The organism is Pseudomonas sp. NPDC089752 (assembly GCF_044748725.1).
In the GTDB taxonomy this organism is placed as follows: Bacteria; Pseudomonadota; Gammaproteobacteria; order Pseudomonadales; family Pseudomonadaceae; genus Aquipseudomonas.
Genome location: NZ_JBIVGP010000004.1, coordinates 171080 through 286422 on the forward strand (window position 1 = coordinate 171080; position 115343 = coordinate 286422).

The following is a 115343-nucleotide window of genomic DNA, read 5'->3' on the forward strand; positions in this document are numbered from 1 at the left end:
TTGCTGAGCTGAGTGACCGCCAGTGGACCAGCCACGATGTGCGCAAGGTCGCCCGCACCTGCTGGATGGACCTGGGCGTGGATTACCTGGTGGGCGAGATGCTGGTGAACCACGCCCTGCGCAACATGGACGCCACCTACATCCACACTACCGCCGAAGCCCTGAAGCGTCAGGCCCTGGAACGCTGGCACGACCATTTAGACGGGCTCGGGTTGAGCGCACTCACAGGCGGGACATATCCAAGATACGCAGTTTCACAAAATCCGACACAGGCCACAGACCACGCGGCCTCTGGCGAAATTCAGGATGCATCACAGAGGAGCATGTAAATCATGGTCAACGTTGAACAGGACGTTACCCAACGGTTGGCCCAGGCCGGCATCACCCCGCTGATTGGTGGCCTGGTGCCTGAACCGGCCACGGCAGACCTGCTGGGATATGCCCCCAGCTACCTGCGCCGCCTGGCTGCTGAGGGTCGTTCGCCACTGCCATTCATACGCCGGGGCAACCGTAGGTTCTACAAAATCGCCGACATAGTGCGCTTTGCGACGGATACCGACTGAGGACGTCGAAGTTAACCGCTGACCGGGGTGTGCGTGCGCGCATAGGGTAGAGGACATCAACTCAACACCCCGGAGAATCCTATGCCAGACCCGTATCAGCAGGACGTCAGCCAGCTAAACCAAGCCATCACCAAGATCGGTGCGCAGATCACCGAGTTCAAAGAGGGGGTCAACACCAAGCAGGCCGAGCTCAACGCCCGCTTGCTGGAAACCGAGCAGAAGCTCGCCTCTGGCCGCCACGGCAGCGCAGCCCCTAGCAGCGGTATTGATCGCAACGTCGTCACTGCTAGCGTTCTCGAAGCAGACGGCGTAGGCGAAATGCGCAATGGTCGCCAGAAGTCCACCGGGCAAATCAATTGCGAGGTGGGCATCCGCGCGGCGATCACCAACCCGAACAAGGGCGGTGCCGATTCCACCAGCTATCCAACCGCACCACAGCGTGACGGTGCTGGCATCCGTGGCATTCCCCAGCCGCGCCTCACCTTGCTCGACGTGCTGCCAGTCATCCCGGTGACCAGCGCCACCTACGAGTTCATCCGCCTCGATGGCTACCTGAATGGTGCGGCCTACCAGAAGAAAGAAGGCGACGAGAAGGCCGAGGGTGAAGTGGCGGGTAAGCCGGTGCGCGCCGAGATCGCCACTATCGCCACCTGGATTCCCGCAAGCCTGCAGGTGCTGCAGGACAATGACCAGCTCAGTGGCCAAGTGGATCTGCTGCTGGGCGTGGGGGTGCGTCAGAAGCTGGAGGCTGAACTGATCACCGGCGCTGGCGGCGATGGCGAGATCCTCGGCTTCAACGCCCAGGCCACTGACGCAGGGATCACCACCGGCCAGCCAGTTGACCGCATCGGCGCCGCGCTCACTGACCTCAAGGCCGAAGGCTGGAATCCGAACGTTATCGTGATGAACCCGCGTGACTGGTTCGCCATCGAGAGCGAGCGGGCCGAGGATGGTGATGGCCAGTATGTGATCGGCACGCCACGCGATCCCGCGCCGCCTAGCCTTTGGGGTACACCTGTTGTCGTCACCAACGGCATGCCGCAGGGCAAAGCGCTGATCCTCGACACCACCACCGCCGCGCTGCTGGACCGTCAGCAGGTAACTGTCGAGGCCAGCCGCCACGACGGTGACAACTTCCGCCGCAACCTGGTGACCATTCTGGCCGAGCTGCGCGCCGGCCTGGCGGTGTTCGCTCCTACCGCCACCCGCCTGGTGACGCTGACCGGTGCGCCGACTCCGTAAGCGCAAGCGTGGGTTAGCTGTGAGTGCCACGTAACCCATAACCGCAGCAGCCAGAGCCCTGCCTTTTCCTTGTGGGGTGATCTGGCACTGGCCCGCACTCGCGGGCCTTTTCATTCACACCGGAGAAGACCATGAGCCATACCCAACTATCCAAGCCCATTCAACGAGCGCTCAACCAGATCGCTCACAGCCGTGCCCTGCTGCGCCAGATGGAAGAGCGTGAGCGGTTGAGCAAAGAGATCGATCGCCTGTTGGCCAGCGGCCTGAGCGCAGCAGAAGCGCTGGAGCAGATTCGGTCGGCGCCGCCTTACAAAGCGCCGGACTACTGAGGGGGCGGGTCGAAAGTCTGGAAGGTCCGCGGACCTAGACCGCCTCCGACCCCACGCACACATTTTTTCCCCGTTTAACAAAAAATGTTAATCCGGTGTTAACACCATGCCGAACGTGCATGGGGCTGTAAGCCACGGATATACCGGCATAGAGGCCAATAACCCCCTCTGGCAGACGTTAACCGAGTTAACACCTTTAACCTTGAAAAGTTAACGCTTTAACACAGACGAGTTAACACCTGGAGGCTACCCGCTGATGACCGTCCAACCAATTCCATCCACCTTTCAAGAACGTTTCGCCCGAGCCTGTGACGTAGCTACCTTCATCCTGGACAAAGGCGGCCCCTGTTACCTGTTGTGGGAAGTCGAGCATGTCCAGGCCGGCCAAAGGGTGAAGCTCGATGGCGTGTTCTTTACCGAGGAGGAGGCGCGGATATCTGCCGCCTTGCTGCGTGGCACCATGCGCGGTGCACGCGCTTCAATGTCGAACTATGCGCCCAACTGGAACCCTTGCCCTGCCCGAGAGGCCTCCATTCGCCTGGAGGCGCTGCAGTGCCGCGAGATGCTCGCTCGGCGCCTGGGCGTCCATCTGTCCATGCCGCAGGAGGCCGTGTGATGGCTGCGACCGTGATCAACTATGCGCCAAAAACCAAAATCCGCCTGGGCGGCTTCTTGGGCAAGAAGTACGGCAAACACCACCACTTCTTGCTAGAGCGTGGTGACGCGAAAGAGGCCGCCAAAGCGTTGGATGCTAACTTTCCAGGCTTCGCCCGTGACCTGTCTGAAGCAGAGGGTCGTGGTTTGCGCTTCGCCGTCTTCAAAAACGGGAGGAACATCGGTGAACAGGGCCTCGATATGGGCGGCGCCCGTGAACTGACCTTTATGCCCATCATCGCCGGTAGCAAGCGCGCCGGCCTGCTACAGACAATCATCGGCGTAGTGTTGATCGCTATGAGCCCGTTAACAGGCGGCGCGACCCTGGGCCCTGGCATCGCCTTAGTCGCTGGTGGTGTCATCCAGATGCTCAGTCCGCAGGCCAAAGGCCTAACTCAGAGTGCCGCACCTGAGAACCTGCCGTCGTATGCCTTTGGCAGCGCCAAGAACACCACAGCCAGCGGCAACCCGGTACCGATATGCATCGGTCACCGCCGCTGGGGCGGAGCGATTATCTCGGCATCGATCGTGGCTCAGGACAAGGCTTGAAGTGAGCCGGAATCACTTTAAGATCACGGCTCCCAGCTATTTAAGGGTGTCCTCAATTCTGAGGACACCCGTCTACACTCTCGTCAGCGTAAAACTCACTCTCGCAGCTCCGAAAGAGAGTTGAATGTGAATGTTTTTGCCTCTTCTCGAATTGCACCGGACGCGAACTGCATGGGCACTGGGTTGCTAAATACTACAACGCTTTCAATTGTCGGGATGCTGTTAAGATTGAGGTGTTTCTGGACCTTAGGCGCTTGGTCGCGTAAAACCGACACCCTGTCTAAATGTTTTCTCAATAAGTCTCGCTTTCCATCCTTCTCTATTCCGCGAAAGTCATTGAGCTGCTCCGCAATTTCTCCGTACGTTTTTTTAAATTGTAAATCTTTACATTCAATGATTAATACTCTGCCCAGGTCAGCATCCCATGCTAGTACATCAACGTCTCCATAGTTGCGATCAAGTGGCTCTTTAAGTATCTTTGTCAGTTTGATTTCAGGCTGGGTTTGCCACCCTAGCGCTTTTAGTTTTTCAGATACTTTAGTATTGAAAGCCATTCCATCCCGGTCGCGAGCATATCCCGCGTATTTTCGCATTCCTGGCCCGCAATGCCGATCTGGATAGGAGCCGCTGTAGTAGTTGCTCACTGTTGAGATGAATCCCTCTCTAATAATTCCCGGGGCGATGATGTATAGGGGGTCTTCGCCAACTGTGATTTGTAGGAGAGGGCGTCTGACAACGCTCAATTGTCGCTTGAATCGCCACGGATCTATATCTTTTGACTCATAGCCATCCGGCACGTACCTCCATGCCTCCCTAGGGGCCAAGGTCATCGTTTGGAGTATGCTCTCCGCGCACTCCGCGTTTCCTGCCAAATTCAACAGCTCAGCACGACACATTACCAGCACAGATTGACCAGCTTTGACTGCATAGTCTTCTATCGCATCGACGAATATGCAAAAGTCTTCAAAGCTTGCCCCGAGATCTTGTATCCAAGCCGTTAGGAACTTTGGGTCTATATCTTGAGATTCTTCACTGAGAGATTCTCGCTCCTGTAGATTTTTTGCATAGTTCCGTGCAGAGGACAGATATCGATGTGTGCTCGTCGCTGTTCCAAAATCCTCTACAACAGTTTCGATGAAATCATGCTCCACATGAACGTCGCCTAAGGGGCGGATTATCACTTTGGGTGTCATTACATCCCAACGCATTAGATCGGACCAACCCCCCAGGTGGTGTAGGCATGCAGCTTTGCCGAGTAGGCGAGCGATATCAAGATCCCCTACAAGACTGCCGCCATCAACCGGCGATTCACAAATTGCCATTTCAATCAAGTTTCGGCTCGGCTGCAGTACAGAATTGAGCTTGAACTCGTAATCACGCATGACCGCTAGCGCTGCACTTTGATCATCCCTTAGTGACAGCACCGCTGAGGCTGTCCTATGCCACCGATCGCGTGAGACGCTAGCAGTATCAGCATTCATGAGTAGCTCTGACACCAGGTGCTCGCGGTTAAATTGTCTCACCTCTTTACAGAGTTCACCCTCTAACTTGGTAACTAGGGCATTGAGGTAGGCTTGGCATTCCACTTTGCCCTCAATGACGCCGCCTTCTGCCCTATCTCGGACTTTCCAGCCTATATTGAGTTTGCTGAGACCTTCATCCAGATTGTTTATTGTTATCACTTTTTTATCTAGTAGATCTGGGAAGTGGTCTCTAAATTTCGAAGCTTTAAAAATATGTGCGTATCGAGCTTGATCATTTGGAACTATTCGATTTATCAGGTCGTCCCTTAGCGAGACGTCTTCCCCTGCAAGCTCTAGCACTCCCATAACAAAGGCTTGCACCAGAGCTCGTTCTGCTATGTTTTTTGGATTGAACAGTGCCTTGTCGAAGTCGGGTCCTATGTTAAGCTGGACCGTCCTGATGTCGGCATGAATAGTTGCAGTTATCGACTTAACAGCATCATCGTTTTTTCCATACTCTTTTATATCGCTTGCTTCTTGCGGCTTCTCAAATACACATCTCCAAACTATAGGCCCTTGCCCTAGTGCTTGGCCTAAGGCGTCATCAAGAATGGGGGCGGCACGGACTATCCATACTCCCAACATCTTCCATCGATCATAGCTAGCAGTATCGACTCCATTCGACGGCGATGCTAGCTCTGTCCACCAGCACCTATTTTTCGTTATAACGGCTCCTTTAGGAGCACCGGGAGTGAAACTTCCATATAGCGGTAGAAGATCTTCTTCCTTAAAGTAGCTGGAGCCTTCTTTTCGGATCAGCAACCATGATCCGTCGGTGTATTGCTGGACCTGATCGTCCATCGAGAAAGCAACTTTTTGTCGTGTCTCTCGAAGTCCATTCTGTGTAATTGCCAAGAACAATGTTGTGTTCTGAGAGTCGTCAGGAATTTCTGAGTGCGGAACCATGTGACCATTTAAAGAGTCGCACCATGCATAAAGATTCAAAAGTCCGTTCATGTTTTGAATGTGAACGTTGCTTTCTTGCAGTTTTTCTTCTGCTTCGAGCATGCGCCACAGGTTTAAAGGCTCAAATTTCTCGATATTGCTAAGAGTGTAAAAGTCATGAGCGCTGACAACCTCTAGTTTCCACCCATCCCGTGGGGGGAGCGACAAATCAAAGGCAGCACCTCTGCCTACACCGCAGCTAACTATCAGGTTTATTCCGCCCCTGAACTGGGGGTCGGCTGAGGCCTTTTTTTGCATTTCTACAACTTGATCAACCAACTTGATTCTTAACTTTTCGCTCGGGCTATACATGCCCATAAAGCCCGATCCTGCGAAGTCTTCTAAATTGTCCAGCAGAAATGCGAGGTTAATGTACCGACCCGTGTCAATAATTTTTTGAACGCAGACAAGTGCTTCGTCGCCATCATGCTCAAGATTTGCATCGACACCGTCGCCACCTAAGATTTTCATGTGACTAATAAGTCTGGAGTACTCTTTGCTTAGGTTGTAAGTAAAAGTTGGCCGGGATTTGCCGGTACCCAGTTCTGAAATGCAAATCGATCGGATTGCTAGAGAGATTGCAGTTGGGAGTACTAAGTATATATCGTCGCCAATCATGGCTAGTGGCTTTCGCTCGAGAGCAGAGTTGCCAAGGCTTTGCTCTTTTATAGAATTTCGCGTAGAAGGGTCGAAAATGAATGGCTCTATATCCTCAAGCTCGACACCCAAGTCTCGAAGATCTGCAGGCGAAACAGCGACTGAACTCTTGAGTTTAGCTGCTTTCGCTGCTGTAGCGCCGCCGAGGCGGTCCTGACCAAATTCGTCGCCAAGGCTGTTGGGCTCAAGGTTGGCCCGCAAGCATATAAAGTTCGAGATTTTGAGTAGCGCATGTATAGAGTTGCGGAAAGCGCCGTACCACCCAAGATCAGGCATGCTATCAACAAGATGCATAAATCTTTGCAAGTAGAATCCTGCCCCCTCCCAAATGCCATCGATTACTAAATAGTTTCCTCGGCGCGTATAAATGCGATGCGTGAAAAGGTCCTCGGGTGGGTCTTCCAGCTGGCTGTATTCGTTCCCTACTAAATTGTATGCATCGATTAGATCCTGGTATGGAGCAGTACGCTCTCCGTTGCCTACTGCTATCGCAAGGTGAATAAGGTACTCAAGGCGGAGACAGTTCTTTTGAAATTTTGGATTGAGTAGCAATCCACCAAACACAGCCGCAGTCTTTACTGGACAATACCGCTGCAGTTTTTTTATCAACGCGGGGCAGCGTTCCATTGCTGACTCAATTGGTTCAGCGCTCGCACTCATGGCCATGGCTGCCATCATCGCCTCAAAATCGAACTCTTTCATACCAGTATCTGATTCGTCCCTGCTCATATTTGATCTCTTCGGCGTCGTCTATGGATCGGCGACATCTCGTTGCTAATGATGTCATCCTGGCATCGTAGCCGAAGGGTTGCGCTATGCAGAAGTGGAACGAGGAGGAGCAAGATCAGATAGGATGCTCCGCGCGGGGATATTAAATGGGGCACCTCAACGCTAGACTCTAAAAAAGTTAATAAAAACAATCACTTACATCAGTTGTTGACATCCCGAAGAAGGATCGTAAAAGTCGGCTAGCCTGCTAAGACACCTAATCTAAAGCAGCTAGGAGAAAGGAAATGTCCAACATTCAAGTGTACCTGCCGGCCAAAGACGGTTCGGCTTATTGGCCGGTCTCCACGGGGGACTCATGCAAAGAGGCTGTCCACGTCCTGTACACAGACGACTTTGCCGCCCCTCCTCACCGACTCGTGATTGAAATCACTACCGAGTCAGGCAAAAAGGTCGAGGTGAGCATCCCGTATGCTGATGACGCTCAAGCATCAGTCCGAATAGACGGCACAACCGTGTGACGGCTTTGCAACGCTTGCAAAAAGTGAGTAGATTTGTGAGTAGACTCAAACTCACAAAAACCTAGAAACCCGTAAATAAAGGCCCGCATTGAGAAGTATGGGTCTCCCTCGGGCACCAAATCCAGAAAAAACCGACCTTATGGTCGGTTTTTTTGTGGGCAAGATTTGGCAAACACACTACGTCAAGAAGGCCGCCCCGCCTTGATCCACCAAGCGACCTGCTTCAAGGCCAGAGGCGCTCGCTAATCTCACGCGAGCTGAGGCTCTGATCGTCGTTTAAAACGCTCAGGATCTTGTTAGGCAACATCATGCACTCTCCAGATTCAGCTCAATGCAGCTCAATTATCCTGCCCCCCGCATTGCAAGCCCTTTTCCCTCCCCTATTTTTTGACGCCAGCCCAGCGAGAAAGCGGCCTCCAGCCATGCGAGCAATCTATTGGCCACTACCCCAACCCTCTACCTAAGATGTCATTCGTCAGGTATATGCAGAAAGTATTGCCACAGTAGTGGCACGTAGCCATAGTGGCGCTCCCTTTTTCCAGCCATGTGCGAATCATGAAAACAACCGTGCCCTGTCTGGCGGCATTGATGCTGCTGAGTGGGTGCAATGGAATGCCGACCGCTTACGTATCAGACCCCGTTTACGACCAGGCTTTCGTGGTCACCTCAGGCGCGCCGCTGCCGATGCTGTTGATGGCCACCGCCATCCAGTGGAACGAAGACTACGCAGTGACCGCCAAACACACGCCCTTCCTGCGCAACGTGGTCCACGAAGGCCTCGGCGACGTGGTGTTCTTCAAGCACAAGGCCACCCAAGTTCCCCTCTGGCGCCAGTATGTGCCGGGCGAATCGGTGACTGCGGTCGGTTTCAACAGCCTGATGATGCCTGTGCAGGGCAAGGGCCATACCCTGGACTCGCTGGTGCGCCTGGAAGGTACGCCGGGCAGTGTGTTCTACGGGGTGCATGATGGGCCGATGGTCAAAGGCATGTCCGGTGGCCCGGTATTCGCCGACGATGGCAAGGTGGTCGGGATCAATGTCGCGTTCATCGCCAAGGACGGGATCGATGCGCGCAGCCGACCCGACCTGGCTGACAAGGAGCGCGTCAGCGTGTTCATGTCGTACAGCGAGATCGACAAGGAATGGCGACGCTTTCAGTACCTGGCCCACAAAACCAAGCCCAATGCCGCGCCAGCTGCGATCAAAGGGTATGTGGCGGTGGCTGCCAAGCCTTGAAATCAAGCGTTGGACGTGAGTGCAACGCCAGAGGCGCAGATCACGCCGTGGGAGCGGCTTCAGCCGCGAACACCGGCGAAGCCGGTGCGATGCAGCGCGTCGCTTGTTTCGCGGCTAAAGCCGCTCCCACAGGGTAAGCGGGTCCCTGCTCTTTGGAAACACTCCCGGTAACACTCAAAGACGAACAACACCGAACCTTGCCGCTCCCTCGACGTCCGATCCTGCATCCCCCGTTTTCGAGGCACCCCGCGTGAAAGACCTCATCGCCCGCAAGTACCGTCTGGTGGTAAAGACTTTCGCCTACATCGGCTGGTCGCTGTTCTGGCTTCTGATCTGGGATGTACTGGTCACCATCGATTTCATGCTGTTCTTCAACAGCAAGTTCAGCCTGCCGCTGATCCCGCTGACATTGCTGGGTTCGGCGCTGGTGGTGCTGGTTAGTTTTCGTAACAGCAGCGCCTACAACCGCTGGTGGGAGGCGCGTACGCTGTGGGGCGCGCTGGTGAACAGCTCACGCAGTTTTGCCCGCCAGACGCTGACCCTGATCGACGACCCCGATCACGAATTGAACCCCGTGAAAGCGACCTTGCTGCGCCGGCATATCGCTTATGTGAACTGCCTGGCGGCGCACCTCAAGGGCGAACCTTGCCCGGATGAGCTGATGGCGTTCATTCCGCCAGGCGAGTTCGAGCGGCGCAATCGCTCGAACAACTTTGCCAACGATATTCTCAGTGGTTCGGCAGGCCTGCTGGCGCGCGAATACAAGGCAGGCCGGCTGGACAGCATTCGCCTGGCGCGGCTGGAGTCGACGCTGGTGGACCTGTCCAACGCCCAGGGCGGCATGGAACGTATTGCCAATACGCCGCTGCCCTACCCTTACGTGTACTTTCCACGGCTGTTCATCACGCTGTTCTGCCTGATCGTGCCGATTGGCCTGGTCGAATCACTGGGCTGGTTCACGCCGCTGGCCTCGACCGTGGTGGGGTTCATGCTGCTGGCCATCGAACGGATCGGCACCGACCTGCAGAGCCCGTTCCGCTTCAGCGAGCACCAGATCCAGATGGACACCATCTGCGAGACCATCGAGCGCAACCTGGAGTCGATGCAGCGCGAGGCGCAGTGCGACGCGGTCAGGCCCGAACATAGCGCTGACGCAGCACATCACTGAACGCATCCACCAGCAGCACCAGCACCAGCATCGCGATGATCACGGTGCTGGCCTGCGCTTCCTGGAACAGGCTCAAGGTGGTGTACAGCAGCTGGCCCAGCCCCCCGGCCCCGACGAAGCCAAGCACACTGGCCATGCGGATGTTGTTTTCCCAGCGGTAAAGGCTGTAGGCCAGCAATTGCGGCCAGAGGTTGGGCAAGGTGCCGAAACAGAAGGCGGCCATCTGCCCGCCACCCTGCAGGCGAATCGCCGCGGCGGGCTCTGCCGGTGCATTCTCCAGCGCTTCGGCGAACAACCGCCCCAGCACCCCGGCCGTGTGCAACGCCAGCGCAAGCGTCCCGGCATTGGGCCCAAGCCCCGCCGCCAACACGGTCAACGCCGCCCATACCAGCTCCGGAATGGCCCGCAAGGCATTCAGCAACAAGCGCGCCGCAGCCTGCAGCGGCCAGCCGAAATGCCCCGCCGCTGGTAACGCCAGGAGCATGCCCAAAGCCATTGCCAGCAACGTCCCAAGGCCTGACATCGCCAATGTTTCCAGTGCACCACGCGCGACCGCCTGCAGGTGCTCGGCTGACAGGTCCGGCTGCAGAAAGCGCTCGGCATACGCCGCCATCTGCCCCAGCCCGCCATTACCGACCAGCGCGTTCAGGTCCAACTCCAGATAACCGAACGAAGCGACTACGGCAGCGACGATGGCGCTTAGTACCAGTACATTGACCACCCGGTTCATGCCAGCCTCCCCCGCAGGAAGCGGCTGAGCAGGTCAGCGAGCAGCACCAGCGCGAAGAACGCCAGAAGGATGCTTGCCACTTCGCCGCCGGCAAACATGCGCAAGGACAAGTCGATCTGCTGCCCAAGGCCGCCAGCGCCAACAAAGCCCATCACCACCGAAGCGCGTATCGCACACTCCCAGCGGTACACGGTGTACGACACCACTTCCGCCATCGCGCTCGGCAGGATGCCGTAGAAAAACGCCGTCAGTCGGCCACTGCCCGCTTGCAGCAAGGCATGGGCCGGGCGCTGGTCGACCGACTCGAAAATCTCTGCGTAGACCTTGCCGAGCATGCCGCTGTAGGTGATGGCGATTGCCAATACCCCGGCAGTCGGACCCAGGCCCACGGCCCGCACAAACAGCAATGCCCAGACGATCTCTGGAACACTGCGCAGGAAGATCAGCACGCCGCGCACCGGCATCCGCAGCAGGCGCGACCAAACCCCGGCACGGCCACCGCGCGATGCTGCGCGCAGCGACAGGGCGCGGCTGGCGAGCAGGCTGGTCGGTATTGCCAACAGCAGCGCAAAAGCCATACCTGCAGTGGCAATCGCCAAGGTCTGCAAGGTGGCCTCAACGAGCAGCTCGAGAAACCCGGCATCATGCGCTGGCGGCCAGAACGCGCTGGTAAACGCGGCAATCTGTTGCCGGTTTTGCGCATGCAAAAGCACACCGGGGTTCAGCTCGCTCAACTGCAACCCCGGCCACCACAGCGCCAGGGCAAGCAGCGTGAGCATCAGGCGTGGCAGCGCGGCCGGATCACGCTCATGGGCCTTCAGCATCGAGGAATCTGTACGGTCAATGCCGGCTCTTGCAACGCCTGCGGAACCAGCTTTTCATTGGCATACAAAGCGTCCAGCATCTGATTGCTCACAGCCTCTGCCGCGCAATCAAACGCTATCTGACCCTCACGTATACCGATCACCCGAGGAAAATGCGTGAGAGCCAGTTCAACGGCATGCAGACTGGCCACCAGGGTTACGCCATGGGCCCGGGCATGACGGTTGAGCAGCGAAAGGCTATGGTCCGCCAACACCGGGTCCATGGCCGATACAGGCTCGTCAGCCAGCAGCACTTCGGGCCGCTGATACAACGCCCTGGCAATGCCGACCCGCTGCAATTGCCCACCGGACAACTGCCCACACTGGACGAACAGCTTTTCGGCCAGCCCCAGCTCGCCAAGCACATCGCGCGCGCCCGCTACATCGGTGGGATACACCAGATTGAGCAACCCACGCAGCGTACCCCATTGCCCCAGACGGCCGGCCAGCACAGCCGTCACCACGCGTTGACGTGGCGGCAAGGGCGGCGCCTGATGCACCAGGCCCACACGTGCGCGCAGGCGCTGACGAGCCCTGGCAGACAACGCCCAGGGCTGCTCGCCAAATAATTCGAGGCGCCCGGCACTCGGCTGGACGGCCGTGGCCATCAGGTGCAGCAGGCTGGACTTACCGGCGCCCGAAGGACCAATGATTGCCACCCGCTCGCCTTCGGCGATGTGCAGGGAGACTGACTCAAGTGCACGGACCTGACCGTGCCGCAGCCCCACGTCGTTAAGCGCGATAGTCACTTGAGCAGGCCGGCCTCACGTGCGGCTTGCTCGGTACCTACATAGTTCTCAGGGTTGGTTTCGATGAAGCGGCTGGCAGCCTGCAGGTCGAGAATGGCCTTGTGCTCGGGGTTGGCCGGGTCGAGACCAAGGAACGCCTTCTTGATCTTTTCCTTGAGCGCCGGGTCCATGTTGCCGCGCACGGTCCAGTTGTAGTCGAAGTACTCCGGCGTGGTGGCGAATACCTTGACCTTGCTGGTATCGACCTTGCCGGCATCGACCAGCTTCTGCCAGACGCTGGCATTGAGCACGCCGCCATCGACCTTGCCGGCCTGCACCCAGGCCACGGTGGCATCGTGGGCGCCGGAATAGGCCACGCGGCTGAAGTAGCCTTCAGGCTTGATGCTGTCTTCCTTGAGCATGAAGTAGCGCGGCATCAGGCTACCCGAGGTGGACGAGATGGAACCGAAGGCGAACGACTTGCCCTTGAGATCGGCCAGGCTCTTCACATCAGGGTTGGCGGTGATGAACTTGGAGGTGAACTTGGCGTCCTGCTCACGCTGCACCAGCGGCGTGGCCTCGGGGTCTTTCAAGTGCACCTGGACGAAGGTGAAGCCTCCCAGCCAGGCAAGGTCGAGGCGGTTGCTGGCCAAGGACTCGACCACCGCTGGATAGTCGGCCACCGGTACGAACTTCACCTCCATGCCCAATTGCTGGGAGAGGTACTTGCCCAACGGCTCGAATTTGCGCAGCAGCTCGGTCGGCGCTTCGTCAGGGATGGCACTGACGCGCAAGGTATCAGCGGCCTGGGCGACAACGGCGCAGCAGGACAGCACGAAGCCGGCGGCGAGCGCCAGGGGGCGTTTGAGCATGGAAGTTCTCCGGTTCAAGAGCGGGGATAGGCGGCGATCCACGCCGGCCGGGGAAAGTATAAGGGCGCGTGGCACAAAGGCCAGCTTTGCTACAATCGCGCAACAATTTGATTCCAGAGGTACGTATGAGCGAGCCGATTCGCCTGACCCAGTACAGCCATGGTGCGGGCTGTGGCTGCAAGATTTCCCCCAAGGTGCTGGACGTGATCCTCGCCGAGAGCGGAACGCAGGCCCTGGACCCGAAGCTGTGGGTCGGCAATGCCTCACGCGATGACGCCGCCGTCTACGCCCTGGACGACGAACGCGGCGTGGTTTCTACCACCGACTTCTTCATGCCGATCGTCGATGACCCGTACGACTTCGGGCGCATCGCCGCTACCAACGCCATCAGCGACATCTACGCCATGGGCGGTGACCCACTGATGGCAATCGCCATCCTCGGCTGGCCAATCAACGTGCTGCCGCCTGAAGTGGCCCGCGAGGTGATCCGCGGCGGTCGCGCCGTATGCAGCGAAGCCGGCATTCCCTTGGCAGGCGGGCATTCTATCGATGCCCCCGAGCCGATCTTCGGCCTGGCCGTGACCGGTGTGGTCAGTAAACGCCACCTCAAGCGCAACGACACCGCCACCGCAGGCTGCCGACTTTACCTGACCAAGCCGCTGGGTATCGGCATCCTCACCACCGCCGAGAAAAAGGCCAAGCTGCGCGAACAGGACCAGGGCCTGGCCCGCGACTGGATGTGCACCCTCAATACCCCTGGCAGCCGCTTCGGCAAGCTAGAAGGCGTCAAGGCGATGACCGACGTGACCGGTTTCGGCCTGCTCGGCCACCTGGTCGAACTGGCCGAGGGCAGTGACCTGACTGCGCAATTGGACTACGCCGCTGTGCCTCGCTTGCCGAGCGTCGAGTACTACCTGGCCGAAGGCTGCATTCCCGGAGGCACCCTGCGCAACTTCGAAAGCTACGGGCACAAGATCGGCCTGCTCAGCGAGGAGCAGAAGCACCTGCTGTGCGACCCACAAACCAGCGGCGGCCTGCTGGTAGCGGTCAGCCCCGAGGGTGAAGCGCAGTTCCTGGCGATTGCGGCCGAGCTGGGCCTCGACCTTGCGCCGATCGGCGCACTGGTCGAGCGACAGAGCCACGCAGTCGAGGTGAAATGATGCGCCCCGACTGCACCGATTTCCGCCAACTGTTCCTTGACGACGCGCCGATGATGGACATGCGCGCCCCCATCGAATTCTCCAAGGGCGCCTTCCCTGGGGTCGTCAACCTGCCACTGATGACCGACCAGGAACGGCAGAAGGTCGGCACCTGCTACAAGCAGCAGGGCCAGGCCGCCGCCATCACCCTCGGCCATCAGTTGGTCAGCGGCGCGGTCAAGCGTGAGCGCCTGCAGGCCTGGGCGAGCTTCGCCAGGGCCAACCCCAATGGTTATCTGTACTGCTTCAGAGGCGGCTTGCGCTCGCTGATCGCGCAGCAGTGGCTGCGTGACGAAGCGGGCATCGACTATCCACGCATCAAAGGCGGCTACAAAGCCATGCGAACTTTCCTGCTGGAGACGACCCAGCAGGCAGTGGAACAGTGTGATTTTGTCTTGCTGGGCGGCCTGACCGGCACCGGCAAGACCGACGTGCTGCACCAGCTGAACAACGTGATCGACCTCGAGGGTCACGCCAACCATCGCGGCTCGAGCTTCGGCAAGCGCGCCACTGCGCAGCCTGCGCAGATCGATTTCGAAAACAAGCTGGCCATCGACGTGCTGAAAAAGCGCGCGCGAGGGATTGGGCAGTTCGTGCTTGAAGATGAGGGGCGCATCGTCGGCAGCTGCACGGTGCCGCTGGCGTTGTACCAGGGCATGCAGCAGTACCCGCTGGTGTGGCTGGAAGACAGCTTCGAAAATCGCGTCGAGCGTATCTTGCGCGATTATGTGATCAACCTGTGCGCGGAGTTCGTCGCGGTACATGGTGAAGAACAGGGCCGCAGGCTGTTCGCTGAACGCATGCTGCAGAGCATGGCCAACATTCACAAACGACTGGGGGGTGAGCGCTTTCAGCGGCTGTCCGAAATCCTCCGGCAAGCGTTGGATGAGCAGCAGCGAAGCGGTTCGGTCGACCTGCACCGGGGGTGGATCGAGGGGTTGTTGAAGGAGTATTACGACCCGATGTATGCCTATCAGCGCGATGCCAAGGCTGACCGGATCGAGTTTGCCGGGGATGCGGTCGAGGTGCGGGAATACCTCAAAAGTCGAAATCGCTAGGGACCGCCGTGGGAGCAACAGTCTTGCTCAAAATTAAAAAAAAGTTGCGCGATACTTGTGGGAGCGGCTTCAGCCGCGAACACCGGCGAAGCCGGTGCCATCTACCGGGTGGCCTGCTTCGCGGCTAAAGCCGCTCCCACTGAACGGGCCTCACTGCCCGGGGCTAAGTACCCGCTCCAGCTCCGCAGCCCGCTCGCGGGTCATGTCCATTACACACATCGCCCCCTCAAGCTGGGCCATGGTTCCACCGCTGGCCTGTACGTGGAACTTGCAGTTGCTATCGCGGTAAGCGATCCACTGCCGCTGCACGTCGCGCAGGCTCTTCTGCGGCGTTGCTTCGAGCTTGGCCATCAGCTGCTTGTAGACCCTGTTCAACTGCGCATCCTGCAGCTTGGTCTCGGCCTGGATGCAGCTGCTCATGGCGACCGTACTGGACGCCTTGTCCATGCATTGGGTGTAGCTTGGCGAGCTCTCCCCAGCCATCGCCATCGACACGCCGCATACCAGAGCCAAGCCCATCAGATACTGTTTGTTCATCGATACCCCCAGATAAACCTCAAAACGCCTGCGGCTGCTCCGGTGGCATCAGCACCTTGCCCGGTTCAAACCGTAGCGATGTCATCTGCGTGGCCGTATACAACGCCAGCGCAAGGCCCGCAATCAGTGCTACGTCGAGCCAGCGCCAACCTGGCATGTCCACAGCGCTGCGAGCTTTGTAAACATGCCACGCCTGGCCTGTGCAGAACACCACGATAGACGACAACCATAGGTAGAAACCGGCACCAAAGCCCGTGCGATCCTGGAATTCATAGCTGATGTTGTCAGGCAGCCGTTCGATGCCGAAGCTGCTGACCGCCAGATACAGCGCTGCCAACCCGGCCATCAACGCCAATCGCCGGAAACGCCGATGGGCCAGAACTGCCACCGCCAACAGCGGGTTGGCAAACCATTGAAACAATCCGAATGGCATACCCCAGGGCCCGTACAGCAACATCTGCAACGCCGGCATGTGCCGGCCGGCACTCATCAGTGCGCCGTCGAAACATAGGCCGAGCAGATACAGGGCAAGGCTGAGGGTGAGATAGAAGGCCGTCATGCCACCGGTGGCTCGAGCAACAGGCCGTAAAGACCCGAATCGGACAACTCGCCCGCCACGCACCAGCGTGCGCGCAACGTGCCTTCGAGGACGAAGCCCTGGCGCTCCAGCGTGCGCGCGGAACCGTGATTGCGTGGGTCGATCTCGCCTTCCAGACGGCGCATGTGCAGGGTATGGGCCAGGTAATCGATGAAGCAGGTCAGCGCTTCGTCCATGTAGCCCCTGCCCTGCACGGCGCTGGCCAGGCAATAACCGATCTCGCCACGGCGGGAGACATCGTCGATATTGAACATCTGGACCATGCCAATCAGCTCGCCATTGTCGCGACGATACATGCCCAGCTTGAGCTGGTCGCCATTGGCATAGGCTTCCCGGTCCGCAGCCAGGGCGCTTTCGGCCTCGGCCAGGTCGTGCCAGGGGGCATGGTACCAGTAACGCATGACCTCGGGGTCGGCCATGATCGTCAGCCATTGCCCGGCATCGGCGTGGCGCATGGGGCGCAACCGCAGACGCGGGCTGTCGAGGCAGAGGCCACTGGGGAAACTACGCGGTGGGGTCACGCCGGATCTCCTGTCCATTGCTGGGGAGATGACAGTTTAACGTCCGGCGGCGTATGCAAGCACCTTCAGAATGCGCGCCCCCACCCAAAGGATGACTCAGGCCACCTCGGCGCCATCATCCGGCCAATGCGGCTCGTTCGCCCCTGGCGGGGTCAGTGGTGGCATCCCATAGGCCGCGCGCGCAGCATCGCAGCTGGGGTTGTGCACGCCTCCCTCCCACGACGCCTCGAACTCGCGGCAGGGGCTGGAACGGTTGGCGTAAATGGTGCACGCAACCTCGGTGCCGATTTCGCCCTTGAGGCTCACGCAGCGGCACGGCTTGGCATCGGTGCCGATCATCGCAACCCGTGAAGGGTTGATCTGCACCACCAGATCATCTGGCACGACGCCGCCGGCGGATTGGCATTCGCCCCAGAAAAAGGACACACGGAAGTACCCGCAGCAGGCGCCGCAGTCAAGGCAAGGGTTGTATTCGGACATGTTGGCACTGGGGGAGAGTTATTGTTATCGGGGCAGGCCCGCGGCGCCATTTGTAATCTAAGCCGAGCCGCCTGAGAAGAGGGGCCAAGCAAAAAAGTTCGCCGCTGATCTGCCCGAGTTTGCCAGGCCTGTTTAGCGATGTCGGCGCGACAGGTTCAGGACCAGCGGCAGGCGGTGATCCAGCATATGACTAAACTCGATCCTCTTCATACCATAATGCATCAAGCGCTCGCTGCTACTACCTTCCCTGATCAAGGTATAGGACTTTTTACGCATGCCGCGATACTTGTGGTCATCGGCCTTGATCGCCTCCATGTAAACAGCCAACGCCCTGTCGCTGAGGTTCAGCGTTTTGGCAAGTTTCGTCCCCCAATGAGTGAGAAATACCTCGGCCGAATGGCGGACGACCAAGCCAGGTTCGACCAGCGTCCTGTTTCCCTCTACCCCATAGAGCGTTGCATTGCCTACCAAGGTGGCGTGCCGCCCTGACATTGGATAAAGGTATACCTCAGTGTTGGGCGCCGTGACTGGTATTACAGCGGCGAAACCGTAGGAACGTTCGTCACGTGCAAAAAACCCCACATAATTTTTCACGTTGCCTGCCAGCTTCACCCGCTTTTTCTGAACATTGAGAACGCCAGGGACCGGGTCGACCGCGAAGATGTTGACCGCAATGTCCCTGAGCTGTTCGTCTTCGGCCATGGCATTGGCCAGCATATGGCAACTAATGCCGCCCCGGCTCCAGCCCACCAGATTGACCGAAGTTAACGGTCGCGTTGCGCGGAACTGCTTGATCATCTGCTGCTGAAGAGCCTGCGGCGTCACCTTGCGCCTGCCGTAATCGTCGGAACGCAAGCGTCTGGCTGTCGCATCAGGAATGGGTACCCCTGCTGCTTTCAGCCTGTTGTACTCGCTCTTGTCAAGCTTCTCCCTTTGCCAGATGGCTTGGCCTTTGATGACCTGCAGCGCATGGGCAACATTCTCATCCCAGCCACGCCCCAACAATTTGCCGGTGGTATGGTGATGACGGCCGGGCCGGACGAACAACTGGTCGGCCTGAAGGTTGCCGCTAGCTGGGCCGTCGACTGCGATCCAGTCGACGAACTCACGCCCCTGATCGTTGCCAGCCAGTGTGGAGATCAACTCGCCGTTCCAATATCTGGGGTTGAACTGATCGAAGCGGTTAGAGCCGGTACCGCAAAAATAGATGGTGAAACACTCATCTGCGCTACTCCTCATGGAAGTGATGCGCAAGTTAGCCATTGAGCCTTCATGCCAGGCATGCGGAAATAGACCCCCTGAAAATGGGCCACTGCCATTCCATAAAAAAAGCCGCAGGCACTGCCTACGGCTTGCTTGGCTAGATCTCGTTTACGTGCGGGCCAAGCCGTCGGTTCGGAACATCTGGCGAATGCCGCGAATGGCCTGACGAATGCGGTCCTGGTTCTCGATCAGCGCGAAACGCACATGGTCGTCGCCGTAGTCACCAAAACCGATGCCCGGCGAGACGCAGACCTTGGCTTCAGCCAACAACTTCTTGGCAAACTCCAACGAGCCCAGGTGCGCGTACTGCTCTGGGATTTTTGCCCACACATACATCGAAGCCTTCGGGTTTTCGACCATCCAGCCCAACTCATGCAGCCCTTTGACCAGCAGGTTGCGGCGCTGGCGATACTGCTCGGCGATGTCGCGTACGCACTGCTGGTCGCCTTCCAGCGCAGCGATGGCCGCCACCTGCAGCGGGGTGAAGGTGCCGTAGTCGTGGTAGCTCTTGATCCGCGCCAGGGCACTCACCAGCTCAGGGTTGCCAACCATGAAGCCGATCCGCCAACCGGCCATGTTGTAGCTCTTGGACAAGGTGAAGAATTCCACCGCGATGTCCTTGGCGCCCGGCACCTGCATGATCGACGGCGCCTTCCAGCCGTCGTAGACGATATCGGCGTAGGCCAGGTCGTGCACCACCAGCACGTCGTACTGCTTGGCCAGGGCCACAACGCGCTCGAAGAAGTCCAGCTCTACGCACTGGGCGGTAGGGTTGGACGGGAAGCCGAGGATCATCATCTTCGGCTTGGGTATCGATTCGCGGATCGCCCGTTCGAGTTCGTTGAAGAAGTCCACACCCGGCACCAGCGGCACTGAACGCACCTGGGCCCCGGCGATGACCGCGCCGTAGATGTGAATCGGGTAGCTCGGGTTGGGCACCAGCACGGTGTCGCCATGGTCGAGTGTGCCGAGCATCAGGTGCGCCAGGCCCTCTTTGGAGCCGATGGTGACGATGGCTTCGCTTTCCGGGTCGATGTCGACCTCGTAGCGGTCCTTGTACCAATTGGAGATGGCGCGACGCAGGCGCGGGATGCCGCGTGAGGTCGAGTAGCCATGGGTGTCTTCACGCTGGGCGACCTGCACCAGCTTCTCGACGATGTGCGGCGGTGTGGCACCGTCGGGGTTGCCCATGCTCAGGTCGATGATGTCCTCGCCACGGCGGCGGGCAGCCATCTTGAGTTCGGCGGTGATGTTGAACACATACGGGGGGAGACGATCGATGCGCGCGAAGCGGCGCGGCGAACCTTGGTTGGCCATGGTTTCCTCTACAAGACGTAAGCGCCCGGAACCGTCCGAGCGACGCTGGCCGCTGCGGCGGCCTGATTCAGAAGATAGTGCCGATATGCTGTCGATGTAAAGGATAATTTCCTGAATAGCTATAACTTTTCAGGCTTATTGTTTGAATCCAATAGATTTTCATTTGCAATGCCGGCCTCTTCGCGGGGCAAGCCCGCTCCCACAGGTGTTAATACAGCCCTGAAATTAGTGCGGTCCCTGTGGGAGCGGGCTTGCCCCGCGAAGAGGCCGGCACTGACTAACGCCCATAAAAAAACCCTGGCACCAAGGCCAGGGTTTTGGGTATTGCGAGCGACTGTATCAGCGCGCGTAGGTCATCAGCACGTCCGCAGCCGTCTGGCTGTCCACCGACATCATCACGCTCAGCGCAGTGACGGTGAGAATGGAGAAGCCGAACACCTTGCGGGCCCACTTGCTGTCGTCCTCGGCCTTGTAGCCACCCCAGGCCATGTACAGCCAATACAGGCCCATGGCTGCTGCCACGGCCATGTAGCCGAGGCCGGCGTAACCGCCGAGGGTGAGCATCAACGTGGCGAGCACGAAGGCCAGCACGTACAGCACGATCTGCTTCTTCGCCGCGAGGATCCCGCGCGCCACCGGCAGGACCGGAATGTTGGCAGCGCTGTAATCCTTGAAGCGGAAGATCGCGATGGCAAAGCTGTGCGGCATCTGCCACAGGCTGAACATCACCAGCAGGGTCACTGCGGCCAGGTCGAAGCTGTTGCTCACGGCGCAGTAGCCGATCACCGGAGGCATGGCACCGGAAAGGCTGCCAACCAAAGTGCCGTGCACCGATTTGCGCTTCAGCCAGAGGCTGTAGAAACCGACGTAGACGATGAACCCGATGAGTGCGCAGAACGCCGACAGCGGGTTGGCCTGGACATACAGCAAGCTGAAGCCGGCCACCCCGAGCAGGGTGGCGTAGACCAGCGCGAGGGTCAGCGACATGCCGCCCTGGACCATGACGCGGTTCTTGGTGCGTTCCATCTTGATGTCGATGTCGCGGTCGATGCAGTTGTTGAACACGCAACCGGACGCCACCACCAGGGAAGTACCCACCACCACCGCCAGGAACAGGGCGAAGTCCACATGGCCCTTCGCGGCAAGGAAGAATCCGCCTGCCACGGAAAGCACGTTACCGAAAATGATCCCCGGTTTGGTGATTTGGATAAAGTGCTTTACGGACATGCAGTCTTACCTCACTTGGCCATCATTTCGAAGTGGATGCTGAACATGATCCACAGCGACAGGCCGACCAGCAGTGCAATTACCAGTACGGTAAACAGGAACGTCGACACGTTGGAACGCTGCTCTTTCGAGCGGTCCATGTGCAGGAAGTACACCAGGTGTACCACCACCTGGATGACGGCCATCGCCACCACGATCAGAACGGTCAGGTTCTTCGGGAAGCTAGGGAACATCACCAGGCCGAACGGGATCGCGGTCAGGATGATCGACAGTACGAAGCCGATCATGTACGACTTGACGCTACCGTGGTTACCTTCGTGATGAGTGTCGTGTGCGTTAGCCATTACAGAACCCCCAGCAGGTAGACGACGGTGAATACGCAGATCCAGACCACGTCGAGGAAGTGCCAGAACAGGCTCAGGCAGCTCATGCGGGTCTTGGCGGTCGGCGTGATGCCGTGCTTGTTGATCTGGTACATCATGATTGCCATCCAGATCAGGCCGGCGGTCACGTGCAGACCGTGGGTACCTACCAGGGCGAAGAAGCCCGACAGGAAGCCACTGCGCTGCGGGCCGAAGCCCTCGGCGATCAGGTGATGGAACTCATAGATTTCCATCGCGATGAAGCCAGCACCGAACAGGAAGGTCACAGCCAACCAGCCCAGTACACCTGCTTTCTTGCCGTCGAACATCTTCAGCATGGCGAAGCCGAAGGTGATCGAGGACAGCAGCAGGAACGCGGTTTCAACCAGCACGAAGTCGAGCTGGAAGATGTCGTGACCCGACGGGCCGCCGGCAAAACTGCCGGACAGCACCGCGTAGGTGGCGAAGAGCGACGCAAACAGGATGCAGTCGGTCATCAGGTACAGCCAGAAACCGAGTACGGTCATCTGGCCCGAGTCGTGGTGGTGGTCGTCATGCCCATGGTCGTGACCATGAGCAGCACCGTGCATTACTTGACTGGACATTGATTACACCCGCTCAAACGATTCGACACGTGCGCCGGCAGGCAGAGCACCTGCTTTGGCCAGCGCTTTCATGCGCTCGCCTTCGATGCGCGCCACTTCTTCGGCCGGAACCATGTAGCCCTGGTCGTCACGCGCAGCGTGGCGAACGAAGACTGCGATGGTCGCAACCAGGCTCGCGCCCACCAGCCACCAGATGTGCCAGATGAAAGCGAAGCCGAAGACGGTCAGGAACAGGCCCATGAACAAGCCGGTAGCGGTGTTGCTCGGCATGTGGATGGCTTCGTACTTGGCTGGAGCCTTGTACGCAACGCCTGCTTCCTTGGCTTCGTGCCAGCAGTCCAGGCCAACTTTCTCAGGCATGTGAGCGAAGTTGTAGAACGGAGGTGGCGACGAAGTCGACCATTCCAGGGTACGACCGCCCCATGGGTCGCCGGTCACGTCCAGGTTCTGGTTGCGGTCGCGGACCGAAACGTAGATCTGGATCAGCTGGCAAGCGATACCGAACAGGATCAGCACGGCGCCGACCACGGCAACGTACAGGTAGGGTTCCCACAGTGGGTTGTCGGAGTGGTTCAGACGACGGGTCATGCCCATGAAGCCCAGGGCGTACAGCGGCATGAACGCAACGTAGAAGCCCGAGATCCAGAACCAGAAGGCAGCTTTGCCCCACTTCTCGTTCAGGGTGAAACCGAAGGCTTTCGGGAACCAGAAGGCGAAGCCGGCAATGTAGCCGAACACCGCACCACCGATGATCACGTTGTGGAAGTGAGCGATTACGAACAGGCTGTTGTGCAGAACGAAGTCAGCACCTGGAACAGCCAGCAGAACGCCGGTCATGCCACCGATGGAGAAGGTGATCATGAAGCCCAGGGTCCACATCATCGGTGCGGTGAAGCGCACACGGCCCTGGTACATGGTGAACAGCCAGTTGAACAGCTTCACACCGGTCGGAATGGAGATCAGCATCGTCGCCAGGCCGAAGAAGGTGTTGACGCTGGCGCCGGCACCCATGGTGAAGAAGTGGTGCAGCCAGACCGCGAAGCCCAGGATGGCGATGGCGCCCGATGCGTAGATCATCGAGTGGTGGCCAAACAGACGCTTGCCGGAGAAGGTCGAAGTCACTTCCGAGAACACGCCGAAGGCCGGCAGGATCAGGATGTAAACCTCAGGGTGACCCCACGCCCAGAACAGGTTGACGTACATCATCGGGTTCCCACCAAGCTCGTTGGTGAAAATGTGGAAGTCCAGATAACGGTCAACAGTCAGCAGTGCGAGTGCGGCGGTCAGGATCGGGAAGGAAGCGACGATCAGCACGTTGGCCCAGGTGCAGGTCCAGGTGAAGATCGGCATGTCCATCAGTTTCATGCCAGGTGCGCGCATCTTCATCACGGTGACGAGGAAGTTCACACCGGTCAGCGTCGTACCCAATCCGGATAGCTGTAGCGCCCAGATGTAGTAGTCAACGCCCACCCCAGGGCTGTACTGAATGCCCGCGAGCGGCGGATAGGCAACCCAACCGGTCTTGGCGAATTCGCCGACGCCCAGCGAGATGTTGACCAGCAGCACGCCTGCCAGCAGCAGGTAGAAGCTCAGGGAGTTGAGGAACGGGAAGGCAACGTCACGTGCACCGATCTGCAGAGGAACCGCCAGGTTCATCAGGCCAGTGAAGAACGGCATCGCCATGAAGATGATCATGATCACACCGTGAGCGGTGAAGATCTGGTCATAGTGTTCAGGCGGCAAGTAGCCTTCGGAGCCACCGGTAGCGGCAGCCAGCTGGGTACGCATCATGATGGCGTCGGCGAAGCCGCGCAGCAGCATGATCATCGCGACGATGATGTACATCACGCCGATCTTTTTGTGGTCGACCGTAGTCAGCCACTCGGTCCACAAGTAGGTCCACTTGCGGAAATAGGTGATAAGACCGACGACAGCGATACCACCGAGCGCGATCATGGCAAGCGTCACCATGACTATCGGCTCGTGATAGGGTATCGCCTCCAGGCTTAATTTACCGAACATCTCTTACTCCTCTGCACCGGCAGCTGGTTGCATACTCGATTCCACACCCTTGGTTGTGGCCAGATCTTTGCTGCCTGCTTCTTCGTGGCTCGGACGACCGCGATTCATGCCTTCGTACTTGTCGACAATGATCTGGAACTGGTCAGGCGAGGCCTCGCTGTACAGCGCGACTGGGTTGTTTTCGCTTGGTTTGGCCAAGGCGTCGTAGGTTGCCTTGTCCAGTTTCAATGGCGACTGCTTGACCTCGGCGACCCACTTGTCGAAGTCTTCCTGAGAGGTCGCATTGGCCTTGAACTTCATGCCGGTGAAGCCAGCACCGCTGTAGTTGGCGCTGATACCGTCAAACTGGCCGTTTTCGTTGGCGATCAGGTGCAGCTTGGTGGTCATGCCCGCCATCGCGTAGATCTGGCCGCCCAGGCCCGGGATGAAGAACGAGTTCATCACGGCGTCGGAGGTGACGCGGAAGTTGACCGGGGTGTTAGCCGGGAAGTTGATCTGGTTGACCGTCGCGATGCCTTGCTCCGGGTAGATGAACAGCCACTTCCAGTCCAGCGCGACCACGTCGATCTGGATCGGCTTGACGTCGGAATCCAGCGGACGGTATGGGTCCAGCTTGTGGGTCGACTTGTAGGTGACGTAGCCCAGGGCGATGATGATCAGGATCGGGATGATCCACACCGCGGCCTCGATCTTGGTCGAGTGCGACCAGTCGGGGGTGTAGGTGGCAGCCTTGTTGGAAGCACGGTACTTCCAGGCGAACGCCACGGTCATGATGATGACCGGGATCACCACCAGCAGCATCAGGCCGGTAGCGATGAGGATGAGGTTCTTTTGCTCAATGCCGACCTGACCTTTCGGGTCGAGCAGGGTCCAGTTGCACCCACTGAGTAAAAGCATGCCTAAAAAGGGCAATATGCCAAACAGTCTGGGGTAACGCTTTTTACTCATCTCACGACCTCTAGATCAGCTTGCTTCAATGCAATTTGTGTTTTGGTAGCCAACACTTCGTCCTGCCAAGTGAGGCAATTGGCGCCCGAATACGCTCCTGCCTGGGGCCCGACTGCAGGACCTTGGCTCAAGCGTGTTAGCGGTGCTTATGGTTTCGTAGGCAACAGGCCTGTACTTCAGACCAAGTCCATTTGGTGCGGGAAAACGCGGAGGGGTATCCGCCCGGTATCGCCGTAGGGCGAAACTTGACGAAGTCAGCAAAAGAAAGCGCTGAGGCTTCCTTCAATCCTGCGACTCGCAAGCAGTGCCGAACGGAAATTGGGGGCGATTGTAGTGAGGTCGCCAACCCTTGACTATGACTTATTGAGCAACAGTCTTTTACAGAATGCGTAACAATAGGTGGCGATAAATCAACTTCGCGACAGTTTGTCGCACCCCGCTTGATAGCCCTCAAAGCCGCGTCACGCAAGGCGTTGTGGTTGATCTGAGTCAAGCGGAAGGCGACTTTTCCCTTCTCTCTGTGGGTGCAAAAGACCACAGCAAATTCGGGACTTATGTCTAAGGTCGGCGCCGGTTGCGGTAGATACCCAGCGGAACCAGGATGGCGGTCAGCACGAACGCCACTAATGCCCATTGCGCAAGCGACAAGCCGAGAATCGGCGGGTACGGCGTGCTGCAGAAACCATCGACCTGGAAGGCCAGCGGCCAGAGCTTGGCCAGCGGCAGGTCGTCGACGATCGGCTGCAGGGTGTCGATGCCGCAACTGACCATGGGGTTGGCGAGTATATACACATGGTTGCCGGCCGCAACGATTCCACCTATCGCACTGAGCACCACCAGCCCTTCGAACAGGGTCAGGCTGCGCCGCCCGGGCATGGCAGCCGCGAGGAAGGCGAAGATGGCGATAAACAGCAAGGCATAGCGCTGCAGAATGCACAGCGGGCATGGCGCCTCACCGAGCACTACCTGCATATATAAGGCACCGCCGATCAGGGCGAGGCAGATCACCCCCAGCAGTACCAGAAAGCGCCGTTCCCGATTCAGGCGCAAGGTTTGTTCGTTCATTGCCGATTCCTTCGATGGATAGGGGGCAGCGTGGTTGGCTTGCCTGGCGCAAGTCTACACGCAGGGTGGGCCGTCAGCGTGTCGAGGAAGCGGCGAGACAGCACGGCGCTGGGCTATCCGGAGTGGGCTTCAGACAGGCCGCAGTGACGTGGGTTCAACGTCGGCCGGTAAAAAAGAGGCTGCCCGGGTGCCGCGCAGGGGCGAGCCCCTCGACACCCGAGAGTGAAGGATACAGTGATTAAAGGGCGATTAAAGGTGAAAGGTGCCGAGGCACCTTTCACTTTTCCTTCTATAAAGGTAGGAAGACCAAGTCATGGGTTATTCCAGCGCTGCCGCCGGCCCGAAGAACTCGTACCGGCTCTGCTGCTCCGGAACCCCCAGCCCTTTCAGGTGGCGCTTGATCACCGCCATGAAGCCCTTGGGCCCAAGGAAGTACGCATCCACATCACGCACACCCGGCATCCACTCACCCAGCAAGTCCTGGCTTAACAGCCCCACCGCATCGGCAGTGAGCGAACCATCCTCCTCGGCATAGCAGTAGAACCGCTTGAGCTGCGGATGACGCTCGGCCAGCCCATCCACCCAGTCACGGAAGGCATGCACCGCGCCATTGCGTGCACAGTGGATGAAGTGCACCGGCCGCTGAGTCTCAAGGGCCGCCTCGAGCATTGCCAGCGTTGGGGTGATGCCGACACCACCACTGATCAAAACCAGCGGCTTGTCGCCAGCGGCCAGGGTGAAGTCGCCAGAAGGCGGGAACAGTTGCAGCGTCTCGCCAACCACGAACGCGTCATGCAGGTAGCTGGAGACCTTGCCACCCTCCTCGCGCTTGACGCTGATGCGGTATTCCTTGCCATCGCACAACGCAGACAAGGAATAGTTGCGCCGGTGCTCGGCACCGTCGATGAACAGTTGCAGGCCTATGTACTGGCCGGGTTCGGCCTTGAGCACTGGCTTGCCGTCGACCGGCGCAAAGTAGAAGGAAACGATTTCGCTGCTTTCACGCTCGCGACGCACCAGGCGAAATTCACGGGTACCGCGCCAGCCGCCCGCCGCCTCTTCCTTCTGTTTATAAAGGCCTTCCTCGGCGCCGATGAGGATATCGGCCAGCTGCCCGTAGGCCGCGCCCCAGGCTGAAATCACTTCAGGAGTAGCGATTTCCTTGCCTAGCACTTCTTCGATGGCACGCAGCAGGCAACTGCCAACGATCGGGTAATGCTCCGGCAGGATCTGCAGGGCGACATGCTTGTTGATGATCTGGCCAACCAAGCCACCGAGCTGCTCCAACTGATCGATGTGCCGGGCATACATCAGCACGCCATTGGCCAGTGCGCGCGGCTGATCACCGCTGGCCTGGTGGGTCTGGTTGAACAGCGGCCGGACCTCTGGATACTCGCTGAGCATCAACCTGTAGAAATGCGTGGTCAGCGTTTCGCCGCCGGTTTCCAGCAACGGGACGGTGGCTTTGATGATTGCACGTTGTTCGGCATTGAGCATTGCAACGACTCCTGAGCCTGAGGCTTCGAATGGTTGCTCCTTGATCTTCAATCTTCATGCCAAACAGAAAACTCAAATAAAACAGCTACCTACGGCTAGAAAAGTCAAAATGACACAGACCCATATCGTGTCATTTTGACTTATATTAGTCATTACGACCCAATCATTCAGCCGAGAGCGGCCTGCCGCGGGGTGGAATAGATTGCCTGCACGTCGAACTCATCGAAGGGCAAAATTTGAGCATTGCTCAAGATGAACGAGAGCGGATGGCCGCTGAAGACAACGGTCCAAGTGACAGAAGGTGGCGTTTCGCTGCCCTCGATGCCAAACCTGAACGTGACAAGGTCGCCCTGGTTCAGCGTTGCATCTTGAGGTACGACAAATTCCGCAAAGTTAGTATCGGTCGGCAGGTATACCCCGGTGCCACTACCCTGTAGTTGTGCGCAGGTCAGCGCCGGGAAATCCGGCACATTGCGATCCACGACAATGTAGGTCGGGTCGTTCATCGATGTGCGGGGAGGAAGTTTTAGACCGGTGTTGGTCACCGTGTAACCCATGGAAAGCGTGCCATTCCGAAGTGCACGCAGCAGAAGGGCAGTGACGGGTACAACCAGTTCGGTTAGCTCGCCACCCACAGTGCCATCGACAAAAGAAACCAATGGCAAGCCGTTGCCAGGCCGCCCGGTCAAAGTCACGCGAACATGATCGCCTGCCATCTGCCCTGGATAAAGCGGAATACGCACTTGGAAGAATCCTGTGGTCACATCCCCGAGGTCGACGCTCATCTTTTCGGCATTAGCTTCGACGAGGACCGGTGGACGCAACGTGTTAAAAGCGCTAACGACACGGACGCGCCGCGTACGTGAGGTTCTGGTCGCACTGTTAGTAGCTGCTGGCGTGGACGTGTAATACAGACGAGCCGCTCCACTTGCCGCGAAAGCGAAATACACCCGGGGCACATCGATGTACAAGTTAGCGATCGTGTTGACTGTCTTGACCTCGGACACGTAGGGTACTTCGACGCCATCGGAAGTAGTGGCGACCATAAACAGTTGAATCTTGTCACCTTTCAGGAATTTCGCTGGATCATAGAGCGTACTGACTCTGACGGTCTGCCCATTGTGCGAATCCAGATCAAACTCATAATCCGGCTCTTCGGTATCCTGGACTTCAGGCTCGGGCAGGGCATCCGGGTTGATCGCAACGTCGACAAACGCAGGAAGCGAAGGCCATGAGTAGTTCTGAACCCGATCACGAACTTCGTACTGCACCGGAAGATCGAGGGCGTCACCCCCTGCAATTAGCACATAGTTGGGTACATCGATTACGAATGGCTTGCCAATATCGCCTGCCTGAAGGCGGGGCTCATGCCGATAGAGCACACCGTTCCAAATCACCGTGACCTGGTCACCCTCCTGCTGATTCTTCCAAGGCTCGATGGTCAGTGTCGCGGTGGGGGGCTGCGTGTGGACGATGACCACCACAGGGGCGACCAAGTGTGAATTGATCGGCTCGTTCGTATCTTCGATCAACCCTCCCGGCACTGCCAGGTCGATCAGCACCTCGCGATAGGGCGACCAACGGATGTGTTGGCTATCGAGATCCTCCAGCGAATAGTAGAAGTAGACAGGATAGCCAGGTCTATCGGAAATATCCTCTGGCAGGTTCAGCGCGCTTCTGTTAGTCGCAAAACTCAGGACCCTCTTGTCGATAACTTCCTGGGTGAGTTCGTAATCATCTATCGCAGCTTCTGCCGGATCCATGGTTGGCGGCTGCGACTCCGGCCTGGTGGTGGTGTAGAACAAACTGACAAGATTACCCTTGCGAATCACCTCTGGAAGGCTAGCCACCATCGGCACGTGTCGTTGAAAGTCGCCGAGTTCGTTCCACCCAAGACCCTCGCTTTCGCGGCCGACTGAATCCATGTCAGCAATGAACAGCGGATACAAGCCGTCGGCTTGAGGCAAATTGCCACGCCCAGAATAGAATTTTTTTAAAATTTCGTAGATTGTCTGATCCGCGCTCATAAGTTGGCTTCTTCTGTGGAAGGTAATGACCCACACTGCACCTGCATGTGGCATCTACGCCTGAAGCGCAGCACAATTCTCGAACCTCAGGCCGTGCCTTAACACTATCCAAGACTCACAACCCCGTAACCTGGCATTTTTACTAGGTCCACCCCTACACCCTGGATGCCCAATGCTCGCCAAACCGCTGCTCACCGCCTTGCTGCCCCTGGTCAGCGACCTGTCACGCGACCTGCCCGATCAGGAACGCTACCGCCGCCTGTTGCAGGCCATGCGTGGGCTGCTACCTTGCGACGCCGCCGCGCTGCTGCGCCTGGACGGCGAATGGCTGGTGCCGCTGGCGGTCGACGGGTTGTCGCCAGACACGCTGGGCCGGCGCTTCAAGGTCAGCGAGCACCCGCGCTTCCAGATCCTGCTCAGCCGCGCCGAGCCCACACGCTTTCCAAGCGACTCCAAATTGCCCGACCCTTACGACGGTCTGGTCAACGCCCACGACATCGATCTTGAAGTGCACGACTGCATGGGCTGTCCGCTGATGGTCGATGAACGGCCGTGGGGTCTGGTAACCCTGGACTCCTTGACTCCAGGCCAGTTCCAGAGCTTGGAGTTGGATGCCCTGCAAGCCTTCGCTAGCCTGGCCGCCGCCACCGTGACCGTGGCCGAGCGTATTGAACACCTAGCCCTGCGCGCCGAGGATGAGCACCAACGCGCCGAGGTTTATCGCCAGGCCAGTGACCAGAACAAGGAGCTGATCGGCCAGAGCCCGGTCCACAAGCGTCTGATGGAAGAAATCCGCTTGGTAGGCGGCAGTGAACTTACGGTATTGATCACCGGTGAAACAGGTGTCGGCAAAGAGCTGGTTGCCCAAGCCCTGCACCGGGCCAGCAACCGTGCCGACAAGCCGTTGATCAGCCTCAATTGCGCCGCGCTGCCCGACACCCTGGTGGAAAGTGAGCTGTTCGGTCACGTGCGCGGAGCCTTCACCGGCGCCCATGGCGAACGGCGCGGCAAGTTCGAGCTGGCCAACGGCGGTACGCTGTTTCTCGATGAGGTGGGCGAACTGCCGCTGACCGTGCAAGCCAAGCTGCTGCGGGTTTTGCAAAGCGGGCAACTGCAACGTTTGGGTTCGGACCGTGAACACCGGGTCGACGTGCGCCTGATCGCTGCCACCAACCGCGACCTGGCCGCCGAAGTGCGCAACGGCAACTACCGCGCCGACTTCTACCACCGCCTCAGCGTGTACCCGCTGCATGTCCCGCCACTGCGCGAACGTGGGCGAGACGTGTGGCTATTGGCCGGTTACTTCCTCGAACAGAACCGATCACGCCTGGGCCTGAACAGCCTGCGTCTGAGCAGCCAAGCGCAGGCGGCGCTGCTGGCCTACGACTGGCCGGGCAACGTGCGTGAACTGGAACACCTGATCGGCCGCTCGGCCCTCAAAGCCATGGGCCAGCACCCGGACCGCCCACGCATCCTCACCCTGGAGGCCAATGATCTGGACCTGCGCGCCGTGACGCCCGTAGCACAGGAGCCCGTCCCAGCCCCACTGGAAGACCCATCATTGCCCGAAGGTGGCTTGCGCGAAGCTGTCGACATCTACCAGCGCCAGGTGATCGATGCCTGCCTGCAGCGCCACCAGGACAACTGGGCCGCCGCCGCCCGCGAACTGGGCCTGGACCGCGCCAACCTCAGCCGCCTGGCACGCCGCTTAGGCCTGCGCTAGAGCCTTCCCTACCAAAGGATTAACCCAGAAAGCCTCTGGTTGCTTCCCGTTGGACTGCTATATCTCCCTTACCACCGGTAACAGGGCCGCTACACGGCCCAGCTGCGCACAGCAGGTTACGACGCTGCGCCAGCCACGGATCGCAATTGCCGATCCGGTGTACCGCACACCAGCAGGGAGCATGCATGGACAACATCGTCGTCGCCGACAAGCAATCCGCAGTCGCCACCCAGAGCGCCTTCGGCAATATCACGCTCAATAGCCCAGGTGTCGTGCAGATGCCGGTGGCCCCGGACCAGGTGGCTACCGTCACCCGGCGTGGCCAGGACCTGATCGTCACGCTGAAATCCGGGGAAAAGGTCACTGTCGGCAACTTCTTTGCCGTGGACCAGGCCGGCGTCGGCAGTGACATGGTCTTCGTCGGCGAAGACGGGACCTTGTGGCACGCCAACTACGATGCCGCGGCGTTCACCGGCTTTACCTTCGAGGAAGTGGCCTCCCTCGATGAACTGGTCGCCGGGATCGGCGTTGCCGGTAGCGCCACCCCGACCTGGGCGATTGCCGGGCTCGGCCTGCTGGGCGTTGGCGGTGCGGCCGCCGCTGCCGACAATGGCGGCGGCGGTGGCAGCAGCGGTGGTGGCTCCGAACCAGGCGAAACCACACCCCCAGCCACACCCATTGACCTGCTGGTATCGCCAGACGGCCTGCGCCTGACGGGCCGCGGCGAGGCCGGTTCCACGGTGAACGTACGTGATGCGGCTGGCAATCTGATCGGCAGCGGTACCGTGGGCAGCGACGGCACGTTCGACATTTCCCTGAACGCTCCCCAGGCCAACGGGCAAAACCTGGATGTAACGCTCACCGATGCCGCTGGCAACACCTCGCAAGCCGGTGTGGTCGCCGCACCGGATACGACGCCTCCTGCGGCCCCTGTCGATTTGCTCATCAACGAGCAAGGCACCATCCTTACCGGCCGTGCCGAGGCGGGCTCCACCGTGCAAGTGCTTGGCGCTGACGGTGTATTGCTGGGTACTGCCGTGGCAGGCGCCGACGGTCAGTTCAGTGTCACCCTGCAACCCTCGCAGACCGACGGCCAGGCGTTGCAGGTCACGGCCCAGGATGCTGCGGGCAACACCTCGAGCGCAGCCGCCATCACTGCACCGGATGATGGCATCGGCAACCCGCCCGACATCACCCCACCCGACGCCCCGAGCAACCTGGTAATCGGCCTGGCCGGTCGGCAACTGAGCGGCCAGGGCGAAGCCGGGACCACCGTGCAGGTACGCGACGCCAACGGCAATGTGCTGGCCTCTGGCACGGTCAACCCCGACGGTACCTTCCAGCTGACCCTCGACCCGCCTGTGAACGATGGCAGCACCTTGCAAGTGGTGCTCACCGACGCGGCCGGCAACGTCTCGCAACCCGGCTCGGTGACTTCGGCCGACCTGCAGCCCCCTGCGCAACCTACCGACCTGGCCCTGGCCGACGGCGTCACCCTGACCGGTCGCGGCGAGCCCGGCGCCACCGTACAGGTGCGCGATGCCAATGGCACCGTGATCGGTAGCGGCCTGGTCGGCGTGGACGGCGGCTTTAGCCTGACCCTCTCGCCTGCCCAGGCCAATGGCCAGACGCTGGACGTGCGCCTGGTCGATGCTGCCGGCAACAGTTCCACACCGCTTGAATTCGACGCGCCCGATACCACGCCACCGGCTGCGGTCAGTGATGTCGTGGTCGGCGCGGGCGGCTCGCTGCTCAGTGGCCGTGGCGAAGCCGGTGCCACGGTCGAAGTGCGCGATGGCAACGGCAACCTGATCGGCAGTGGCGTAGTCACCGCCAACGGCACCTTCCTGCTCGACCTTGCCCCAGCCGCGCAACCCGGCGCGCAACTGAACATTCTGCAGACCGACCCCAGCGGCAACGCCTCCGCGCCTGTGCAATTCGAAGTTCCGCTGACCCCCGCGCCGGACAGCCCGAGCAATCTGGTCATCGCTGCCGATGGCAGCAGCATCAGCGGCAGCGCGCCTGTCGGCAGCCGTGTCGAAGTCCGTGACGCCGATGGCACCCTGATCGGTACCGTGGTGGCCGGCCTGGACGGCACTTTCAGCATCCCGCTCGCGCCGCCTCAGGCCAATGGCGAACTGCTCGACGTGGTGGCCATCGACGGCAGCGGTGCATCATCACTGCCCGCGCAGGTCAGCGCACCGGACATCACCGCCCCGGCAATCCCCAGCGAACTGGCCGTCAGTGCGGACGGCAGCACGGTCACCGGGCGCGCCGAGCCTGGCAGCACGGTGCGCGTGCTCGCCGCCGACGGCACCACGCTGTTGGGCAGCGCCGTGGTTGGTGCGACGGGTGTCTTCAGCATCACCCTCGACCCGCCTCAAATCGATGGCGAACAACTGCAAGTCACTGCCACCGATGCCGCTGGCAATGCCTCTACGGCTGGCAACGTCACCGCGCCGGACATCGACGGAGGCGACATCACGCCACCCGATGCCCCATCTGACCTGGCAATCGGCCTGGCCGGCCAGCAGATCAGCGGCCGTGGTGAGGCCGGCACCACCGTGCAGGTACGCGACGCCAACGGCAATGTGCTGGCCGCCGGCACGGTCAACCCCGACGGTACCTTCCAGCTGACCCTCGACCCGCCTGTGAACGATGGCAGCACCTTGCAAGTCGTGCTCACCGACGCGGCCGGCAACGTCTCGCAACCCGGCTCGGTGACTTCGGCCGACCTGCAGCCCCCTGCGCAACCTACCGACCTGGCCCTGGCCGACGGCGTCACCCTGACCGGTCGCGGCGAGCCCGGCGCCACCGTGCAGGTACGCGATGCCAATGGCACCGTGATCGGTAGCGGCCTGGTCGGCGTGGACGGCAGCTTCAGCCTGACCCTCTCGCCTGCCCAGGCCAATGGCCAGACGCTCGACGTGCGCCTGGTCGATGCTGCCGGCAACAGTTCCACACCGCTTGAATTCGACGCGCCCGATACCACGCCACCGGCTGCGGTCAGTGATGTCGTGGTCGGCGCGGGCGGCTCGCTGCTCAGTGGCCGTGGCGAAGCCGGTGCCACCGTCGAAGTGCGCGATGGCAACGGCAACCTGATCGGCAGTGGCGTAGTCACCGCCAACGGCACCTTCCTGCTCGACCTTGCCCCAGCCGCGCAGCCTGGCGCGCAACTGAACATTCTGCAGACCGACCCCAGCGGCAACGCCTCCGCGCCTGTGCAATTCGAGGTTCCGCTGACCCCCGCACCGGACAGCCCGAGCAATCTGGTCATCGCTGCCGATGGCAGCAGCATCAGCGGCAGCGCGCCTGTCGGCAGCCGTGTCGAAGTGCATGACGCCAACGGCACACTGGTCGGCAGCGTCGTGGTCGGCGCCGAAGGCACCTTCACCCTCGTACTCAATCCAGCCCAAGCCAATGGCGAGCTGCTGGACGTAACGGCAGTCGACGGCAGCGGCGCATCGTCCCTGCCGGCCCAGGTCAGCGCTCCCGACATCACCGCCCCTACGGCGCCGTCCGACCTTGCGATCAGCGCTGATGGCAGCGTGGTCAGCGGGCGCGCCGAGCCGGGCAGCACCGTGCGCATTCTTGCCGCCGATGGCACGACGTTGCTCGGCAGCGCCGTAGTCGGTGCCAGCGGCGCCTTCAGCATCACGCTTTCACCTGCGCAGGTCGATGGCGAGCAACTGCAGGTCACGGCCACCGATGCAGCTGGCAATGCCTCCACGGCCGGCAACGTCACTGCGCCGGACATCGACGGCGGCGGCGACACCACCCCTCCCGCGCCAGCCAGCGACCTGCTGATCAGCACTGACGGTCGCACCGTGTCGGGGCGTGGCGAGGCTGGGGCCACGGTCAACGTGCTGAACGATCAGGGCCAGATTGTCGGGACCGGTACCGTGCTGCCCGATGGCAGCTTTACCCTGCAATTGAACGCAGCGGTGGTCGATGGCTCGTCCCTGCAGGTGACCTTGACCGACGCAGCGGGCAATGTGTCCACGCCGAGCCCGCTCACCTCTCCAGACCTGGTCGCTCCCAGGCAACCCACCGGGCTAAGCCTGGTTGATGGCGAAACCCTGGCAGGCAGCGCCGAGCCTGGCGCCCGCGTAGAGGTGCGTGACGCCAACGGCGCCCTGATCGGTAGCGGTATCGTCGCGCCGGACGGCAGCTTCAGCCTCACCCTCGACCCACTGCAAGCCAATGGCGAAGCGCTGAGCATTCGCGTCATCGATGCCACCGGCAACAGCTCTGCGCCGCTGAGCTATGACGCCCCGGACATCACTGCCCCGGGCATCATCACCAACGTCGTGGCCGGGGCGGGTAGCCAGGTGATTTCCGGTCGCGGCGAAGTCGGCGCCAGCGTTGAGGTACGCGATGCCAACGGCAATGTCATCGGCACCGGCACGGTGGCCGCCAATGGTACCTTCCTGATCACGCTGGATGCGCCGGTAAACGCGGGCGAGTCGATCGTGTTGGTGCAGACCGATGCCGCAGGCAACCCCTCGGTCGGGCTCACTGTCATCGTGCCGCAAACTCCGTTACCGGAAAGCCCGGCCGGGTTGCTGGTGGCCGCCGACGGGTCGTCCGTCAGCGGCACTGCTCCGGTAGGCAGCCTGGTGGAAGTGCGTGATGCCCAGGGCACTGTGTTGGGCAGCGTGCAGGTCGGCAACGATGGCACCTTCAGCATCGGCCTTACCCCGCCTCAGGCCAACGGCGAACTGCTCGACGTGGTGGCCATCGACGCCGACGGCAACAGCTCGTTGCCGACTCAAGTCGGCGCTCCGGATATCACGCCACCGAACGAGGCCACCGACCTGGTGCTGAGTGCCGACGGCGTGACCCTGACCGGCCGCGGCGAGCCCGGTACCAGCGTACAGATCAGCAACGCGCAAGGTACCGTGCTGGGCACTGCCGTGGTCGGGACGAACGGCGTTTTCACTGTCACGCTCACGCCGGCTCAGACCGATGGCCAGGAGATCGACGTGGTGCTGCGTGACGCCGCTGGCAACAGCTCTACCGCCACCCTCACCGCGCCCGACCTGGATGGCCCGCTGCAACCTTCCGGATTGGCCATCGACAGCGCCGGCCTTCATCTGACCGGCAGCGGCCAGTCCGGCTCGACAGTCACCGTGCGCGCGGCCGACGGCAGCGTGCTGGGCACCGCGAAAGTCGGTGCCGACGGCCGCTTCGACGTCACCCTCAACCAACCGCAGCGCAATGGCGAAAGCCTGTCCGTCGAGGCCACCGACAGCCTCGGCAACAGCGCTGGCCCCGTCGATTTCACCGCCCCCGACAGCACACCGCCGCAGGTGGTCGGCGCGCCCACCATCGATATCACGGGCACCACCGTCACCGGCAGCGGCGAGGTGGGCGCCACGGTCACCGTGCGCGGCCCTGATGGCAGCGTGTTGGGTACCGCCGTGGTCGCCGGCAACGGCAGCTTCGAGGTCACCCTGAGCCCGGCGCAAATCAATGGCCAGGCGTTGACCGTGGAGCAGCGCGACCCCACCGGCAACGTCTCGGCAGCCGTCGACCTGGCAGCGCCGGACAGCCAGGCCCCCGGCACGCCAGGCGGCTTGACCCTGTCCGCCGATGGCACGGTGGTGACCGGCACCGGTGAGCCCGGCGCCCAGGTACGGGTCACCGGCACACTTGGCGCAGTGCTGGGAACTGCCGTGGTACAAGCCGATGGCAGCTTCAGCGTGACCATCGACCCACCGCAGCTCAATGGCCAGACGCTTGCGGTCACCCAGGCCGATGCCACTGGCAACACCTCCGGTGCTGGCACCCTTACTGCCAACGACCTGGAAGCACCCGCACCTGCTCAAGGCCTGGGCCTGAGCGGGGACGGCAGCACCCTCACCGGCCAGGGCGAACCCGGCGCCACCGTGGAGGTTCGGGATGCAAATGGGCAACTGCTGGGTGATGCCGTGGTACAAGGTGACGGCAGCTTCAGCGTCACCCTGAGCCCCGTGCAGACCAACGGCGAGATACTGTCGGTGATACAGATCGACAACGCCGGGCATGCCTCGCCATCGGTCCCCTTCACCGCCGACGACAGTACCGGTCCGGCAACGCCGATCGGCCTGCAGGTCAGCGCCGACGGCACAACGCTGCAAGGCAGCGGGGAAGTCGGCTCGACCGTCGAAGTACGCAATGCCAACGGCGACCTGCTGGGTACGGTCGTGGTCCCGGTGGGCGGCATCTTCAGTGTGCCACTGGCGCCTGCGCAACTGGACGGCCAAGTGCTCGCGGTCACCCTGACCGATGCCGCTGGCAATCCGTCCACAGCGGGCCAGGCGACGGCACCGGATCTCACGCCACCGGCATTGCCCACCGACGTGGCGGTCAGCGCCGATGGCAGCGCGGTCACTGGCAACGCACCGGGTGCAAGCTCGGTGACGGTGACCACGCCTGACGGCACGTTGATCAGCGTGCCGGTGAACGGCGACGGAACGTTCAGCGTACCGTTGGCACCTGCGCTGACCAATGGCGAAACGGTAACCGTCGTGGTCGCCGATGACGCCGGCAACACCACCGCAGCGTCGAGCGCCACCGCGCCAGATTCCACACCACCCGCGCCTGCCACCGACCTCACCGTCAGCCCGGATGGCGGCACCATCGGCGGAACCGCCGAACCTGGCACCACGGTCATCATCCGCGATGGTACAACCGAGTTGGGTACCGGCACGGCTGGCCCGGACGGCACCTTCGTGATCGACATCACACCGCCACTTGCCAGCGGCGATACGGCTCAGGTGGTGGTGCGCGACGGCGGCGGCAACGAGACGTCAGTCAACGTAGCCGGCCCGGATGGCACGGAAGTGGCCACGCCGAGCGCCCTGTCGATCAGCGCCGACGGCTTCCTGCTCACCGGCGAAGGCACCGTAGGCTCGCTGATTACCGTCACCTCCGCCGGTACCACGCTGGGCACCGCAACGGTGGGCAGCGACGGCATCTTCCGGGTGTTCTTCAGCACTGCCCAGCTCAATGCCCAAACACTGCAAGTGAGCGCCCGTCTGTCGGTGGGCGGCAAGCCGTCGATCCCGGCCACAGTGGTGGCAGAAGACACCACCGCACCCGACGCGCCCAATCAGCTCGCCATCGACCGCAGCGGCAGCACCCTCACCGGCCATGGTGAAGTCGGTGCCACCGTCCGCGTTGTGGATGCCCAAGGCACCCTGCTGGGGACTGCGACCGTGGGCAGCAACGGGCTGTTCAGCGTCAGCCTGGTACCGCCGCAAGCCAACGGCCAGAACCTCACCATCACCCAGGTCGACGCTGCCGGCAATACCTCGCTTGCTGCAACCCAGCAGGCATTCGACCTGCAAGGGCCAAGCGTTGCCACCGGTCTGAGCCTTAATAGCGCGGCCACCGTGGTCAGCGGCCAGGGCGAAGCCGGCGCGAACGTTATCGTGCGCGATGCAGCGGGTACGATCCTGGCTACTGGCACGGTCAACCAGAATGGCCTATTCCAGATCACCCTGCCCAATGCGCAGACTTCCGGCAGCCCGCTGCAAGTCACCCTCAGCGACGCCGCTGGCAACGTGTCCGGCCCGGCCAGCCTGGCCACGCCAGACCGCACGCCACCGGCGGCGGTCAGCAACGCGCTGCTCAGCGCCGATGGCAGGCAGTTGTCCGGCAGCGGCGAAGTGGGGGCCACCGTGCAGGTGCGCAACGCCGCCGGTACCGTCGTCGGCAGCGCCACCGTCGGTGCCGATGGCCGCTTCACCGTGACCTTCGATACCCCGCAGGCGACCGGCCAGGCCCTCGGCGTCACCCAGCTGGATGCGGCGGGCAATACGTCGCCTGCCGTCAGCCTCTCCACCCCTGACCTGAGCGCGCCGGCCACCCTGACCAATGTAGTGCTCAACAACAACGGCCTCACCCTGACCGGCCTCGGCGAAGCCGGCGCCAGCGTGACCGTGCGCGGGCCCGATGGCACCATCATCGGCACCGGCCAGGTGGCGGCCAACGGCAGCTTCACCCTGACCCTCACCAGCGCGCAGCTCAACGCCCAGCAGCTGAGCGTGACCCAGACCGACGCCGGCAACAACAGCTCGGCCGCCGTTGCGGTCACAGCGCCCGACCTCACGCCGCCTGCAGCACCGACCGCCTTGGCCCTGGCCGCTAGCGGCCTGCAACTGAGCGGCAGTGCCGAAGCCGGCAGTACGGTCACCGTACGCGATGCCGCAGGCAATGTGCTGGGCACCGCTGTGGCCAGCAGCAACGGCACTTTCCAAGTCACCCTCAACAGTGCGCAGACCAACGGCCAGGCCTTGCAGGTGACCGCCCTTGATGCGGCCGGCAATGTGTCGGCGGTCGCACCATTCACCGCTGCCGATGCCACGCCGCCGGCGGCGGTAGCCAATCTGGCCGTCGCCGCCGATGGCTCCACCTTGACCGGTACGGGTGAAGCGGGCGCCACGGTTACGGTACGCGCCCCGGGCGGTGCTGCCATCGGCACCGCCACGGTTGGCGCAGACGGCAACTTTACAGTCACCCTCAGCCCAGCGGCCGTGGTCGGTGAGAGCCTCAGCGTGACCCAGGCCGATGCCGCGCAGAACGTTTCGCCAGTTCAGAACGTGACTGCCCCGGGCAACCTGGCACCCGATGCGCCGGACAACCTGGTGCTGTCGGCCGATGGCCTAGTGGTCACCGGCACTGCCGCCCCTGGCAGTACAGTGAACGTTTACGGCCCCAACGGTGCGCTGCTGGGCACGGCGCCGGTCGGCAACGACGGCAACTTCACCGTCAACCTCGGCAGCGCCCAGGCCAACGGTGAGCTGTTGCATGTCAGCGCCGTGGCCACCGACGGTACCGCGTCGCTGCCAGCCACCTTGCAGGCGCCAGACACTACCGCGCCACAACCGCTTACCAACCTGGTGCTGAGCAACGACGGCCTGACCCTGAGTGGCCGTGGCGAACCGGGCGCCACCGTGACGATAACGGGTCAAGGCGGTGCCGACCTCGGCACCGGCGTGGTGGATGCCAGCGGCAACTTCAGCATTGGCCTGGCCAGCGCGCAGATCAACGGCGAGCAACTGAGCGCGCAGCAAACCGACGCAGCGGGCAACGAGTCCAACAGCGTCAGCCTCACCGCACCTGACCGCGTGGCACCCGATGCCGCCGGCAACCTCGCCTTTGCCAGCGGCGGCAGCCTGCTCAACGGCAGCGGTGAAGCCGGCAGCAACGTCAAGGTGCTGGCTGCAGACGGTACCGTGCTGGGTACAGCGGTGGTGATGGGCGACGGCAGCTTCCAGGTCAGTCTCAATTCACCTCAGGCCAACGGCCAACAGGTGCAGGTGGTGCTGACCGATGCCGCCGGCAACCAGTCGAACCCCAGCGCCATCACCGCGCCGGACACCACGGCCCCCACCGTGCTCACCGAACTGGCGATTTCCAGTGATGGCGTGACCCTCACCGGCCGCGGCGAAGCGGGCGCAACCGTGACCGTGCGCAATGCCAACGGAGACGACATCGGCACGGCGCTGGTGGATGCCAGCGGCCACTTCACCGTCACGCTCAACCCAGCGCTGGGCAACGCCGAACTGCTCAGCCTGAGCCAGGCCGACGTGGCAGGCAACGTGTCGGCGGTAGCAACCTTGCAGACGCCGGACTTCACACCACCAGCCATCCTCACCGATGTGCTCATCAGCACGGACGGCAGCGCCATCACCGGCCGTGGTGAAGTGGGGGCGACGGTCACCGTGACCAATGCCAACGGCGATGTGCTCGGCACCACCCAGGTGCTGGCCGACGGCAGCTTCCGGGTCGAACTGACACCTGCGCAGATCAACCAGCAAGTGCTCTCCGTGCAGCAGGCCGACCCGCCTGGCAACATCAGTGCGCCGGTCACGGTCAATGCCCCGGACCTGACCCCGCCAGCGGCAGCCGCCGAGCTGCACCTCGACGCTGCCGGCACCCAGCTCACGGGCACGGGCGAAGCCGGCACCACCGTGCGCGTGTTCGTCGGCACCCTGGAGGTTGGCACCGCCACGGTCGCCGCCAACGGTACCTTCGTGGTCGACCTGTCGCCGCCGCAACTCAATGGTCAGGTGCTGCAGGTGAGCCTGGTCGATGGCAGCGGCAACGTCTCGCCTATCAGCAACCTGACGGCCATCGATATCACGCCACCGGTGAGCGTGACTGCAACGCTCAACGGCAGCGGCACGCAACTGACCGGTAGCGGAGAAGCCGGCGCGCGCGTCACCGTGGTGAACGACCGTGGCGACCTGGTTGGCCAAGGGGTGATCGATGCCGATGGCACGTTCGTGCTCAACCTCACCACCGCGCAGATCAATGGCCAGGTGCTGACCGTCATTGCCCAGGACCCCACCGGCAACCCATCGGCACCCTTGCAGATCGCCGCACCGGACCTGGTGCCGCCCGCCCAACCTACCGACCTCAGCCTGAACGCAGGGGGTACGCTGTTGAGCGGGACAGGTGAGGTCGGTAGCACCATCACCGTAAGAGGCCCGGACAACGTGGTGGTCGGCACCGTGGTGGTGCACGAGGGCGGTGAGTTCACCGTCAGCCTCACGCCCGCTCAGAACAATGGCCAGCTGCTGACGGCAGTGGCTACTGACGCGGCCGGCAATGCATCGCTGCCCGCGACCTACCAAGGGCTGGACACCGCGCCGCCGGATCTGGTCACCAACATCAACATCAATACCGCCTACAACGTACTGAGCGGGCGTGGCGAGGCCGGCGCGACCGTGACCGTCAGCTTCAATGGCAGCGTGATCGGCACCGGGGTCGTCGCTGCGAACGGCACCTTCCAGGTCGATCTCAGCCCCACTCCCGGCTCGGCTGCGACGCTGGCCATCACCCAAACCGACCCCGCTGGCAACACCTCGGCGGCATTCGCTTACCTGACGCCGCTGATACCGACCCCAGAGCCGCCTACCAGTGCAGTACTCGCTGCAGACGGCCTGACCCTGACCGGGACAGCCGCCACCGGCGCGTCGATTCGCGTGTACGACGCCGTCGGCAACCAGATCGGCAGCGGTTCGGCCAACCTCAATGGCACCTTCACCCTCACGCTCAACAGCCCGCAACTCAATGGCCAAACGCTGTCGGTAACCACTTCGACCCTGCTGGGCGGCGAGTCGCTGCCGCTGATCGTGCAGGCCGCCGACATCACGCCACCGGCCAACCCGATCGTCACCGCGCTGTCGGCCAATGGCCTGGTCCTTACCGGTACCGGTGAAGCCGGTGCCACGGTCACCGTGCGCGATGCCGGCGGCAATGTGCTGGGCACGGCGCTGGTGAATGGCGGTGGGATATTCAGCGTCAACCTGGCCAGCGCGCAACTCAATGGCCAGGTGCTGGGCGTGACCCAGGTCGATGCCGCGCAGAACCCTTCGGGCAGCACCAGCTACACCGCGCCGGACGTGCAGGCTCCCAACGCGCCGACCAACCTGCTGGTAAATGCCGGTGGCACCGTGCTGACGGGTAATGGTGAAGCCGGGGCGACCGTCACCGTCACCGGCCCGAGCGGCGTAGTCGGTACCGCTGTGGTACAAACCAATGGCACTTTCAGTGTCACCCTGACCACCGCGCAGAACGACGGCCAACTGCTCGTCGTGCGCCAGACCGACGCGGGTCAGAACCAGTCCGGCAGCGCCAGCATCACTGCGCCGGATACCACGCCACCCGCCGCACCGGTTGCGGCGATCAACACCAACGGCACCTCGATCAGCGGCTCCGGCCAGATCGGCAGCACCGTCACCGTGCGCAACAGCGCCGGCACGGTGCTCGGCACTGCTACGGTCGGTAGCAACGGCCTGTTCGTGGTCAGCCTGGCCGCCGCGCAAGTGGACAACCAGGCGCTGACCGTCACCTTGACCGACGCCGCCGGCAACACCTCGACCGCCACCGCCCTGACCGCACCGGACATCACCCCGCCTGCGGCCGCCAGCAACCTGGTGATCAGCGCCGACGGCAGCACCCTCACCGGCAGCGGTGAGGCCGGAGCCACCGTCACCGTGCGCAGTTCCGGTGGCCTGGTACAAACCGCCACGGTACAGCCCAACGGCACCTTCAGCGTGACCCTGAGCCCGGCCCAGGACAACGGCCAGACGCTGACGGTGACTCTCACCGACCCGCGCAACAACGTCTCTGGCAACGCCAACATCACCGCCCCGGACGTCGACGCCAACGCCCCAGTGGTCGCCAGCGACAACCTGGTCACCGCCACCGTCAACCTGGCGCCGGTCACTGCCACGCAAACCTACACCGACAGCTTCACCACCCTGCTGTCGGGCTTCAGCAAGACCTACACCTGGACGGTCGCGGCCGGCACCACGGTCGACCCGACCTTGACCCTGACCACCAACAGCGTCCTGGCGCTGCTCAACAACGCTACCTTCACCCTGCAGGTCAAAGATGCCAGCGGCGCCTGGGTGACCATCGCCAACGGCAATACCCAAGGCCTGCTCGACCTGATCGTGTTGCCGATCGGGCTGCAGGTCGACATGGGCAAGCTGCAAGCCGGCGACTATAGGTTGACCGTAGCCAGTGGCGGCATCGGCCTGGTCACGCAAGTCACCACCGCCCTGGATATCGTCGCCACCAGCCTCACCCAGTTCACCGGCACCGGCACGGCCACCACCGGCAACGTCATCACCGACCCGGGCACCGACGGCACCGTCGATACGCTCGGCCCGGACAGCGGCGCCGTGCTGCAGGTGCTGAAGAACGGCAGCTACGTCGCCGCAGGCGCCTCGACCACCGTGCAGGGCCTGTACGGCACCTTGGTGATCAGCGCCAACGGCAGCTACACCTACACGCCGAACGGCAGCCCCTCCAGCGTCGGCAAGGTGGACGTGTTCAGCTACCAGTTGGTGCACGGCAACGGCCTGACCGATGCCGCCAACCTCTACGTGCGCATCGACAGCCCGCAAGCCACGGAGATCTGGAGCGACAGCAACCTCAGCGCGCCGGCCACCGTGGTGGATGCGGTCAACGACATCGACAGCAGCAACATCAGCCTGGCTAACCGTGTCGATACCAGCAGCGCCACACTTGGCTCGCTGACCCTGCCGCTGATCGGCTCACGCCAGGCGACCTACACCACCACCGTCGGCGCCGACACCACGGCCAACCTGCAAGTGGTGGTCAACTCCACCAACCTGCTGGGCCTGCTCAACGGCACCACCATCGAGCTGCTCAAGCTCAACACCACGACCGGCCAGTACGTGCTGGTGCAGTCGGTGCCCGGTGGCTCGCTGATCAGCCTGCTTGGGGGTGGCGCCGCCTATACCTTCCAGAATCAGGCGGCGGGCACTTACCACATCCGCGTGACCGCCGGCGGCATCGGCCTGGCCAGTTCGATTACCACCAGCCTCAACACCACTACCACGCACCTCAATGACTTCGTGGTCAGCAGCTACACCCCGGTGACCGGCAACCTGTTGACCGACACTTCCGGCGGCACGGCCGACAACCTTGGCTCGACGCTCACCGTGCTGAGCATTCTGGTGGCGGGCAACACCTACGCCATCCCCGGCTACAACGGGCTCAGCGTGGCCGGCACCTACGGCTCGCTGCTGGTGCATGCGGACGGCAGCTACACCTACACCCTCAACAGCGGGCTGACCTCAGCGGTGATCGGCCAGCACGACACCTTCACCTACCAACTGACCCACCCCAACGGCAGCACCGACACCGCCACGCTGACCGTCAACCTGGACAACGCCGCCGGTCTGTTCAGCACCACCTCGCTGCTGGCCGACAGCAGTGACGAGGGTGTTGCCACGCTTGCGGCAGCGTCCAGCGAGGTGCTTGCCGGCACCGACGGCAATGACCATCTGGTCGGCAGCCAGGGCGGCCACATCACCCTGGAAGGCGGCGCCGGTAACGACATCCTCGAAGTGGTCGACCAGAACTTCGCCAGCGTCGATGGCGGCAGCGGCACCGACACCCTGTTGTGGGGCGGTGGCGATGCCAGCATCGACCTCGGCAACCTGGTCGGGCGTGTTCACGACATCGAGGTCATCGACCTCAACGACACCAGCGCCGTGGCGCTGACCCTCAACCTCGCCGACGTGGTGGCGATCACCGAAACCAGCAACAACACCCTGCTGATCAAGGGTGATGACCAGGATTCGGTGCACATGACCGACACCTGGAGCCTGACCGGTAACCAGACTGCCGACGGCATCGACTATAACCAATACACGGCCCAGGAGGATCCGAGCCACCACCTGTGGGTACAAAACGGCATCCATGTCGTCTGAGGCCGCAGTAACCCGCCGGGCGCCACGCCCGGCGGCAAGGACGATCAGCAGTAAGGGAACTCTGTGAAGCGAAGCAGTCCGCTGTCACCGCTGTTGCTGGGCGCCTTCGGGCTCCTGGCGTTGAACCTCCACCCGGTTGCACACGCAGCCGACGACATAGACCCCACACTGCGCAGCATCGGGCCGTCACTGTTACGTGACGCGCCCGACGCCATCCCCGCCCGCCCACCGTCCGGCCAGGCCGCCAGCAATGGCGACCGGCTGGGGCTGAGCGAGGCGGTGCTGGCAGCCGCGCAGTGGCACCCGAGCATCGCCGAAGCCATCGGCAACCTGTACAAGCAAGGCGAAGGCATCAACGTCGCCCGCGCCGGCTACTACCCGCAGATTTCCGGGGGCATCCGCACCGGCTACGACACCGGCTACGGCGGCGACCGCAGCAGCCAGGCGGTGAACCTGTCGTTGAAACAGATGCTCTACGACTTCGGCAAGGTCGACAGCGCCGTGGATGCCGCCCACGCGGCCGCCGCCCGCGCCCAGGCCAACATCCTGCTGGTGGTCGACGACCTGGCCCGCGACACCGCCTACGCCTGGATCGAAACCCGCCGCTACGAACAACTCATGGTGATTGCCCGCGACCAGATTCGCGGCGTCGGCGACATCGCCAGCATGGCCCGCCAGCGCAGCGACATGGGCGCCAGCACCCGCTCCGACCTGGTGCAGGCCGAGTCGCGCGTGGAGGCTGCGCGCGCAACGCTGGAGGAATACCAGGCGCAGTACGAGCGCTGGCGCTCGACTCTCGCCGCCTTGCTGGGCCGCGTATCGCCCCCGGCCCTGGCCGAAGAATCGCCACCGGAACTCGCCCAGTCCTGCAAGCGCCCAGCCAACGGCGACGACCGCCTGCCCGCCGTGCTCATGGCCCTGGCATTGCGTGCGCAGTCCCAGGCCGAGCTGGCCCAGGCCAAGGCCGAGGCCTACCCGACGCTGTCGCTGCAGCCGCAGGTCAATCATTATCTGGACGACGACTACAACCGCGACAACAACCGCATCGACCGCACCCAGGCGGGCATCTACCTCAACGTAGAAGTGCCGATCTACCAAGGTGGCGCCATCAGCGCCCGCAGCCGCGCCGCCGGGCACGCCCTGACCGCCGCCGACTCGGCCGAAGACGCCGCCCGCCTGCAGGCACGCCGTGGGCTGGCCGAAGCCATGGCGCAGACCTCAGGGCTGGGCCGCCGCCTGAACTCGCTGGAAGCGCGCCAGACCAGCATCCAGGAAGCCCGCGTGCTGTACGGCCGGCAATACCTGGACCTGGGCACGCGCCCGCTGCTCGACCTGCTCAACGCCGAGCAGGAAATCTACCAGTCGCGCTTCGAACTCGCCGGCACGCGCTCCGACCTGCTGCGCCTGGATGTCGACTGCCTGTACAACACCGGCGCCCTGCGCATGGCCTTCGGCCTTGAAGGGCGCAACCTGCAAGGGGTGGAAATCGAGCCATGAACGATACCGTCAACCTGAGCCAAGCCAGCCAACAGCCCGCCGAACAGGCAGTGGTCCATCGCCCGGACCTCGGTCCGTGGCTAGAGGTGATGCTGCAGGTCGCCCACCACTATCGCCTGGATGTCTCGCCCCAGCGCATTCGCCTGGCCGCCGTGGAAGATGCCCGCCCGCTCGACGAAATCCTCCGCCACATGGCGTCCCAGGCAGGTTTGGCACTGCGCTTCGTGCGCTTCGACGCCAAAGCCCTGAAGCAATGGCGCACGCCACTGGTGCTTGAGCTCGACGACGGCCAGCTGGCCGTGGTCGAGGCGGTGACCGAGGAAAACGAACTGGCCGTGGTGTTCGCCGGTGACCAGAGCCTGACCTCGCGCCTGCCCCGCGAAGCCCTCGAAGGGCGCATCAACCGCGTGGCGCTGATGCGCCCGGCGCGGCCGTTGCGCGACGTGCGCACCGACGACTACACCGCGCCTTACGACCGCCATTGGTTCGCCCGTATCGTCCTGCGTGACCTGCGCCCATATGGCCAAGTGATGGTCGCCTCCTTGGTGGCCAACGTACTGGCATTGGCTGGCGTGCTGTTTTCCATGCAGGTATACGACCGGGTGATCCCCGCCGAATCCCTGCCGACGTTGTATGTGCTGTTCGGCGGCGTGGTGCTGGCGCTGGTATTCGATTTCAGCATGCGCCTGCTGCGCCTGAAGGTCACCGACCTGCTCGGCAAACGCGCCGACCTGCGCGTGTCGGACCTGGTCTACGGCCATGCCCTGCGCCTGCGGAATTCAGCGCGGCCAAAATCCACCGGCTCGTTCATCTCGCAACTGCGCGAGCTGGAATCGATCCGCGACCTGATCACCTCCAGCACCGCCACAGCGCTGGCCGACCTGCCGTTCTTCCTGCTGTTCCTGTTCGTGTTCTGGCTGATCGGCGGCGTGCTGGTGTTCATCCCGCTGGTGGCGCTGCTGGCGATGGTCATCCCCGGCCTGTTGGCGCAACGCCGCCTGGCGCGTCTGGCCAACGCCTCGATGCGCGAATCGTCGCTGCGCAACGCCATGCTGGTGGAAAGCATCCAGGGCCTGGACGAGATCAAGGCGCTGCAGGCCGAGGCGCGTTTCGAGCGCCAATGGAACCAGTACAACGCCGCCTGCGCGCACACCAACCTGCACCTGCGCACCTTGACCAATGGCCTGGTGACCTGGACCCAGAACGTTCAAGGCGCGGTGTTTGCCGTGGTGATCGTCATCGGCGCACCGATGGTGATTGCGGGCGACCTCACCACCGGTAGCCTGGTGGCCGCGTCCATGCTGTCCTCACGGATGATGGCGCCGCTGGCCCAACTGACCCACGTGCTGACCCGCTGGCAACAAGCCAAGGTCGCGCTGCAGGGCCTGGACAAGCTGATGCAGTCGCCGGTCGACCATCCTGAAGGCGAAGCCCGCGTGCACCTGCCGGCCATCCGCGGCGAATTCAAGCTGCGCCAGGCCAACTTCCGCTATGACCCCGAGGCGCCACCGGTGCTGAACATCGGCCAGCTGGATATCCAACCGGGCGAACGCATCGCCGTGCTGGGCCGCAACGGCGCCGGCAAGTCGACCCTGCTGCAAGCGCTGGGCGGCGCCATGGACCTGGTGCAAGGTGAAGTCACCTTGGACGGCATCGCCATGGCCCACCTCGATCCGGCCGACCTGCGCCGTGACGTTGGCCTGCTACCTCAATACGCGCGGCTGTTCCACGGCACCCTGCGCGAAAACCTCACCCTCGGCGCAGGCCAGGCCAGCGACCAGGAACTGGTGGCCGCCCTGGCCGCTACCGGCGCCCTGGACTTCGTGCGCCGCCTGCCCAAGGGCATGGACCACCTGATCCTCGAAGGCGGGGTAGGTCTATCTGGCGGGCAACGCCAGGCGCTGGTGCTGTCGCGCCTGCTGGTGCGCCAGCCGCAGGTGCTGCTGCTCGACGAACCCACCGCCTCGCTCGACGACATGACCGAGCGCAAGCTGCTGGATAACCTCGACCGCTTCTGCCAGGGCCGTACGCTGGTGATCGCCACCCACCGCTTGAGCGTGCTGCAACGGGTCGAGCGGATCATCGTGCTCGACGGCGGGCGCATCGTCATCGACGACAAGCGCGACGCCGCGCTGGCCAAACTGCAAGGAGCGCAGGCATGAGCAACCACGAACTCCCCGCCTCGTACCTCGATGGCCAGGATGACCAGGCCGTCCTGCGGGCCGGCCGCATCATCACCCTCTGCGCGCTGATGCTGGTCGCCTTCATCGGTTGGGCCGCCTGGTTCGAGGTGACCGAAGTGTCCACGGGCACCGGCAAGGTGATCCCAAGCTCCCGCGAACAGGTGATCCAGTCGTTCGAAGGCGGCATCGTCGCCGAAATGAACGTCGGCGAAGGCGACCTGGTCGAGCGCGGCCAGGTGCTGGCCCAGCTTGACCCGACCAAGACCGCCTCCAGCGTCGGCGAGAGCGAAGCCAAGTACAGGGCAGCCAAGGCCAGCGTGGCGCGGCTGCGCGCCGAAGTCGCTGGCAAGCCGCTGGTATTCCCCGACAGCCTGCACGATTCGCCCGACCTGATCGAGGCCGAAACCGCGCTGTATCAGACCCGCCGCCGCGGCCTGGAGCAAACCCTGGCCGGCATCGAGGATTCGCTGCGGCTGGTGCGCAGCGAACTGAAGATCACCGAAAACCTGGCCAAGATGGGCGCCTCCAGCCGGGTCGAGGTGATCCGCCTGAACCGTCAGCGCTCGGAACTTGAGCTCAAGGCCAACGAAGCCCGCTCCGATTACCTGGTACGCGCGCGGGAAGAGCTGGCCAAGGCCAGTGCCGAAGCCGATAGCCTCTCAGAGGTCATCCGTGGGCGCAGCGATTCGCTGACCCGCCTGACCCTGCGCTCACCGGTGCGCGGCATCGTCAAGGATATCGAGGTCAATACCCTCGGCGGCGTGGTGCAGCCTGGTGGACAGGTGATGAAGATCGTGCCGATGGATGAACGCTTGCTGGTCGAAACGCGCATCGCGCCACGGGATATTGCGTTCATCCACCCCGACCAGGCGGCCAAGGTGAAGATCAGCGCCTATGACTATTCGGTGTACGGCGGGCTGGAAGGCAAGGTAGTGGGGATTTCACCGGATACCTTGCAGGACGAGGTGAAACCGGAGATCTACTACTACCGGGTGTTCATCCGCACCGAGCAGGACAGCTTGCAGAACAAGGCAGGCAAACACTTCGCGATCGTACCGGGGATGGTGGCCACTGTGGATATTCGCACGGGTGAGAAGACCATTCTCGACTACCTGATCAAGCCGCTGAACCGGGCCCGGGAAGCACTGCGCGAACGCTAGGTTTGCAGGCCCCTCGAACAGTTGCCCGGCCCCTCATGAGGTTGACCGGGCAACTATTTCAACAGCCCATTACCACGTTTTTGCTTAGCTGATGTCTACGTCGAGAATAACTTTACTAGACAATTTTCCGCCGTTGACGTTGTAACCCAAGCTTATCTTTCGATGGTTGTACTTGCGTAAAAGGTCCGCGGCAAAGTACACCTTAAGACCTTTGTCTTTTTCCACCACCGAAACTTCTGGACTAAGGTACTCGCCCTCGCGCTCATTATCTGCACTTCCAATCCACAGTTTGATGCGCTGGCCTATTGCCCAACCACTGTACGGACAGATTTGAGCCTCCAACTTCCCACCTACCAAAGAGGTGTTTTTAATTTTGCGCTGATGGATATATAAAACGTCAAGGGGGGGTAGGTTCGAGCTTTGATTATCAGCCATGATTATCTCTCTTCATTCGCTACATTAAGAAAACAGGCAAACTGACATCCACCTGTCAATTCGGGGTCAGTTACCTCTGTCATGGATATGATTCAGTTGATCGGGCATACACCCCCGGCTATGTTCACCGCGCAGTAGATCCAGCGTCTTTCGGCATCAGTGGCGCCGACATCCGTGATCAACCCATAATCGATCGAGGCAAAACCTGTGCAGATTAGGTTAATTCGGTTCGCATAAGGCACCGGCACATCGATAAAGCCCCGACTCAAATCATTTGGTGTCAACGGGATAGCCGCTGCCACTGGCACTTGTACCCTCGACCCTTCAATAACTGCGCCGAGCCCTACAGTGGGCGTATCCGTCGGGGAAGTGGGATGGACAATGGTGGTATCTGCCGGATCGAGGGTGTAACCGACAAAATCGTAGTAGTATCTAGGGTTGCTAGCCAGTTCGATATTACTGACGCCGGCCAGCGGAATACGGAACACGACCGTGGTTGGCTGTGGTGCAGGGACTGGCAAGCGCCCACTCAGTGGGCCCGGCTGCATCATCCTGCGGGTAATCATATTGTTATTGCGTTCACCGAGCTCATCATCAGCGTCTCCGGTATCGCAACGGGGGACTCGCACGTGTGCGAGCGTGCCACCGCCAGGCAAGGAGGCACCAGAAGCTACCACAACCCTCACACGAGGTGATTCCGAGGTCTCAGTGACCGCGGGCGGGCCAGCGAGAAGCGTTCGGGTCACGGTATACCACAACTCGAAGGTGCCGACGCCCGTCACACCGATGACGGTGTCGAAAGGAACCCCGTAGTCGGTGATGTCAGCATTCTCGCCACCCACCAGGATGTCTCTCGGGGGCATTCTGACCTCAGGGTCGGCAATCGACTGCCAGTGCAGCTGAACCCTGTCGCCAGCCTGCCAGATCACAGCATTATCGGTTGCTCCCAAATGCGGAACGGTGACCGTACCATCCTGGCCATAATCCGCAGCTCTGACAGTATTATCCGGCCCCCCGTTACATACAAATACAGGCGGACGAAGATTGCTATGTACTGGATCTCCCGGGGTCAGGTCCTCGCCGCCTGGCGTCCTAAGATCAACCTGGACAGTAACCTGAGCAGGAAGCGTGGGCACATTATTACGCCGCATCAGCCAACTGACCACGACCGCACCATTGCCTTGCGCCCTGACGGATGCCAGAGGTACATCGAACGTCCACAGTGGATCGTTGCCTTCTTGGCCTGCGACTACGGTATGGGTAAACCGCTGCCCTCCCCACTGCAGTTCAAAGATGTCCCCCGCAATCGCAGGTGCCGCATTGGCGTAGCGCAGAATGTTGACCTGCACAGCCGCGTTGGCATCGGAATAGGTGACAAGACCATCGGCGGCCTCCGGTACCACCGGCGGAAGTATCTCGACCGTCTGCAGACCAACGTTGACCTCCACCGGCTGGGAGATAACGCTAAGGTTGCCGGATTCGTCGAAGACGCGGTACCTGATGTAGCGCGGACCATCACCTGCCGCCTCCAGTGCGCTGCGCGGGGCATTGATGACAGCCCCTAGATCCACGTCGGTAACGCGCTGATCTGTGTCCGCGATCCAGTTGCCCGAAGTCAAATCCGCGGGGTCGGTCCCAATCCAGATCTGCGGGTTGTCGAAGAGTTCGATACGCGCATACGCCCCGATTGCCAGTGGCAGTTGACCACCGACCAGATCGTCCTCGGTGATCCTGACCTGCTGCTCTGGGGTAAGAGCAACGGGTGGCAACACGGTGCCGCCCGGCCGCCGGCGGTCGAATCGCACTTGAAGAGGCGCTATAGAATAAGATTCATCGAAGTTCTGACCATCAACAAGGACGTAATCCAATGTCCCTGTAACGTCCGAGCCCACAACAGGATTGGGATCATGGGGCGGGAAATCAGCAGTTTCAAAGAAGAGCGTATAGATTCGTTGCGTGACATCATTGATGGTCACAAGCGCGCCAATAGGAGCATCATTCCACAGAAGTTGAAGTGTCGATCCTGGCCTAAGTACTACGGTAGGATCGGTAAGGTCAATGACAACTTCGAGCCTGTCCGTCAGAAGCTCAATGGGAATGAAATTTCGCTCCGTATGGCGGCCGGTCACTGTGAATGGCGGTAGCGTAAGTATGTCCATCTAACTATTCCTCAAAATATTGTCATCCAGACGAGTGAGCACGCCAGCTTTAGCACCGCCATGCCGGGCCTGAGATGGCTGCTCGCCAGACATCGAGTGTTCGATGCATGTTTAGCTGCCATGTCAATTTAGGCCTGTTGGCAATTGCTGTAACCTAGCATTTTTGTCAGGTGCGCCTCCTGCTAAAGTCCGTATAGTGATCGTTGCGTTTATGGAAAAGTCATTACCCGGAGCAACTGCAGGAGCCATTGCCGATGCCACGCCAGCGTACGATCAAACTTATCGCGTTGCCTGTCAGTTCAGGCTTGTTGTTTGCCTCTTTGATCGGCCAGGCTGTTGCCGCTAACTTGCCGCCAGGCGCCAGTGCAACGGTGAGCCCTGGAGAATCTGCGCAGACATGGGTACTGAACAACGCGCAACTGGACGTGTTGCCTGGCGGGGAGTCGTTAGGGATCAGGGCACAAGCACGCTCCGTCGTACGACTGAATGGCGCAACAGTCACCGGTGGATCTCAGATAGGGGTGAATCTCTCGCAGTCCGAAGGCATCATCAGCGACACTACGATTACTTCGGCCAGCAATGCCGGCCTTTCGCTCATAAAACCTATCGGCAGCACAGAAACTGCATCAACAGTCACGCTCACCAACAGCCGCATTACCGGAATTGGTAGAGGAATTAACGTCTCCAGTCGCAGCGGTATCACCCTCGAAAACTCTCAGGTAGCCGCAAGCGGCAGCGTCGGCGCCTCCGTCGCCAGCAGTGGCCTGGGCATCTCATTGGTCGGCGGTGAAGCGGTAGTGCGCAACAGTAGCGTCACGGGCAGCAACCACGCCGTGGGAGTTTTCGTCGACGCGCTCGATAGCCCAGCACCGCGCCTGGTACTGGACAATGCCAGCCTGACTTCGCAGGAAGGCAGTGGCATCGTGGTCAGCAACTTCGGCACACTTCCCGTTACGGCAGTAATCTCGATTGGCAATGGTTCGACAATTTCCGCGGCCAACCAGACCCTGATTGAAATTGGATTGCCGGGCGACCCCGTCGACGCAGTTGCGCAGGCCTCGATCACCATCGATGCCAGTAGCCTGTCGGGCAACATCCTGGCCGCCAACGGCGCTATCGCCGACCTGACGATGGTCCAAGGCGCCTCGCTGACCGGTACGTTGGACAACCTCAGAAGCCTGTCGATGAACGCCAGCACGGTCAACGGCACACTCAACGAGCCTAGCGGCTCCACCGCTACCGCAACACTCGCGGCAGGCTCGGTGTTCACCGGCAACCTCAACAACCTCGCCAGCCTCAGCCTCGACGCCAGCCGGATAAACGGCGATGTGAATTCTGCCCCGGGCAACCAGACGGCGGTGACGTTGAACAATGCGTCCCAACTCAACGGCTCGGTGAACAACGTCGCCAGCCTCAGCCTTGATCAAAGTCAAATGACCGGTGATGCACGATCCGTCGAGACGTTGAGCCTGGCTAAGGGTTCACGCCTGCTCGGTACCGTGCACGACGTCAACAGCATGAGCATCGATGCCACTTCGACCTTTGCCATGGTCGGGGACTCGACAGTGGGAGCGCTTTCGCTCAACGGCGGCACCATCGATATGCGCGCGGGCGACGGCACCTTCCACAACCTGATCGCCAGCAGCATGAGCGGCACTGGCAGCTTCCGGCTGGGCACCGACCTGGCCGGGCACATCAGTGACAAGGTGAACATCGAGGGGCAAGTGGAGGGGAACTACGGCCTGAGCGTGCAGAACACTGGCGTTGACCCGTTGGAAGAGGATTACGCGCTGCGCGTTGTACACACCGGTGGCGGCGCGGGGCAGTTCACTGTGCTGAACAAGAACGGCCTGGTGGATGTCGGAACCTTCTCCTATCACCTGGAGCAACGTGACACTGACTGGTACCTGGTGCAGAACGCCGATACGCCAATCATTTCGCCCAGCGCACAAACCGCCATTGCCGTATTCAGCGCCGCCCCGACCGTCTGGTATGGCGAACTGAGCAGCCTGCGCAGCCGCATGGGTGAGCTACGGGGTGGGCGTGGCCAGGGTGGAACCTGGGTACGCACCTACGGCAACAAGTTCGAAGTTTCGGCCACCGATCAGGTCAACTACCAGCAGACCCAGTATGGCGTTTCGTTCGGCGTGGATACACCGCTACCGGCCGAGGATGGTCAGTGGCTGGTGGGGGTGATGGGGGGCTATAGCGACTCACAGTTGAACATGCGTCTGGGCAGCAATGGCCGCGTCAACAGCTACTACCTCGGCCTCTACAGCACCTGGCTGAACAATGACGGCTACTACCTCGATGCAGTACTCAAGGCCAACCGTTTTAGCAACAAGGCGGATGTACGCATGAACGACGGCGAGAAGGCCAAGGGCGACTACGACAACTTTGGTATCGGCGGTTCGGTGGAAGCTGGCCGGCATATCCAGTTCGACAACGGCTGGTTCATCGAGCCTTATGCCCAGGTGGCCGCCCTGTGGGCAGACGGCAAACACTATGAGCTGGATAACGGCATGCAGGTTAGCAGTAACAGAGCCGACTCGCTGCTGGCCAAACTTGGCACCCATGTCGGCCGTACCATTGCGCTGCCCTCGGGTGGGTTCGTGCAACCCTATGTGAAGGTGGCGGCGGTACAGGAGTTTGCGCGTAACAATACTGTGAAAGTCAATAACACAGAGTTCCAGAGTGATCTTTCCGGCGGGCGGGGCGAGTTGGGCGTCGGTGTCGCGCTGCAGATGACTGAAGCGCTACAGGGGTATGCTGATTTCCTCTACAGCGATGGCCAGAACATCACTCAGCCCTGGGGAGCCAACGTCGGCATACGTTATGCCTGGTAGTGGATGGCCGAGTAGGGCTGGGGTGAATCTATCAGGCTTTTCCTACGCAAGCAGGGGTTATTCCTACAGATAGTGGTGCTTGTTTCCTATGAAATCTCGCTTCCTTTTTTGGACGAGAACTGATCATGAAACATAAGCACGCCCCTTTGTATCTGGCACTGGCTACTTTACCCCTGGTAGCCATTCCAACCATGGCCGAGGATTTGATCGTCCCTCCGGGTGAAACGGTCGACGTCAGGCCCGGGGACCCGATGCGCGGATACAAGTTAGGTGCCGATGCAACCCTCAATGTTCACAATGGTGCTGTGACTAATCAAATCGATACAGAGCACTCGACGGTGAACATGAGCGGTGCCAGCCTGAATGCCACGGGCATTGGTCTGCGCTTGAGAAACAGCCACGGCGTCATCGACGGCAGTTCCATCATTGCCGTAGCAGATCCGTCACGCCCCCTTGCTCAAGCCTTCGGCGTGCACATTCACGGTATCGAGGACCCCTCCAGCGCCCGCATCAGCAACAGTTTCGTATCGGGTGTTGGACGCGGTATCAATGTCACCGGCAATGGCTTACTCGACCTGGCCAACACCCGTGTCGAAGGGCTGGCTGGAGCGCCTGGAGCCGACGTCATTACCGGAGGCGTCGGGGTTGTGGTCGCTGGCGCAACGGTCTCGATTCGTGAAGGTAGCCAAATAGTGGGCGATAACAATGGTGTCGTGATCTTCAGCTCCAGCCTGCAAGACGGCCCAACGCAGAAGTCACATCTAGTGCTCGATCAGTCATCGGTCAGCGGTGGCGAAGGCAGTGCTATCAGGGTATTCAACGGCACCCGTGCCGAAACTCCGGTAACCATCGAGATCAACAATGGCACAACCTTGCTCGGTGGTAACGGTGTAATTCTTGAACTGGATGAAATGACCGGGGCTAATGTATCGGTCAACGCGAGCCAGCTCGAAGGCGATATCGTGGCAAATGAAGGCTCGACCCTGAACCTTGCCCTGGCCAACCAGGCCAGCCTTACCGGCACCATCACCAATGCCAGCAACATGGCAATAGACGGCAGTTCCCTGTGGACCATGACCCGCGACTCCACGGTCGGCAGCCTGGCCTTGAACGGCGGCACGGTGGACCTGCGCGGTACGGACGGCAATAGCAGCTTCAACCGCCTGCAACTGGGCGAGTTGTCCGGCAACGGTACCTTCATGCTCGGCACTGACCTTGCCAACCAGCAAGGCGACTTCCTCGACGTCACCGGCACGGCCAGCGGCGAGCACAAACTGCTGGTAGAAAACACCGGTACCGACCCCAGCGCTGAAGTCACTGCCCACCAAGTGGTACACACCGGTGAAGGCAGCACCTCGCAATTTGGCCTGATCGGCGGCCAGGTGGACTTCGGTACTTTCGCCTATGAGCTGGAACAACAGGGCGACGACTGGTTCCTGGTACGCAAGGGTGACACCACCACCCCGGGCACCCGATCCGTCACCGGCCTGTTCAGCGCCGCGCCCACCGTGTGGTACGGCGAATCGACCACCCTGCGCTCGCGCATGGGCGAACTGCGCAACGGCCAGGAAAAAGGCGGTGGCTGGGTGCGCACCCATGGCAACAAGTACAAGGTGGAGGCCGGTGCCGGCGCCGCGTATGACCAGGTGCAACAAGGCATCGCCTTTGGTGCCGATGCGCCTCTGCCGACCAGCAATGGCCAGTGGCTGGTGGGTGTGATGGGCGGTTACAGCCGCTCTGACCTGGACCTGACCGGTGGTACCTCCGGCAAGGTCGACAGCTTCTACGTGGGTGCCTACACCACATGGCTGGCGGACGACGGTCTGTACATCGATGCGCTGATCAAGGCCAACCGCTTCCAGAACAAATCGGACGTGCGCATGAGCGATGGTCGCAAGGCCAAAGGCGACTACAGCAACAACGGCATCGGCGCCACCGTCGAAGTGGGCAAGCATATCAAGCTGGACGATGGCTGGTTCGTCGAACCTTATGCCCAGGTGTCGACGCTGTGGGTCGACGGTGCCAGCTACGAGCTGGACAACGGCATGCGTGCCAGCGCCAGCACTGCCGACTCGCTGCTGGGCAAGGTCGGCAGCCATGTGGGCCGTACCTTCCCGCTACGTGATGGTGGCTTCGTGCAGCCTTACGTGAAAGTGGCGGCAGCGCATGAGTTCGCGCGCAACAACCAAGTGAAGGTCAACAACAACAAGTTTGACAATGACCTGAGCGGCAGCCGCATCGAACTGGGCGCCGGTGTAGCGGCGCAGGTGACCGACAGGGTGCAGGTACAGGCCGGCTTCGACTTCATGAAAGGCAAGAATATCGAACAACCATGGGGAGTTAACCTGGGTGTCCGTTACAACTTCTGATCTGCAGGGGCCGCGAGGCCCCTTCTTTCTGCCTAAAGCTCAGCCATACCGGGCCGATAACCCGGCATCCCCCTATTGCAAACTTACCTGAAGGTCGCCAATGGCCACGCACAATGCCCGCGCGGACTCGCTATCCCTGCTGCTGTTCACCCTGCGCAGCGGCAAGCTGATGGCAATCAACCTGCTCAAAGTCAGCGAGATCATCCCCTGCCCGCCACTGACCCGGCTGCCCGAGTCGCACCCGCACGTGAAAGGCGTGGCGACCTTGCGCGGTAACCCACTTTCGGTGATCGACCTGTCCCGCGCCATCGGTGAACGCCCCCTGGCCGACCCCGACGGTGGCTGCCTGATCGTCACCGAGATCAGCCGTTCGCGCCAAGGCCTGCAGGTGCAGGCGGTGAGCCGCATCGTTCATTGCCTGAGCACCGACATCAAGCCGCCGCCCTTTGGTTCCGGCAACCGCTCGTTCATCACCGGTGTGACCCGGGTGGACAACACCCTTGTGCAGGTACTGGACATCGAGAAGGTCATCCACGCCATCGCCCCGCCCGAGCCTGATTCGGCCCCCGGTGTGTTGAGCGAAGAGGATGCCAGCCTGCTGGCCGCAGCCAACATCCTGGTGGTCGATGACAGCCAGGTGGCGCTGCAGCAGTCGGTGCACACCCTGCGCAACCTCGGTATCGAGTGCCACACCGCGCGCAGTGCCAAGGATGCGATCAACGTGCTGCTGGAACTGCAGGGCACCGCGCAGGAAATCAACCTCATCGTCTCCGACATCGAGATGTCGGAAATGGACGGTTATGCCTTTACCCGTACCCTGCGCGAAACGCCGGATTTCCAGCACCTGTATGTGCTGCTGCACACCTCGCTGGATAGCGCCATGAGTGCCGAGAAGGCCCGGTTGGCAGGAGCCAATGCCATCCTCACCAAATTCTCGTCGCCCGAGCTGACCGACTGCCTGGTGGTGGCGGCGCGCACTGCGGTGTTTGCCGAGCATTGACGGCCAAGCTGATATATTCAGCGACAAACTCCCTGGCTTGTCGCCGGGGATGACTGGGGCATAATTCGCGCCCCTTAAAAGCTTTTCCGGAATTTGCGCATGAAGCTTTTCAGCTTTCTCCTGATTGCCTGCGCCGCCTTCAGCGGCGCTGCCCAGGCCTCCAGCAGCCAGGCCTGGAACGAACAACGCCAGCAGATGCTCAAGGCCTGCCTGGCCGCCAGCCAGTTCAAGGATGCCCACGCCCGCGGCAAGCCCGCGGAATTCGATGACCAGGTTGGCTTCAGCGCCCTGGTCGTCGAAGGGGTCTACCCGCAAAAGCACATGCAGCAACGCACCGGCACCGAGCTGTGCCTGTACGACCGCCAGCAGCAGCGCGCCTTCGTCAGCGAATGGAACCCTGACGCCAAGTGACCGATAGCCTGCGTTTTGCCTGTACCGGCTGCGGAAAATGCTGCACCGGCCACCATGTACCGCTGACGCTGGACGAGTCGCGCCGCTGGGCACACTCCGGCGGCCAGGTGGTGGTGCTTATCGAGGCTTTCGTGGTGGATGGGCCGGGGATGCCGGCGGACCAGCGTGAACATGTCCTGCGGCGCTCCTACCCGGTGCCATGCGGGGCCAGCGAAATGCGCGTTTCGGTGACCTTCGCCGCATTCAACCCTGGGCGTTGCCGTAACCTCGACGACAATGATCTGTGCACCATCTATGAGACTCGGCCTCTGGTCTGTCGCATCTACCCGGTGGAAATCAACCCGCATATCCCGCTGCGGCCAGAAAACAAGGATTGTCCGCCAGAGGCCTGGGAGCAAGGGCCTGAGCTGATTCACGGCCAATTGCCAGTCGACCCGCAATTGGCCGCTCTAGTCCAAGCTTCGCGCCAGGCCGACCGCGACGACATCGCTGCCAAGGTCGCCGTGTGCCAGGCGTTGGGGATGACGACCAGTGCGTTGAAGGGTAATGGATTTACAGCGTACTTGCCGGAGATGACGGCGTTTGCCGCGGCGCTGGCGCACCTGGCGGACGGGCAGCAAGGTTCGTGGAGCCTGCACGTCGAGGATGATGATCTGACAGTGAAGCTACGGGCGCTTGGTCTTCAGTTGACAAGCGAAGCGCCGACCTACTACGCCTTCATCGGTTTTTGATAGTCAGTACCGGCCTCTTCGCGGGGCAAGCCCGCTCCCACGGATTCACCGCTGTACCAGCAAGCGGCGCTGTACCTGTGGGAGCGGGCTTGCCCCGCGAAGAGGCCGGCACTGAATCAGCACTAAACTGTCAGCGCTGTCAGCCAGCGGTCACGCTGCCGACCCGGTTCGGGGGCTATAAGCTTGAGTACTGTCCCGCAATTTTCATCCATTGGCCAAGGTCCCCGCCCCGATGCGACGTCCTTCCCGCTCTCTCATTCTCGCCAGCCTGGCACTGTTCGCCCTGGTGGCCCTGGGCATCTGGTACGGCCAACGTCACGAAGCCCCCACTGCCCACGCCCAAACCGCTATCCCAGTACGTGTGGTCAGCGTCGCCCAACAGGACGTACCGCGCTTCGCCAGTGCCATCGGCTCGGTGCTGTCACTGCACAGCGTCGAGGTACGGCCGCAAGTGGAAGGCATACTGACCCAAGTACTCGTCAAGGAAGGCCAGTGGGTCAAGCAGGGCGATCTGCTTGCCACCCTGGACGACCGCAGCATTCGCGCCAGCCTCGACCAGGCCCGCGCCCAACTCGGCCAGAGCCAGGCACAGATCCAGGTAGCCGGTGTCGACCTCAAGCGCTACCGCCTGCTCAGCAGCGATAACGGCGTATCCAAGCAGACCCTCGACCAGCAACAGGCGCTGGTCAACCAGCTGCAGGCCACGGTCAAGGGCAACCAGGCCGCCATCGCCAACGCCGAAGTGCAGCTGTCCTACACGCAAATTCGCTCGCCGGTCACCGGGCGTGTCGGCATCCGCAATGTCGACCCCGGCAATCTGGTGCGCACCAGCGACAGCCAGGGCCTGTTCAGCGTCACCCAGATCGACCCGATTGCCGTGGAGTTCTCGCTGCCGCAACAGATGCTGCCGACCCTGCAAGGTCTGCTCAAAGCACCGAAGCCAGCACTGGTGCAGGCCTTCATGGACGCCGATGGCGAACGCAACCTGTTGGGCGAAGGCCGCCTGGCGCTGATCGACAACCAGGTTTCGACCAACACCGGCACGGTGCGGGTCAAGGCCGAGTTCGACAACAAGGACGGCCGCCTGTGGCCGGGGCAGCTGGTCACCGTGCGCCTGCGCACGGCCATGGACGAGAACGCCCTGGTAGTGCCACCCACCGTGGTGCAGCGCAGCATCGATGGCCACTTCGTCTACCGCCTCGACGGCGACAAGGTCACCAGCGTGCCGGTCAAGGTGCTGTACCAGGACAGCACGCTGAACATCGTCGCCGGGGTCAAGGCCGGTGACCAGCTGGTGCTCGATGGCCAGTCGCGCCTCAAGCCCGGCTCGCGGGTCGAGATCACACCGGACGCGCCCGCGCCTGCCGAAATGGCTGACCGCAGGAGCCAGCCATGAACAGCCGCAATGGCGTCTCGGCCTGGTGCATCGACCACCCCATCGCCACCCTGCTGCTGACCTTCGCCCTGGTGCTGCTGGGGGCCATCGCCTTCCCGCGCCTGCCCGTCGCGCCACTGCCCGAAGCGGACTTCCCGACCATCCAGGTTACCGCCCAACTGCCCGGTGCCAGCCCCGAGACCATGGCTTCATCGGTGGCCACGCCCCTGGAAGTGCAGTTCAGCGCCATCCCCGGCATGACCCAGATGACCAGCAGCAGTGCGCTGGGCTCGACCACCCTGATCCTGCAGTTCACCCTCGACAAGAACATCGACACCGCCGCCCAGGAAGTCCAGGCGGCGATCAACACCGCCACCGCGCGCTTGCCCCAGGACCTGCCCAGCCCGCCGACCTGGCGCAAGGTCAACCCGGCCGACAGCCCGGTGGTGATCCTCACGGTCAGCTCCGCGCAGATGCCTGGCAACGAACTCAGCGACTACGCCGAAACCCTGCTGGCGCGCCAGCTCAGCCAGATCGACGGGGTCGGCCTGATCAACATCACCGGGCAATTGCGCCCAGCCATTCGGGTGCAGGCACAGCCGGAAAAACTCGCGGCCATCGGCCTGACCCTGGCCGACGTGCGCCTGGCCATCCAGCAGACCAGCCTGAACCTGGCCAAGGGCGCGCTGTATGGCGAGCACAGCGTGTCGACCATCGCCGCCAACGACCAGCTGTTCCACCCCGAAGACTATGCGCAGCTGATCGTCAGCTACCGCGATGGCGCGCCGGTGCACCTGAAGGACGTGGCCAAGGTCATCAACGGCGCCGAAAACGCCTATGTAAAAGCCTGGTCCGGCGAGCAGCCGGGCCTCAACCTGGTGATCTTCCGCCAACCCGGCGCCAACATCGTCGACACCGTGGATCGGGTGCTCGACGCCCTGCCGCGCCTGCAGGAGATGCTGCCGGCCTCGGTCGAGGTGTCGGTGCTGCAAGACCGCACTCAGACCATCCGCGCCTCGCTGCACGAGGTTGAATTGACCCTGATGATCGCCGTGGTGCTGGTGATCGGGGTCATGGCGTTGTTCCTGCGCCAGTGGTCGGCAACGTTCATCGTATCCAGCGTGCTGGGCGTTTCGCTGATCGCCACCTGCGCCCTGATGTATGTATTCGGCTTCAGCCTCAACAACCTGACGCTGGTGGCCATCGTCATCGCCGTTGGCTTTGTGGTCGACGATGCCATCGTCGTGGTGGAGAACATCCACCGCCACCTGGAGGCCGGCGACGACAGCCGCACTGCGGCGCTCAAGGGGGCCGGCGAGATTGGCTTCACCGTGGTGTCGATCAGCTTCTCGCTGATCGCCGCGTTCATCCCGCTGCTGTTCATGGGCGGCGTGGTCGGCCGGCTATTCAAGGAATTCGCCCTCACCGCCACCGCCACCATCCTCATCTCGGTCGTCGTGTCGCTGACCCTGGCCCCGACCCTGGCGGCGCTGTTCATGCGCCGCCCGCCTGGCGACCACGAAGGGGGCTTCGGTCATCGCCTCGTGGGTTGGTACGAAAAAGGCCTGGACCGCGCCCTGGCCCACCGGCGTATCACCCTCGGCGTGTTCGGCATCACCCTGGCGCTGGCCGTGGCCGGCTACATGGGCATCCCCAAAGGCTTCTTCCCGCTGCAAGACACCGGCTTCATCCTCGGCACCACCGAGGCCGCTGCGGACGTTTCCTACCCGTCGATGATCGAAAAGCATCTGGCGTTGGCGAAGATCATCGGTGACGACCCGGCAGTGCGCGCTTATTCACACTCGGTCGGGGTCACCGGCAGCAACCAGACCATCGCCAACGGCCGCTTCTGGATTTCGCTCAAGCCGCAAGGCGAGCGCGATGTCTCGGCCAGCGAATGGATAGACCGGATGCGCGCCAAGCTTGCCCATGTGCCAGGCATCGTCCTTTACCTGCGCGCCGGGCAGGACATCAACCTCAGCTCCGGGCCATCGCGCACCCAGTACCAATACGTGCTCAAGAGCAACGACGGCGTGGCTCTGAATCTGTGGACCCAGCGCCTGACCGATCGCCTGCGCGAAAACCCGGCGTTCCGCGATTTGTCCAACGACCTGCAACTGGGCGCCAGCGTCACCCGCATCGACATCGACCGCCAGGCCGCGGCGCGCTTCGGCCTGACCACCACCGACGTCGACCAGGCGCTGTACGACGCCTTCGGTCAGCGGCAGATCAGCGAATTCCAGACCGAGACCAACCAGTACAAGGTGATCCTCGAACTGGATGCCCAGCAACGCGGCAAGGCCGAGAGCCTGAATTTCTTCTACCTGCGCTCGCCACTGACCAACGACATGGTGCCGCTGTCGGCCCTGGCGCATGTCGCCGCGCCCAGCACCGGGCCGCTGTCGATCAGCCATGACGGCCTGTTCCCGGCCGCCAACCTGTCGTTCAACCTGGCCCCCGGCGTGGCCCTGGGCGATGCGGTGCAGATCCTCGAACGCACCCAGCGTGAACTGGGCATGCCGGACTCGATTGCCGGCAATTTCCAGGGCGCCGCGCAGGCGTTCCAAAGTTCGCTGTCGAGCCAGCCGTGGCTGATCCTCGCCGCACTGGTGGCGGTGTACATCATCCTCGGCGTGCTCTACGAGAGCCTGGTCCACCCGCTGACCATCATCTCCACCCTGCCCTCCGCGGGCCTGGGCGCGGTCATCCTGCTCTGGGCCAGTGGCCAGGACTTCAGCATCATGGGTCTGATCGGCATCGTGCTGCTGATCGGCATCGTCAAGAAAAACGGCATCCTGCTCATCGACTTCGCCCTGGAAGCCCAGCGCCACCACGGCATGACGCCCGAGCAGGCGATCCGCCAGGCCTGCCTGGTGCGCTTCCGCCCGATCATCATGACCACCCTGGCCGCACTGCTCGGCGCAGTGCCGCTGATGTTCGGCTTCGGCGCCGGTGCCGAGCTGCGCCAGCCGCTGGGCATCGCCGTGGTCGGTGGCCTGCTGGTGAGCCAGGCCCTGACGCTGTTCACCACCCCGGTCATATACTTGGCCCTGGAGCGCCTGTTCCACCGCCGCCAGGCCGCCCCGGCGGTCGCGCCAAGTACCCACTGAGACAAGACCATGCGCGTGCTGATCATCGAAGACGAAGAGAAAACCGCCGACTACCTGCATCGCGGCCTGACCGAGCAAGGCTTCACCGTCGACCTCGCGCGTGATGGCATCGACGGGCTGCATCTGGCCCTGGAAGGCGACTACGCGGTGATCGTGCTCGATGTGATGCTGCCGGGCCTGGATGGCTATGGCGTACTGCGCGCGCTGCGGGCGCGCAAGCAGACACCGGTGATCATGCTCACCGCCCGCGAGCGTGTCGAAGACCGCATCCACGGCCTGCGCGAAGGCGCCGACGACTACCTGGGCAAGCCGTTTTCCTTCCTCGAACTGGTCGCCCGCCTGCAGGCCCTGACCCGCCGCAGCAGCAGCCATGAACCGCTGCAGGTGCAGGTCGGCGACCTGTGGATCGACCTGATGGCGCGCAAGGCCAGTCGCGCCGGCCAGCGCCTGGAACTGACCGCCAAGGAGTTTTCGCTGCTCAGCGTACTGGCCCGGCGCCAGGGCGAGATCCTCTCCAAGACGGCGATCGCCGAGCTGGTCTGGGATATCAATTTCGACAGCGACGCCAATGTCGTCGAAGTGGCTATCAAGCGCCTGCGCGCCAAGCTTGACGGGCCATTCGACAACAAGCTGCTGCATACCATTCGAGGCATGGGCTATGTCCTGGAAAACCGTGCCGGTTAACTCCATCGCCCTGCGCCTGTCAGCATTGTTTCTGCTGGTGGCGTTGGGCGTGTTCGTGCTGATCGGCTCGGCGCTGTACCGCCAGGTCGACCGCAGCCTCGACCTGCTGCCGGCAGCCGAGCTGGATGCGCGCTACAGCGTGCTGGAATCGACCCTCAACCGCTTCGGTACAGCAGAGCATTGGGCCAAGATCAACAACAAGCTCAATCTGCTGAGCGAAGAAGACAAACGCATCCGCTTCTGGGTGGTCGGCAGCAACCCGGCATTCGAGTATGGGCGCCCCAGCGAACTGGTTCGCGCCTTCGCCGAAGGCCCGCCGGGCATGCGCGACCTGCGTTTGCCTGACCATTTCTATCCGTACAAAGTGCTGGTCAGTGAACTGCCAGCCCTGGGCGATCGACCGCCACTGCGTTTTCTGATCGCCATCGACACCGAAACCTTTTGGCAGGCACAGCACAGCCTGCTGGTGGCCATCGTCGGCCTCGCAGTGCTTGGCGTGCTGCTGGCTTCGGTGCTCGGCTATTGGGTCGCGCGCATCGGCTTGCGCCCGCTGCTGGCGCTGTCCAACGAAGCCCAGGCCCTGGCTCCGCCGCACCTGAACGGGCGCCTGCAGACGGAAAACCTGGCACCGGAGCTGGCACAGTTCGCGGGTGCCTTCAACGCTGCGCTCGACCGAGTCAGCCAGGCCTATTCTCGGCTGGAGGCATTCAACGCCGACGTCGCCCACGAACTGCGCTCGCCGCTGACCAACCTGATCGGCCAGACCCAAGTCGCCCTCACCCGTGGCCGCAGCGCCGAGCATTACTTCGAAGTGCTGCAGTCGAACCTGGAAGAACTGGAACGCCTGCGCAGCATTATCAACGACATGCTGTTCCTCGCAAGTGCCGACCAGGGCAGCAAGGTCACCGCCCTGACCCAGGCGTCGCTGGCCGAAGAAGTGGCGACCACCCTCGATTACCTCGATTACATTCTCGAAGACGCGCAGGTCAGCGTCACGGTCAGTGGCTATGCCCAGGCGCCCATCGAGAAAGCCCAGTTGCGTCGCGCGCTGATCAATCTGCTGAACAATGCCGTGCAGCACACGGCGCCGGGCCAGGTGATTCGGGTGCATATCGAGGCTGGGACGGAGCAGGTCAGTATTGCCGTGAGCAACCCGGGGCCGGCGATCGATGAAGAGCACCTGCCGCTGTTGTTCGAGCGGTTCTACCGGGTGGATGCGGCGCGCAGCAACAGTGCTGGGAGGAATCATGGGTTGGGGTTGGCGATCGTCAAGGCGATTGCGGTGATGCATGGGGGGGAGGTTTTTGTGCGAAGTGACGCCGGTACCAATACTTTCGGCATTCGCCTACCAAGCGCTCAAGGACGGGGGTTTGCGGCAAAGGTCTAATTGCTTATGCCGCCATAATTACCTTTTACGCAACAGTGCTTATCAGCAAGGACGCTGTTTCCGCGGCACTCAAGGGACTAACTTTACCCCCGTCCTCACTCACACTTGCCCGCGCAAGAAGGTAGTTTCAAATGTCCAACAGTATGGGTATTGCCAGCGTTTTCGTTCTGTCTTCCCTGTTGTTGTCGCCCCTGGCCATGGCCGAAGAATCCCCCGCTTTCGTTGCCCGTAACGCAGAGCTTGCCGCTGTTCACCAAGACGCCCGCGACGCCATCGCACACAAGGCTGATGCTGGCAAAGCTGCAGAACAGACAGCCTCGAAAGCCGCCAGCGATGCCAATGCCGATAGCTGATCGCGCGCCGCTACTGCTCCCGTTTTCCCTCGGCTACGCCATGGGCACCACCGGTGCCGATATGTTAGCCTTTTAAAGCCGCTGCCGATCAGCGGCTTTTTTTATGTGCGTTAACGATCAGCCCGGCCGTTACGTCTCTAACAAGAAAGTTGCACATTCAAAAATAAAAACTGCCCCACCGTCAGACCAAAGGAGCCAGTACCGGTGTCTTCCGCGTTTCGTTTTACCCCGTTGTTCATTGCATTGACTGCAACGATGCCCTTCGCCGCCCAGGCAGATGAAGACAAGGCTGATGGCTTCATCGAAGGCTCATCCTTCAACCTGCATTTGCGAAATGCCTACTTCAACCGCGACAACAAGAACGCTGGCGTGCGTGACAAGCGTGAGTGGGGCCAGGGTGCGGTCGCTCGTTTCGAGTCCGGCTATACGCCAGGCGTGGTCGGCTTTGGCCTCGATGCCCACGCCATGCTGGGTATCAAGCTCGATGGCGGTGGCGGCCATGCCGGCACCAGCATTCTGCCCGAGCATGTGAAGGACGACGGTGAGCTGGGCGCTGCCCCGCACTCGTTCTCCACCGCTGGCGCTGCGGTCAAGCTCAAGGCCTTCGACACCGAACTGAAAGCGGGTGATCTGTTCCTCACCAACCCGGTGATCGCCGGTGGTGAAACCCGCATGCTGCCGCAGACCTTCCGTGGCGTGAGCCTGACCAACACCAGCATCGATGGCCTGCTGCTCGAAGGTGGCCAGGTCAGCTTCACCCACCCGTACAACCAGAGCGGCCACCGCCGCATCGACACCTATTACGGGTCGCTGGACGAGCACGACAAGAGCAAGCACCTGAACTGGGCAGGCGCGTCGTGGAGCGGTACCGAGAACATCACCGCCAACCTGTACGCCGCCGAGCTGAAGGACATCTGGAACCAGTACTACGCTGACTTCGACTACACCTACGTGGTCAACGACCTGGTCAGCCTCAACCCGGGCGTGCACTTCTATCACACCCAGGACACCGGCCAGGCGCTGCTGGGCAAGATCGACAACAACACCTACAGCCTGCACTTCACGGTCAACGCCGGTTACCACAGCGTCACTGCCGCCTACCAGCGGGTCAATGGCGACACGCCGTTCGACTACATCAACCTGGGTGATAGCGTGTACCTGGACAACTCGCGCATGTACTCGGACTTCAACGCGCCGAACGAGCGTTCGTGGAAGCTGCAGTACGGCTACGACTTCGCCGGCGTCGGCGTGCCGGGCCTGAGCACCACCGTGTCGTATTCGCGCGGTGAAGCCGACTTGAGCAAGGCCGACCAGAACAACACCCACTACGACTACTACCGTCCCGATGGCAAGAACGCCATTCACTGGGAGCGGGACCTGGACGTGAAGTACGTGTTCCAGGAAGGCGACTTCAAGGACCTGTCGGTCCTGGTGCGCTACGCCACCCACCGTGGCAGCCAGGGCTATGCGTCGATCGACAGCAACAGCGATAACGACGAACTGCGGGTGATCGTCGATTATCCGCTGAACGTGTTCTGACCTGAGAGCCGGGTTTGGAGCAACTACCTTGCTCCTAACCCAAAAGCTGGAGCCATCTTGTGGGAGCGGCGGTGCGGCGATCCGACTTGCCCCGCGAACACCGGCAAAGCCGGTGCCATGCACCGCGTCGCCTGCTTCGCGGGGCAAGCCCGCTCCCACAGACCACCCCACTCATGACTTGATTCCGTCGGACAAATCTTGTCCGACAATCCCAGCTTGCCTAGAATGTCGCCCGCCGCAAATGGCCCTGCCTCAGCAGTAGCGCGCATGCCCACTCGATTACCGCGTCTCGCACTCTACAGGTCGCACCCCGAGCTGATCCTCAACCTGGGCAGTTGCCTTGCCGTGCTCGCTATCGTGGCCATCGTCAGTTACCTGCTGGCGCGTGAGCGCGACAGCGTCGAGCAGTCGGCCATCCGCGCCTCCAACAACATCGTCCAGCTGATCGAAAGCGACATCCTGCGCAACGTCGAGCTTTATGACCAGTCCCTGCGCGGGCTGATCTGGGCCGTGCAGCACCCTGAATTGCTGCGGATGGCGCCGAAACTGCGTCAGCAGATCCTCTTCAACCAGACCTTCACCGCGCCGGTGCGCGGCGATATTCTGTGGATCGATGCCAATGGCGATGTGGTGGGCGACTCCACCAGCGCGACACCGCGCAAGGCCAACTTCGCCGACGCCGTGGACTTCCGTGCACACCGTAGCGACCCCAATCTGGGGCTGTTCATCGGCCCGCCGTTCAAGGCGCGCCTGGGCGACCTCGACTGGTGCATCAGTTTCAGCCGGCGCATCTCCAACCCGGATGGCAGCTTCGCCGGGCTGGCCGCCGGGGCATTGCGCCTGTCCTATTTCAGCGAACTGTTCCAGCGTCTGGACATCGGCGATGAGAGCAGCATCAACCTGCTCAATGCCGATGGCCAGCTGCTTGCCCGCCAACCGTCGCGCGAGCAGGATCCGCTGATCGGCACCAGCTTCGCCGACCGGCCGAACTTCAAGCGCATCCTTGGAGAACGCAGCGGCAGCTTCAGTGGCCGCTCGAGCATCTCCGACAGGCAGCGGATGTACACCTTCGCCCGCGTCGCCGACTTGCCCTTGATCGTGCTGGTGGTTCACTCCGCCGATGAGGTGTTCCAGTCGTGGCGACGTACCGCGATGGTCGTCAGCGTGGCCACAGGCATTCTCTGCATCGCCATCCTCTGGCTGACTTTGCTGTTGGGCCGCGAACTGCGCCGCCGGCATGAAGCTGAACAGGGCCTGGCCACACTGGCCGCGACCGACAGCCTGACTGGCCTGGCCAACCGCCGTCGGCTGGACCAGGTCCTGCGCCTGGAATGGGCGCGGGCGCAACGTAACCGCAAGCCGTTGGCGGTGCTGATGGTGGATGTGGATCATTTCAAGGCGTTCAACCAGCGTCATGGGCATGCAGGCGGTGACCATGCGCTGCGCGAAGTGGCCAAGGCAATCGAGCGCTGCATACGCCGTCCGGCAGACCTGGCGGCACGCTACGGGGGGGAGGAATTTCAGGTGATTTTACCGGAGACCGAACTGGCCGGTGCCCGGCTACTGGCTGAGCGCATTCGCGCCAGTGTCGAAGACCTGGCGCCGTTTGCCGACGATGCCCATTCGGTCACTGTCAGCATTGGCATCAGCGTCCATGTCCCCGGCACCCAGCGCGATCTGACAAGCCTGCTGGGTGCCGCGGACGAGGCGCTCTACCGGGCTAAAGCCAAAGGCCGTAACCGAGTAGAGGTTCCTGCGGATTAAGAGCGGGCGCGGGCAGCGTTGCGCAGTGCCTTCACCTGGTCGTGGTTACGCTGCACACCTTGCAGCTGCTTCTCGACCACGGCATAGCTTGGGTCACTGACCGAACGGCCCAGTTTGACCAGCTTCTCACGGGCTTCCTTATAGGCCTTGAGGGCATGGTCCTCACCGCGTTCCACTTCGTTAAGCACCGCTTCTTCGTCCTTGCCGGTGACCATCGACTTGAGGTTCACCCAGCCACGGTGCAGATCGCCGCTGATGCTGGTGGAGGTTTCCGGGTCGCCACCCAGGCGACGTACTTCGCTTTGCAGCTCGCCTGCGGCATTGGCGCACTCGCCAGCGCGCTGAACGAAGAAGGCTTTGAGTTCCGGATTCTTCACGTCATCGGCCGAAGTCTTGAAGCCTTTCTCGCCGTCCTTGCTGTACTCGATCAGGTCGTTGAGCACATCGATTACGTCTTTGTTGGGGTTGCTCATGGCTGAACTCCTTGGCAGGTGATAGTCATGTAGACAGGAGCAGCCTTCGTGCCAAGCCGTTTAATTAATTTATTTTCTTATAAATCAATTACTTAAGATAAATCGTTAAACACCGTAAATCGGCGTTCTGCATGATTGCCGCTTGGGCGCTCGTGCAGATTGCAGTATGGTCGGCGTACTTTCACTGCCAGGCACCGCCGATGAAACCGGAAACACTCGAACTGCTGGTTATCCGCACCATGCCCTTTGGCAAATACCAAGGTCGAATCATTGCCGACCTGCCGGGGGACTACCTGGCCTGGTTTGCGCGCAAGGGGTTTCCGGCGGGGGAACTGGGTGGGTTGTTGGCGTTGATGCACGAAGTCGATCACAACGGGCTGGGGGATTTGCTGGTGCCATTGCGGCAGAAGCATAAGCGCTGAATCAGTACCGGCCCTTTCGCGGGGCAAGCCCGCTCCCACAATGATCGGCATTGTCAGGACCACTGTGGGAGCGGGCTTGCCCCGCGAAAGGGCCCACGCATTCTAGAGTTTCAACCCTTCACCGGCGCCGCCAGCTCCACCTGTTCGCTCTTCTTGATCAGCGCATAAACCACCGCCGTCAGCAGGCTACCCGCGACGATCGCCAGCAGGTACAACAACGCGTGGTTGATCGCATTCGGTATCAGCAACACGAACAGCCCGCCATGCGGCGCCATCAGCTTGCAGCCGAAGTACATCGACAGCGCCCCGGTCAACGCGCCACCGGCAATGCTCGCCGGGATCACCCGCAGCGGGTCCTTGGCAGCGAACGGGATCGCCCCTTCGGAGATGAAGCACAAGCCCAGCGCCAGCGCCGCCTTGCCCGCTTCGCGCTCGCTCTGGGCGAACTTGCGACGCGCAAGAAAGGTAGCGATGCCCAGGCCGATCGGCGGCACCATGCCGGCCGCCATGGTCGCCGCCATCGGCGCGTAACTCGATGACGCCAGCAGCCCAACAGAAAACGCATACGCCGCCTTGTTGATCGGCCCGCCGAGGTCGACGCACATCATCCCGCCGAGCAGCAAGCCGAGCAGGATGGCATTGGTAGTGCCCATGCTGTCGAGAAACTGCGTCAGGCCTGCAAGCATGGCCGCCACCGGCTGGCCAACCACGTAGATCATCACCAGGCCAGTGAACAGGCTGGCCAGCAGTGGGATGATCAGGATCGGTTTGAGCGCATCCAGGCTGCTCGGCAGGCGCGCCCAGCGAGCAATCGCCTTGGCGCTGTAGCCAGCAAGGAAGCCGGCAACGATACCGCCGATGAAGCCAGCACCCAGGGTGCTGGCCAGCAGGCCACCGATCATGCCTGGGGCCAGGCCAGGGCGGTCGGCGATGGACCAGGCGATGTAGCCCGCCAGCAGCGGCACCATCAGCTTGAAGGCAGCCTCGCCACCAATCTGCATCAATGCAGCCGGCAACGTGCCCGGCTCTTTGTAGGCTTCGATACCGAAGACGAACGACAGAGCGATCAGCAAACCGCCCGCGACCACCATCGGCAGCATGAACGAAACACCTGTGAGCAGGTGTTTGTAGACCCCAGCCTTCTCCGGCTTGCCGGCACTGGAAGCGGCTGCGGCGTCACCTGCGTTTTCCACCTTGGCCTCGGCCAGGGCCTTATCCAGCGTGGCACGGGCCTGCTTGAGGGCGATGCCGGTACCACAGCGGTAGATGCGTTTGCCGGCGAAACGCGCGGTGGGCACTTCGATATCGGCCGCCAGCAGCACCACGTCGGCTTCGGCGATGGCCTGGGCCGACAGCGGGTTGCGGGCACCGACCGACCCTTGAGTCTCGACGGTAAGCTGGTAGCCGAGCTGTTGCGCCGCCTGCTGCAAGGCCTCGGCGGCCATGAAGGTGTGGGCAACGCCGGTCGGGCAGGCGGTGACCGCGACGACTTTGACGCCCGCCGTGGCAATCGGTGGCTCGGCGTGATGAGTATCCGCGTGTAGCTGGGCTTTGGCCGCCGCCTCGTCGAGGAAACCTTCACGGTCGGCCAGCGCCTGTGACGGTGTGCTTTGGTACAAGCGCTTGCCGGCAAAGCGGGCCAGGTCCACCGGCCCCGTGCTGATCACCAGCACCCAGTCGGCATCAGCGATCTGCGCGGGCGTCAGCTGCCGCTCGGGGTGCTCGGCATCCTGGACTTCCACACTCGTGCTCCAGCCGCGGCGCTGGGCGGCAGCCGCCAGCAGGCGTGCGCTCAGCACGCTGGACACCTGGCCGTTGGGGCAGGCGGTGACAATGGCAATGTTCATCGGCAACCCTCTTGTTGTTCTGTCAGTTGCACGGCGGCTTCCAGGCGCGCCAAATGCTCGCGGTCGCGGATGCCGAAGCCGACCTGGGTCACGGCCTGGGCAGCGATGGCCGTGGCGCGGCGCAACGTCTGCGCGGGTGCTTCGGCCAGCAGCAGGCCGTGAACCATGCCGGCCACCAACGAATCGCCCGCACCCACGGTGCTGGCAACCCGCACCTGCGGCGGCTGGGCGTGCAGTGCCTGGCCAGCGCTGAACCAGCTGACGCCCTGCTCGCCCGCCGAGACCACCACATGCTCGACACCGGTGACCAGCAGCCGCTGGGCGGCGGCCTGTTGTTCGGCTGGGCTGTCGACAGAAAGACCGAGCACTTCGCCAAGCTCTTCAGTATTCGGTTTGACCAACCAGGGTGCACTTTGCAGGCCGGCGCGCAGGGCTTCACCACTGCTGTCCAGAGCCACCTTGAGGCCCATGGTTTTCAAGCGTTGGAGCAACTCACGGAACCATTCAGGGCTGATCCCCTGCGGCAGGCTGCCAGCTACCACCACGGCGTCATGCCCTGGCGCTGCCTGCTCAAGCAGCGCCATCAGGGCCACACGGGCGGCTTCGTCGACCTGTGGCCCCTGCCCGTTGATATCGGTCACCCGGCCATCGGCTTCGACCAGCTTGAGGTTGCTGCGCGTCTCGCCCGGCACACGCACGAAGCAGTCGGCAAAGCCGCGCCAGGCCATCAGCGCTTCGAACGGCTGCAGGTTGTCCTGGCCAAGGAAACCACCGACGGCCACGTCATGCCCCAGGTCGGCCAGCACCTGGGCGACATTCAGCCCTTTGCCGGCGGCGTGGCTGTGCTGCGTAGCGGCACGGTTGACGTGCCCCGGGCGCAGAGCGTCGAGGCTGACGGTGATGTCCAGCGCCGGGTTGAGGGTCAGGGTCAGGATCTTGGCCATTCAAAAACGCTCCACCAGCGCGCGAACCGCTGCGGCGCTGTCTTGTTGCAGGGCCTCGCGCGCCAGGGCGCGGGCATTTGTATGATCAGCCTGGCGAACCAGGGCTTTGACTTCGGCAACGCTGCGGGCAGCGACGCTGAGTTCGTCCACGTCCAGGCCCAGCAAAACCGCCACCGCCTGCGGGTCGGCGGCCAGTTCACCGCACACGCCCACCCACTTGCCCTCGGAATGGGCGGCGCGCACGGTCATGTCGATCAGGCTCAGCACCGCCGGGTGCAAGCCATCGGCCTGGGCCGACAGGCTCGGGTGGCCACGGTCGATGGCCAGGGTGTACTGGGTCAGGTCGTTGGTGCCGATGCTGAAGAAGTCCACTTCGCGGGCCAGCTGTGGCGCCAGCAAGGCGGCGGACGGTACTTCTACCATGATGCCCAGCTGCAGGTCGGCGACCGGGATTTCCTCGCGCAGGCGCTCGACCATCGCCCGCGCTTCACGCCATTCGTGCACCTGGCCGACCATGGGGAACATGATCCGCAATGGGCGTTGGTCGGCGGCGCGCAGCAAGGCGCGCAACTGGTCTTCCATGATCTGCGGGCGCTGCAGGGTCAGGCGCACGCCGCGCACACCGAGGAACGGGTTTTCCTCGGCAGCGATCGGCCAGTAGGGCAGCGGTTTGTCGCCCCCCACGTCGAGTGTGCGCACTACCAACGGCCGCCCACCCAGGCCGTCGAGCACGCGCCGGTATTCGGCTTCCTGGGTGGCGACATCCGGTGCCTGCGGGTGAGCCATGAAAATCAGCTCGGTACGCAACAGACCGACGCCTTCGGCGCCCTGCTCCACCACTTTATCGATGCCGCTGCTCTCGCCGATGTTGGCGAATACTTCGACGGCATGGCCATCGCGGGTGACCGCAGGTTCGTGGCGATTGGCCCAGGCCGCTTGCAGGCGCTGTTCGCGCTGGTCGCGTTCGGCCAGCGCACGTTGCAACTCGTCAGCCGGCGGTGCCACGTTGACCACGCCGCGCTGGCCATCGAGCAGCAGCGGTGTGCCAGGTTCGAGCAACAGGATCGCCGCCCCTGCACCCACCACCGCAGGAATGCCCAGGGCCCGCGCGACGATCGCGCTGTGCGCCGTGGCGCCACCGTGGGCGGTGACGATGCCGGCGACCCGCGCCGGGTCCAGGCGGGCGACATCGGAAGGGCCGACTTCGCCCATCACCAATATGTAAGGTTGCTCGGGTTCAGGGAGAGCTTGCACACCGCAAAGCTGTGCCAGCACTCGGCGGCCGATATCGCGCAGGTCGGCGGCGCGCTCGGCGAGCAGCGCATCGTGCAGCGCCTCCTGCTCACGCGCCGCCGCCTCGATCACGGCCATCCAGGCAGCTGCCGCACTCTCGCCCTGGGCCAAGCGCAGCTCGACGTCGTCGACCAGCGCCGGATCGGCGAGCATTTCCTGATGGGTGACGAAGATTTCGCCGATGGCCTTGTCGCTGCGCTGCACCAGCGATTGTAATTCGCCGTTGACCGCTTCCAGCGCTTGGCGCAGTTTGAGCCGCTCCTGGGCTGGGGATTCGCCACGCAAGGGGTAGTCGATCTCACGTTCGACGCAGACATGCGCCGGGCCACTGGCAATACCCGGCGCAGCGGCTACGGCCTGAATGCGGCTGCCAGCTGCGGGGGCCTGGGCTTTCTCGACAGGCACTGCTGCAGCCGGTGTAATGGTTTTCGGCAGCGGCTCAACCTCTTCACCGAGGCCTTGCTCGATGGCCGCCAGCAGCGCCGGCAAGGCATCGCTGGCAATCGCCGGCTCGGCCAGCAGTTCCAGCTCCTGGCCACGGCGAGCACCCAGGCTCAGCAGCTTGCTGAGGCTCTTGACCGACACCGCCGGCTGGGCGCTGTCCAGCACCCGAATGCGAATCTCGCCGTCAAAGCCCTTGGCCAATTGCGCAAGGATTTTAGCCGGCCGCGCATGCAGGCCATGGGGATTGGCCAGCACGATGCGCGCACTGGGCCAATCGGGCGCCGTCTCACCGCCTAGCACTTCCAGGACCGCGCGGCTGCTGGTGGCCTGGTACAGCGTCTGCCCGCGACCCTCGATCAAGACTTCGCACAAGCGCTCAAGCAGCGCCTGGTGCGCCGCACCGAGGCTGGCCAGGCAGAACAGGCCATTGAGCGCTTGGTCGCGGTAACGCAGCGGCTGCTGCGGGGTGATGAAGGCCAGGCCCGGCTGACGCACCTGACGCTCGCTGTGCAGCCACCACAAGCCCTCGCCCAACGGCAGTGGCTCGGCCTGTTGCAGCACGGCGGCAAAACCGCTGTCGACACAACCGGCACGTTGCAACAGCCGCGCACCGCGCCAGGCCAGTTCGTCGAAGTCCTCAGCGGGCACGTTCAAGCCAACCAGCTGGGCATCCAGCGCCAGCGCCTGCGGTGCGCCCTGCAGCAATTTGAGCAGCGCTTCGGCGGAGCTGGCGCGGCGCAGGGCCTCGGCCAGGTCGGTCTCGCCCAGGGCGCGGGTCAGCAGTTGCAGCAAACGCAGGTGTTCATCGGAGCGCGCGGCGATGCCGATGGCCAGGTAGACGATCTGGCCATCGCCCCAGTCCACGCCGTCGGGAAACTGCAGCAAGCGTACGCCCGTGGCGTACACCAGGTCGCGGGTCTGCGGTGTGCCATGGGGGATGGCGATGCCCTGGCCGAGGAACGTCGAGCCTTGCGCCTCGCGCGCCTGCAAGCCCTGCAGATACCCTTCGGCGACCAGGCCATCAGCGACCAGCCGATCGGCCAGCAGGCGCAATGCCTCGGCCTTGTCGGCGGCCGTCTGGCCCATGGCTATCTGCTCATTGGCGAGCTCGAGCATGACCTTCTCCTTTTGCAGCCCCTGCTTGCGCTTTTGCGCCGGGTACTGAGGTATTGTTGTGAAATTCACGTATTCAGCCAGTTCAACGGCCTTGCACCAACGGCCATTGAGGCAGAAAATTTAATAGCTGAAACGTTTAATCTGACCAGGCGGCCACGTTACTCGATAATCTTCCGGGGAAAAAGCCCCATCCTGTCGGACAATTGCGACAATGGTCGTCTGCGCGAGACGGCCAACCCGGGTCACACTAACCGGTCTGGTTGTACTGCCAGCCCCGGTAATAACAAGGAAAATTCGGTGAAACTCAGCGATATCGCCCGTCTGGCCGGTGTGTCCGTGACCACTGCCAGTTATGTCATCAATGGCAAGGCCGAGCAGCAACGCATCAGCAGCAGCACCGTCGAGCGGGTGCGTGCGGTGGTCGAGGCCCACGGCTTCACCCCCAATCCGCAAGCGGCGGGCCTGCGCAGCCGGCATACGCGCACCCTTGGCTTCATTCTCCCGGATCTGGAGAACCCCAGCTATGCGCGCATTGCCAAGCAACTGGAACAAGGCGCCCGCGCCCGCGGCTACCAGCTGCTGATCGCCAGCAGCGATGACCAGCCCGACATCGAGCGCCAACTGCAGCAGCTGTTCCGCGCCCGCCGCTGCGATGCCCTGTTCGTCGCCAGCTGCCTGCCGCCGGAGGATGACAGCTACCGCGAGCTGCAGGACAAAGGCTTGCCGGTAATCGCCATCGACCGGCGCCTGGACCCGACGCACTTCTGTTCGGTCATCAGCGACGACCGTGATGCCAGCCGTCAGTTGGCTGACAGCCTGCTGGCCACTGCGCCGCGCAGCATCGCCTTGATCGGCGCGCGTCCGGAGCTGTCGGTCAGCCAGGCGCGTGCCGGCGGTTTCGACGAAGCCATGCAAGGGTTTGCCGGCGACGTGCGCCGCTATCAGGGCGAAGCGTTCAGCCGCGAATGTGGCCAGCGCCTGATGCAGCAGTTGATCGATGAACTGGGCGGCCTACCTGATGCCCTGGTGACCACCTCCTACGTGCTGCTGCAAGGCGTGTTCGACACTTTACAGGCACGCCCGGCCGACTCGCGCCAGCTGCAACTGGGCACCTTTGGTGACAACCAGTTACTCGATTTCCTGCCGCTGCCGGTGAATGCCATGGCCCAGCAACACGGCCTGATCGCCGCCACCGCCCTGGAGCTGGCCCTGGCAGCCATCGAGGACAAGCGCTACGAACCCGGCGTGCATGCCATCGGTCGAACGTTCAAACAACGCATCACAGCGGCCTGAACATGCGCCTGATCGACACCCACACCCACCTCGACTTCCCCGACTTCGACGCCGACCGCCCGCGCCTGCTGGCCAACGCGGCGGCGCGCGGGGTGGAGCGCATGGTGGTGCTGGGGGTATATCAGGGCAATTTCCAACGGGTGTGGGAGTTGGCCTGCAGTGATGAGCGCATCCATGCGGCGCTGGGGTTGCATCCGGTTTATCTTGAGCAGCATCAGCCCGAGCATCTGGTGCAACTGCGCGAATGGCTCGAACGCCTGCGCGGTGACCGGAGGCTATGCGCCGTTGGCGAGTTCGGGTTGGATTACTACCTCGAGGACCTCGACAAGCAGCGTCAGCAGCTGCTGTTCGAATCGCAGTTGCAGATGGCGTGTGACTTCGAGCTACCCGCCCTGCTCCACGTACGCCGCGCCCATGCCCAGGTGATCGCCACCCTCAAGCGCTACAGGCCGGCGCGGGCGGGGATCATCCATGCGTTCGCCGGCAGCTACGAAGAAGCGCGCGAGTACATCAAGCTCGGGTTCCGGCTGGGGCTTGGCGGTGCGGCTACCTGGCCGCAGGCAGTGCGCTTGCGCAAGACCTTGCCGCGCCTGCCGCTGGAAAGCATCGTGCTGGAGACTGATTCACCCGATATGGCGCCGGTGATGTTTGCCGGCGAGCGCAACAGCCCGGAACATCTGCCGGAGATTGCCCAGGCGTTGGCTGAGGTGATGGGCATTGATAGGGAAGTGTTGGCTGACGCCAGCAGCAAGAATGCCAGTGAGGTGCTTGGCTTCCCTTCCTGAGCAAAGCCATTCATGCGCTTTGCGTTGAAAAATCCTACAAGTCTTTGGGAATAGCACACCTCCACTGAGAAGTGATTCCCCGCTAGTGTTTTGCCTCTGCTTTATGGCACTCAATCGCTAACCAATCAATGCCCGATAGCACTGGGCATCGATGGGTGAAGAGGAACACGAATGCACAAGGAAACCGGTCCAGACAACACGTTGGGTACTGCAAGTGCCAGGCATGATCTGAGCGAACGTTACGCCAGTTCGCTGCTCGAACCCTCGGCATGGTCCACAGACCGTTCGCCCCCCACATCCCAAAAAACTGCTGAATGCACGTCAGATTCTGAGGGCTATCCCGCCGATCCGGAATTCCAGCTCCGGGGCGGCTACGCCAACCTGATGCTCGATGCCGCCGCGCCCTTGTTTGGGTTGGTCATGCGCCTGCGCACGCTCGATGATCTGCCCAACATCAAGGATGTGCACAAAAAAGTACGTATCCAGATCGGGAGCATTCAGGAAGAAATACGCCAGCATGGCTATGAACAGAGTCAACAACTGGCGTACTCCTACGCCCTGTGCCTGTATATCGATGAAGCTGTAATGGAGAGGCCCTGGGGTAAGAACAGTTGCTGGAGCCACGAGCCTCTGCTCAGCATCTTCCATGATGAAACCTGGGGCGGCGAAAAGTTCTTCACCGTGCTCTCCCGGTTGATGCTGGAACCCAAGCGTTACCAGGACGTGTTGGAGTTCATGTATTTCGCGCTGTGCCTTGGTTTGAAGGGCAAGTACGCCATCGCCCCCAAGGGCGAAGAGTCACTGAACGCCCTGATCCATCAACTTCACGGAATCATCCGTGAACTGCGCGGCCCCACGCCCGAAGAAGTGTGCGACCCCTATTCCAACGTCGCTCCAAGCAACTTCCGCATGAAACGATATTGGCCATGGTGGAGCCCTTTGGTGATTTCCGCCCTGGCAATGGCAGTGGCCTATTCGATCTACAGCTACCGCCTGCACCTGCTCACCACCGAGGTGCTGGAATCGCTGAACCTCATCTTGCAGCAGTAATCAGCCGCCCAGGTCATTTCATCGTTTGTAGCCATGCCTCTTCATGAGTCATGGGTTGCCAGGACATCCGCATGCCCAGCCAATCCGATCTGCGTTACAGCTTCCAACCATTCGTTGGCAGAGCTGAATTCGAAGTGGTGTCGTTCACTTTGAACGAGGGGGTCAGCACGCCCTTCTCTCTGGAATTGGAGTTGATCAGCTTCGAGCCCGACATCGACTTCGGCCACTTGCTCGACAAGCCCGTACTCTTCACGATCTGGGAGCAAGAGCGGCCAGTGCGTTACGTTCACGGCCTGGTCAGCAGTTTCAGCCAAGGCGAGAGCGGCTTTTATCGAACCTACTATCACGCCCTCGTCGAACCCCTGCTGGCCCGTGCCGATTTGCGCTCGAACTGGCGTATTTTCCAACACAAGACCGCGCCACAAATCCTCGAAATGATGCTCAAGCGCCAGGGCATCACCCAGTTCCAGATCATTGCCCACGAGAACCATCAGGTCCGCGAATTTTGCGTTCAGGCCGGCGAAACCGATCTTGAATTCATCGCCAGGTTGGCGGCCGAAGAAGGCTTCGTCTACCGCTTCGAACATACCCCCGAGCTTCATAAATTGCTCATCAGCGACCACCTGCTGACGTTTGGGTTGATTGACCAGGGGCTCAGCGCGAACGACGACGAGGACTACAGCGATGACGGCAACCCCGCGAAGCCCAACACGGTGCTTTACCAATCCAACGGCGGCGGCGATCCCGCGCAGCCCTGCCTGAAGCACTTGCGCTACAGCGAACAAGTGCGCAGCGCCCGCCAGGTGCAACGCGACCATACCTTCACCAACCCGGAATACCGCCAGCAGCACAGTGCCTCGGGCACCTATCTGCAGCACCAGTCCAAGGACTACGAACGCTTCGACTATCCCGGCCGCTACAAACGTGACGCAGCCGGCAAACCCTTCACTGAAACCCTTATCACTGCCCGCCGCCACGACGCCCGTATCGCTGAGGTCAAGGGCGACGACGTGCGTCTGCAACCAGGCCTGAGCTTCACCCTCACCGGGCACCCACGTGAGGCGCTGAACATGCACTGGCGAGTCGCCAAGGTGAAGCATCAAGGCAGCCAATTCACCAGTCTGCAAGAAGAGGCAACCGGCGTGGATCAAAGCACGCGCTATGAGCAGACTGCCGTACTGGTACCTGGTCGCACCGAGTGGCGGCCAGCGCCACTGGAGAAACCACGGGTCGACGGCCCGCACATGGCCACCGTTGTCGGGCCGCCGGGCGAGGAAATTTATTGCGACCAGTGGGGGCGGGTCAAAGTCAGCTTTCCCTGGGACCGGGAAAGCGAAAACAACGAGTTCAGTTCCTGCTGGGTGCGTGTATCGCAAAGTTGGGCCGGTGGCAGCTGGGGCGCGATGGCCATTCCTCGCGTCGGCCAGGATGTGGTCGTCCAGTACGTCAACGGCGACCCCGACCAGCCGATGATCATCGGCCGTACCTACTGCGGCAACCAACTGCCACCTTATGACCTGCCCGATCACAAGACCCGCATGACCATCAAGAGCCAAACCCACAAGGGAGCTGGATTCAACGAATTGCGGTTCGAGGATGAGTTGGGTCGGCAGGAAGTGTTCATCCATGCCGAAAAAGACCAGAACAACGTGGTCAAGCACGATGAGACAACCCAGGTAGGGCGTAATCGCATCGAAGCAGTGGGCAATGACGAGCAGTTGAAAGTCGGCAACGATCTCCACCAGGTAACCGGGCGCGACCGTACTCATCTGGTGGGCAGAGACTACCGCGCCACCATACGTCACGACCTGATCGAACACATCGACAACGACCACCATGAGTCCACAGGCGTCGATCACCGCGTCTTCATTGGCGGCCAAAGTGAAGTCTCGGTCAACGGCTCGCAAAGCATCTGCGTCGGTGGCGGCATCGATCAGCAAACCACCACCTTTCAACTGCAGGCCAGCGAGCGCATCGAGTTCAGAAGCCCCGGCGGGAGCATCGTTCTGGATCAGCAGGGCATTACCCTGAACGGGCTCAAGCTGACACTGCTTGGGCCAACCCAGGCGGCCGCAGATGGCACAGGGAACAACGTGGCGCTCGAGCTGACGTCCGATGCAGGCGACGACTGCAAGGAGAAAGGCCGATGAGCAGTCACGTATTGATCAAGCGCATTCTCGATGACCACCGCCCAGGGTTGTACTGCTATGTATTGCTGGACCCGCTCGCAGCTGCGGAAAGTAGCGAACATTCCTTGATGAAGCATCTTGCCTCGGCGCTCGGCGAACAGGCTCTTACCCGGGTGTATCGACCCGACTTGCCCAGCGAACCTTCGCTGCATCCTGTGCTCGTCTGCCTGTCTTCTGCGGATATTCAGCCTTGCACTTCATTGCTGGAAATGACTGCTCTGGTCGCACAGCAGGATATCCAGCGACGAAAACGCTACGTGTGTGGCTGGCTGCTGAGCGAGGCAAATCCGACAGCGCTCGCGGGGCATCTGACCGCACTGTGCCGCCTACCCGATGGCAGCGGTTCAACCACTTGCTGCCCCATCTTTGAACCCCTGCGCCTGGAACTGCTGGCAGCCATGTCCGACCGTGCTCAGGGGCCATGGTGGCCGATTGACCGCTGGGTGTTCCTCAGCAGCGGCGGCAGCCTGGCAACCTTGAAAGGCAATCCTCAGGCCGCTCGGGGTCTGCCTGCGAATGCCTTGCGAATCCAAGGGAATGTACCGCTGATCGAGGCCGTGTTGGCAGTATGGCGCTCTGTGTCCGCCCTCTCCGGCGCAACCAACGCCCCGGTGATGCCTCCATTCGCTGCTGTCCGTACATCAAATCATATCGATGATGCACGTGGGCTCGGCTTGAGCGAAGGCCAAGACATCCAGGTGCTTGCTCTTCACATGCTGTGCTTTCACCCAAAGCTGCACACCCTCCAAGTAGTGCTCGACATGGTCAACACGGCCATCAACCAGCAACGTCCTCTGGCACCCATGCTGGCCCAATACTCCGATTCGGGCTGGCAGCGCCTGGTCGCCACCCTTCCCCGGTCCGAGGCCTACCCATGAGCATCAGCCAGAGCATCGCCACTTTAGTCGCCGAAACCGATTTCCTCCTCACCCCCTGCAAAGCCTGCCAGCGCCAAGGCCTGCCGATCCTGCCCCTGCGCCAAGCCTTGGTCCCCGATACCCGCCCTGGCCGTGACTCGGCCACGCAAACCCGCATGGGCCTGCGCACCTTGCGCAGCGGCTACCTCTACGTGCTGCTCGACCAGCGTATCTGGCACGCCTACGAAGTGACCGACCACGGCCACCTGCGCCGCTTCAATCCCTACGAACCGCCACCCGGGCCACCGCCGCCGCTGCCCGAACGGTGCACGCAGGCGGACCATGACCTGCCGTCTTCCTTTCTCAACATCGACACCGAGGCCTACGGCTCGGCCTGGTTGGCCTTCTCCAGCGATGCCTGGCCGGTCAGCGTGCTGCAGGCCTACCGCAATGGCCAGGCGCCCGCGCACCGTTTCGAAGGGCTGGACCTGACCCAGGCGCGCAACAATCCCGAGCTGCTCGGCCTGGCCATGACCCCGGACAACCTGCAAGTGGACAAGCAGGTCTTCGAATACGCCCAGCAACTGAACGGCCCATTCGACAGCGCCCACGGCTTCCACAGCCGCTTCCTGCGCAAGTTCGCCCTGCGCGGTTACGTGGTCAACGCCATGCAGCAGCACGCGCTGGAAAACGGCGTGCTGGCGGTGGTGCTCGACGACACCGTCGGCCTGGTTCAGGAGTACAACCACCAGCGCCTGAACTGGGTGGTCAAACGCCAGGCCTGGCGCGAGGATCCGCTGCGCGCCTACCAACTGCAGACCTCGCAGATTCTCAAGATCATCCGGGAAACACAGCGTGAATGGGCGGCTCAAGAGATACAGCCGTCCTTCGAGCCGCAAACCGGCGACGGCCCGCCGATGTTCACCGACCGCGCCACAGAGCGCCAGCGGCTGGTGGACGTGCGCCAGCGGGAGAGCGATGAAAAGCTCGAAGAGCGATATGACGAACCCCGGCGCGCTGCCTTCCAGGCCGACTACGACCAGCAGGAACTTCAGTTCCAACGCCACATCGACCAACACGCCGCCGCTTACGTAGCGTACTGCGAAAGCGCAGCCTTCGCCCTGATCGAGCGGCATGACTACGACGGCAGGAACCGCGAGTCGGGCATCGCCTACACCAAGACCATGGCCGGCTGCCTGGCGGGCGGTATCACCAAAGCGCCTTCCACGAGCGCCGAGCCCGACGCACCTGCCGCCGGCACCAGCGCAGCCCTGTGGCTCAAGTGGCTACAAGACCCGAACAGCCCCGCTTACCGCGCCTTGCTGCTGCGCGATGTCGCCTTGCTGGCCGCGCTGCTGCCCAGCTTTTCGCAGACCGAACCGAACAACTGGAATGACAGCGAAAAGCTCTACACCGCCTTGAGCAAGTTCATCGCCAGTGAAGACGCCGGTCTCAAGCTGCGCGATGCACTCAAGCAGTCGGTCACCGAACTGCAGGGGGCAGTCAACGCGGCCAGCCAACGCCTGGCCGTGTGGCTCGACCCCGGTGTGCAACAGGTCGTCCGCCACCTGAACAGTGCCAGCCAACGAATCTACAACGGCGTGCACCTGGTCGAGCTGCAGGTGCAGATGAAGCTGGGCGAGTACTACGCCTTGCAGAGCGCGCACCTGCGCGAACTGCAGAACAGCGCCAGCGAGAAACTGGCCAAGGCGCGGACGAAGATGATGCCGCCGCTTCATGAAGTCATGGCGGGCGTGGAGAACAAGGCAAACAAGGTCAAGCCCATCATCCAGACCGGCTTGCTGAGCCTGGCGGTGCTCGACCCGAAGGTGGCGCACACGGTGGTCAACGTCAGCGTCTGGGTCGAGGGTACGGCCCACGAACTGCATGAACGCCTGGCCAGTGAGGCCAAGTTGAACGTCAATCAACTGGGGCCTGCGGCACAGATGACGCTGGTCGATCTCAAAGTGGCGGCGGGGACACTGGAGCCGAGTGCGCGCAAGTTGCTCGATGGCATGCGGATCAGTGCGGGGCAGGCTTCGCGGTTGGTGAGCGATGGTTTTACCGGGTTGAGGGGGACCGGCAAAGGGTGGGAGTTGCTGTTTTCCATCGGCGGGCTTTATTTGTTGAGTGACAGCCTTGGGAAGAATCTGAAAAAGGCGGAGGAAGAACTGGGACCGAAGTCCAGTGAAGCGATGATGGCATTGTATGGGTCGAGCGTAGGGATTCTGGGTGGAGGTATTGAGCTTTTTGGGTTGCTGATGCCACACAAGAAAACTATCCCTAACAATGTCTCGATTGGCCGTACAGTTGCTCGTGCTGGAGCAATAGTCAGCGCTGTAGCTGGTATATTCGATATTTCACAAGCGTTGGCTGCAAAAAGGCGAAGTCTAGTTTCTGGCGATGAAAACGCACACAAACTCTATCGACGCGCGGTCATTTCAGCAACATTTGGTACTGGCTCGGCATTCGCGGCAGTTCTATTCCCGACCCTGCTTGGCCCTTTAGGCCTGGCTATAGTTTTTGGACTTGCTACATTCGCACTAATGAGATCAGCTTCTCTTAACGAATCCACCCCATTAGAGCAGTGGGCAAGGCGCTGTTACTTTGGTATAGCCAATGAGCATCCGAGCATTCATTGGAATTCACCCAACCATGCAGATATTGCACTTTCCGAATTAAATGCATGCACACTTGGCTTGACAAGCCAGATAACGTTTCAGACTAACCGAGCAAACCATTCTAGCAGTTCAAAAATTGGAGGACTTGTAAATATAGAAACTAACACCACCCTTAAGTTTAAACTAGAATTACCTTTATACTCTGAAAGCCGCTCAAGTTACCACTACACTCTCGTAATCCATCGCGCGGGAGATGGTAGCGGCCCATGCTATTCCGGCGGAGAGGTGATAATTAATATTGAACACGCCGCCCCAAACTTCGAAACAAGAGCATTGAGCCACTCTTCCCTTACACCCTCACAGTCACCAAGAATCCCCGACTACAAACCTGAAACTATAAAAATCATCGAAAAAACACACTCTCCAGCATCATCCGGCGACTCATCACACATCAAGGTTATTATTGGAAGTGTAGAACTCAATTCTCAGCTAGGAAGGCACAACATATTATCGGCTTCGCTTGTCGTTGCGTACTGGCCAGACCGAAACATTCCAAACGCCGCTGCCGAAATCATGATCCAGGAGGAAAAACAATGAGCCCGCTAAGTCGTGGAGCCGGGTGGAAATATGATATACCTCCTAACACTCCCCCAACACCAATAGAGGCAACTCTTGCGTCTTTAGACCCCCCTCCAAACCATATAGATAATAACTACGTAGAAATCCCAAGGACCACCCTAAAACTAAGGGGATACTTTGTAGTTAGCGGTCCACTTATGCTAATGCTAGTCACAATCGAAACGATTTATGCCCTACTATACGACTTCAGTTACGGAGCAAGCTTTGACGTATCTCTTTTCATCGTGACACTGGCACTTTTCACCGGCTCATTTTTTTGCATTACACCCTACATCCGCTACGAACTAGGCCTGCCGCGCGACGAGCCCATCCGTTTCAATAGACACCGTCGAAAAGTGTATTTCTACCAATACAGAATGAATCGACTAAATCCCTTTGGCCGCAAAGGATGGGGCGTCCAGCCCATCGCCTACGATTGGGACGCTCTCACTGCCGAGGTTTACCGCATGTACCTGCCAATGGGCTACGGCGGTTTGAAGGAGGAAGTACGGATATCAGTCCGCGACCTTGAAAGCGGTGAAGTCATCGACCGCTTCTTCCTAAGCGACGACATTCAAGAAGGTGAGCAGTACTGGGCCATCGCCAGGTTATTCATGCAAGAAGGTCCCGATGCAATTCCTGACTTTATTTACCCACCGCGGGACTGGAACGAAGAGAAGCTTTCCAACCCCTTCGACCAACGTGCCCCTAAAGTCAAATGGCCCGCCGCGATGGACCTGGAATCCCGCACCGCCCCCAGCCCCGGAGAACAATCATGAAACCTGTCGTATTAGTCGGCCATGCCCATGACTGTCCAATCCATGGCAAAAACGTCGTGAAAACGGGCAGCCCGACTTACACCTTCAACGGTAAGTCCGTGGCCAGAATTGGCGACAGTACCAATTGCGGGGCAGTGATCGTCAGCGGCTCGGCTACTTACACGGTCGATGGGATGGGTGTGGCCCGCATGGGGGACCGCACAGACCATGGTGGTGAATTGGTTGAAGGGGATGCTGGCTGGCAGCTTGAGTGACCAGCCAGCAAATGGCAGGGGGCTGTACTGCCTAAACCTTGAACGCCCCAATCAACCGCTTCAACTCCACCACCTGCTCCGACAACGCCCTGCTCGCATCCTCGGTCTGGCAAGCCCCCAGGGTAGTGTCCTGCGCCGCCCGGTTGATTGCGACGATGTTCTGGTCGATATCATGGGCCACCGCCGTCTGCTGCTCGACCGCTGCCGCAATCTGCTGGTTCTGCTCGACGATCCCGCCGACCGCGCCAAGGATATTGCCCAACGCCTGTTGCACCTGGCGCGCTTCGTCGACCGTGCCTGCAGCCATCTGGTGGCTGCTGCCCATAGCCCGTACCGCCGCGCCGACGCCATCCTGCAGGCGCTGGATCATCTGCGCGATCTGTGCGGTGGAATCCTGCGTGCGCTTGGCCAAGGTGCGCACTTCGTCGGCGACCACGGCAAAGCCACGCCCTTGCTCGCCAGCCCTGGCGGCTTCAATGGCCGCATTGAGCGCCAGCAGGTTGGTCTGTTCGGCGATGCTACGGATGACTTCCAGCACCTGGCCGATCGCCAGGCTGTCGTCCGCCAGTTGATTGATCGCCACCACTGTCTGGTCTATTTCGGCGGCCAGCCGTCCTATGTTGCCTTGCTGGCTTTCCACCAGCGTGCGGCCATTGGCGCTTTCGCGATTGACCTGTTGCGCGCCATCGGCAGCCAAGCCAGCACTGCGCGCCACTTCCTGAGCAGTGGCGCTCATCTGGTTCATCGCCGTGGCGACCTGCTCGATCTGTTCACGCTGGCCGCTGACGGCCTGATTGCTGCGCGCCGACACTGCCAATACTTGCCCGGCCTGCGCCTCAACGGCCACAACGGTATGGCCGACCTGGTCGATAAGGCTGCGGATGCGATGCACGGTTTCGCTGAAACCCTGGGCCAATTCCCCCAGTTCATCGCGGCTGTGTGCCTGGAAGCTGACCGTCATGTCACCCGCTGCGACCTTGTCCATGGCGCCGCCCAACTCGCGCAGGGTCGTGCGGGTCGAGACGTAGAACCCGCCGTACAGATAAACGATCAATGCAAACACGCCAGCCAGCACGGCGGCCAAGGCCAGCATGCGCAGGTGCTGCTGGGCGAGTCGATCCTGCAATTGGCCATGCAGGTGACCGAGGATCGCCTCGTTGAACTGGTGGGTGCGGGCCATCAGGTCGCTGACCTGTTGATAGAACGCCGGCCAAGGTGCATCCAGGGTTTCTGCGACCACCACTTGCTCTTCGAACAATGCAGCGGCTTGCCTGATGGAAGTCTTGCTGCGCTCGGCCACGTCAGCCAAGCCGTTTCCGAGGCCGGCATCACTTGCCAATGCGTCATCCACGCGCAGACCATAATCGGCTGCCAGACGCTCCAGTTGCTGCAACAGGTCTTCAAAGCGAGCGCTGCCGGACGAATCGATAAAGCCTCGGCCAAGCGCGATGGCCCCCATCGCCCTGCCCTCGCCCAGGGCCTGGGTCACCTGGGCCGTGGCTGTGCCGAGCAACTCGCTCAACTGCCGCACTGAAGCCTGATTGTCCTGGCTGAGGCCGGACTGGCTCGCCACCAGTTTATTCAACACCTGAGCTTGCGTTAGCAGTCGCTCGACCAGGGCGACCTTGTTCTGTAACGACGACTCGGCTGCAGCGCTGGTGAAGGCGCCAGCCAGCTCTTCGAGTTTGGCTTGGGGCACTGCATCCTGGCCTTGCAGGGCCAGCAGCTGCGCATGAACCCTGTCCTGCAACGCGGCGATGCGTGTCTCTACATCCCCGGCCTGGCCTGACTGACCAAGCACGGCATTGATTTGCAGGAGGTTGCCAAGGGTTTCCAAGTCTGCGCGCAACGCCAGGCTGCCGCCGAGCGGGGCAATGCCTTGAAGCTCGGACCGAGTGGCCTGGTATTGCTGATAAGCGTCGCGGACCAGGTAGCTGCTGGTGGCCAGCATCGGCAGGAAGAACAGAACGCTGATGAGGCTGAACTTCTGGCCGAAGCTCAGCCGGTTCATCAGTGCAATGGCCGGGTAGAGCAGACGCTTCACAGGCACCTCCTTGGATTCTTTTTGTTCTGCGAGGGGTAGCACTAGGCCACCAATCTAGCGCAGAACGAATCGGAGGTTTGTAACTTAAGGTTAACCGTTGCTCAGACCAGAACAGTCCACAGGGCAAACCCGGCATACCAAAGCACTGCGCAGCGCAGCAGCAGCTCCCACAGGCTATCTAGCCGCCCCAGCCCACGTTGGGCGTCCTCTTCCTCAGGAATATCATCGGCAATGCGCCCGACTCGAGCCACCAGGTGCCCGGCACTGATGTGCCAGTTGAGCAACTCGTGCAGCATCACCCGGGTCACAGCGACGAAGTTGCCGACCAGGGCAAAGCTCAGCGCCAGTACCCGAACCGGCAGCCAATCCATGATGTGCCGCAACTGCTCGGCACGCGCCTTGAGCGCAGGTTGCTGGCTGTTATCAGCCGTCAGCGCCAGCAGTCGGTAAGCCAACGCCGCGCCGGGGCCGAGCACGAAATACCAGAAGATCACCGCGAAGAAGCTCTGGTACGCCTGCCACAGCAGGTAACCCTGCACCCGCACCAGCAAGCCATGGGGTTCGTCGGCCACCAGGCCCAGGTCGCGTTCAGCCACATGCAGCGCGGCCTGGTCATCACCCCGCCGCCAGGCATCGCGGAATGGCCCGAGGGCTGCCTTGGCGTCGCCGCGGCCGAGGCTGTAGATCAGCACCAGCAGATGCACCGGCAGGGCCAGCAAGCCATAGGCCACCGGGTCGAGCACATGCAGGAGCAAGACCAGCACCGCCACGGGTGCCACCACCAGAATCGCCAGGCTCCACCAGGGGTGGACCTTGCCGCTGCGCTCCAGGCGCACCAGCTCCCCCAGGAAGAAACCATCGCGTTGCACCTGATGGCGCAGGGCAGAGAACTTCTCGACCCACAGCGCCAGTATCAACACCAGAAAACTCATGCCTTGTCCTCGCTAGCCAGCACGGCGGCGCGATAACGCGCCCAATCGAATGCCGGACCGGGGTCAGTCTTGCGCACCGGGGCAATGTCGCTATGGCCCTGGATGCGGCCTTGGTCGATGGTCGGCCAGGCGGCCTGGATGTGCCGCGTCAGCTGCTCCAACACGGCGTACTGGGCATCGGTATAGGGGAGGTCGTCGGTGCCTTCCAGTTCGATACCGATGGAAAAATCATTACAGCCCTCGCGCCCCTCGAAGCTCGACACACCGGCATGCCAGGCGCGGTCGAGCAACGACACGAACTGGGTCACTGCGCCGTCGCGCTCGACGAACAGGTGCGCCGACACGGTCAGCTGGCTGATGCTGGCGAAGTAGGGATGCTCGTCGGGGTCCAGATGGTTCTGAAAAAACTGCTGGACCTTGCCGGTGCCGAAGCAGGCCGGCGGCAGGCTGATGTTGTGGATCACCAGCAGGGAAATCGATTCGCCCTCGGGGCGCGCGTTGAAGTTCGGCGAAGGGCAATGGGTGATTCCGATTCCGTGGAACCAGCCGGTGGCAAGGTCCAATTGCATGGGGCAGATCCTGAAAAACGCCGGGTACAGAAGCGCAGTATGCCTTGCCCGTGCTGCGCTGTGCAGGTGAATCATTTGGACGTGTGTCAATGCACCTGCTGCTGGCGCAAACCGTCGAGCACGCATTCCAGTGCCCGTTCGAACAGCAGCCCGTCATCCAGCAGCCGCGCTTCGCCGAGGCGCAGGGCCTGGGCCAGGCCTTGCGCGGTCCACTCACGCACCTTCAGCCCGGTACGGTTGGCAAAAACCAGGCGATCGCTGCTGTCGATGCGTGCCACCAACTTGCAGCGCAGCGGCTCATCATCGTCGAGCACCTCGACCCAGGCGCCGATACGCAGGCGCTGCACGGCTCGCAGCTGCGCGGCGTGGTCGTCGGGCTGACGCAGGGGGGCGCATGCAGACTCTTCGGCGATGGCCAGCACGATATCTTCGTTCACCAGCACCTGCGCCACCTCAGCAGGCCCTTCGGCGCCTGCGCAAGCGCGCAGGTGCAGTCGTTCGAGTTGCTGGAAAAAATCACGGGTCGCCGTCGAGTCCAACGCGACACTGGCCAGGCCTTCACGCAGCGCCTTCAACAGGCCAGGCACGTGCTGCAGCAGCGCTTGCGGATCGCGGTGCGGGAGAATGCTGGCAAGCAAGGTGTCCATGGTGGCCAGCGCGTTGCGCCAGGCTGGCGAACCTTCGCCCTGCTTGAGCCAGGCCAGCAGCAGCACCTGGCTCCAGGTTTGCACCAGCATCTGCACCACCACCTGTGGCAGCATGCGCCCGCGCAATCGCTGGTTGAGCGCCTGCTGCACCTGCTGGCGCGCCTGCAGGGCACGCACCCGGCCTTCTTCGGCATCGCGGGTGCGTTGTTCGAGCAGTTCGTTGCGTCGGCGCTCGTCCTGGCTGAAGGCCAGGAAATCTTCCAGCAGCTCGGTGAACAGGCTGACGTCATCGTCGAAATCGTTGAGCAGCCGCTGAACGATGCGCTCTACCCGCTGGTGCAGGCTCTCGCGCAAGCCCTCGCTGCCGCTTTCCCAACCGATCGCGGCGGCGCCGATCTCGTTGAGCAGGCGGCGCGCCGGATGGCTGGCACGGCTGAACAGCCCTTTGTCCAGCAGCGCCACCTTGAGCAACGGGATGTGCAGGCGCACGATCAGCGCACGCAGGCTGTGCGCAAGGTTGTCGTCGGCATGGATATGATCGAACAGCAAGCCGACGAGATTGATCATGTCCTCGTCGGCCGTGGCGATACGTCGGCGCGTGCCGCTACGCACACTGACCCGCAGCAGCAACTGTTCAAGCTGCTGGCCGAGGTCGAAATCGTCCTCTTCCAGGGCCGCCGGTACGTAGTGCTGCAAATGCGAAAGCAAACGCAGCAGGTCGGCTGTGCCGATCGGCTGCGCCGTTGCAACCGCGTGCAAGCGTGGAGCAATCCGCCCACGCGCCGGGGCCAACAGCCCTTGTATCGACGCGAAGAACGCTTGGCCGACACTGTCTGCGCCGATCTCATCAGGCTCAAGCGTGGCCGATATCCGCCGCGAATCGTTGCGCCGATCTTCGGCACGCCGCCGCGGCGCCGGCGGCAGCTCTGCCAGCACACCGGCGGCGGCCAGCAGTTGGTTGGCCTCACCATACAGGACGTCGATGTCACGCAGCACGTACCGCTCGAACAGCTTCAGCAGAATCAGCTTGACCCGCAGGCCAACGCCCAGATTACGCCCTGCTTGCAGGAAATAACTGCTCAGCGCGGCAGGCCCGAGCGGGTTGTGCTGCGGAGCCAGGGTGCACTCAAGCAATGCCTGCAGACGCAGGCTCAGTTGATCGAGGGCAAGCCCATCGCGAGACAGCACCCGCGCGACCATGCCCTCGACGGTCGCGGCACGTTCCAGTTGCGCCTTGTTTCGCGAAGGTTCGTTGGCCACCATGAAACCCAGCGGGTCGACTTGGCCGATGCGGGCGAAGGTATCGTAGAAGACATCGAGAAAGCCGCGCTCGATGCTCTTGCGCTTGAGGCGCAAGTCGCGCATCGCTTCAAAGTACAGGTGCTGGTCGAAACGGTCGGCGGCCTTGTCGGCCATTTCGAAGAGGGTATCGTCGGCGTTGTCGAACAACGCCTGCAGGCCCTGGCGCAATTGCAGCGCGGCCTTGTCGCGCACCTGCAGCAGAAGCACCGGGAGGCAAGGCAAGGGCGTGCGCGCTCCTCGATCGATGGCGGCCGCCAGGGGCACCACCTTGCCTTCTTTAAGCATCCCGAACTCCTTGCTGGGTGACTGGTTCGATACAACGAAAAATCGTCAAAGCTATGACGCCAAATACTGGGCGCCATTATCGGTAAAAAAGCCGATGCCTGCCAGCACCTCTTCACGTGTCGGTAAATGACTGTATTTTTTGCCAAAAGCTCATTCGGCCTGACCAAAGGTGGGCTGCATGACCGCTGTACACCCAGGCCCCCTGCCCTATAATCGGCGGCACCTAGCTTGTGGAGCCGACCATGCCGAACCTACGCCTTGCCGACCTGACCGCCGAGATCGAAGCCAATGTGCGCCGCGCGCTGCTGGAGGACATCGGCAGTGGCGACATCACCGCCCAGTTGATCCCGGCCGAACGCTTGGCCAAGGCCACGATCATCACTCGCGAGGATTGCGTGATTGCCGGCACCGCCTGGGTCGATGCCGTGTTCCGCCAGCTCGACCCGCGCGTGGCGGTGCACTGGCAAGTGGCCGATGGCGAACGCGCCAAGGCCAATCAGGTGCTGTTCCACCTCGAAGGCCCGGCCCGCTCGCTGCTAAGCGGTGAGCGCAGCGCGCTCAACTTCCTGCAGCTGCTGTCGGGCGTGGCTACCCGAGCACGTCAGCTTGCCGACCTGGTCGAAGGCACCCAGGTGCAGTTGCTCGACACCCGCAAGACCCTGCCCGGGCTGCGCCTGGCGCAAAAGTACGCGGTGACTTGCGGCGGTTGCCACAACCACCGCATCGGCCTGTATGACGCCTTCCTGATCAAGGAAAACCACATCGCCGCCAGCGGCGGCGTGCCCGAAGCGGTGACGGCCGCGCACCGCATCGCCCCAGGCAAGCCGGTGGAAATCGAAGTGGAAAGCCTGGACGAGCTGCGCCAGGCACTGAACGCCGGTGCCGACATCATCATGCTCGACGAACTGACCCTGGACGAAATGCGCGAAGCGGTGCGCATCACCGCTGGCAAGGCCAAGCTGGAAGCCAGCGGCGGGGTCAACGAGACCACCCTGCGAGTGATTGCCGAGACCGGTGTGGATTACATCTCCATCGGCGCGATGACCAAGGATGTGAAGGCCGTTGACCTGTCGATGCGCCTGAGCCTGTGAGCTGAGCACAGGCAAAAAAAACCGGCCAGATGGCCGGTTTTTTATTGCGCTTGGATCAGAACGAGGCGTTGGCCAAGCCGTCCAGGTAACGCTCGACGTCCAGCGCCGCCATGCAACCCGCGCCAGCCGAGGTAATGGCCTGACGGTACACGTGGTCGGCCACGTCGCCTGCGGCGAACACGCCTTCGACGTTGGTGGCGGTGGCATTGCCTTCACGGCCGCCGTTGACCACCAGATAGCCGTCCTTCAAGGTCAGCTGGCCTTCGAACAACGAGGTGTTCGGGGTGTGGCCAATGGCAATGAACACGCCGTCGACCTTGATTTCGTCGCTGCTGCCGTCGTTGTTCTTCAGGCGCGCACCGGTCACGCCCATGTTGTCACCCAGCACTTCGTCCAGGGTGGCGTTGAGCTTGAGTTCGATCTTGCCTTCGGCGACACGGGCATTGAGCTTGTCGACCAGGATCTTCTCGGCGCGGAAAGTTTCGCGGCGGTGCACCAGGGTCACTTTGCTGGCGATGTTGGCCAGGTACAGCGCCTCTTCCACGGCAGTGTTGCCGCCGCCGACCACGGCGACCGGCTTGTTGCGGTAGAAGAACCCGTCACAGGTCGCGCAGGCCGAAACGCCTTTGCCCATGAACGCTTCTTCCGACGGCAGGCCCAGGTAGCGGGCGCTGGCGCCGGTGGCGATGATCAGCGCGTCGCAGGTGTAGGAGCCGCTGTCGCCTTGCAGGGTGTAGGGCTTGTTGGCCAGGTCGACGGCGTTGATGTGGTCGAAGACGATCTCGGTCTCGAAGCGCTCGGCGTGTTCCTGCATGCGTTGCATCAGCGCCGGGCCGGTCAGGCCATGGGGGTCGCCCGGCCAGTTGTCGACTTCGGTGGTGGTGGTCAGCTGGCCGCCAGCCTGCATGCCGGTGATCAGCAGCGGCTTGAGGTTGGCGCGGGCGGCATACACCGCGGCGCTGTAACCGGCAGGGCCGGAACCGAGGATGATGACGCGCGAATGACGTACTTCAGACATGTCGAACTCCTGTCGAGCAGGCCGCAGGGGCCGGCATCGGTAAATTAAAAAGGGCCCACGCTGCACTTGGGGAAGGCTACTACGCGCAGGCCCAGAAACCGAAAGTTGAGCGCACTGTAGCGAGGTGGCAGAGATTAAGGAAATATCCTTCGACAATCCACCTCATAGGCAACCTCTATACGTGAATTTCACCTGGGCAAAAGCCTCCCAGGGTTTTGTTACAGGCGGTTTCCCAGCCCTCGCCCGCCTTTCGTCGGCGCGGCAAAGCCGGTAAGGTCAGCGCGGTTTCCCTTCTCTGCGGAGTGTCTCGATGCAAGCCCCTGTCCTCTCTGGCCCCCAGTACCTGCGCGAAGGCCTGAAACTGGTGCTGAGCCCCAACCTGCGGTTGTTCGTGCTGCTGCCCCTGGCGATCAACCTGCTGCTGTTCGGCGGCATGATCTACTTTGCCGGTCATGAATTCGGCTTGTGGCTGGATGCCCTGATGCCAACCCTGCCGGACTGGCTGAGTTTTCTCAGCTATATCCTCTGGCCGCTGTTCGTCGCCTTGCTGGTATTGATGGTGTTCTTCAGCTTCACCCTCGTGGCCAACATCATCGCCGCGCCGTTCAATGGTTTCCTGGCTGAAAAGGTCGAAGTTGTGGTGCGTGGCCAGGACAACTTCCCGGCTTTCAGCTGGGGTGAACTGGTGGCCATGGTGCCGCGCACGTTTGGCCGCGAGATGCGCAAGCTCGGCTACTTCCTGCCGCGGGCCATCGCGCTGTTCATCCTGTCGTTCATCCCGGTTGTGAACGTGATCGCCGCGCCGCTGTGGCTGATTTTCGGTGTGTGGATGATGGCCATCCAGTACATCGACTACCCGGCGGACAACAACAAGATGAGCTGGCAGGACATGCTGGCCTGGTTGCGCGAGAAGCGCTGGCAGTCGATGGGTTTTGGTGGGATTACCTATCTGGCTTTGCTGATTCCGGGCGTGAACGTGCTGATGATGCCGGCCGCGGTGGCGGGGGCTACGTTGTTCTGGGTGCGCGAGCGCTAGCAGACGTAAATACCGCCAGTCGTATCAGTAGCCGTTCGATGGCAAGCACGCGATTATCGAAGCCTTCGCGCCATTGCCAGTGATGATTACGTGCAGCTGACTGCTTGACGCAGGCCCGTTATCCGGCGCCGCTGGTGCCGGATACACTGCGTAGATTCATACCAGCAGCCTTCAGTGGCTGAGCTGGCTGGAGAATTGCCCCACTGCATCCACCACTTTCTTCGCCCCTTCCTGAATTTCGACGATCACCCCACCGGTGTCCGCAGCCAGTGCAAGCCCCTGTTCTGCCTGGCGCTTGCTGGTGTCGATGATATCCACTGCCGCCTGGGCAAGTTGTTCGTTCTGCTGCACCACCTTGGCGATCTCTTCAGTTGCAGTACTGGTTCGTGACGCCAGCTGGCGCACCTCGTCGGCGACCACCGCAAACCCCCTACCCTGTTCACCGGCACGCGCGGCCTCGATGGCGGCGTTGAGCGCCAGCAGGTTGGTCTGGCCAGCGATGTCGCTGATGGTCTTGATGATCGCGCCAATCACTTTCGACTGTTTGTCCAACGCCTGGATGCCTTCGGCGGCATCTTGCATCGACCCCTCCAGGCCACGCATCACCTCGACGGTCTGGGTCACCACGTCGGTGGCCTTGCGCGCACTGCTGTCGGTTTCCAGTGAGGTGTTGTAGGCAATATCCGCAGCCTGCGCCACGGCCTGTTCCTGATTGACCTGGTCAGTGATCACGGTGGCGAACTTGACCACTTTGTACAGCACGTCGTGGGCATCGATGATGGGGTTGTAGGACGCTTCCAACCAAACCGTGCGCCCGTGGGCATCGACACGCTTGAAGCGCTCTGCCACGTACTCACCACGCCGCAGCTTTTCCCAAAACGCCTGGTAGCCCGCCGAGCTGGCTTCCTCCGGTTCGCAGAACATCCGATGGTACTTGCCGCGCACCTGCTCCAGGGTGTAACCCATGGTCTGCAGGAAGCGGTCGTTGGCGGTCAGTACCTGGCCATCGAGGTTGAACTCGATCACGGCGGTGGAACGCATCAGCGCCTTGATCAGGCTTTCATGCTCGCGCGAGGTCTCGATGGTGCGGGTCAGGTCGCTGGAGTGCATGGAGAAATGCTTGATGCGCCCGTCGCTGCTCTTCACCGGTTGCAGGATCGAACGCAACCAGGCTTCTTCACCGTTGCCACGCAGCAGGCGAAAAGCCCCATTGAGGTGCTCACCGCGGGTGATGGCCGTTTTCATGCGTTGGAAGAAGTCGAGCTTCTTCACATGCGCAGGCACGATGTCTTCGATGTGACGCCCGATCAGCTGCTCGGGACGGTAGTGCATCTCTTTCTCGAAGTTGCCGTTGACCATCTCGATACGCCCCTGGGGGTCGAGCTGGAGCACCAGCATTTCGCTGTCCAGGCTGCTCTTGACCTGCTCGACGGAAAACAGGTCCTCGCGCAGTTGCTGATTTTCTTTCTTGAGCTTGCTGTTGAACATCACCGCTCCCGGAGCGTGTCACCTGATCGAATGCATCTGCATCGGCTGCCTCCGCTCGCTTCTTGAGGGCTTGAAAGGAAATATTCATACAAGCGAAGCTGCCAGAAATCAGGCGTCACCTGCCCGTCACAAAGTTGTCACATGCGCGCAACGCGACAGGCGGAAACTTTTTGTCATGAATACACCTGCCCTACGCATCACCCTCGTCAGCGAAACCTTCCCACCGGAAATCAACGGCGTGGCCAATACCCTTGGCCGCCTCTGCGATGGCCTGCGCCAGCGCGGTCATCTGGTGGAAATCGTGCGGCCACGACAGGCGGGGGATGCGTCCGCAAGCGACGACGCAAACCTATTCCTGTGCCGTGGCTGGGGCTTGCCGGGCTACCCGGGCCTGCAATGGGGTGAAGTGTCGATGCACAAGCTGCTGCGCCGCTGGCGCAGGCAGCGCCCGGATGTGCTGTACATTGCCACCGAAGGCCCATTGGGGCTGAGCGCATTGCGTGCCGCGCGGCGCCTGGGCGTGGCGGTGGTCAGCGGCTTTCATACCAATTTCCCGCAGTATTCCGGCCAATATGGCCTCGGCCTGCTGGCGCGATTGCTCACCCATTACCTACGCTGGTTCCACCGGCGCACCGTCGCCACCCTGGTGCCCAGCGCCAGCCAGCGCCTGGAGTTGGAACGGCGCGGCTTCGAACGCCTGGCGCTGATGGCCCGAGGGGTCGATGCCGGCCTGTTCAACCCGGCCCGGCGCAACCAGGCCTTGCGTGATACCTGGGGCCTTGGCCCGGACGACATCGCCGTGTTGCATGTCGGGCGCCTGGCCGCAGAAAAGAACCTGGGGCTACTGCGGCCGTGCCTGCAAGCCCTGCAGGAGACTTATCCACAGCAGCGCCTGCGTTTGGTCGTCGTGGGCGATGGGCCACAACGGGCATCCCTTGAACAGCAACTGCCTGACGCCGTGTTCTGCGGTGCCCAGCGCGGCGAGGCACTGGCCGAACACTACGCCTGCGGCGACCTGTTCCTGTTCCCGAGCCTGACCGAGACCTTTGGCAATGTGGTGCTCGAAGCCATGGCTTCAGGGCTGGCGGTGGTCGCCTATGACGAGGCAGCTGCTGGCCAGCACATTCGCCACGGCCACAGCGGGGCGCTGGCCATGCCCGGTGACCAGGCGGCGTTCATCGATGCCGCCTGCTGGCTGCTGGAGGAAAGCGAGACCCTGCGCCGAGTCCGTCTCAACGCCCGTCAGCATGCCAGCCGCCAGGGCTGGTCGGCGATCGTCGAGCAGTTCGAGACGCACCTTTACAGCGCTTGCCAAACGGCGCCTGCTGGCAGCGAGCCAACAACCGCCAGGTTGGCGATCAAGCCAGGTTCGACAGCGCCTCGCGGCTGAACGGCAGCACGTCTGCTTCACGCCCTTCGCGAACCTTCAGCGCCCACTCGGCATCTACCAGCAGTGCCCGGCCCACCGCCACCAGGTCGAACTCTTCGGCGTCCAGGCGCCGCACCAGGCCTTCCAGGCTGGCGGGCTTGGCCACCTTGTCGGTGTCGACCATGAATTGCAAAAACTCGCCATCGAGGCCGACGCTGCCGACGGTGATGGTCGGTTTACCCGTCAGCCTTCGGGTCCAGCCGGCCAGGTTGAGCTCAGAGCCTTCGAATTCCGGCTCCCAGAAACGACGGGTGGAGCAGTGGAAAATATCCACACCGGCGTCGGACAGTGGCTTGAGGAAGGTCGCCAGCGCATCGGGCGTTTCCACCAGGCGTGCGCTGTAGTCCTGCTGCTTCCATTGCGAGAAGCGGAATATGATCGGGAAATCTGGCCCCACGGCTGTCCGCACCGCCTCGACCAGCTCGATGGCGAAGCGCGAACGGCCTGCCAGGTCGCCGCCATACTCATCAGTGCGGCGGTTGCTGGCCTCCCAGAAGAACTGGTCGATCAAGTAGCCGTGGGCGCCGTGAATTTCCACCCCGTCCATGCCGATGGCTTTGGCATCGCTGGCTGCTTTGGCAAACGCTGCGATCACTTCACGGATGTCGTCCTGGGTCATGCCATGCACCTGCACCTGACCTTCCTTGACCTTCTCGCTCGGCCCGAACCCCGGCACGCTGGCGTCCGGTTCGGTGCCCAAACGGCGCACCGCGCCGACATGCCACAACTGCGGCACGATACGCCCGCCTTCGGCATGGACAGCTTCGACCACGCGCTGCCATCCGGCCAGCGCATCTGCGCCGTAAAAGCGCGGCACGTTGGCATAGCCGTTGGCGGCCTTGTGCCCAACGGTGGTGCCCTCGGTAATGATCAGGCCGACCCCTGCAGCAGCGCGGCGGCGGTAGTACTCGACCACGCCATCGTGAGGTACGCCGCCGGGGCAGAAGGTACGGGTCATGGGCGCCATGACGACACGGGTCGGCAGCTCTAGCGCACCGAGAATGAAAGGCTGGAACAGGGGATGGCTGGACATGGGGCGCTTCCGTCTGGGTGAGGAAATGCGCCTGAGGTTAGGGGGCGTGAGGACGTTGGCACAGCATTATTGATCTGGGTGATTTTACCCTATCGCTGGGGGCGCAAAGCACCCCCTGGATATTCAGCCAAGCGCCTTCTCGATAGCTTGCACCACCACCGGGTCATCCGGTGCGGTACGCGGGGCGAAGCGGGCCAGAACCCGCCCGTCCTTGCCCACCAGGAACTTCTCGAAGTTCCAGCTGATGTCGCCGGGGAACTCGGCGCCCTCCCCTGCCAACAGGCGGTACAGCGAATGGCGCTGCGGCCCATTGACCTCGAGCTTGGCACCCAGCGGAAAGCTCACACCATAGTTGAGGCTGCAGAAATCCTGGATTTCCTTCTCGCTGCCAGGCTCCTGGCCGGCAAACTGATTGCAGGGCAGGCCCAGCACATTGAAGCCCTTGCCCTTGAACTGCTGTTGGAGTTTCTCCAGCGAAGCGTACTGCGGCGTCAGGCCACACTTGGAGGCGACATTGACCACCAACACTACCTGGCCCTTGAACGGTGCCAAAGGAAGGTCCTGGCCGTTCAGCGCCTTCAATGTCAGGTCGTGAAATGCACTCATGATGAATCCCCTCTCAGGTTCCCGGTTGCCGCTGGGGCGAATCACGCCCACTAAAAAGGCGCTCATCCAAGCCGTGCACCCTCCACGTTGGAGGCATGTCGGCTTGTCCGAGCGCCTGGCGACGTTCTGAGCTTAGCGCAGAAAATCAGTGGTGATGGCCACCTTCACCGTGGATGTGACGGTGAGCGATTTCTTCTTCGCTGGCATCACGCACGTCGACAACTTTGACCTTGAAGGTCAGGCGCTGGCCGGCCAGCGGATGGTTGCCGTCGACGGTCACGTCGTCGCCGTCGAGGTCGCGGATGGTGACGATCTGCATCTGGCCGTCCGGCGCGGACGCGTGGAACTGCATGCCCACTTCCAGTTCATCGACGCCTTCGAACATGCTGCGGTTCAGGGTGCTGACCAGTTCGGCCAGGTACTCGCCGTAGGCATCTTCCGGCTCGATGGTAACGTTCAGCTCGTCGCCAGCCTGCTTGCCTTCCAGGGCTTTTTCCAGGCCCGGGATGATGTTCTGGGCACCGTGCAGGTAGACCAGCGGCGCGCCGCCGGCGGAGCTGTCGATGGTCTCCCCGGCGTCGTTGGTCAGGGTATAGTCGATGGAGACAGCCTTGTTGGCGGCGATCAGCATGGGGCAAGACCTTTTGCAAAAGTATGTAGAGCAGACAAGTGTAACCAACGCATCGCCCGATTGCGACCGCAGCGGCAGCGAGGGGTGCCCCATCAGTCGGATCATCGGCTTTCACCAGGACGATGAAGGCCACTGGGTGGTCGACTTGTCCTGCGGTCACACCCAGCACCTGCGCCACCAGCCACCGTGGCAGGCGCGCCCGTGGGTGCTCGACCCCGAGCAGCGCGCGCAGCGTGTTGGCCAGGCTTTCGCCTGTGGCTGGTGTGCACAGCAGGCCGATAGCGCTACCCTTGGCCGTTGATTCCTTGCAACGCTTTATTTCGAGAAGCACGCATGCAGACATTTTTCATCGCGCCGACCGACTTTGGGGTCGGCCTGACTTCGATCAGCCTCGGCCTGGTACGTACCCTGGAACGCGCTGGCCTCAAGGTCGGTTTCTTCAAACCGATCGCCCAGCCGCACCCCGGTGACACCGGCCCGGAACGCTCCACCGAACTGGTCGCGCGCACCCACGGCATCAAGCCGCCGCTGCCACTGAGCCTGGCCCATGTCGAGCGCATGCTCGGCGATGGCCAGCTGGACGAGTTGCTCGAAGAAATCATTCGCCTGTACCAGCAAGCGTGCATCGGTAATGACGTGGTGGTGGTCGAAGGCATGGTGCCGACCCGCCACGCCAGTTACGCGGCGCGGGTCAACCTGCACTTGGCCAAGAGCCTGGACGCCGAGGTGATCCTGGTTTCGGCGCCGGAAAACGAAGTGCTCAGCGAGCTATCCGGGCGGGTCGAACTGCAGGCCCAGCTGTTCGGTGGCCCGCGCGACCCGAAAGTGCTCGGGGTGATCCTCAACAAGGTGCGTACCGACGAGAGCATGGCGGATTTCGCCACGCGTCTGCGCGAACATTCGCCATTGCTGCGCGGCGGTGATTTCCGCCTGCTGGGCTGCATCCCCTACCAGCCCGAACTCAATGCCCCGCGCACCCGCGATGTGGCCGAGCTGCTCGGTGCCCAAGTGCTCAATGCCGGCGACTACGAACAACGGCGGATGAACAAGATCATCATCTGCGCCCGCACCGTGGCCAATACCGTGCCGCTGCTCACCCCCGGGACCCTGGTGGTGACGCCGGGCGACCGCGACGACATCATCCTGGCGGTGAGCCTGGCGGCGATCAACGGCGTGCCACTTGCCGGGTTGCTGCTGACCAGCGACAGCAAGCCCGATGCGCGCATCCTCGGCCTGTGCCGAGGCGCGCTGCAGGCTGGCCTGCCAATTCTGTCGGTGAGCACCGGTTCCTACGACACCGCCAACCTGCTCAATTCGCTGAACCGCGAAATCCCGGTGGATGACCGTGACCGGGCCGAATTCATCACCGATTTCGTCGCCAGCCACCTTGACGCCGTCTGGCTGCATCAGCGCTGCGGCACGCCCCGCGAAATGCGTCTGTCACCCGCGGTGTTTCGCTACCAGCTGATCCAGCGGGCGCAGCAGGCCAACAAGCGCATCGTCCTGCCAGAAGGCGCCGAACCGCTGCTGGTACAGGCGGCGGCAATCTGCCAGGCACGCGGCATCGCCCGTTGCGTGCTGCTGGCCAAGCCGGAAGAGGTCGAAGCCGTGGCCCGCGCGCAGGGCATCACCCTGCCGGCGGACCTGGAGATTCTCGACCCCGAGCTGATTCGCGGGCGCTATGTCGAACCGATGGTCGACTTGCGCAAGAGCAAGAACCTCAATGCGCCGATGGCCGAGCAACAGCTGGAAGACCCGGTGGTGATCGGCACCATGATGCTGGCCCTGGGTGAGGTCGACGGCCTGGTCTCGGGCCTGGTGCACTCCACCGCCAACACCATCCGCCCTGCCCTGCAGCTGATCAAGACCGCACCCGGGGCGAGCCTGGTGTCGTCGGTGTTCTTCATGCTGTTCCCTGAGCAGGTGCTGGTGTACGGCGACTGCGTGATGAACCCGCACCCCAGCGCCAGCGAGCTGGCCGAGATCGCCCGCCAGAGCGCGCAATCGGCGCAAGCCTTCGGCATCGCGCCACGGGTGGCGATGATCAGCTATTCAAGCGATTCGGCGAGCGACGAGGAGGTGGAGAAAGTGCGTGAAGCCACGCGCCTGGCGCAAAGCGCACAGCAGAGCCTGCTGATCGATGGCCCGCTGCAGTACGATGCTGCCGCCAACCCCGAAATCGCCCGCCAGCTCGCCCCGAACAGCCCGGTAGCTGGGCGTGCGACGGTGTTCGTTTTCCCCGACCTGAACACCGGCAATACCACCCACAAGGCGGTGCAGCGCAGTACCGACGGGGTCAGCCTGGGGCCAATGCTGCAAGGTTTGCGCAAGCCGGTGAATGACCTGCCGCGCGGTGCCCAGGTGGATGACATCGTGCATACCATCGCGCTGACGGCGATTCAGGCCAGCAGCATCGCCTGAAAGCAAAAAGGGCAGGCTCCGTATGGGCCTGCCCTTTTCATTGCAACGATCCAGCGCTTACGGGTACTGCTGAACCTGACCCTGCTGGTCATACTGCTGACCCGGGATCGGCTTCAGGTTGACCTCGACACGGCGGTTCTGCGCGCGGCCATTGGCATCGGCGTTGCTGGCAATCGGCTGGTCCGGGCCCATACCACGCACACTCACGCGCGAAGCATCAACGCCTTGCGAGCTCAGGTAGGTGCTGACCGCCTGGGCACGGCGCTGCGACAGGTCCATGTTGTGCTGGCGGCTGCCGGTACTGTCGGTGAAGCCGACCACTTCGATGGTGTTCTGGTTGAACTGCTTGAACGAGTTCGCCAGGTTGTTAAGCGGCGAGTAGAAGCTCGGCGCGATGTTGGCCGAGTCGGTGGCGAAGGTGATGTTGCCAGGCATGATCAACTTGATCTGGTCGCCCTGGCGCTGCACTTCGACGCCAGTGTTGGCCATCTGTGCACGCAGTTCGGCTTCCTGCTTGTCGGCGTAGTAACCGTAACCTGCGGCAGCAGCACCCACAGCGGCGGCGCCGATCAGCGCGCCCTTGCCACGGTTGTTGTGATCGATGGCGGCACCGGCAATGGCCCCCGCCAGGGCGCCAAGGCCGCCATACTTGGCGGTTTTGCTCATCCCGGTCGAGCCGCCCTGCGCCTGGCCCTGGTTGTCATAAGGGTTCGGGCTGGCACAGCCGGTCATCAGGGCTGCAGCAGTTGCGACGATAAGCAGACGACGCATGGTGAACATGGACAAGCTCCTACAAAAATTCGTGTGTGCGGCAAAGCATGAATGGTCTTGTGCCAGCCTTGGATTGCCTGATGGCAAAAAAATTCCATGAAAGGCTGTTAATGCGAATTCACGCCCGCACGAACGGGTTCTCGCGCATCTCGTCACCTAGCCGAGTCTCCGGCCCATGGCCGGTGACCACGATGGCGTCCTCGTCCAGGCGATACAGCCGCTCCTTGATCGAGCGAACGATAGCGCGCTGATCGCCGCCCCACAAATCGGTGCGGCCGATGCCGCGGCGGAACAGCGTGTCACCGGCCACCAACAGCTTGGCCTCGGCGAACCAGAAGCTCATCGAGCCCGGTGTATGCCCAGGGGTATGCAAGGCCACGCCACAGCCGCAGGCGAGTTCTTCATCGTCGCCCAACCAGCGGTCGGGTGACGGCACCGGCGTGTAGGGTACGCCGAACATCTGGCACTGCATCTCCAGGTTGTCCCACAACGGCTGGTCGTCCTTGTGCAGGTGCAAGGTGGCGCCGGTGAGTTCCTTGAGCTTGCCCGAAGCGAGGAAATGGTCGAAGTGCGCGTGGGTGTGGATGATGCTCACCAGCGTCAGGCCGTGGGCCTGCAGGCGGGCGAGGATCTTGTCCGGGTCACCGCCTGGGTCGACGACCATGGCTTTTTTGGTGACCGGGTCGCCGATCAGGGTGCAGTTGCACTGCAGGGGGCCTACGGGGAAGGTTTCGCGGATGAGTATGGTTGTGGGAGCGCTCACTGGGCTTCTCGCGGAAATAACTAATGGTTTTCAAAGAAAGAAAAAGCCGACATTAGCGCCGGCTTCTGGAGTCCATATCGTGGATCACGGATGTCGGCTCGTGGGCCGACACCTTCAGGTTTGATTACCAGCCAATGGTCCCGATGGTTCCAGCTCTTCGCCTTTAGCTTTGGCGACTTGAAGAAAGCGCAGCTGGTTGCTTGAAATCTGACCTGCCAGACGTCGTGCTTCAGCCTCGAATCTGGCAACGGCCATTGGTTTTTCACGGCTCTTGGTGGATCGCATGACTTCCCTCCATAGGCTCGCTGAATACCGTAATGATGGTATTAAGGTTCTACCCGAATCACAAGCCGCCCCATCTCCGTAACGCTGAAGCCAAGCGCTTCGTAAAGAGGTCTGGCAGCGGCTACCGGCTCTTGGATTTCAATCTCGCAACAGCCTAACATCCGCGCGTAGAAATCCACCGCCGTCAAGGCGAGCGATGCAATATCGCCCTTGAGCGGATGAGTGCGACCGGGCTTGCTCTCCAACAGGATGACCTTAATACACAAGCGGCTTTTTCTCGGACTGGCGTAACATAGACCACAAAGCTCTGTGCCATACCATAGGGAAAGATCGAAGCCCTTAGGGTCGCTACGCTTCCATACCGATACCTCTTCCCAAGGAAACAGGCTGGCCTGTGGTCCCCATTCAAGACTGGCGGTAATCGCTTCGCTTGTGATTGGCTCCATACGAACCCTGTCCGCATCCAGGTACTCTCTTAAAAGCCCAGGCTCTCGGCAGATAATTGCACATGCCAGCCTTCTAGCCTGGGAGCGATAAACTTGGTAACGGAGATCGTTGGTCCTTTTTCTCACGCATCACCCCGTAGCGGACGGGCAACGCCTGGCATTCAAAATTCACGGCCGACTGGCTGCATTCGCTCCCAGTCCTCCATATCTTTGGGAACAGGTGCGTCCAACTTACACTGAGCCATAAGCGCAGTAATATCGTATCTACGCGTTACGCGATTGATAGCGCTTGGCACCGACGACTGCACTGGGACTTGTCTTCTGGATATACAGCGAACGAGCTTGTCCATTGGTTGATCACGCATGAGTAATGGGGAAGTAATTACTACCAGCGTGACAAGCTCGAAGAAAGGGCATAAAAGCCCTTTTCCTCTCTATCAGAGTTTTCCTACAGCGCAATGGAACGGTTCACTTATGCGTCGTTATGTAACGTATCGATTTATAACAAGAAAGTAGTGACACGCTATTTAAGGCAAATGCAACCTAAACAACCCCCCCCCCAGCGCCCCACCATTGGCAATCTCGATCCGCCCCCGCACCCCATCACGTTCATGCAGCGCCGCGATCCGCGCCGCGAAATACAACCCAAGCCCAGTGCTGCCGCTCTGCGCATCAATGCCCTGCACGTAATCCTGCTGCCGCTCGAGCATGCGTGCCGGGTACCCGGGCCCATCATCGTTGACGCTGATCACCAGCTGCTCGTTCTCTTCCTCGATGCTGATCAACAACGCGTGCCCGGCATAGCGGGTAGCGTTGGTGACCACATTGGCGATCACCGAAGCGACCAGTTCACGGTCGAAGAAACCCAATGGATTTTCGCTGTCGATACGCCAGGTGGCGAGAATGTCGTTGTGTTCGAGCACCTGCTGATGGGCCGCCAGCTGCGCTTCGATGAAGTCTTCGAGTTCGTGGTAATCCGGGCACACCGGCAACTGATTGACGCCCAATTTGTACAGCCCAAGCATCTGCACGAGCATGCCGTTGAGGTGGCGGAACTCGTGCTCGATCACCCCTTGCTCGGGGCCGCTGCGCAATTCTTCGGGCAGACGGGCCAACCACTGGTCGTGGGACTGGATCAGCGCCGACAACGAGTTCTTCAGGTCGTGCACGGTGGAGGCGATCACCGTGGAAAAATCCAGCCCCTGATTGTCCTGGCTCATGCGCCGAAAACCTTGATGTGCAGTTTGCGGTAGCGGTCATAACGACTGTCGCTGGCTGGAATCCCCGCCACACTGGTCAGGCAGTTGCGACACTCCTGCAGGATCGCCGCTGGCGTGGCTTCGCCACCGATGCGCAAAAGCGCCTGGGCCGTGTTGAGGGCAATGCTGATGTTCTTGGGTTGCAACGACAGCGCCTTGCGGAACATCTGCAAAGCTTCGTTGAGCTGCCCAGCCTGGTAGCTGCGCACGCCCTGGCGATTGAGGTCGACCGCTTCGGTGACGGCACCGAGCACCGTCGGGTCATCGGTCAGTTTGGCCACGCTCTGCATGACTTTGGGGTCATCGCCGTAAGTTTCCACACAGCCCTTGAGGATGGTGCCTCCGGCGGCTTCCTGGCCAAGCGACTGCAGCTGTTTGGCGACGGTCAGGGCGGCTTCGACCGAGAAGAACTGGTCCATCTTGTCCAGCCGCTGCAGGGCCTGTTCGGTGAGCTTGGCGGCGGTCTCGGGGTCGCCGGCCTGCTGCAGGCTGGCGGCTTTCATCAGGCGCGCGCGCACTTGCAGCCCCTGGTCCTCGACATTGTCCTTGGCCACCTCGCTGAGCACCGTGTTGATCTCGACCCGGGTCCGCGCATCCAGGCCGAAGCCGGCATTCTTGTTCATCAATGCCTGCACCAACCCCAGGTTGCTCTCGGCATCCTTGTAGCGCGAACTCTGGCCCTGGTTCACGGCGTGGCGGAAGGCCTTGGAAGCGCTCTCGAAGTCTTCGTTGTCCAGCGCCAGCTTGCCCAGCGCGGCCTGTCGGCGTACCGCCAGGGGCGACAGCCGCACCGCCTCTTCAAGCATGTTCTGCGCGCGCTTGGTCTCACCCTGCGCCACCAGCACATCGGCCATGCCATCGTAGAGACTCGGCATGATCGGGAACGCCTTCAGCGCCTGTTCATAGACGCCCTGGGCCTGGGCATTCTGCCCACGCTTGTGCATCAGGCTGCCCAAGGCCGCATATACCCAAGGCTGCGGACGGCTGGCGAGAATGCCCTTGAGGAACTTTTCCAGCTCGTCGAAGCGGTTGAGGTCACGCAGGGCATCGGCGCGATAACGCAGGCACAGGGGGGCGAAACGCGGGTCTTTCTTGCACAGCTCGGCGCAGGCGGCCAGCACTTCGGCCGGGCGGCCGCGGTCCAGCGCCTGAAGGATCGGCTTGAGCAAGGTCTTGCGTTGCGTCAGCTTGTCCAGGCGCTGGGCCAGGCCAACCCGGTTGAAGGGTTTGGTGAGATACGCATCGGGCTCGTGCTCCAGGGCACTGAGCACGATGGCCTGACTGCTCTCGGCGGTGACCATGATGAACACGCACTCATGGCTGATCAGCTTGTCGAGGATCAGGTCCTCGAGCACTTGCTGGCCATTCTTCTTGCCGTCTCCGAGGTGGAAGTCCTGAAGAATGTAGTCATAGCGTTTCTGCCCGCACATGCGCAGGGCCTGCTCACCGCTATCGGCAGTATCGACCTCACGCACCCCCAGTTCGCGCAGCATGGAGCGCGTCGAGGTGCGAAAGTCGGTGAAGTCATCGACGATCAAAAAGCTCTTTTGCCCGTACTGCAGCATCAATACGACCTGTACTGGATGATGGGAGGGTGGCCTGGGGCGATGCAGATCGCCGTTCGCTGTATCGGCCACTGGTCGGGAAAGATGAGGGCAGGCAATGCAGCGTCGAAATCAGGCCAGCAAACCCAAGGATTTGGCCCGTGCAACTGCCTGAGTGCGCCGCTCCACACCCAGTTTGCTGTTGATGTGGCTGGCATGGGTCTTGACGGTGTGCAGGGAGATGAACAGGCGCTCGCTGATCTGTTGGTTGGAACAGCCCTGGGCGATCAACTCGAGCACGGCCAGCTCGCGCCCACTCAAGACTTCACCTGAGCCGCTGCTCGGCGCGGCCTGCTCAGGCAGATGCGTCAGCAGGTCAAGCTGGACCTTGCAGGCAGGCCGCACGAGCAGGTGTTCGCGCAACCATAGCGGATGGCGCTCGATCAGCTGCTGGAAAGGTTGCATCACCCCTCCCTGGGCCGCAGCCAGGGCCATGGGCAACAATTCGACAGCCTGTGCTTCACGCCCTTGCTCCAGACACAGGACGACCCATTGGCATAACGCGCTCAGGCTCAGCATCATGCCGCCGCTGGCCTGCCCACGCTCTACCAGCCCACGCAGGCGTGTGACTGCGTCATCGCTGCGCCCCTGGATGCGCTCCAGCAACGCCTGTTGCAAGGCAATATGCAAAGGCAGCAGTGGATGGAATTCAGGCGCTGCGGCAGGTTGATCGCCGCCGTAGGTCTGGCCCAGACGCAGCAACCAGGATTCGGCCAGATCGGTGCGGCCCTGGGCCAGCCACAATTCACATTTCACCAAGGTGATCATGGCCAGATAGAAAATCGGCGGCACGTCCCAGATATGCATCAGCCGCTCGGCCTCGGCCAGTTCCGCGAACGCCTCGGCATAATGACCTTCTCGGCCGTCAAGCGCGGCGATCACGCAGTGGCCGATCAGCACACTGATATCACGACAGGCGCGTGCTTCACCCAGCCCAGCGCGCAAGCGCGCACGCCCCTGCGCAGGTTGCAGACGCGCCACCAGCAGATAGCCTTCGTACAGGGTCAGCCGCGCACGCACGGCGTACAGCCGCTGTGCAGAAAGCCCCTGCAGCCGTTGCAGCCCCTGGCGCACTTCGTCCAGCGCGCGCAACGCTTCTCCGCGGGCATGCAACACCCGCGCACGGTCATAATGGGCCAAGGCTTCGAACAACGGGTTGCCGACCCGCTGGGCCAGCTCCAGCGCTTCGCGGTTCCAGCCCCGTGCGCGCCAGAAGTCGCCGTCGGCGATGGCCAGATTGGATAGCGTCGAGAGGCACACCAGGCGCTGGCCGTAACGTTTGCTGGGCAAGCTCTGCAGCGCCTCGCCGCAATAGGCCAGCGTGCGCTCACGATCCCCGCGACCTCGGGCGATCACCCCGGTCAGCGCCAACCATTGCGCCAGCATGGATTTTTGCGCCGTGGCCGAAGGGGCTGGCAGAAAGCGGCTGAGGTAGCTTGCCAGTTCTTCAGCGGCATCCAGTTGGCAGGCCAGGCCCAGCGCCCAGCTATAGAGCACGATCAAGCGTGGCGTGCTGATCAACAGGCTGTCGGGCAGGTCCATCTTCCAGCGCAGCAGCATGCCGACGTTCTGCTCGGCCAGCAGTTGCTCCTCCGACAAGCTCTGCACGAGGTTGGCGGCAACGTCCAGATGGCCGGCCCGCAAGGCCTGCTCCACCGCTTCGTCGAGCAGCCCCTGGGCCTGAAACCAGCGGCAGGCGCGCAAGTGCAAGCGCGCTTGCGGTTCGCTGGACTGGCGGCTGCGTAACAGGTCGGAAAACAGGTGATGGTAGCGGTACCAGCGGCCGTGCTCGTCGAGCGGCACCAGAAACACCTGGTGAGCCTGCAGGTAGTGCAGGATGGCGGCGCTGTCCTCGCGCTCGCGCAGCGCATCGCACAACGCCGCGCAGAAGCGCTCCTGGCAAGCGGTGTCGAACAGGAACGCCTGCACCTCGATCGGCAGGATATCGATGACTTCTTCGAGCAGGTAATCGCGAATCAACCCCTCGCCACCATGCAGGGCTTGCGGCAGGGCATGTTCATCGCCGGATTCGCTGGCAGCCAGTTGCCAGAAGCGCAGCCCGGCCACCCAGCCGTCGCTGCGCTGGATCAGGTTGTCCAGGGCTTGGCCGCGCAAACCTGTAGGTTGTCGACCGATGACGGCCAAGGCTTCGTCCGGCGTCAGCCGCAAGTCCTGTTCATTCAGTTCGATCAACTGGCGCGACAGGCGCAGCCGTGCCAGGTGCCAGTCAGGCCGTTGACGGCTGGTGACCAGCAGCACCAGGCCCCCTGGCAGATGGTTGAGGAAAAACTGCAGGCAGCGGTCAAGCACCGGCCCCTGGGCCAGGTGATAGTCATCCAGCACCAGCAGCAAAGGTGTATCGGCCTGCAGGTACAACGCCAGCTCGTCGAGCAAACCGTCGAGCCACTCCTCGAAAGCGAAAGGCTGGTGGCGCTGGCGCATTTTCAGCAGGCCCAGAGCCTGGCCGCCCAGCGCAGGACAATATTGCTGCAGGCCTTCGAGCAAGCGCTCGAGGAAGCGCCCGGGGTCGGCATCGCGTTGGCTCAGACCAAGCCAGAGGCTGCGCCAGTGGCCGGGCAGGGCCTCACAGAACTCGATGGCCAGGGAGCTTTTGCCAAAGCCTGCCGGTGCATTGACCAGCAACAGGCGCCCGCCGAGGCCGGCTTGCAGGCGCTGGCACAAGCGCGCGCGCGGCACGTGACCGTCCGGCAGGGGTGGTCGGAAGAAACGCCCGTCCAGCAGGCCCAAGGCCTGGCTGGCGAATCCATGCGTACGGGACAAATCTGTCATGGCCGGCTCGTTCTGATTGCGGCGATATGGATGCTTGCGAGACTAGCGGTTAACGCGGCGCATTTGAAGATGATGGGCGCAAATGCCCTGGCAAAGACTGCGACAAAAAGCAACAACGCTGATGATCACCGGGCTCGGGTGAAGTTTGATGAGGTATTCATCGGATTTATCGTGCCTCCCACTCCGCGCGCCTGCCCTTCCGTCGGCTACCCGTGAATTGGCGACCAATCGATTCGCGATCGTCCTCCGCCAGGTCTACGCTGGCTCCGTGATGTCATTCAGGCATCACTTCGGGACTGTCAACGACGACGATCCCGCGCAGTCGCTGCAAGAAGGCAGGGAGCGTTCTTGATTCAGTGCGCCAGCACCTGTGGCAAGCCACGCCCCTTGAAAATCGTTAGCTCTCTCAAGGAAAGAAAGATGACCAACGTACAACAGCTGCGCCCGCTCTTCACCAACAGCATTCTGCTGACCGACGACCACAACGACGCCATCAACCAGACCGCTTCGGCCGGTTCGCTGGTCAATGGCGCCTGCACGGCCATTCTGCAACAAGCCAACATGGATGTGCCGGCGATGCCGGAAATGGCCAAGCACCAGCAGACCGCACGTGACCATGCCAACCTCTGGATCAATACGCTGCAGCCGGCGTTGATCGGCAGCATTGGCGGCGTGGTCGGTTTCTCCAACCAGTTCAATGCCTACCTGGCCCCGCTGCTCAAGGCGGCCGCCAACGTCAACACGGACCCCACGGCTCGCAAGACAGTGGTCGAGGGCCTGCAACTGTTGCAGACCGCCGCAAACACACAAAAATCCAACGCGGTGCTGGCCAACCAGTCCGTGGACGATTTCCGCAAGAACTTCTCGGTCGATTTCTCGGCATTTGCCACTGATATCGACACGCTGACCCAGAAACTGGCCGGCGACAATGGCGAGATCATTCAACTGCAGGCGGAAATGGCCGCACGCCAGAAAGCCATGAACAACGACCTGACCATGATCGCCGCAGGTGCCACCGGTGCAGTGGTCGGGGTGCTGATGATCGCAGTGGGCGTTCTTGCCGAAATCCCCAGCGCCGGTCTTTCCACCGGCCTGATCGTGGCGGGAGGGGTCGTGGTGGCGGGTGGTGTGGCCGTGACCATCTACGGTTCGGTGGACTACTCCAGCAACATGAAAAAATACAAGGAGGCGGCGGAGAAACTTGCCGCAGACCAGGCGGAAATCGTGCTGATGACACATGCCAAGGGTCAACTGGGCACGTTGAACCAACAGATCAGCAACGCCATCGGCGCACTCAATGCCATGGAATCGTCCTGGCAGACCCTGATCAGCAGCCTGGACACGCTGATCAAACAAGTGCAGTCCACCGATGTCGACAGCGCGTTCCTCACCGCACAGCTCAATGCCGCCTGCAGTGATTGGGACGACATGGCCACCCAGGCGCGCAAGGTGCAGGACATGATCAACCCAGCCCCCGTTCCGCTTTCCGTCGTCGAGAACATCCCTACCTCAGCGGCCGCCTGAAGAGCGTTTGCGCGCCGGCTTGACCGGCGCGTTCCTCACTACCTTCATCGCTTCACCAGGGGAACGACATGACTCTGATGCAACGTTTCGACAGCGCTACGCTGTCGGCATTCAGCGTGCCCGCGATCGTGCATGGCACTTTGGCCGTCAGCAGCCTGCTCACACCGCTTGACCAGCTGTCCGCCAGTATCAGCCAGATGCCTGAGCTGAACTACGCATGCGTGCCCGGCCTGGCGCAGCACATCATTGAGCTCAAGCAACTGGCGGCCGCCTGGCCCACGCAATACCGGCCACCCCTGCTGGCCGCCATGCAGCAACTGCAAGGGTTCGGCGATCAGTTCATCAACCGTGACGCGCCTGCACTACGCCAGCTGTTCCAGGCCATGAACGAGGGTAATGCGCAAGCCCGCGTGCAAGCCGTGGCTCAAGTGGCCGCGCTTGAGCAGCAACTGGCCGGCCCGGTGTTCTCCCTCAACGCCGTCACCCAAGGGCTTGGCCAATACCTTGCGCAGTTGCACAGTGCATCGGCCGATCTCAATGGCGATGCCACACAGATCAGCCAGCGCCTTGAGACCGATCGCAATCAATCGGCGGTGCTCGCCCAGCAGATCGCCGGCCTGCAGTCCCAGCTCGATGCCGCACGTAATCGTGCCAAATGGTACTGGCTGATGGGGCCGCTGGCGGCCCTGCTCGCCCGCGAAATCGATTCGCTGGTATCCAACATCAGCGGTGTCACCGACCAGCTGAATCGCATTCGCGCCGACCAGGCGGCAAACGGGCAGGAAGCGGCGTACTTGCAGGCGTTGTTGCCGGCATTGTCCAACTACCTGGCAGCGGTCGATCAGATGGGCGCTGGCGTCAACGCAACGCTCGCCGGCACCCAGGCGCTGCAAAGCCAGTTGCAGCAACTGCAGCAGGCAATCGATTCGTCCGCTGTATCGGGTGCGTTCGCCAGCGCGCAACTGGACGCCGCCATCGCCGACTGGCAAGAAGTGCAGGCAAACATCGGCAGGCTTTCCTAGGCTGTGCAACGCAAACGCCCCGGCAAGCCGGGGCGTTCTGGGAGATCACACGGAGTCATGCACTAGCGGTTAACGAATACCCGACTGACGCAGCGCTGCCGGCTGGAAGTCGGCCTTGCTGGCAGTGAAGCCGAAGTCGTAGGACTTTTTCTCTTCGTTCTTCATCCCCAGCGCCAGGTAGCGGCCCGACTGCAGGTCATAGATGGCTTCCAGGGTGTACCACGGCACCTGCTTGTTGTAGTAATCCTGAGCATGCGCCTCGGAAACGCGCCACAGCTGGTTACGGCCGTCATATTGGTCGATCACCGCAGCCTGCCAGGTGTCTTCGTCGATGTAGAAGTCACGCTTGGCGTAAATG

At 61.9% G+C, this 115343-nt stretch carries 86 protein-coding genes and 1 pseudogene (2 of these 87 running past the window's edge); 44 read left to right on the top strand and 43 right to left on the bottom strand.

Features of this window, described 5'->3' with window-relative positions; all coding sequences use genetic code 11:
* The 6 genes from ACIPZF_RS08250 to ACIPZF_RS08275 all read left to right on the top strand — a co-directional run.
* Positions 1–329, top strand: partial view of a tyrosine-type recombinase/integrase gene (locus tag ACIPZF_RS08250; RefSeq protein ID WP_400797525.1) — the final stretch only. The gene continues 961 nt to the left of window position 1, outside the view; only the last 329 of its 1290 coding nucleotides appear in the window; its start codon lies beyond the left edge, outside the window; it ends in the stop codon at positions 327–329.
* Positions 330–332: 3 nt separating this feature from the next.
* Complete coding sequence (locus ACIPZF_RS08255) at positions 333–563, top strand: helix-turn-helix domain-containing protein (protein WP_224372439.1); 231 nt, start codon at positions 333–335, stop codon at positions 561–563.
* Between the two features lie 81 nt (positions 564–644).
* Entirely contained in the window at positions 645–1805 is a 1161-nt protein-coding gene (locus tag ACIPZF_RS08260; RefSeq protein WP_400797528.1) for a phage major capsid protein, read from the top strand.
* A 131-nt stretch (positions 1806–1936) separates the two neighbouring features.
* Positions 1937–2134 (top strand): hypothetical protein, encoded by a 198-nt coding sequence (locus tag ACIPZF_RS08265; protein WP_191087283.1) that lies wholly within the window; start codon positions 1937–1939, stop codon positions 2132–2134.
* 256 nt (positions 2135–2390) lie between these two features.
* A complete protein-coding gene (locus ACIPZF_RS08270) occupies positions 2391–2750 on the top strand; it encodes a hypothetical protein (RefSeq protein WP_400797531.1) in 360 nt (119 codons plus the stop codon).
* On the top strand, positions 2750–3337 hold the full coding sequence (locus tag ACIPZF_RS08275) for a tail assembly protein (protein WP_400797534.1): 588 nt from the start codon (positions 2750–2752) through the stop codon (positions 3335–3337). The genes ACIPZF_RS08270 and ACIPZF_RS08275 overlap by 1 nt, the downstream gene beginning before the upstream one ends.
* Positions 3338–3432: 95 nt before the next feature.
* Here the strand turns inward: ACIPZF_RS08275 and ACIPZF_RS08280 are convergent, their stop codons facing one another.
* Positions 3433–7191 (bottom strand): zinc chelation protein SecC, encoded by a 3759-nt coding sequence (locus ACIPZF_RS08280; RefSeq protein ID WP_400797537.1) that lies wholly within the window; start codon positions 7189–7191, stop codon positions 3433–3435.
* A 284-nt stretch (positions 7192–7475) separates the two neighbouring features.
* On the opposite strand from ACIPZF_RS08280, the gene ACIPZF_RS08285 reads away from it, so the two are divergent.
* The 3 genes from ACIPZF_RS08285 to ACIPZF_RS08295 all read left to right on the top strand — a co-directional run bounded on the left by ACIPZF_RS08285 (position 7476) and on the right by ACIPZF_RS08295 (position 10113).
* On the top strand, positions 7476–7709 hold the full coding sequence (locus tag ACIPZF_RS08285) for a hypothetical protein (RefSeq protein ID WP_104960812.1): 234 nt from the start codon (positions 7476–7478) through the stop codon (positions 7707–7709).
* 588 nt (positions 7710–8297) lie between these two features.
* Positions 8298–8945 (top strand): trypsin-like peptidase domain-containing protein, encoded by a 648-nt coding sequence (locus ACIPZF_RS08290; RefSeq protein WP_400798078.1) that lies wholly within the window; start codon positions 8298–8300, stop codon positions 8943–8945.
* A gap of 250 nt (positions 8946–9195) precedes the next feature.
* Positions 9196–10113 (top strand): bestrophin family protein, encoded by a 918-nt coding sequence (locus ACIPZF_RS08295; protein ID WP_400797540.1) that lies wholly within the window; start codon positions 9196–9198, stop codon positions 10111–10113.
* Here the strand turns inward: ACIPZF_RS08295 and phnE are convergent.
* From phnE to ACIPZF_RS08315, 4 genes are read right to left on the bottom strand one after another with little or no spacing between them, the layout of a single operon-like run.
* Positions 10076–10843 carry a phosphonate ABC transporter, permease protein PhnE gene (phnE, locus tag ACIPZF_RS08300; protein ID WP_400797542.1) on the bottom strand — a complete coding sequence of 256 codons (768 nt, stop codon included), beginning with the start codon at positions 10841–10843 and terminating at the stop codon, positions 10076–10078. The two genes, ACIPZF_RS08295 and phnE, sit on opposite strands and share 38 nt — an antisense overlap.
* Complete coding sequence (locus tag ACIPZF_RS08305) at positions 10840–11667, bottom strand: PhnE/PtxC family ABC transporter permease (protein ID WP_400797545.1); 828 nt, start codon at positions 11665–11667, stop codon at positions 10840–10842. The genes phnE and ACIPZF_RS08305 overlap by 4 nt, the downstream gene beginning before the upstream one ends.
* A complete protein-coding gene (locus ACIPZF_RS08310) occupies positions 11661–12455 on the bottom strand; it encodes a phosphonate ABC transporter ATP-binding protein (RefSeq protein WP_400797548.1) in 795 nt (264 codons plus the stop codon). The genes ACIPZF_RS08305 and ACIPZF_RS08310 overlap by 7 nt, the downstream gene beginning before the upstream one ends.
* Positions 12452–13306 (bottom strand): putative selenate ABC transporter substrate-binding protein, encoded by an 855-nt coding sequence (locus tag ACIPZF_RS08315; RefSeq protein WP_400797550.1) that lies wholly within the window; start codon positions 13304–13306, stop codon positions 12452–12454. The genes ACIPZF_RS08310 and ACIPZF_RS08315 overlap by 4 nt, the downstream gene beginning before the upstream one ends.
* Positions 13307–13431: 125 nt before the next feature.
* On the opposite strand from ACIPZF_RS08315, the gene selD reads away from it, so the two are divergent.
* On the top strand, positions 13432–14466 hold the full coding sequence (selD, locus tag ACIPZF_RS08320) for a selenide, water dikinase SelD (RefSeq protein WP_400797553.1): 1035 nt from the start codon (positions 13432–13434) through the stop codon (positions 14464–14466).
* Complete coding sequence (gene mnmH, locus ACIPZF_RS08325) at positions 14466–15563, top strand: tRNA 2-selenouridine(34) synthase MnmH (RefSeq protein ID WP_400798081.1); 1098 nt, start codon at positions 14466–14468, stop codon at positions 15561–15563. Before selD ends, mnmH begins: the two co-directional genes overlap by 1 nt.
* A gap of 150 nt (positions 15564–15713) precedes the next feature.
* Here mnmH and ACIPZF_RS08330 read toward each other — a convergent pair whose 3' ends face one another.
* The 14 genes from ACIPZF_RS08330 to ACIPZF_RS08395 all read right to left on the bottom strand — a co-directional run bounded on the left by ACIPZF_RS08330 (position 15714) and on the right by ACIPZF_RS08395 (position 30032).
* Positions 15714–16100 (bottom strand): lysozyme inhibitor LprI family protein, encoded by a 387-nt coding sequence (locus ACIPZF_RS08330; RefSeq protein WP_400797555.1) that lies wholly within the window; start codon positions 16098–16100, stop codon positions 15714–15716.
* A gap of 19 nt (positions 16101–16119) precedes the next feature.
* Positions 16120–16659, bottom strand: a complete 540-nt coding sequence (locus tag ACIPZF_RS08335; protein WP_400797558.1) for a hypothetical protein — start codon at positions 16657–16659, stop codon at positions 16120–16122.
* Positions 16656–17219 carry a GNAT family N-acetyltransferase gene (locus ACIPZF_RS08340; protein ID WP_400797560.1) on the bottom strand — a complete coding sequence of 188 codons (564 nt, stop codon included), beginning with the start codon at positions 17217–17219 and terminating at the stop codon, positions 16656–16658. Before ACIPZF_RS08340 ends, ACIPZF_RS08335 begins: the two co-directional genes overlap by 4 nt.
* A 96-nt stretch (positions 17220–17315) precedes the next feature.
* Entirely contained in the window at positions 17316–17699 is a 384-nt protein-coding gene (locus ACIPZF_RS08345) for a YkgJ family cysteine cluster protein (protein WP_400797562.1), read from the bottom strand.
* 132 nt (positions 17700–17831) lie between these two features.
* On the bottom strand, positions 17832–18962 hold the full coding sequence (locus tag ACIPZF_RS08350; RefSeq protein ID WP_400797564.1) for a hypothetical protein: 1131 nt from the start codon (positions 18960–18962) through the stop codon (positions 17832–17834).
* Positions 18963–19070: 108 nt separating this feature from the next.
* Positions 19071–20279, bottom strand: coding sequence for an alanine transaminase (gene alaC / locus ACIPZF_RS08355; protein ID WP_400797567.1), 1209 nt, complete (start codon positions 20277–20279; stop codon positions 19071–19073).
* A gap of 339 nt (positions 20280–20618) precedes the next feature.
* Positions 20619–21506 (bottom strand): heme o synthase, encoded by an 888-nt coding sequence (gene cyoE, locus ACIPZF_RS08360; protein WP_400797569.1) that lies wholly within the window; start codon positions 21504–21506, stop codon positions 20619–20621.
* An 11-nt stretch (positions 21507–21517) separates the two neighbouring features.
* Positions 21518–21850: a cytochrome o ubiquinol oxidase subunit IV gene (gene cyoD / locus ACIPZF_RS08365; RefSeq protein ID WP_400797572.1), complete on the bottom strand. Its 333-nt coding sequence runs from the start codon at positions 21848–21850 to the stop codon at positions 21518–21520.
* Positions 21850–22473 (bottom strand): cytochrome o ubiquinol oxidase subunit III, encoded by a 624-nt coding sequence (cyoC, locus tag ACIPZF_RS08370; RefSeq protein WP_008093824.1) that lies wholly within the window; start codon positions 22471–22473, stop codon positions 21850–21852. Before cyoC ends, cyoD begins: the two co-directional genes overlap by 1 nt.
* Positions 22474–22476: 3 nt before the next feature.
* Positions 22477–24495 carry a cytochrome o ubiquinol oxidase subunit I gene (gene cyoB / locus ACIPZF_RS08375; RefSeq protein ID WP_400797575.1) on the bottom strand — a complete coding sequence of 673 codons (2019 nt, stop codon included), beginning with the start codon at positions 24493–24495 and terminating at the stop codon, positions 22477–22479.
* A gap of 3 nt (positions 24496–24498) precedes the next feature.
* A complete protein-coding gene (gene cyoA / locus ACIPZF_RS08380; RefSeq protein WP_400797578.1) occupies positions 24499–25443 on the bottom strand; it encodes a ubiquinol oxidase subunit II in 945 nt (314 codons plus the stop codon).
* Positions 25444–26001: 558 nt separating this feature from the next.
* A complete protein-coding gene (locus ACIPZF_RS08385) occupies positions 26002–26508 on the bottom strand; it encodes a disulfide bond formation protein B (protein ID WP_400797581.1) in 507 nt (168 codons plus the stop codon).
* 318 nt (positions 26509–26826) lie between these two features.
* Positions 26827–28005, bottom strand: a complete 1179-nt coding sequence (gene hmpA, locus ACIPZF_RS08390; protein ID WP_400797583.1) for an NO-inducible flavohemoprotein — start codon at positions 28003–28005, stop codon at positions 26827–26829.
* 167 nt (positions 28006–28172) lie between these two features.
* Positions 28173–30032 (bottom strand): hypothetical protein, encoded by a 1860-nt coding sequence (locus ACIPZF_RS08395; RefSeq protein WP_400797586.1) that lies wholly within the window; start codon positions 30030–30032, stop codon positions 28173–28175.
* Positions 30033–30204: 172 nt separating this feature from the next.
* On the opposite strand from ACIPZF_RS08395, the gene norR reads away from it, so the two are divergent.
* The 5 genes from norR to ACIPZF_RS08420 all read left to right on the top strand — a co-directional run bounded on the left by norR (position 30205) and on the right by ACIPZF_RS08420 (position 50841).
* On the top strand, positions 30205–31755 hold the full coding sequence (gene norR, locus ACIPZF_RS08400; RefSeq protein ID WP_400797589.1) for a nitric oxide reductase transcriptional regulator NorR: 1551 nt from the start codon (positions 30205–30207) through the stop codon (positions 31753–31755).
* Positions 31756–31940: 185 nt separating this feature from the next.
* Positions 31941–46001 (top strand): BapA/Bap/LapF family large adhesin, encoded by a 14061-nt coding sequence (locus tag ACIPZF_RS08405; RefSeq protein WP_400797592.1) that lies wholly within the window; start codon positions 31941–31943, stop codon positions 45999–46001.
* Positions 46002–46064: 63 nt separating this feature from the next.
* Complete coding sequence (locus ACIPZF_RS08410) at positions 46065–47498, top strand: TolC family outer membrane protein (protein WP_400797595.1); 1434 nt, start codon at positions 46065–46067, stop codon at positions 47496–47498.
* The gene (locus tag ACIPZF_RS08415) at positions 47495–49660 is read left to right on the top strand and encodes a type I secretion system permease/ATPase (protein ID WP_400797598.1); all 2166 of its coding nucleotides are present in this window, start codon (positions 47495–47497) and stop codon (positions 49658–49660) included. Before ACIPZF_RS08410 ends, ACIPZF_RS08415 begins: the two co-directional genes overlap by 4 nt.
* Complete coding sequence (locus ACIPZF_RS08420; protein WP_400797601.1) at positions 49657–50841, top strand: HlyD family type I secretion periplasmic adaptor subunit; 1185 nt, start codon at positions 49657–49659, stop codon at positions 50839–50841. Before ACIPZF_RS08415 ends, ACIPZF_RS08420 begins: the two co-directional genes overlap by 4 nt.
* A gap of 84 nt (positions 50842–50925) precedes the next feature.
* Here the strand turns inward: ACIPZF_RS08420 and ACIPZF_RS08425 are convergent, their stop codons facing one another.
* A complete protein-coding gene (locus ACIPZF_RS08425) occupies positions 50926–51276 on the bottom strand; it encodes a hypothetical protein (RefSeq protein ID WP_400797604.1) in 351 nt (116 codons plus the stop codon).
* Positions 51277–51368: 92 nt separating this feature from the next.
* Entirely contained in the window at positions 51369–53435 is a 2067-nt protein-coding gene (locus tag ACIPZF_RS08430; RefSeq protein WP_400797606.1) for a hypothetical protein, read from the bottom strand.
* A 521-nt stretch (positions 53436–53956) separates the two neighbouring features.
* On the opposite strand from ACIPZF_RS08430, the gene ACIPZF_RS08435 reads away from it, so the two are divergent.
* The 12 genes from ACIPZF_RS08435 to ACIPZF_RS08490 all read left to right on the top strand — a co-directional run bounded on the left by ACIPZF_RS08435 (position 53957) and on the right by ACIPZF_RS08490 (position 71004).
* The gene (locus ACIPZF_RS08435) at positions 53957–56281 is read left to right on the top strand and encodes an autotransporter outer membrane beta-barrel domain-containing protein (RefSeq protein ID WP_400797609.1); all 2325 of its coding nucleotides are present in this window, start codon (positions 53957–53959) and stop codon (positions 56279–56281) included.
* 125 nt (positions 56282–56406) lie between these two features.
* The gene (locus tag ACIPZF_RS08440) at positions 56407–58650 is read left to right on the top strand and encodes an autotransporter outer membrane beta-barrel domain-containing protein (protein WP_400797611.1); all 2244 of its coding nucleotides are present in this window, start codon (positions 56407–56409) and stop codon (positions 58648–58650) included.
* A 100-nt stretch (positions 58651–58750) separates the two neighbouring features.
* Positions 58751–59650 (top strand): chemotaxis protein, encoded by a 900-nt coding sequence (locus ACIPZF_RS08445; protein ID WP_400797613.1) that lies wholly within the window; start codon positions 58751–58753, stop codon positions 59648–59650.
* Between the two features lie 99 nt (positions 59651–59749).
* Positions 59750–60061, top strand: a complete 312-nt coding sequence (locus ACIPZF_RS08450; protein WP_400797616.1) for a hypothetical protein — start codon at positions 59750–59752, stop codon at positions 60059–60061.
* Positions 60058–60792, top strand: a complete 735-nt coding sequence (locus tag ACIPZF_RS08455) for a YkgJ family cysteine cluster protein (protein ID WP_400797619.1) — start codon at positions 60058–60060, stop codon at positions 60790–60792. Before ACIPZF_RS08450 ends, ACIPZF_RS08455 begins: the two co-directional genes overlap by 4 nt.
* Positions 60793–61024: 232 nt before the next feature.
* On the top strand, positions 61025–62188 hold the full coding sequence (locus ACIPZF_RS08460; protein WP_400797622.1) for an efflux RND transporter periplasmic adaptor subunit: 1164 nt from the start codon (positions 61025–61027) through the stop codon (positions 62186–62188).
* Entirely contained in the window at positions 62185–65277 is a 3093-nt protein-coding gene (locus tag ACIPZF_RS08465) for a multidrug efflux RND transporter permease subunit (RefSeq protein WP_400797625.1), read from the top strand. Before ACIPZF_RS08460 ends, ACIPZF_RS08465 begins: the two co-directional genes overlap by 4 nt.
* A gap of 9 nt (positions 65278–65286) precedes the next feature.
* Entirely contained in the window at positions 65287–65961 is a 675-nt protein-coding gene (locus ACIPZF_RS08470) for a heavy metal response regulator transcription factor (RefSeq protein ID WP_400797628.1), read from the top strand.
* Positions 65936–67348 (top strand): heavy metal sensor histidine kinase, encoded by a 1413-nt coding sequence (locus ACIPZF_RS08475; RefSeq protein ID WP_400797631.1) that lies wholly within the window; start codon positions 65936–65938, stop codon positions 67346–67348. Before ACIPZF_RS08470 ends, ACIPZF_RS08475 begins: the two co-directional genes overlap by 26 nt.
* Positions 67349–67479: 131 nt before the next feature.
* Entirely contained in the window at positions 67480–67701 is a 222-nt protein-coding gene (locus tag ACIPZF_RS08480; RefSeq protein WP_400797634.1) for a hypothetical protein, read from the top strand.
* A 204-nt stretch (positions 67702–67905) separates the two neighbouring features.
* Positions 67906–69240 (top strand): OprD family porin, encoded by a 1335-nt coding sequence (locus ACIPZF_RS08485; RefSeq protein ID WP_400797636.1) that lies wholly within the window; start codon positions 67906–67908, stop codon positions 69238–69240.
* Positions 69241–69507: 267 nt separating this feature from the next.
* Entirely contained in the window at positions 69508–71004 is a 1497-nt protein-coding gene (locus ACIPZF_RS08490) for a diguanylate cyclase (RefSeq protein WP_400797639.1), read from the top strand.
* Here ACIPZF_RS08490 and ACIPZF_RS08495 read toward each other — a convergent pair.
* A complete protein-coding gene (locus ACIPZF_RS08495; protein ID WP_400797642.1) occupies positions 71001–71477 on the bottom strand; it encodes a PA2169 family four-helix-bundle protein in 477 nt (158 codons plus the stop codon). The genes ACIPZF_RS08490 and ACIPZF_RS08495 overlap by 4 nt on opposite strands.
* A gap of 200 nt (positions 71478–71677) precedes the next feature.
* On the opposite strand from ACIPZF_RS08495, the gene ACIPZF_RS08500 reads away from it, so the two are divergent.
* Positions 71678–71899: a DUF3820 family protein gene (locus tag ACIPZF_RS08500; RefSeq protein ID WP_400798084.1), complete on the top strand. Its 222-nt coding sequence runs from the start codon at positions 71678–71680 to the stop codon at positions 71897–71899.
* Between the two features lie 110 nt (positions 71900–72009).
* Here the strand turns inward: ACIPZF_RS08500 and ACIPZF_RS08505 are convergent, their stop codons facing one another.
* Genes ACIPZF_RS08505 through ptsP form a run of 3 tightly spaced genes read right to left on the bottom strand, consistent with a single transcriptional unit; the run spans position 72010 to position 77543 of the window.
* Positions 72010–73746 (bottom strand): PTS fructose-like transporter subunit IIB, encoded by a 1737-nt coding sequence (locus ACIPZF_RS08505; RefSeq protein ID WP_400797645.1) that lies wholly within the window; start codon positions 73744–73746, stop codon positions 72010–72012.
* Complete coding sequence (gene pfkB, locus ACIPZF_RS08510; RefSeq protein WP_400797648.1) at positions 73743–74690, bottom strand: 1-phosphofructokinase; 948 nt, start codon at positions 74688–74690, stop codon at positions 73743–73745. Before pfkB ends, ACIPZF_RS08505 begins: the two co-directional genes overlap by 4 nt.
* A complete protein-coding gene (gene ptsP / locus ACIPZF_RS08515; RefSeq protein ID WP_400797651.1) occupies positions 74691–77543 on the bottom strand; it encodes a phosphoenolpyruvate--protein phosphotransferase in 2853 nt (950 codons plus the stop codon). It lies immediately after the preceding gene.
* 297 nt (positions 77544–77840) lie between these two features.
* Between ptsP and cra the strand changes: the two genes are divergently transcribed.
* The 8 genes from cra (at position 77841) to ACIPZF_RS08555 (ending at position 87989) form a co-directional block, all read left to right on the top strand.
* Positions 77841–78836 (top strand): catabolite repressor/activator, encoded by a 996-nt coding sequence (gene cra / locus ACIPZF_RS08520; RefSeq protein ID WP_400797654.1) that lies wholly within the window; start codon positions 77841–77843, stop codon positions 78834–78836.
* A gap of 2 nt (positions 78837–78838) precedes the next feature.
* Positions 78839–79621, top strand: a complete 783-nt coding sequence (locus ACIPZF_RS08525) for a TatD family hydrolase (RefSeq protein ID WP_400797657.1) — start codon at positions 78839–78841, stop codon at positions 79619–79621.
* A gap of 171 nt (positions 79622–79792) precedes the next feature.
* Positions 79793–80671, top strand: a complete 879-nt coding sequence (gene icmH / locus ACIPZF_RS08530; RefSeq protein WP_400797659.1) for a type IVB secretion system protein IcmH/DotU — start codon at positions 79793–79795, stop codon at positions 80669–80671.
* A gap of 71 nt (positions 80672–80742) precedes the next feature.
* Complete coding sequence (locus ACIPZF_RS08535; RefSeq protein ID WP_400797662.1) at positions 80743–82821, top strand: type VI secretion system Vgr family protein; 2079 nt, start codon at positions 80743–80745, stop codon at positions 82819–82821.
* Positions 82818–83738, top strand: coding sequence for a hypothetical protein (locus tag ACIPZF_RS08540; protein WP_400797665.1), 921 nt, complete (start codon positions 82818–82820; stop codon positions 83736–83738). Before ACIPZF_RS08535 ends, ACIPZF_RS08540 begins: the two co-directional genes overlap by 4 nt.
* A complete protein-coding gene (locus ACIPZF_RS08545; protein WP_400797668.1) occupies positions 83735–86935 on the top strand; it encodes a T6SS effector BTH_I2691 family protein in 3201 nt (1066 codons plus the stop codon). The genes ACIPZF_RS08540 and ACIPZF_RS08545 overlap by 4 nt, the downstream gene beginning before the upstream one ends.
* A 185-nt stretch (positions 86936–87120) precedes the next feature.
* Positions 87121–87735: a DUF6708 domain-containing protein gene (locus tag ACIPZF_RS08550; protein WP_400797671.1), complete on the top strand. Its 615-nt coding sequence runs from the start codon at positions 87121–87123 to the stop codon at positions 87733–87735.
* Complete coding sequence (locus tag ACIPZF_RS08555) at positions 87732–87989, top strand: PAAR domain-containing protein (protein ID WP_400797674.1); 258 nt, start codon at positions 87732–87734, stop codon at positions 87987–87989. Before ACIPZF_RS08550 ends, ACIPZF_RS08555 begins: the two co-directional genes overlap by 4 nt.
* A 31-nt stretch (positions 87990–88020) precedes the next feature.
* Here the strand turns inward: ACIPZF_RS08555 and ACIPZF_RS08560 are convergent, their stop codons facing one another.
* From ACIPZF_RS08560 to ACIPZF_RS08580, 5 genes and pseudogenes are all read right to left on the bottom strand, one after another.
* A complete protein-coding gene (locus ACIPZF_RS08560) occupies positions 88021–88734 on the bottom strand; it encodes a methyl-accepting chemotaxis protein (RefSeq protein WP_400798087.1) in 714 nt (237 codons plus the stop codon).
* 144 nt (positions 88735–88878) lie between these two features.
* Positions 88879–90000, bottom strand: a pseudogene (locus ACIPZF_RS08565) (HAMP domain-containing protein); the annotation flags it as partial.
* 134 nt (positions 90001–90134) lie between these two features.
* Positions 90135–90965, bottom strand: a complete 831-nt coding sequence (gene ampE, locus ACIPZF_RS08570) for a regulatory signaling modulator protein AmpE (RefSeq protein WP_400797677.1) — start codon at positions 90963–90965, stop codon at positions 90135–90137.
* Positions 90962–91534, bottom strand: a complete 573-nt coding sequence (gene ampD, locus ACIPZF_RS08575) for a 1,6-anhydro-N-acetylmuramyl-L-alanine amidase AmpD (RefSeq protein WP_400797679.1) — start codon at positions 91532–91534, stop codon at positions 90962–90964. Before ampD ends, ampE begins: the two co-directional genes overlap by 4 nt.
* 86 nt (positions 91535–91620) lie before the next feature.
* Positions 91621–93768 carry a DUF1631 domain-containing protein gene (locus ACIPZF_RS08580; protein ID WP_400797682.1) on the bottom strand — a complete coding sequence of 716 codons (2148 nt, stop codon included), beginning with the start codon at positions 93766–93768 and terminating at the stop codon, positions 91621–91623.
* A 242-nt stretch (positions 93769–94010) separates the two neighbouring features.
* Between ACIPZF_RS08580 and nadC the strand changes: the two genes are divergently transcribed.
* On the top strand, positions 94011–94859 hold the full coding sequence (gene nadC / locus ACIPZF_RS08585; RefSeq protein ID WP_400797685.1) for a carboxylating nicotinate-nucleotide diphosphorylase: 849 nt from the start codon (positions 94011–94013) through the stop codon (positions 94857–94859).
* A 55-nt stretch (positions 94860–94914) separates the two neighbouring features.
* Here the strand turns inward: nadC and trxB are convergent, their stop codons facing one another.
* Entirely contained in the window at positions 94915–95877 is a 963-nt protein-coding gene (gene trxB / locus ACIPZF_RS08590) for a thioredoxin-disulfide reductase (RefSeq protein WP_400797688.1), read from the bottom strand.
* A 310-nt stretch (positions 95878–96187) separates the two neighbouring features.
* Here trxB and cysZ point away from each other — a divergent pair, with 310 nt between their 5' ends.
* On the top strand, positions 96188–96913 hold the full coding sequence (cysZ, locus tag ACIPZF_RS08595) for a sulfate transporter CysZ (protein ID WP_400797691.1): 726 nt from the start codon (positions 96188–96190) through the stop codon (positions 96911–96913).
* A gap of 171 nt (positions 96914–97084) precedes the next feature.
* On the opposite strand, the gene ACIPZF_RS08600 is transcribed toward cysZ, so the two are convergent.
* A complete protein-coding gene (locus ACIPZF_RS08600) occupies positions 97085–98401 on the bottom strand; it encodes a methyl-accepting chemotaxis protein (RefSeq protein ID WP_400797694.1) in 1317 nt (438 codons plus the stop codon).
* A gap of 175 nt (positions 98402–98576) precedes the next feature.
* Here ACIPZF_RS08600 and ACIPZF_RS08605 point away from each other — a divergent pair, with 175 nt between their 5' ends.
* The gene (locus ACIPZF_RS08605; RefSeq protein WP_400797697.1) at positions 98577–99791 is read left to right on the top strand and encodes a glycosyltransferase family 4 protein; all 1215 of its coding nucleotides are present in this window, start codon (positions 98577–98579) and stop codon (positions 99789–99791) included.
* Here the strand turns inward: ACIPZF_RS08605 and ACIPZF_RS08610 are convergent.
* From ACIPZF_RS08610 to ACIPZF_RS08620, 3 genes are all read right to left on the bottom strand, one after another.
* On the bottom strand, positions 99760–100863 hold the full coding sequence (locus ACIPZF_RS08610; RefSeq protein WP_400797700.1) for an NADH:flavin oxidoreductase: 1104 nt from the start codon (positions 100861–100863) through the stop codon (positions 99760–99762). The genes ACIPZF_RS08605 and ACIPZF_RS08610 overlap by 32 nt on opposite strands.
* A gap of 123 nt (positions 100864–100986) precedes the next feature.
* A complete protein-coding gene (locus tag ACIPZF_RS08615) occupies positions 100987–101469 on the bottom strand; it encodes a glutathione peroxidase (RefSeq protein WP_400797703.1) in 483 nt (160 codons plus the stop codon).
* Between the two features lie 145 nt (positions 101470–101614).
* Entirely contained in the window at positions 101615–102100 is a 486-nt protein-coding gene (locus tag ACIPZF_RS08620) for a peptidylprolyl isomerase (RefSeq protein ID WP_400797706.1), read from the bottom strand.
* Here ACIPZF_RS08620 and ACIPZF_RS08625 point away from each other — a divergent pair.
* A complete protein-coding gene (locus tag ACIPZF_RS08625) occupies positions 102099–102401 on the top strand; it encodes a DUF3565 domain-containing protein (RefSeq protein WP_400797709.1) in 303 nt (100 codons plus the stop codon). The two genes, ACIPZF_RS08620 and ACIPZF_RS08625, sit on opposite strands and share 2 nt — an antisense overlap.
* Positions 102402–102433: 32 nt before the next feature.
* On the top strand, positions 102434–104521 hold the full coding sequence (gene pta, locus ACIPZF_RS08630; RefSeq protein ID WP_400797711.1) for a phosphate acetyltransferase: 2088 nt from the start codon (positions 102434–102436) through the stop codon (positions 104519–104521).
* Between the two features lie 57 nt (positions 104522–104578).
* On the opposite strand, the gene ACIPZF_RS08635 is transcribed toward pta, so the two are convergent.
* From ACIPZF_RS08635 to ACIPZF_RS08665, 7 genes are all read right to left on the bottom strand, one after another.
* Complete coding sequence (locus ACIPZF_RS08635) at positions 104579–105301, bottom strand: OmpA family protein (RefSeq protein WP_400797714.1); 723 nt, start codon at positions 105299–105301, stop codon at positions 104579–104581.
* 109 nt (positions 105302–105410) lie between these two features.
* Positions 105411–106055, bottom strand: a complete 645-nt coding sequence (locus ACIPZF_RS08640) for an MBL fold metallo-hydrolase (protein WP_400797717.1) — start codon at positions 106053–106055, stop codon at positions 105411–105413.
* A 114-nt stretch (positions 106056–106169) separates the two neighbouring features.
* Positions 106170–106340, bottom strand: coding sequence for a hypothetical protein (locus ACIPZF_RS08645; RefSeq protein ID WP_400797720.1), 171 nt, complete (start codon positions 106338–106340; stop codon positions 106170–106172).
* Positions 106341–106381: 41 nt separating this feature from the next.
* Positions 106382–106786, bottom strand: a complete 405-nt coding sequence (locus ACIPZF_RS08650) for an N-acetyltransferase (RefSeq protein WP_400797723.1) — start codon at positions 106784–106786, stop codon at positions 106382–106384.
* Between the two features lie 527 nt (positions 106787–107313).
* Positions 107314–108006: a sensor histidine kinase gene (locus ACIPZF_RS08655; RefSeq protein ID WP_400797726.1), complete on the bottom strand. Its 693-nt coding sequence runs from the start codon at positions 108004–108006 to the stop codon at positions 107314–107316.
* The gene (locus tag ACIPZF_RS08660) at positions 108003–109610 is read right to left on the bottom strand and encodes a tetratricopeptide repeat protein (protein WP_400797729.1); all 1608 of its coding nucleotides are present in this window, start codon (positions 109608–109610) and stop codon (positions 108003–108005) included. The genes ACIPZF_RS08655 and ACIPZF_RS08660 overlap by 4 nt, the downstream gene beginning before the upstream one ends.
* A gap of 111 nt (positions 109611–109721) precedes the next feature.
* The gene (locus tag ACIPZF_RS08665; RefSeq protein WP_400797732.1) at positions 109722–112439 is read right to left on the bottom strand and encodes a LuxR C-terminal-related transcriptional regulator; all 2718 of its coding nucleotides are present in this window, start codon (positions 112437–112439) and stop codon (positions 109722–109724) included.
* 420 nt (positions 112440–112859) lie between these two features.
* Here ACIPZF_RS08665 and ACIPZF_RS08670 point away from each other — a divergent pair, with 420 nt between their 5' ends.
* On the top strand, positions 112860–113963 hold the full coding sequence (locus ACIPZF_RS08670; RefSeq protein WP_400797735.1) for an HBL/NHE enterotoxin family protein: 1104 nt from the start codon (positions 112860–112862) through the stop codon (positions 113961–113963).
* A 68-nt stretch (positions 113964–114031) separates the two neighbouring features.
* A complete protein-coding gene (locus tag ACIPZF_RS08675; protein WP_400797738.1) occupies positions 114032–114985 on the top strand; it encodes an HBL/NHE enterotoxin family protein in 954 nt (317 codons plus the stop codon).
* Positions 114986–115054: 69 nt separating this feature from the next.
* Here ACIPZF_RS08675 and ACIPZF_RS08680 read toward each other — a convergent pair whose 3' ends face one another.
* Positions 115055–115343, bottom strand: the 3' portion of a protein-coding gene (locus ACIPZF_RS08680) for a DUF1329 domain-containing protein (RefSeq protein ID WP_400797740.1). Its footprint extends 1076 nt past the window's final position; only the last 289 of its 1365 coding nucleotides appear in the window; its start codon lies off the right edge, out of view; the stop codon is at positions 115055–115057.

Bases quoted from the DNA above. Each gene is read 5' to 3' on its own strand.
- hmpA (WP_400797583.1), bottom strand. From the start codon at position 28,005: ATGCTCAATGCCGAACAACGTGCAATCATCAAAGCCACCGTCCCGTTG.
- cyoD (WP_400797572.1), bottom strand. From the start codon at position 21,850: ATGGCTAACGCACACGACACTCATCACGAAGGTAACCACGGTAGCGTC.
- ACIPZF_RS08475 (WP_400797631.1), top strand. From the start codon at position 65,936: ATGTCCTGGAAAACCGTGCCGGTTAACTCCATCGCCCTGCGCCTGTCA.
- mnmH (WP_400798081.1), top strand. From the start codon at position 14,466: ATGCGCCCCGACTGCACCGATTTCCGCCAACTGTTCCTTGACGACGCG.
- ACIPZF_RS08580 (WP_400797682.1), bottom strand. From the start codon at position 93,768: ATGCTTAAAGAAGGCAAGGTGGTGCCCCTGGCGGCCGCCATCGATCGA.
- cyoE (WP_400797569.1), bottom strand. From the start codon at position 21,506: ATGTCCGTAAAGCACTTTATCCAAATCACCAAACCGGGGATCATTTTC.
- ACIPZF_RS08405 (WP_400797592.1), top strand. From the start codon at position 31,941: ATGGACAACATCGTCGTCGCCGACAAGCAATCCGCAGTCGCCACCCAG.
- ACIPZF_RS08655 (WP_400797726.1), bottom strand. From the start codon at position 108,006: ATGAGCCAGGACAATCAGGGGCTGGATTTTTCCACGGTGATCGCCTCC.
- ACIPZF_RS08535 (WP_400797662.1), top strand. From the start codon at position 80,743: ATGCCCAGCCAATCCGATCTGCGTTACAGCTTCCAACCATTCGTTGGC.
- ACIPZF_RS08555 (WP_400797674.1), top strand. From the start codon at position 87,732: ATGAAACCTGTCGTATTAGTCGGCCATGCCCATGACTGTCCAATCCAT.
- ACIPZF_RS08285 (WP_104960812.1), top strand. From the start codon at position 7,476: ATGTCCAACATTCAAGTGTACCTGCCGGCCAAAGACGGTTCGGCTTAT.
- ACIPZF_RS08315 (WP_400797550.1), bottom strand. From the start codon at position 13,306: ATGCTCAAACGCCCCCTGGCGCTCGCCGCCGGCTTCGTGCTGTCCTGC.
- cyoA (WP_400797578.1), bottom strand. From the start codon at position 25,443: ATGAGTAAAAAGCGTTACCCCAGACTGTTTGGCATATTGCCCTTTTTA.
- ACIPZF_RS08395 (WP_400797586.1), bottom strand. From the start codon at position 30,032: ATGAGCGCGGATCAGACAATCTACGAAATTTTAAAAAAATTCTATTCT.
- ACIPZF_RS08480 (WP_400797634.1), top strand. From the start codon at position 67,480: ATGTCCAACAGTATGGGTATTGCCAGCGTTTTCGTTCTGTCTTCCCTG.
- nadC (WP_400797685.1), top strand. From the start codon at position 94,011: ATGCCGAACCTACGCCTTGCCGACCTGACCGCCGAGATCGAAGCCAAT.
- ACIPZF_RS08280 (WP_400797537.1), bottom strand. From the start codon at position 7,191: ATGAGCAGGGACGAATCAGATACTGGTATGAAAGAGTTCGATTTTGAG.
- ptsP (WP_400797651.1), bottom strand. From the start codon at position 77,543: ATGCTCGAGCTCGCCAATGAGCAGATAGCCATGGGCCAGACGGCCGCC.
- ACIPZF_RS08605 (WP_400797697.1), top strand. From the start codon at position 98,577: ATGAATACACCTGCCCTACGCATCACCCTCGTCAGCGAAACCTTCCCA.
- ACIPZF_RS08645 (WP_400797720.1), bottom strand. From the start codon at position 106,340: ATGCGATCCACCAAGAGCCGTGAAAAACCAATGGCCGTTGCCAGATTC.
- ACIPZF_RS08660 (WP_400797729.1), bottom strand. From the start codon at position 109,610: ATGCTGCAGTACGGGCAAAAGAGCTTTTTGATCGTCGATGACTTCACC.
- cyoC (WP_008093824.1), bottom strand. From the start codon at position 22,473: ATGTCCAGTCAAGTAATGCACGGTGCTGCTCATGGTCACGACCATGGG.
- ACIPZF_RS08470 (WP_400797628.1), top strand. From the start codon at position 65,287: ATGCGCGTGCTGATCATCGAAGACGAAGAGAAAACCGCCGACTACCTG.
- ACIPZF_RS08275 (WP_400797534.1), top strand. From the start codon at position 2,750: ATGGCTGCGACCGTGATCAACTATGCGCCAAAAACCAAAATCCGCCTG.
- selD (WP_400797553.1), top strand. From the start codon at position 13,432: ATGAGCGAGCCGATTCGCCTGACCCAGTACAGCCATGGTGCGGGCTGT.
- pta (WP_400797711.1), top strand. From the start codon at position 102,434: ATGCAGACATTTTTCATCGCGCCGACCGACTTTGGGGTCGGCCTGACT.
- ACIPZF_RS08560 (WP_400798087.1), bottom strand. From the start codon at position 88,734: ATGAACCAGATGAGCGCCACTGCTCAGGAAGTGGCGCGCAGTGCTGGC.
- ACIPZF_RS08620 (WP_400797706.1), bottom strand. From the start codon at position 102,100: ATGCTGATCGCCGCCAACAAGGCTGTCTCCATCGACTATACCCTGACC.
- ACIPZF_RS08675 (WP_400797738.1), top strand. From the start codon at position 114,032: ATGACTCTGATGCAACGTTTCGACAGCGCTACGCTGTCGGCATTCAGC.
- ACIPZF_RS08610 (WP_400797700.1), bottom strand. From the start codon at position 100,863: ATGTCCAGCCATCCCCTGTTCCAGCCTTTCATTCTCGGTGCGCTAGAG.
- ACIPZF_RS08665 (WP_400797732.1), bottom strand. From the start codon at position 112,439: ATGACAGATTTGTCCCGTACGCATGGATTCGCCAGCCAGGCCTTGGGC.
- ampD (WP_400797679.1), bottom strand. From the start codon at position 91,534: ATGCAATTGGACCTTGCCACCGGCTGGTTCCACGGAATCGGAATCACC.
- ACIPZF_RS08540 (WP_400797665.1), top strand. From the start codon at position 82,818: ATGAGCAGTCACGTATTGATCAAGCGCATTCTCGATGACCACCGCCCA.
- ACIPZF_RS08445 (WP_400797613.1), top strand. From the start codon at position 58,751: ATGGCCACGCACAATGCCCGCGCGGACTCGCTATCCCTGCTGCTGTTC.
- ACIPZF_RS08600 (WP_400797694.1), bottom strand. From the start codon at position 98,401: ATGTTCAACAGCAAGCTCAAGAAAGAAAATCAGCAACTGCGCGAGGAC.
- ACIPZF_RS08350 (WP_400797564.1), bottom strand. From the start codon at position 18,962: ATGGCTAACTTGCGCATCACTTCCATGAGGAGTAGCGCAGATGAGTGT.
- ACIPZF_RS08260 (WP_400797528.1), top strand. From the start codon at position 645: ATGCCAGACCCGTATCAGCAGGACGTCAGCCAGCTAAACCAAGCCATC.
- ACIPZF_RS08490 (WP_400797639.1), top strand. From the start codon at position 69,508: ATGCCCACTCGATTACCGCGTCTCGCACTCTACAGGTCGCACCCCGAG.
- ACIPZF_RS08625 (WP_400797709.1), top strand. From the start codon at position 102,099: ATGGGGCAAGACCTTTTGCAAAAGTATGTAGAGCAGACAAGTGTAACC.
- ACIPZF_RS08450 (WP_400797616.1), top strand. From the start codon at position 59,750: ATGAAGCTTTTCAGCTTTCTCCTGATTGCCTGCGCCGCCTTCAGCGGC.
- ACIPZF_RS08420 (WP_400797601.1), top strand. From the start codon at position 49,657: ATGAGCAACCACGAACTCCCCGCCTCGTACCTCGATGGCCAGGATGAC.
- icmH (WP_400797659.1), top strand. From the start codon at position 79,793: ATGCACAAGGAAACCGGTCCAGACAACACGTTGGGTACTGCAAGTGCC.
- ACIPZF_RS08500 (WP_400798084.1), top strand. From the start codon at position 71,678: ATGAAACCGGAAACACTCGAACTGCTGGTTATCCGCACCATGCCCTTT.
- ACIPZF_RS08460 (WP_400797622.1), top strand. From the start codon at position 61,025: ATGCGACGTCCTTCCCGCTCTCTCATTCTCGCCAGCCTGGCACTGTTC.
- ACIPZF_RS08265 (WP_191087283.1), top strand. From the start codon at position 1,937: ATGAGCCATACCCAACTATCCAAGCCCATTCAACGAGCGCTCAACCAG.
- cyoB (WP_400797575.1), bottom strand. From the start codon at position 24,495: ATGTTCGGTAAATTAAGCCTGGAGGCGATACCCTATCACGAGCCGATA.
- ACIPZF_RS08505 (WP_400797645.1), bottom strand. From the start codon at position 73,746: ATGAACATTGCCATTGTCACCGCCTGCCCCAACGGCCAGGTGTCCAGC.
- ACIPZF_RS08430 (WP_400797606.1), bottom strand. From the start codon at position 53,435: ATGGACATACTTACGCTACCGCCATTCACAGTGACCGGCCGCCATACG.
- ACIPZF_RS08650 (WP_400797723.1), bottom strand. From the start codon at position 106,786: ATGGAGCCAATCACAAGCGAAGCGATTACCGCCAGTCTTGAATGGGGA.
- trxB (WP_400797688.1), bottom strand. From the start codon at position 95,877: ATGTCTGAAGTACGTCATTCGCGCGTCATCATCCTCGGTTCCGGCCCT.
- ACIPZF_RS08545 (WP_400797668.1), top strand. From the start codon at position 83,735: ATGAGCATCAGCCAGAGCATCGCCACTTTAGTCGCCGAAACCGATTTC.
- pfkB (WP_400797648.1), bottom strand. From the start codon at position 74,690: ATGGCCAAGATCCTGACCCTGACCCTCAACCCGGCGCTGGACATCACC.
- ACIPZF_RS08465 (WP_400797625.1), top strand. From the start codon at position 62,185: ATGAACAGCCGCAATGGCGTCTCGGCCTGGTGCATCGACCACCCCATC.
- ACIPZF_RS08670 (WP_400797735.1), top strand. From the start codon at position 112,860: ATGACCAACGTACAACAGCTGCGCCCGCTCTTCACCAACAGCATTCTG.
- ACIPZF_RS08440 (WP_400797611.1), top strand. From the start codon at position 56,407: ATGAAACATAAGCACGCCCCTTTGTATCTGGCACTGGCTACTTTACCC.
- ACIPZF_RS08335 (WP_400797558.1), bottom strand. From the start codon at position 16,659: ATGACGGCCTTCTATCTCACCCTCAGCCTTGCCCTGTATCTGCTCGGC.
- ACIPZF_RS08425 (WP_400797604.1), bottom strand. From the start codon at position 51,276: ATGGCTGATAATCAAAGCTCGAACCTACCCCCCCTTGACGTTTTATAT.
- ACIPZF_RS08525 (WP_400797657.1), top strand. From the start codon at position 78,839: ATGCGCCTGATCGACACCCACACCCACCTCGACTTCCCCGACTTCGAC.
- ACIPZF_RS08305 (WP_400797545.1), bottom strand. From the start codon at position 11,667: ATGCTGAAGGCCCATGAGCGTGATCCGGCCGCGCTGCCACGCCTGATG.
- norR (WP_400797589.1), top strand. From the start codon at position 30,205: ATGCTCGCCAAACCGCTGCTCACCGCCTTGCTGCCCCTGGTCAGCGAC.
- ACIPZF_RS08330 (WP_400797555.1), bottom strand. From the start codon at position 16,100: ATGAACAAACAGTATCTGATGGGCTTGGCTCTGGTATGCGGCGTGTCG.
- ampE (WP_400797677.1), bottom strand. From the start codon at position 90,965: ATGAGTTTTCTGGTGTTGATACTGGCGCTGTGGGTCGAGAAGTTCTCT.
- ACIPZF_RS08415 (WP_400797598.1), top strand. From the start codon at position 47,495: ATGAACGATACCGTCAACCTGAGCCAAGCCAGCCAACAGCCCGCCGAA.
- alaC (WP_400797567.1), bottom strand. From the start codon at position 20,279: ATGGCCAACCAAGGTTCGCCGCGCCGCTTCGCGCGCATCGATCGTCTC.
- cysZ (WP_400797691.1), top strand. From the start codon at position 96,188: ATGCAAGCCCCTGTCCTCTCTGGCCCCCAGTACCTGCGCGAAGGCCTG.
- ACIPZF_RS08615 (WP_400797703.1), bottom strand. From the start codon at position 101,469: ATGAGTGCATTTCACGACCTGACATTGAAGGCGCTGAACGGCCAGGAC.
- ACIPZF_RS08290 (WP_400798078.1), top strand. From the start codon at position 8,298: ATGCTGCTGAGTGGGTGCAATGGAATGCCGACCGCTTACGTATCAGAC.
- ACIPZF_RS08495 (WP_400797642.1), bottom strand. From the start codon at position 71,477: ATGAGCAACCCCAACAAAGACGTAATCGATGTGCTCAACGACCTGATC.
- ACIPZF_RS08255 (WP_224372439.1), top strand. From the start codon at position 333: ATGGTCAACGTTGAACAGGACGTTACCCAACGGTTGGCCCAGGCCGGC.
- phnE (WP_400797542.1), bottom strand. From the start codon at position 10,843: ATGAACCGGGTGGTCAATGTACTGGTACTAAGCGCCATCGTCGCTGCC.
- ACIPZF_RS08385 (WP_400797581.1), bottom strand. From the start codon at position 26,508: ATGAACGAACAAACCTTGCGCCTGAATCGGGAACGGCGCTTTCTGGTA.
- ACIPZF_RS08550 (WP_400797671.1), top strand. From the start codon at position 87,121: ATGCTAGTCACAATCGAAACGATTTATGCCCTACTATACGACTTCAGT.
- ACIPZF_RS08345 (WP_400797562.1), bottom strand. From the start codon at position 17,699: ATGTCCGAATACAACCCTTGCCTTGACTGCGGCGCCTGCTGCGGGTAC.
- ACIPZF_RS08635 (WP_400797714.1), bottom strand. From the start codon at position 105,301: ATGTTCACCATGCGTCGTCTGCTTATCGTCGCAACTGCTGCAGCCCTG.
- ACIPZF_RS08270 (WP_400797531.1), top strand. From the start codon at position 2,391: ATGACCGTCCAACCAATTCCATCCACCTTTCAAGAACGTTTCGCCCGA.